The sequence below is a fragment of the Nonomuraea sp. NPDC050328 genome (assembly GCF_044459405.1).
GTDB lineage: Bacteria > Actinomycetota > Actinomycetes > Streptosporangiales > Streptosporangiaceae > Nonomuraea.
In genome coordinates, this window is record NZ_JBITIW010000011.1 from 1 (window position 1) to 115343 (window position 115343).

Consider the following 115343-nt stretch of genomic DNA (forward strand, 5'->3'; position numbering starts at 1 on the left):
GCTCAGGAGCTCGGAGCCGGATCGTGACCGGCGGCCTTCGGGGCGAACCCTGCCCGGGCATCGGCGCGGAGCTGCTGCGGTCTTGAAGTCGGCTGACAATGGCGCCGAGCCTGATGTGATCGGTGAGGATGGGCGGTGAAGATGAGCGCGGTGAGCGCGAACGGCACCGGGACCAGCGGGTCCACCAGAACCAGGAGGCCGGCCAGCGGCACGACGGTGTTGACGACGCGGTCGGCGTTGGGCCTGATCGCCAGGGCCCAGATGGCGAGCACGAACACGGCCAGCGGGATCGTGTAGGCGAAGGAGGCCCAGGGGGCCTGCAGCTTGCTGTGGCCGGTGAGCAAGTCGATCTCGACCTCGATGCCGGCCGAGAAGGCCCCGGCCGCGGCGAAGATGAAGTAGTGGCCGTAGCCGTAGGCCAGGGAACTGGAGAGGCTGCCGATGGCGCGGTGGTGCGGCGGCCAGAAGTAGATCCACCACAGCGCCGCCGTGGCGATCAGCGTCAGCGCCGCGATCGAGATCAAAGGCCCCAGGTCGTCGGTGTCGCGGAGCGCCTCGATGATCGCGTTGGACGAGGCCAGCAGGCTCTCACCGAGGAGGATCAGGGTGAACAGCCCATACCGCTCGGTGATGTGGTGCGGGTGCCACGGAGTCGTGCCGGTCTTCTCCGCGATGACGGGTACGGCCAGCTCCGCGGCGATGAGGACGAGGAGCGCGACCGTGGCCGCAGGCTCGGGAAGGGCGAGCCTGACCAGCCAGAGCACCTGGACCGTCGCGATGCCGGCGGCGTAAATCTGGGTGGCGCGCCGGCTGGGACCGGCGTGCCGTGAGGCCCGGAGCCACTGGACGACCATCGCGGCCCGCATGATCACGTAGCCGTAGACGAGCACGTCGTAGTCACCGCGGTTGAACGCCGGTTCGATACCGGCCGCGAGCACGAGAAGGCCGGCCATCTGCACGATGGTCAAGACCCGGTAGAGCCAGTCGTCGGTGGCGAACGACGTGGCGAACCAGGTGAAGTTCATCCAGGCCCACCAGACCCCGAAGAACACGATCCCGTAGTTGAGGACCCCGTCCAGGACGTGCCCCTCGGTGAGCGCGTGGTGCAGGTTCACCGCCGCCACACTGACCGCCACCACGAAGACGAGGTCGAAGAACAACTCCAGCGGAGAGGCAGCCCGTCCGACCTCACCGGGATCGCGTGGTCGCATGGGGACGAGGCGGAAGCGGGATTCCGATGCCATGGCGCGACTTCTTCCTGTTCTTCCTGCAGACGCTGGGCTCACGTGGTCGGTGAGCCATCGAGGGCGGCCTCGATGGCGCCGCAGCGCACCGGTTCCCCTCGTCAACCGATACAGGCGATCATGTCACCCCGCGCGATCGGTGCAGGGCAGGGCGGCGCTCGAGCAATACTCGCCGGCCAAGAACGAACCCAGCTCACCTGCTTGTGCACCGCCGTGGCAGAACAGAGGGTTCGCGCCCTCGACTGCGCCGAGCACCTCCGAAGGCCGCAAGATCTTCGCCGACAAGACGTCCGACAAGGCTGCCCAACGCCCGGAACTGAAGGCATGCCACGCTTCCTGTCCGCTGGGCGACATCCTGGTCGCGCCTGAGCCGGCCCGCTATCCGCCCGGGCGCCCAACGCTCCGTTCCTTAACTGGAGCCCCAGCCACGGTGTGATTGGTCTTTGACTGGCGATATGTGAGTGTCGGAAATAGAAGATTTAACGACACCCTCTGATTGGGCCCCCGCGAGCCCTCTCGAAACCGGTCATCGAGTGATGAGCCGTGACGTCGGATGGCCGGTTCCGCACTTGAACTGACGACAGGATTGTCCAACAGCAGAATCGGGGCTCCAACCCTTCCGAGGAAGAGCCCGGGGCAGATCGTCTACTCCCGCGTCTCCACCGCGACCCAGTCCCTGCTGGGGCAGCGCCACATCCTCACCGAGGTCGGCCTTCTTGTGCGCACCGAAGGCGTCGCCGCGGGGTTCCGCCCTGCGACGGCGTCCTCCTCTTCGAGGACCCCGCCACCACCTTCAAGATCCCCGCTCTCGGCCGGCCCGCGTTCGGCAAGATCGCCGCCAAGGCGCACGCCGGCGACACCATGACGGTCTCGGAGCTGTTCCGGCTCTGCCGCGACCCGCTCGTCCACGGCAGGAACTCTCGATGCGCCGTACCGGGCGGCCGGCTGTTCTTTGTGCTGAGGAGGCACGCGGCCAACATGTGACGTCGGCTGCTCCACGCCGGAGGGCCGGGCGGCGTCCTACGACGCGCCCCTGGTCACCTCGGTCGTCGAACAGGTCACGTCACGCGTTGGCCGTGTGCCTCCTCGTCCCGGGCTGCGGGCAACAGCCTTCTGCTGGCCGGCCTGAAATGCCATGACGCGATCGTGAGAACGAGTAGGAAAAGCGCCGTGAGCGATTGGTACCAGGCGTCGCCGGAGGCGATGAAGTGTCACAGAAGGGCGGAACACGCCGCTCAGCGCTTTGCCGACGGGCCGAAGTACGCCTCGAACCCGTCGAGCAGACGCCGTTCGGTGTTCTTGTCGCCGGCGGACTGGGTCCGCCGGCCGAACCCGTCCTGGGCGGTCTTGCTGCCGGGACGCTTGGCGGCCGCCGACATGATGCGGGCGACCGCGGCTATGTCCATCGGGGTGCGCTTGGTGGTCATGGCCCAGGTCTACCCGGGCGCTGCGCGTCCGCGAAGTGGTCACCCGGAAGACGGATACAAAGTTTGCATTCGATCTGGCCACCGGGTGGTCAGATCGTCGCCTAACGCCTCGTTCCATCGCCCTTTGATCCGCCCTGCGGAGGCCTCTATGTGGGCCGCGCTGAGCGACCGCCGGCCGAGGCCCCGGTGCGCGTCGTCGCCCTCATAGGTCAGCTCACGTCGGTCACCAGGCGGCGGGCGAGCCGTTCGGCGGAGGCCGGGTTCTGGCCGGTGTAGAGACTGCGGTCGACCTCGATATGCGGAACCAGCGGAATGGCGCCCTTGGCGTAGTCGGCGCCGTGCTCCCGCAACCGATCTTCCAGCAACCACGGCGCCTTACGGGCGAAGCTGTTGAGCCGCTCCTCGAAGTTCGACAGCGCCGTCACCCGGTATCCGGCGAACGGCCACGACCCGTCGGCTTGTCTGGCGGCCAGCAACGCGGCCGGTCCGTGACACAGCAGCGCGAGCGGCCGGCCGGAGGCGAGTCGGTCGGTGAGCAGCGCGCCGGAAACCTCGTCGTAGGCCAGGTCCTCCATCGGCCCGTGCCCTCCGGGGTAGAAGATCAGATCGAAGTCAGCCTGCTCGACCTCATCCAGGGACCGGGGAGCGTCCAACTCGCCCTGGATCACCTCGAGGTAGCGGGCGACCTCACGGATCGTGCCCGGCAGGCCCGCCAGGCGGCCCATGCTGAGCCGGTCCAGCGTGGGCCGCCGGCCGCCGGGTGTGGCGATCACGATCTCCCACCCCGCCTCGGTGAAGACCTTGTGCGGCATCGCCAGTTCCTCACCCCAAAAGCCCGAGGGGTGTTTCGTGCCATCGTTCAGCGTCCAGTGATCAGCCGCCGTAACCACGAACAACACCTTCGTCACCGTGTTCTCCCTCCGGATGGCTCGGGCACCGGCGTCAGCGCCACGCGCCGCCCATGCCAGAAGCGCCACGAAACAGCCGCACTCGTGTCAGCCGCACATGTGCGGCACACGCTGTGGCCTTTATGCCACCCCATGCACCACCTCGAAACAGGCCCGCAGTAAGCCTGCGGGCTGAAAAGCCCGGCCGGATCGTCACCAGGCCGACCGTGGATGGCGACATCGCCACCGGCCCCGGCGGATGGCTGCTGGCCGCAAAGGTCTCTACCTGGAGGCGGCCACGGTGCGCGAGGCGCCGAGCGCGGACCCCACGCTCACTCAACGCCGCACCTATGGCCTCCCTGCATGTTGAAGCCTACGAAGGCTCCCATCAGCGCGGCCATGGCGCGGGTCGTCAACGTCGCATCGACAGGACAGGCCGCCATCGACTTCGACGACGTGATGCTGGAGCGCGGCTACCACGGGCTCGACGCCTACTGCCGGAGCAAACTAGCGATGATCATGTCGGCGTTCGAACTCGCGGATCACCAGGTCACCGTCAACGCCCTGCACCCGGCCCACCTCATGGACACGCGGGCCGTACGGGAGTACGGCCTCACACCGCAGGTCGGCACGGATGCGGGAGCCCGGCCCACGATCCGGCTGATCACGGATCCGGACCTGGAGACCGTCACGGGCCGCTACTTCGACCGGTTCCCCGACACGCAGGCTCATGAACAGGCCTACGACAACGCGGCGCGCTCCCGCCTGGCCGCACTGACCAGCGAGCTCACCGTCGACCACGGATGACAGCGGACGGGGGCGGAGGCAGCGGGCGCTGTGAGTGTCGTACGGCTACGCCTGCGGGGGCACCATGCTGGCGTGAGCCGCGACGACCCGCCAGTCGCCCGCGGCATCCCTGACCCAGCTCCGGGTGTAGCGCATCTGGGCTTGGAAGGTCTGCCCGCCGGCCGTGCCGGCGATGGTGCCGAGAAACCAGGTGACGCCGGTCGCGCCGTCAACAAGGACGCGCAGATCCTCCTCCTCCACCTGCGTCAACGACTGGGCGCCGGAACGCTGGAGGTCGAGATCGTCCTGCTTGGTGTACTGGGTTCCGTCAAGGCCGTTGGTGAAGATCAGCCGATCGTCGAGAAGCGTGTCGAGGGCATCGGCGTCACCGGCGAGTTGCGCCGCTTGAAGACGGCGTTCAGCGGCGCGCAGCTCCTCGGTGGAATCGTCCATTCCAGCTACCTCCAGGAAGAATATTCAGCGATCTTCAGGTCGCAGACCTGACCCTCTCGTCCGGACCCCGTCCTGAGTATGTCGTGATCTCGGAAGGCGAGTGTTGACGTCGTCGTGGGAAGCGGCGGTGGGTGAGGACGAGCCGCTGATCGGCCAGACTGGACGGCTACTGGACGATGAACGTCCCCGCGCCGCCCCAAGCCCTACGGGAACCCGGCAGGCGTCTCACCGCGGCCCCTCCGCCGCGCCTGCCTGATCGACCTGCTCAACGCCGATGCACATGGCGCCTGGAGAACGGTCTGTTCGCGCCCGCGATCAGCTCTCCCGAGCCGTGAAGCGGGCTCTTGGTCTGCCGCAGCGGGCGCACAGGTGGCCGACGTCGTTGCTCAACCTCTGGCGTGTCCTGGCGCACTTCGCCGTCCGCCTGTTTGCATGGCAGATGCGATGAGCAGGCGAAGGGGTGAGCACGTTCGCTCACCGGCCCTTGCCGGGCGGCGCGGGGTGATGGCTGAGCAGGTCGCCTGGCTGGCAATCGAGGACATCGCAGATCTTGGTCAGGGTGGTGAATCGGATGGCCTTGGCCCGTCCATTCTTCAAGATGGACAGGTTGGCCACTGTCACCCCGACCCGGTCCGCGAGCTCGGTAAGAGTCATGCCACGCTCATTCAGGAGCTGGCCGAGGTGAACGGTGATGGCGGGGGTGTCCGTCTCGGCCGGCGACATCAGACGGTGCCGTCGAGGTCGTCGCGCATCCGCACCCCGGTGCGCAGGACGCTCGCCAGCACCAGCAGCCCGAGCCCGACGAGTGGCACGATCATGGGAATCTCCTTGATGCCGAAGGAGGACTCGTTCACGGTCATCGTGTCCAGCAGCGTCATCATCGCGAAGCGCTCGATCTGCGGGGCCAGCAGGCCGCCGGCGAGCAGCCACCAGCCCAAAACGCGCACCTGGGCTGCGACCTGCGGCAGGTAGACGCCATCGCGTGCCCGCCACAGCAGCCGCCACAGCAGGAAGAACGCGCCGACGGTCACGGCGAAGCCCGGAAAGGTCGTCAGGGCCTGCAGGATGTACTGACCGGTGTCCGGCGAACCGTCGATGAATCGAAGATCGCCTGCGAGGGCCACGACGCCCGGACGGGCCATTTCCGTGAACGGCGGCTCGGCGAGGCTGATGCCGTAGCTGCTGGGTGACTGGGCCACCACGTGCTGGTGCGTCAGGCCGAAGAATCCGGCCCTGGAGTAGAGCACCAAGCCGGTGATCACCCCAGTCGCCAGGACGAGCCCCGCGAAAACCGCAGGTCGGCGCGCTATGTTCCCCATCGTGCCGTGCTGTGCAGCCATGAGCCTGCTCCGATCCATCCATATCGTTTTTCGATGCTATCGAAGAACGATAGCATCGAAAAACGATATGGCACGCTACCTTGATCGCCAGAACGTCCCCACAGGAACCCGTGACACTTCAATGGCTGCCGGAAGCGATCCGAGCGCTCGCCTGGCCGATTCAAAGGACGGCTCCAGATGGACGAGGAGGTAGGTCAGTTCTCATTGCGCCGTAGGGGCGTGGCCGTCCGCCCCACCCCGTGCCTGGCCGAGGCCGATCACGCTGACCAAGGAGCAGTTCATGGCCCGTTTCCGCGCCCCCGCCGCGCAGGGCTGGCGGATCGGCGAGTCGGTGGACGACGCCACCTCCCGGCGACCATGGAGCTCGGCGACCAGGCCGCCATCGTCATGCGCCGGGTCTAGGACGGCGAGCCGGTCTTCTACACCTTCGTCTGGCGACTGCGCGACGGTCGTCCGACGACGATCGTGCGCGAACTCACCTTCGGCCGCGATCTCGGCCCCCTGCTGAGCCTGACCGGGAGCGCCTCGGTGTGACAGGCTGGCCGCATGCGCGTACTGATCGTCGGGGGCGGCACCCGCGGGGACGTCGCGCCCTACACGGGCCTCGGCGCCCGCTTACGCGAGGCGGGCCACGAGGTGGCGATCGCGGCCCACGCACCCCAGGCCGGCCTGGTCACCGGCGCCGGTCTGGCCCACGTGCCGCTGCCCGGAGACCCACTCGCCGCCCTGACCAGCGGCTCTTTCAAAGCTTTCCGTGAGTACGGCGGGCAGCTCGTCGAGGGCCTCGCCTCCCTCACCGAGCAGAAGACCGACCTGTTCCTGCTCGGCATCGCCGGCGCCCCCGCCTTTCATGTCGCCGAGGCGATGGGCGTGCCGTCCATGGGCGTGCACCTGCAACCCATGGAACCGACGGGCGAGTTCCCGCCGGTCGTGAGCCCGGTGCGCCGCTCGCTCGGCCGCTGGGGCAACCGCCGGGCGGCGCGCCTGGCGTTCGAGGTTCCGGCGGCCGGGCCGCTGCTGTCCGGCTTGAGCGCCCGGATGCGAAAGCGGCTCGGGCTTCCCGCCGCCTCCGCTCGCGCTCTCTACCGGCACAGGGAGAGCACGCAGTGGCCGGTCTTCCACGGCTTCAGCCCGCTCGTCGTGCCCCGGCCGAGCGACTGGCGGCCCCGGCTTGAGGTCACCGGCTACTGGTGGCCGGTCCGCCCGGGAGGCTGGCAGCCGGACCGTGTGCTCACGGACTTCCTGGACGCGGGCCCGAGGCCGGTGTTCGTCGGTTTCGGCAGTCTGGCGGGCACCGGGGCCGAGCCGTACACCGAGCTGGTCGTGCAGGCCTTGCGGCGGGCGGGGCTGCGCGGAGTGGTGCAGACCGGCAGGGAAGGGCCGATCACCGACGAGGTGCTGGGCGTCGGCGACGTCCCGCACGACTGGCTGTTCCCCCGGGTGGCGGCGGTCGCCCACCACTGCGGCGGCGGCACGACGGGCGCCGTGGCGCGGGCGGGCGTTCCGGCCGTGGCGGTGCCGGTCATGAACGACCAGCCGTTCTGGGCGTCGCGGCTCGCCGCGCTCGGGGTGGCGCCGCCGCCGATCCCGTTCCGCCGGCTGGCGCCCGCCCGGCTGGCCGACGCGCTCACCACCGCGCTCACCGAACCTCGCTTCCGTCAACGGGCCGAGGCACTGGCCGCGGGAGTCGCGGGCGAGGACGGCGCCGCGCCCGTCCTCACGGCGCTCAGCCGCCTTCGCGGCTCCCGCTGACCGCGTGGTCGATGCGCGCGGCCGCGCCGCCTGCAGCATGCTCGTGGCGCTCACCCCTCACCTTCTTCCTCGAGGTCCTCGGCCGGTTCGGCCGGGTCGCCCTCGTACGCGCCGGTCACCGGGTTGAGCGCGTAGCCGAGCCCCTGGAGCACGAGCTCCTCGTCGGTCTCGGCCGCCCCCAGCCGCCGACATCGACGCCAGCGGCGGCGAGCTCATCAACGCCTTCAAGCGGGTCTAAGCAAGAAGTACCTCCTGTTCACCATCGCCGACGCCTCGCTGGCCACGCCGGACGGCGCGGTGCGCGACGGCTCGCCACCCTGACCCTGGCCCTGCTCGCCCTGGCCCCCGCCGCCCTCACTCTCGCTATCACCCCCGCGCACGCCGACCCAGAGCCTGCGTGGGCTTCCTGCGGGAGAGGGGCTATTCGCTCACCGGCGGCATGTATAGGGCCTGCTCGCATGGCAGTTGGGGCGACTTTGAGGGCTGTGCACCGTCTCCTGTTCGCCGGCGTCAGGGATGAGGTCACCCTCGAGGATGACCCCCGCGAAGACGAGACCGCCAGGGAGGCGTGCAGGAGAGCCGATTCATAGTTCGGCCGGATCTGTCGCCGTACCCGCTGCCCGGGATCGTCCCGCAGCGCCCAGAGCTGTGGCAACGGCCCGTCGCTGAAGCAGGCGCATTCGAGGGGTCGGCGCAACACACGTGATCAATTGCTGTCAGCGGTCAGCATGGCCGCGAGAAGTCCGCGCTGACCCTGAGCGTTGCGGCGATGGCCGCCCGCTCCCTCGATAGGGGGAGTGGGCGGCCGTTCGTCTTGCCTGCTCACGTGATGCGGACGGCGGCGAGATTCTTCGGGAACCGACGCATGTGGGGGGTGTCTGGCCAGGGTCGGTCACTCTGTCCAGCGTGTCGGCGCGGATACGCTGACAATGGGGTCAGGGGGTCACGCTGAGGGGTGTCAGCCAGTGGATCTCCAGGTCTTCTCGTAGGTAGTGCATGCGGTGCTGCTGGAAGTGTGCGAGTTCGGGACGCGCGAGATGCGCGCGCAGGTCGTCGGCCGACCGCCACAGTTCGTAGAACACGAACGTGCTGGGATCAGCCACGTCTCGGTGGACCTGGTACTGCATCGAGCCAGGCTCGGCCCTGGTCGGCTCCACGAATGACAGCAGCAGCCGCTCCAGCTCATCGGCGCGCTCGGGCTTCGGCCGGGCGAAGCCGTAGATACCGACCGCCCCGCTTCCTTCAGGTACGACAATTTTCATACCTGCCAACGCTAGCCATCGGCCTAGGTATGATGCAACTCGTACCTAGGAGTGAGTGAGTTATGGATCTGGGCAAGGTGTTCCGCGCGCTGGCCGACGACTCCCGCCGCCAGGTCGTGGCCGAACTCGCGGCCGATCCCGAAGACCGGGAGCGTGCGTGCGGCTCGTTCGACCTGCCGGTGAAGAAGGCCGCGCGCACGCATCACTTCCGGGTGCTGCGCGAGGCGGGCCTGATCATGCAGCGTGACCACGGCAACGGCAGCGCCGTCTCACTGCCCAGGCAGGACATCGAGCGTCATCTGCCCGGCCTGTTGCAGCTCCTGTCCGAGGAGCTGAAGTCCGGCAGCGCGACGGGCAGAACCGGGAACACTGCGGCTGATTAGCCCCGGCAGGAGCACTGGCCGTCCTGGGCGCGGATCGAGGACGCCGCCGGGATGACCTGCCAGTCCGCGCACGAGCGCTGGGGCCGCTGACATGGACAGCGCGACCCGGACCAGGATCAGCGCCGGCCTGTTCCGCCGCATGCCGGCGGCCGACCAGCAGGCCATCCTCGACTCCCCCCGAGTTCGCCGCTGCCGGCCGCATGGCCTTCCTCGACGCCGAGGCCGAGCTGGCAGTCCTGGACGAGCGCGACCGGCGCGCCGTCCGGCACTCCCCCGACCGGAAGGGCTGACCCCGATGGCCGTCCGCACGATCCTGGTGCCCGATCTGGACGACGAGATCACCCACGCGCTGGCCGAGCTGGAGGAGCTGCTGCTCACCTATCGTGGGTGGGAGGAGGTCGACGGCCTGGACCCCGGCGAGCTGCCCGACCCGCTGGCCGCCGGGATCGCCCTGGCCAGCGTGCGCTCCCTGTGGGAGGTCCTGGGGCCGACACAGGGCCGGCAGGCCGTCGACCACGGCCGGTCCGCCCGGCTGCTGGCCCCGAACGGCCGCTACGAGCACGCCCCCGTCCGCCTGGTCGACGTCGCTGTCGCCGACGTCCTGGTGATGGCCGGCCTCGCCCGCGTGCTCGCCGACCCGGCCGCGCCCGCCATCGTCCGCGACGGCCTGGAGGACGGCCGCGCCACGGCCGGCGCATCACTCATCCGTCAATGGCCCTCTGCGCAAGCGACCTAGAACGAAAGGCGGCAACCACAAACCCGGCCGACCCGAGCCCCAACAGCGCGATTCCCCACAGCCCAACCATCATGAGCGGGGGGCATCGCCAGCATGACCGGCGAGAGCACCACGACGCTCCTGCGCCCTATTCGGAGACTGTGCGGCCACTCCGCAGACCACCGCACTCATCCCGAACGGGAGCAGTTCGGGCGGCACTCCGAACTCCCGGAGGGCGGCTCCCAACTGCCACGTCACGACGGCCACCGCCAGAGCCGCCCCGGACCAGGCCAGGATCCGCCCGCGGCCCACACCCGCTTCGGCGAGCGGGCCGTCCTGCTGGCCGGGCTGGCGATGCTGCTGGGCGCGATGGGATGGCTGGCACGCCTCCCCGTGCAGGCCGACTACGTCACCGACCTGCTGCCGGTCATGCTGCTCATCGCCGGAGGCGGCCTGGTGCTGCCCGCGCTGACCTCGCTCGGCATGTCCGGGGCGAAGGCCGACGACGCGGGGCTCGCCTCGGGGCTGTTCAACACCACCCAGCAGATCGGCATGGCGTTCGGCGTCGCGGTGCTGTCCACGCTGGCCGCCACCCGCACGGAGAACCTCCTGTCCGAGGGCCGTGACGCCGCGACGGCGCTGACCGGCGGCTACCAGGTCGCCTTCATGATCGCCGCCGCCCTCCTGGTGGCCGCCTTCACCGTCGCCCTCACCGTCCTGCGCCAGCCGGCCCGGCTTGCACCCGCGGGCGCGGCACCCGTCAGCGGCTGAGCCGGATCATGGCCCGGTACAGAGCCGTCGGGTGCAGGCCCCCGCCTGCCCCTGGCGGCGGGCCCGACGGTCACAGGTGGAGCGGGCCGAGGTCGGTCACGAGGTCGAGGAAGGCGCGAATGACGTCGGACTCGGCGCCCGCTCGCCACACCGGCGCCCATCGCGAGTCCGGTACCCCGGTGATGGGGACGTAGACGAGGTCGGGCCGGGCGTGGTAGCGCACGGCGTGCGCGTGGACGGGTGCGACGAGCTCGCCGTTGGCGACGACGGCGACCAGCTCCATCCAGCCGTCGACCGTGGGCCCGACGTGGATGGGCTGACCGTTCGGCGTCCGGAAGGGCACCACCGCGGCCCGCCAGTAGTCGGGTACGTCGGCGGCCAGCGTGGTCTCGCCGGCGAGGTCCTCGTAGGTGACGGACTCGCGCCCCGCCAGCCGGTGCCTGACCCCGACGGCCAGCACGAACGGTACGGTGAACAGCACAGGACCGACCGCGAGATCGGGTTCGCGCACCGGCAGCCACAGCACCGCGAGGTCGAGGTCGCCCCGGCGCAGGCTGTCGAACGGCCGGCCGAACGGGATCGACCGCAGCTGGAGCGGATGCTCGGGATACCGGCCAGCGAACGCGTCGAAGACCGGGCGCAGGTCGTCCACCGGCCCGCCGCCCACGATCCCGAGTCGCAGCGGCGTCCCCGCGGACTCGGCTCCGGTGCGGGCGGCCAGCCGGGCGTTGTCCAGGCCCTTGCGCAGCGCCTGGTAGGCCGGTTGCAGGTCCTCGCGCAGGCGGCGGCCGACCGGGGTGAGCGCCACGTGGTGCGACGAGCGGTCGAACAGCAACGCGCCGATCTGCCGTTCCTGCTTCTTGACCGGCTGGCTGACCCGCGCCGACGTCAGCCGGAGCCGCTCGGCGGTCCGCCCGAAGTGCAGCTCCTCGGCGAGCGTCAGGAAGATCTCGATGTCACGCAGTTCCACGCCCCCATCATCCCCGATGGCGGTAAGCGTCGCTTAACGCCGGTTGCCGAGGTGAGCGTTGCCGCCGCTGACCAGGCAGTCAAAGCTGGCTGTGGCGCACGACCGTGCGCGCGACAGGCGAGACGAAGGTGTGACGATGAGCGAGATCGGCAGCGGGCTGCGCGACCTCCTGGGCCGGTATGTCGACTCCGGCCGGATTCCCGGCGCGGTGGCCCTGGTGAGCCGCGGCGAGGAGGTCCACGTCGAGACGGCCGGGACGATGCGGCACGACGGAGGCCCGGCGATGCGCCGGGACGCCATCTTCCGCATGGCCTCGACGACGAAGCCGGTGACGATGGCCGCGGCGATGGTGCTCCTGGACGAGTGCCGCATCCGTCTGGACGACCCGGTGCAGGAGTGGCTGCCCGAACTGGCCGACCGGCAGGTGCTGGCCCGCCCCGACGGCCCCCTCGACGAGACCGTGCCCGCGAACCGGCCGATCACCGTGCGGGACGTGCTGACCTCGACGTTCGGGCTCGGCATCGACCTGCCGCTGATGGCCGCGCCGATCGGCGCGAAGATCATGGAGGTCGCCTACTACAGCACCGACGCCGGCTCGGACGTCGACCCCGACGCGTGGCTGCGGCTCCTGGGCATGATCCCGCTGTCCCACCAGCCGGGACAGCGCTGGCAGTACGAGCTCAGCCACGACGTGCTCAGCATGCTCGTCGCCCGGGTGAGCGGCCGGCCGCTCGGCGACTTCCTGGCCGAGCGGGTCTTCGGGCCGCTCGGCATGGACGACACCGGGTTCTGGGTCGCCGAGGACTCGATCGACCGGCTGCCGCCCAGCTACGTCCCCGACCCCGCCACCGGCGCCTTCCACGTGTGGGACGAGGCCGCGGGCGGGAGCTTCAGCAAGCCGCCGCGCTTCCACCGGGGCGGCGGCGGCCTGGTGTCGACCGCCGACGACTACCACGCCTACTTCCGGATGCTGCTGGCCGGCGGCGTCCACCAGGGCCGCAGGATCCTGTCGCGCCGCGCGGTGGAGCTGATGACCACCAACCGGCTCAGGCCCGACGTGCAGGCCGCCCGCCACCGGATGGCGCTCGACCACGTGCACCTGTCGCACGGGCAGGGCCAGCACGGCGGCTGGGGGCTCGGCATGGCCGTACGCACCGAGCGGCACGACTACGCGCCGCTCGGCCAGTTCGGCTGGGACGGCGGCACCGGCACGTCGGTCTACGCCGACCCGCACCACGGGGTCGTCGGGATCCTGCTGACCCAGGTGGGGCTGTCGGTGCCCGACCCGGCGCGGCTCATCCACGACTTCTGGACCACCGTCTACCGGTCCGTCGACGCGTAGCCTGCCGGGGAGGCGTCAGATGTCGCGCACGCGGTCGCGGGTCGGCTCGCGCTCGGCGAAACCGGCCGAGCGGTAGGTGGCGACGGCGCCGGCGTTCGAGGACGGGGTGGCCACCAGGGCGCTGGTGGCGCCCAACTCGCGCAGCGCCGCGACGGCCGCGACGGTGATCGCCCTGCCGTACCCCTGGCCGCGGTGGTCACGATGGACGCCCATCGGCTCCAGCAGGCCCGGCCTGCCCAGGCCCGCGCTCCACACGGTCACCGCGGCGACCGCCTCGCCTCGCCCGTCGTAGGCGAGCAGGCACCGCCCCTCGGCGTACGGCAGGCCGGAAGCCATCGCCCGCCAGTGGCCGGCGGAGAAGCGCGAGCCGTCGAACGAGGCCCGCTGGACGGCCGCCCGCACCTCGGCGTCCTCGGGCCCGGCCACCTCGATGCGCACGCCGGACGGCTCCACCGGAGCCGTCAGGTCGCGGCGCAGCGGCGTCCACGGCTCGCCGCCGAGCCAGCCCGCCGTCCTCCAGCACCCGCTGGAGGACGGCGGTCGCTGGCGCCTCGACGCTCGCCTTCCCGGCGGGGAAGACGCCGCCTGCTGGGGCGGCCACGTCGCCGGCCAGCCGGGCGGCCAGGTCCACGTCGTCGAAGGCGCCGGGCGCGAACGTCACCCGCAGCAGCCCGGGGCCGTCGAGCAGCCCGACGGCGAGGATCTGCCCGTCGCGGCTCCACGTGCGCAGCGCGGAGGCCAGTTCCGGGGCGCCGAAGCGCCAGTACCAGCCGAGGTCGCCCGGATGCAGCTGCATGGGCGTCCCCTCGTGCTGCCAGGCGCACCGCGCCGACAATCTGGTCCAGTTCGTGGGACCTTCGGCTCGTCGGCCACGTCACCGACCGGTCAGCAGGCAGAACTCGTTGCCTTCCGGGTCGGTCATGAGGAAACGGCCCGGCTCCTTGCCGACGACGGCGGCGCCGAGCGCGACCAGGCGCTCGGCCTCCTCTCGCGCCGAACCGCCCGGCGGCACGGCGAGGTCGAAGTGCAGCCGGTTCTTGCCCAGCTTGGGCGCCACGGGCGGGCCACCCCAGGTGATCTTGGGTCCGCCGTGCGGCGCGCGGATCGCGGTCTCCTCGTCCTGGTCCCACACGAGCGGGTAGTCGAGGGCGCGGCTCCAGAAGTAGCCGACGGCCTGAGCAGGGTGGACCGCTCGCGGTGTGGAGAAGCTCAGGCAGGGCGCGCGGTGCGCTTTTGGGCAGGTCTTCGCGGGCGACGTCGGCCTTGCCCAAGCCTCGGCGGACGTGGAAGTCGTCCAGTGCGGTGAGAGCGGAGTTGACGTAGACGCGGCTGCGCTTGGCGGGGCCGTCGCGCAGCAGCCACATTCGGTAGTCGCGCACCGCCCAGTCCCGCGCCTGCCGATCGGCGAGGGGATCGGCGGAATAGGTGGCGGCGTGGTCGGCCAGCCAGGACAGGAACATGCGCACCCGGGAGCGGTAGGTGCGCCGGGTCTCGTCCGACAGTGGCGCGCGCTCCAGCGCCGCGGCGTACTCGGCGAGTACGCCATCGTAGGCGGGCGGCAGCCGGGTAGGGCGGGCGCCCGGACGGCGCTTCGTAATCTCGGAAGTCTTCAGCACGGAGTCCTCCCGCGCCTGGCCGCGCAGCGGCGAATCTTGGCGTGCGCGCTCTCGTGGCCTTCACCCGAGCCTTCCGGGGGGTAGGCAGCGTCCCGTGAACTCGTTTCCTCACTCGTGTGAAAGACGGGCGACACCACTTCCTTGAAAAGGCCCAACCACATGCCGCTCAGCACGACCCTGTCTGACGCCGCCCTGATCGAACGGTCGTGGCGAGATCCCGAGGATTTCGCCTTGCTGTTCGACAGGCACGCGGGACACATCCACCGCTATGTGGCCCGCCGGCTCGGCGACGACACGGCCGACGACGTCGTCTCCGAGACGTTCCTCGCCGCGTTCAGGCAGCGCCGCGACTACGACACCGCCCGTCCGGAGGCCCTTCCTTGGTTGTACGGCTTCGCGACCAACTTCATCCGCCGGCATCAGCGCGCCGAGATACACCGCTATAAGGCGTACTCGAAAGTGGGCGTGCTTCCCGACGCCGACGACGCAGTCGAGTTCTGGGAGTCCGTCGACGGCTCCCGCCCAAGACTCAGCTGGCGCAAGCCGGCGCTGTCCGGCCCCCATCGCGGCGAGCACAGGAAAGAACTCGAGACCCAGTGCCCCGGCGATGGCGGACTCACCTACGCCGACCTGCGTGGATGGCCGACCGACCAGGAGCAGCTCCGGCACAAACTGGTCACCCCGTGGCCGGAACCCCGCGACGACCAGTACCTCCACTACGAGCAGATCGCGGTGATGCGCGCCGAGAAGGGGGTTCCTAACGAACGGGCATCGCCGTGACCCGGGTGGACAACCTCGGTCCCGGGGGCACCATCTCCCGCGAATCCTTCATCTTCGACAAGACCTCCTACGTCTTCCTGGGCGGCCAGGAGCTCGTGCTGGGACGAGGGCGTGAGGTCTGGTCCGTCACCCGTCCGCAGATCACCGACGAACTTCCGGCCTGGTCCAAGTCCTTGAAACGGAGTGGCTGCGTCTGAGCCTGCGTCCACCGGACGACAGGCGGGCCGCGTCGGCCGCTTGCCTGCCTGCCATGCCCGCCAGTTGCCCGGCCCCCGCCGGCGGGAAGCCCGGCCGCCGAGGCGTGGAGTGATGCGCTCGGCCGCTGGCCCGGTAGCCGAGGCTGACCAGCCGTCAGGCGGCCCCTGCGGCTTAGCGCTCATCCCCGTCAGCGGCCGTGCGCCGGTCGGCGTTCGCGCGGGCGGCGGCATGCGCCGGTCGGCGTGCCGCGCCGGATCGCGGTGCAGACCGTCGTCGTGGGTGTAGCGCTGGATGGTGCGCGGGTCGGCGTGCCCCAGGCGCTGCACGACCTCCAGCGGCAGGTGCTCGGCCAGGTCGGTGGCCACGCTGTGCCGGATCGAGTGCAGCCCGAGCGTCTGCGGCTCTTCGATGCCGGCGGCGCCGGCCACCCGCTGCACCAGCTCCAACACGTACGAGCGGCGCAGCGGCAGCCCGGTACGAGAGACGAAGAGCGGCCCCGCGCCGGTGCCGCGCTCTTGCACATAGGTGTCCAGCAGGTCGGCGGTGCGCCGGCCGATCACGACCTGGTGCACCCGGTCGCCCTTGGCCCGCAGGTTCAGCACCCGCTCGCCGGCGTTGTAGCCGAAGTCGGCGACGGTGAGGGTGAGCAGTTCGCTGATGCGGCAGCCGGTGTCGAGCAGCGTCGCGATGATCGCCTGCGTGCGCACGCTTTCGAACGCCAGCGCATGGCTGAGCATTGCCTGCAGCTGGCCGCCGGTCAGATGCCGGGTGACCTTCGAGCGGACCTTGGGCAGCTTCATCCCGTCGAACGGGTTGCGCTGCGCGGCCTCGGCGCGCAGCAGATGGCCGTACCAGCTGCGCACCGCCGACAACCGGCGCGCCCGGGTGGCGCTGGCCCAGTCGGCGTGCCGCATCGCCGCGGCGTACAGGTCGGTCTCCAGGAAGTCGACGTCGGCGATGATCAGACCGCGGGCCTGCACCCCCCACAGCCGCCAGGACACGTCCTGGATGTAGGCCTGCTGCGTGGCCGGGCAGGCCCGCCGCTCCGACATCAGCCAGCCGCCCGTCGCCTGCAGCAGCCGCTCGCCCGCGCCGGCGGTGCGCAGCAGCGCGGCGAGCTCGGTGGCCGTGCGCGCCGGGGGAGAGGTGCCCTTGGGCGGCAGCTCGACGGGGAGCGCGCCCAGCGGGATGAGCTCGCCCCACGCCGCCTCCTCACCATCGCGGGCCTCGCCGTCAGCCTCGTCGCCGGCCGCGGGGGCGCCGCGCCTCGGCGGGCCCGAGACGACGACGGCGCCGCCGGTCAGCGCGGTCAGATCCACCACCGCGGCCGGGGAGACGGGCGTGGCGGCGGCGGATGGGTCCAGCGGCGGAGCCTCGGCACCGACGATCGGATCCTGGGGAGCTGAGCCTGCCGGGGCGCTCATCCCGCAAATCCTTCCCGCGCGGCGACCTCATCGGCCCCGTCGAGCGCGGCGAGCTGGGCCTCGCGGCGCTGCAGGAGCTCCTCCAGGTCGTCGACCAGGTCGGGCCAGGCGCTGGTGTCGGGGTAGAGAGCCTCGGCCGGCAACTGCCCGCACAGCATGCTCATCCGGGCGCGGGCGTGGTGCCGGCCGACCACCGCCAGCCAGCCCGCGCACAGCCGCATCGCGTGCGCCGTGCCCGGCTGATCCAGATGGCACGCCATGCGGCGGCCCTCGAACATCCGCTCGGCGACCTCGAAGGAGAACGCGCCGCCGCGGGTGTCGCCGTCGCTGGCCGCGATCAGGCGGCGCATGTCCTCGTCTGAGAAAGCCGTCAGGTCCGCATCCCGCCGCCAGGGGCACACCCGGCCCGAGCCCGCGCACGGCCGGCTCCGGAACTCCAGCCGGCCCGTTCCCTCAGCACCATCCATGCCCCGACTTCACACCCTCGACATGGCGATAAGCGTCATTATCGCCATGTGGATCCAAGGAGATCCCAAGCTGATCAACCTCCGGGAAGGGGGATGGCTTCGCTACCGTCGGGTCATGGGTCTACCTAGCGAGTCACCCGGGGTGTACCTGGTCGAGATCACACCGCCGCAGAGCCGAAGGCGCATACCCGCTACTGGGCACACGTCTATGTGAGCGTGCAGCGCGCCAGGGCCGGCGTGGAGCACTTCGCGGGGCGTGGCGGTCATGGGCCGCTGCGGTGGAAATGCCACTCTTCGGTGTCCTACGCCTATTCAGTCGCCGATGGCCGGGAACTGTACCGGGTGGTCCCGTTGCACGTGCGGTTGGACAAACAGCCTGAGCCCTGAGACCCCAGGTGGGGAGTGGCCGCGATAGGCATCAGGGTGCTCAGCATCCATCACGCATTCCCGCACAGCGGCCGGGCTTATTCATGCGGTGACATGGGGGCCGCCCCACGACTCCAGCAGCTCGTGGAGATCGGCAAGGTCTGGGACCCGGCCCAGTTGATAGCGTTTGCGCCTTTAGACCGTGTCTTGTTTGGTGTTCAATCGTTTGGTTGATCATGGATCCGTTCATCGATCGGCTGGTTCCGGACCAGTTGTGGGAGCTGTTTCAGCGGGTGGTACCGCCGTCGCCGACGCGCCCGCAGGGTGGTGGGCGACGAGCCGATGACCGCCTGGTCTTGGCGGCGATCGTGTTCGTAGCGACCAGCGGTTGCACGTGGCGTCAGCTCCCGCCGATCTTCGGCGCGTCCTGGCAGACGGTGCATCGCCGCTTCGCCGAGTGGAGCGCCGCCCTGGTGTGGGCCAAGCTGTACCGGATCCTGCTGGACGAGGTCGGCTCGCGCGGAGAGCTGGACTGGTCTCGATGCGCGATCGACTCGGTCAGCGTGCGGGCGGTCAAAGGGGGGAGTTGACGAGCCCGAATCCTGTCGATCGCGGCAAGAAGGCTCGAAGATCCACCTGATCGCCGATCGGACCGGTCTGCCGATCTCTGTCGCGATCAGCGCCGCCAACACGCACGACAGCCTGGCACTGGAACCGCTGATCCGCAGCATCCCACCCATACGTTCCCGCCGTGGCCCGCGCCCACCGCAGACCCGCCAAGCTCCACGGCGACAGGGCTACGACTACCCACACCTGCGCGCTTTCCTGCGCGGGCGCGGCATCATCCCGCGCATCGCCCGCCGCGGGATCGAATCCAGCCAGCGCCTGGGCCGCCATCGATGGGTGGTCGAACGGACGGTCTCCTGGCTGGCAGGCTGCCGACGCTTACACCGCCGCTACGAACGCCGAGCCGACCACTTCGCATCCTTCGTCGCCCTGGCCGCAGCCCTTATCTGCTACCGCCGAATCACCAAATGAGACATCGTCTAAGTCGACGATCAGGCTTCGCGACAGCGGCAGTCGAAAGACGGTGCATGAAAGCCGATCGTCAGCGACCAGCTGTGGCCGGGCTGTCTGCCTGGACGGCGTCGTCCACCAGTGAGTGGAGTTCGCCGGCGAGGTAGGCTCGGCGCATCTCCGCCCGTTCGATCTTTCCGCTTGTTGTGCGGCGTACGGCACCACGTCGCACCAGCACCACCTGGTCGCAGCGAACGCCGAATTCGCGCACCACGGTCTCTCGGATGCTCCTCGAGGTCGCCGCCAGTTCCTCCGGCGAGGCACGCCCCACGACCTCGTGCACCAGGATCAGTCGCTCGTCGCCTGTCTCGCCGGGGATCGTGATCGCCGCCCCGCATCCGTCGCGGAGCTGGTCGTGGTGCAGCCTGACCTCCTGCTCTACATCGTGTGGGTAGATGTTCCGCCCCCTGACAATGATCATCTCTTTGATCCTGCCGGTGACGTACAGCTCGCCGTCCACCAAGGCGCCGAGGTCGCCGGTGCGCAGGAAGCCACCCTCGTCGCCGATGCGCGCGTCGAACGATCGCGCGTTCGCCTCGGTGTTGTTCCAGTAGCCTGCGACGATCGAGGGCCCGCGCAGCCAGATCTCACCGATCTGTCCATCGGCCAGTTCCTGGCCTGAGGGGGAGACGATACGGATCTCGAGGTCCTGGGGGTGGCCGCAGCTCACCAGTTCCCGATGGGGGGCGCCGGATTCGCTCGGCACCAGGTGGTCGTCGGCGAGCGCGTCTCCGGCGCATCGGAACACCACAGGGGTGCGATCTGGGGTGCCTGCGATGAACACCGTCGCCTCGGCCATGCCGTAGCTGGGGACGATCGCTTCCTGGCGCAGTCTCGCTGGGGCGAAGCGCTCGGTGAACTCTCGCACGACGCGCGCGTCCACGGGTTCGGACCCGTTGATCGCATGCCGCAGGGATGACAGGTCGAGGCCGCTGACTTCCGCTTCGGTCACCCGGCGGGTACAGAGCCGGTACCCGAAGTTCGGGGCGGCTGTGAAGGTCACACCGTACGTGCTGATCAGCTTGAGCCATGAGCTCGGCCGGCGTAGAAAGGTGGCCGGATCCATGAGAACGGTGCTCGCGCCAGCGAGCAGCGGCGGAAGAATAATGCCGATTCCCATGTCGTGATAGTTGGGTATCCACCCTCCGAAGCGATCGGATTGGTCGATGCTGAAAGCGGTCAGGATGGCAGACGCGTTCGCCCGCAGATTGCCATGGGTGACCACGCTTCCTTTGGGGGAGCCGGTTGAGCCTGACGTGTACTGGAGAATGGCCACAGTGGCGGGGTCGATCGCGTCGGAGTCGAAATACCGGCCGGGGTGAACGACGGCGGCCGCGTGGTCCAGGATTGTCGTGCCTGGCAGGTGTTCATCGGCCCATGAGTGAACCTCGTCGATCACCGACGAGCCGGCGAGCACAAAGGAGAATCCCGCGTCACGCGCGATGTTCAGGACTCGGCGTCGCGAATGCGCGTATTGACCTGGCAGCGACGACGGGATGGCGATCAGGTTGGCGTACAGGCAGCCGAGCAGTCCGACGACGAACTCCCCGCTGGAGGCGTAGGTCAGCAGTACTCGCGCTCCGGCTTCGGCATGGGTGCGCAGATAGGCGGCGACGGATTGCGCCTCCCGGTCCAGATCGGTGTAGGTCCACCAGCGTGCGGTCGAGGGGTCGCCGGGGTCGCGGACGAATCCGACGGCGGGCCGCTTGGGGTGGTGGAGCGCGTGCGACCGGATCGCGCTGCACAGGGTCATCAGACTCTTGCCACTAGCCATGCCAAGATGACATCCCGGAGCTGGTGGACAGTCCAGGCAGCACATGGGCAAGATAACCTGCCGGAAGAACGGCTAATACTCGTCGAACATGCTCCGAGTTGGCTTTTCTCGCTTTCCCCTGGAAGGCATTTTCGCGTCCGAAGCTTCCGTTGACGCAGATGTCGAACGATACCCAGGATGGGTGGTGGCCCAGGTCGACGATAAGGAATCTGAATGAACGACGAGTCCGCTGCCATCGCCAGCTGGCTGTGCGAACGAATAGCCCTCTATGTGGACTGCGAGGCGGGTGAGATCGCCGCTGACGCACCTCTGGTGGAACTCGGTGTCGACTCTGTGTACGTCCTGGGGATCACGAGCGAAATCCAGGACCGTTATGGGATCGATGTGGACCCCTCCGCGATCTGGGAGCACTCCACGGTGTCTGATCTCTCCACGTACTTGCACAAGTGCCTGGGCGAGCGATGACGGTCGCCGAACCACTGGCGACCTACGCGGCTGCCGCAGATCTCGAACGCCTGATCGCTCAGGCTGGCGCGCCGATGTCGGTGGATGCGCTGGTTGAGGCCGATGAGCAGGACCGCTTCCCGGACGCCGCTCTCGCCATCGTCCGGGACTGGGGGTTCGGGGATCTGCTCGTCCCGCGTGACCAGGGCGGACGGCTCGTCTCTTATGAGCAGTTGTTCGCGGCCTTTCGGGCGTTGTCCCGTCGCGATGCCAGGCTCGCCGTCTACTACGGAAGCACGCTTCTGGCCGCCAATCCGGTGTGGCTCTGGGGTGATGAGGCGCAGCGACGTCGGCTCGCGCACATGCTCCGCGCCGGTGCTTGCGGCACGTTCGCGATGTCGGAGGCCGACCACGGCAGCGACCTGATCAATTGCGAGATGCGGGCGCGACGTGAGGGCGATCACTTCGTTCTGCACGGAACGAAGTGGCTGGTGGGCAACGCCAACCGCGGCTCCTTTCTCACGCTTTACGCGCGCACTGGTTCTCATGCCTTCTCGCTTCTCTTCCTGGACAAGGCTGCGCTGCCCGAAGGCCGATGGGAGCCGCTCGACAGCGTTCGGACGCTGGGACTGCGGGGTCACGACCTCTCGGGGATCACCTTCTCCGACTGCCCGGTGCCTGCCGAGGCGCTCGTGGGCAGAGAAGGCTCCGGTGCCGCGAAGGTTCTCAAGACTCTCCAGCTCACTCGGACCCTCATCGGTGGATTGGCGATGGGAGGTCTCGACACAGCCCTGCGGATCGCGCTGCGTCATGCGCAGGGTCGGGTGCTCTACGGAGCGCCGATCACGGAGATCTCCGTGATCAGGGGCGTTCTCCTCGACGCCTACCTTGACCTGCTCATTGGCGAGTGCACGACGATCCCGGTCACCAGAGCGATCTCCGCGGCCCCGGGCCGTGTGAGCCTCTGGTCGGCCATCGTTAAGTACCTGGTGCCGGTGATCTGCGAGGAAGCCGTCGCGAGCCTGGCCACCGTCCTCAGCGCGCGACGATATCTGCGATCGGAGACGGACTACCGGCACTTCCAGAAGATCGAGCGGGACATCTCCATCGCCGGCATCTTCGAGGGGACGACGCAGGTCAACCTGGCTGGGATCGCTGCGCAACTGCCTCAGGCGGTCGGTGGAGGGGAGCGTGACCACGACCGGGACGACGAACTGCTGCGCCACCTGTTCGCCTTGGGCTCACAACCGCGCCCGTGGCTTCCGGCCGGATCCGATCTGCGCCTGACCAACGGCGCTGACGACGAGCTCACCGCGGGCTGGCCCCGATACACCAAGAGTGTCGTAGAGCTGATGGAAGCACGTGACTCGGCTCTCGCCGGTGAACTGAAGGCGCTTCTCGATCAGCTCGACCAGACGCGGGCCCGGATGCTCAAAGACCTCCCCGCGATCACCGATAACCGGTCGCGCCGTCTCCGGGCGCACGCCTTCACCGTGGCCCGTACGAACGCACTGCTTCATGCGGCCGGATCCGTCATGGTCACCTGGCTGTACGCCGAGGACGGGCTGTCCGAGGAATTCCGTGACGGCATGTGGGTCGTGCTCTGCCTGGACCGGATCGTGCGGAGGCTCCAAACCGACCATGCTCGCAACGAGCGCCTGATGACGGCGGGGTTCGAGCTGATGTGCCGACAAGCGGAGGCGGGCGAGCTCTTCTCTCTGATGCCCATGCCTGTGGCCGAGTAGCGAGCTCGCCCTTCGACCCGGGCGAAGGGCGAGTCGGCACCTCAGAGGCGGCGCTCGACGATCCCGTCCTTCTGCCAGGCTCGTACGGTGTGACCGACGAAGAGTGCCTGGTCGCGTCGAGCCGTCGCCGCCCGCCCGGCGAGCTCGGTGGCGATCTCTTCAGCGCTCTTGCCGTCGACCAGGCTCCACAGAATCGCCGTGTCCTGATCGAACTGGTAGACGAGGTCGACCCCGACCATCAGCCCGATCCCGCCGGCCCAGCGCACGGGCGTGTAGAACGGGTTACGCGTGTAGCCTTCGCCGGCGTTCCTGAAGGGTGCCAGCGCTGGTGCGGCTTGTTCCCCGGCGTTGACCAGCGTCTGGGAGAGCAGGTGGCTCGCCACTGTCATCCGCAGGCGCACCAGGCGTTCGATCTCTGATCGTTCGGCCGCGTCGGCGGGCTGTCCGAAGAGCAGGTGGCCATGCTCGTTGAGGATGCTCACCAGGGACGGATGGCGCGTCATGCGACGGTGGAAGAACTTGTGCCCGACGTAGAGGTCGTCGAGCCCGGCGAGCGCTGCTTCGATCGCCATCCGAACCCCGTCCTCTGTGGCGGACAGGGCGGGTCAGCCAGAGCCTCGGCGACCGTCGACCTGCCGATTCCGTCGATGCCCACGAGCGCGATGTCGAATGCCACACCGGTCACAGGCTCTCGCCGACCAGGACGATCCGGCGGGCGTCCAGCACGTCGCCCGCGCCGTCCAGGACGACCTCCGCAGGAACAGGGCGGCTGAGGAAACCAAGCAGGCTGGCCGTCAGTCCGTACGCGCCGACGTTCGGGATCTCCAGGACATCGCCGACGTCGGGAATGGGGATGTTCGCCGACCGGCTCAGAATGTCGAGCGGAGTGCAGAGCGGTCCCACGAGGCTCAGCCGGTCGGCTCGAGTCTCGACGGCGGCGGGGCCGATCGGCTGGGCGTCAGGGGTGAGGATGCGTCCTAGCCCGGACATCCCGCCGAGGGCGTTGACACCTACGTCGAGGACGACGTAGATGATGCCGGGATGCGGTTTGACGTCGAGCACGCTTGTCAGCAGCGTCCCGCAACCGCCCACCAGGTAGCGGCCGGACTCGAAGGCGATCTCCGGCCGCCCTGAGCGCCACTCCGGCAGACTCTGGTCGAGTGCGGCTTCGAGCGCGCGTCGCAGGTCCGGGTAGGCGGGCCGGGATCCGACGCGGGCGTATGGAGCCGCGAAGCCGCCGCCGATGTCGATGAGACGACCGCTCTTCCCCGCCTCGCGCAACACTTCGGCTGCTGTCGTGATGCTGAGCTGGAACTCCGCGATGAGGCCGTCTGGGTCGGCGATGTTGGTCGCAGGGAAGATGTGCACGCCCACCAGGTTGAGCGAGGTGCTGTCGCCGGTGGTGCGCAGGATGTCGACGGCGGTCTCAGGCGACATCCCGAACTGGGTAGCGGCGCCGGTCATTCGCAGGCCGGTCACGTTGCTGGCCGCCTGAACGCCGTTGAGCCGCAGCAGCACGTCGAGTCCGACGGCGTGCTGGGACGCGACGCGCTCCAGCCGGTCGAGGTCGATCCGAGACTCCACCGAGAAGGTCCTGACGCCGCGCCGTACAGCGTCACCGAGCTCTTCCGCGCTCTTGCCCGGACCGGTCATGAGGCAACGCTCGGGCGCCTGCCCTGCGGAGAGCGCGGCGGTCAGCTCAGCGGCTGAGCTGACCTCGCAGTGCAAACCTTGGCGGACGAGTTCCGCGATCACCACAGGGTGTGGGTTCGCCTTGACGGAGTAGTAGAGCCTCGCCTGCTCCGGGAGTTGCCCGCGTAACTGCATGGCCGCGGCGCTCACGTCGGCGAGGCGGTAGATGTAGAGGGGGCTGCCGTACCGATCAACCAGGTCGTTCACTCTGCCGCCACCAGACTAGTGCTGAGCTGGACTTTGTCGATCTTGCCGCTTGTGGTTCGTGGCAAGGTCGATACGACAAGGCAGCGGTCGGGGACCTTCGCCGACCCGATCCGGTCCGCGATCTCCTTCATGACCTGCTCGGCGCGTAGCGCGGAGTCGACCCAGAGGACGCATTCCCGCCGTGGCCCCACCAGGGCGGCCGCCGCTTCCAAGACTTCGGGGATGTCGAGTGCTGCGGCCTCCACCTCGCTGAGGCTGGTCCGAACCCCGTGGCGCTTGAAGATGTCGTCCTTGCGGCCGACGAATGTGAGCGCGCCGTCAGTGTCGAGGAAGCCGTAGTCGCCGGTGCGCAGCATCCGCTCGCCCGTGGCGGGATCGATGGGAAATCGCTGCTCGGATGCCGCCTGGTCACCCCAATAGCCATCCATGACGTGCGGCCCGTGAACGGTGATCTCGCCGGTCTCTCCCGCAGGGAGAGGTTCGCCGTGCGCCTTATGCGACGCAGGCGTCCGGTCGACGGAGTGGGCATCTCGCCAGATCCGCGGGCGGGCATGGGGACGACCTGCGAGGGAGAAACCGCGCGCTCCCTGCCGGCCGCACAGGTCTGGCATACCCCCAACGCCACTCGGAGCGATGGGCATGGTGAACCCGTCGCGGCCGTCGACGACTGGGTGGGTGGCCGTGGAGGTGCGGTTGCTACCAAAGTCGGGCGAGTTCCTCGGGTTCGAGGTCGTTGCCGCGCACCGTGTCCGCGAGTTCTGATTCACCGGGGGATTCCGCCGAATCTTGAGCCCGTCACGTGAAGACTCTTATCAGAGTGTTGACTTTTCCTGACAAGTTCCTTCATGATCAACCGGTCTTGTCGTCGATTGTAAGGAGCCCTGTGAGGCAACTGTCATCGGCTGTGCTCGTCACCGTCACCTTGGCGAGCGTCACCACCGCGCAACAGTTACCCGCCGCAGCCAGCCCCAACCCGGTCCCAGCTTTGTTCACCCAAAAGCCCCCACCAGCCGGGGAGATTCTCGGCGCCTCCACCGAGAACCGGCGCGTCACCAGAACTCCCGAGGGCCGCCTCGTCATCGAGACCTGGACACAGCCCGTACGGGTGCGACGCGACAACGCATGGCAGTGGATCGACCCGACCCTGGTCGAATCAGCCGGCACACTACGCCCCAAGATCACCGCCACCGACGTCGCCTTCTCTGCCGGCGGCGCGAGACAGCCTTTGGCCACCCTGAACGTCCCGGACCGCGGACAGATCATCTTCTCCTGGCCCGACCCACTCGGCAAACCCACCGTCACCGGCAACAAGGCCGCCTACCCCGATGCCGCCGGCCCCGGCTCGTCCTTGGTCGTGACGGCCCTGGCCACCGGCTTCCGCTGGGAGATCGTGCTGAACTCCCGCCCGGCAAAGACCGACTTCACCTTCCCACTGCAGGCGCCGGGCCTGACCGTCAAGCCGGGAACCAACGGCGCCGCCACCGTGCTGGACCCCGGCGGCCGGGAAATCGCCCGATCCACCCCCGTCGCCCTGCGCTCGGCGAACGGCAAGCAGCGGGTGATCTCCGCGAGCGCTACCGCCAAGGCCCTGTCCGTCCGGCCCGAGTCCGCCTTCCTCGCCGACCCGCAGACCACCTACCCCGTCGCCATCGGCGCGACCGTGGGTACCGCCGCAACCAGGGACGTCGACATCACCGACGAGGGCAACCCGGCCAACCCCGGCTCGTCCACTCTCACCGCTGGCGGCATCTTCGGTATTCGCAACCGCTCCTACCTCAGGTTCGACGACACTGCGCTCACCGGGCAGAACATCGTCGACGCCAAGCTCACCCTGACCAACACCGACGGCCCCGGATGCGGCGAAACCGTCAACGGCATCCAAGTGCGTCGCGTGACCGGCCGGTGGGACGCCAGCACGATCACCTGGAACACCGCTCCCGCCTCCACCACCGAGGGTGCGCAAACGATCAAACAGTCGTATGGCCCCGACTGTGACATGGGCCCGCTCGACTGGCCGATCACCGATATCGCCAAGTCATGGGCAGCGGGCGAACCCAACTACGGCGTCGTGCTCCAGGCACCCGACGAGACCCTCGACGACGACGACTTCCGCGTGCTGGCCTCATCCGAATACGGCATGCCCAACCTGACTCCGAAGATCACGGTCACAGCCGTACCCGCCCCTCGGCCCACCGTCGTGAGCCCAGCAGGGCCGGACGGCGTCGAAGTCTTCACTGCTCCCGCTGCATGGAAGCTGGACACTCTGCCTGTCTCCAGCGTCAACACCCATGCGCTGAGCGGCGCCAGTGATCGGGCCCAGGCGAACGCGCCCCTGCTCGCCCCGCCGTACTTCGACCCCGAGACCGGCCAGGTCGTCGCCCCGGCCACCACAGCGGGCAAGGATCTCGCGGGTCAGGCTCTGTCCGGTATCGCCTACGCCAACGGCGAGGCCGACGAGACGATCCCGGGCGACTTCGAGAATGAGGACTCACCAGCCGCCCACGCATTGCCGCTCGCTCCGCTGGAAACGAACTACTCGGTCGCCCCGCACGTGGTCGAGGTGGCCAACAGCTACCAGAAGCTTGACAGCATCCTCGACGAAGTGCTTGACCTCGACGAGACGGTCCCCGCCGGGACCGAGCTGTTCGCCACGCATCTGTGGCCTGAGCGTAATCTCGTGGTTGTGCAGTCCACAGACGCCTCCCCCGGGCTACGCAAAGCGCTGGCGGACAGGTATGGGACCTACAGTGTGGCGATCTGGCTGCGCACGGACGCCGATCGGCTCGACCTGATCGACGACCAGCAAAGCCAGAGCGCCGCCACTGACAATCGCCAGGTGGACACCGGTAAGGTCAATGGTGGATCCCTCTTCGCCTCGCCCGCGACGGGCGACGGCAGGGAGTGCACCACGGGATTCGCGATGGGCTCGGCGGCCGACAAGCTGATGGTGAGCGCTGGACACTGCACCGCTGGCGCTAACCAGATGACGTCCATCGGCACCGTCAAGTGGGACAACCACACCGACGGAGTCGGCACCGTGAAACTGCCCGGCCAGCCGACTTACTACGGCGACCTCACGTTGATCAACACGTTGTTCCGGGAGACCTCCCCGACCATTTTCGTCGGTGACCAGAATTCCTCTCTGAAGCGTTGGGTAGGCGGACGATACTCCGTCCCCGCCAAGGAAGGCGACCAGTACTGCACGGGTGGAATCACCTCAGGGCAAATCTGCCGATGGAAGGTCACCGACCTCGGCTGGAAGATCGAAAATAAGGAAAGCGGGGCGAAGACCCGCTGGCTTCAGATGGGCAAGAAGGCCGGCAGATGCGTCAACGGCGGCGACTCGGGCGGGCCGGTCTACACCTTCAGGTCTGACGGTTACGTCGTGGCGAAAGGCATCACCGCCGTCTCCAACGCGAAGACTGAGCCAATTCTGGATGTGTGCGTACACGGCTTCACTGACTTCCACGATGTGATGAAGGCCGTCGGAAAGGACATCTACAAGAAATGATCAAGTTCTGCGCGCGGCGGTGGGGCTCAGCCCTGACTCTTGTCGTGTTCGCCTCCGCCTGCGCGCAGGACCCGGGTAGACCCTTCGATGCACCGATCTCGGTCGTCGAAGGGGCACCCGGACAGTCCTCACTCATCGTGCACGCCGATGGATCCGGGCATGAAGGCATTGTCTGCACGGTGGTCGAACAGAGTGAGGCGGTTGAATCGGCTGCCACTGTCACGGTCAAGGTGACCCTCAGGTCGACCTGCCAGGAAACGGGAGAACTCGTCGCCGGATACGGTGTCGACCATGCCGTACCCATCTCGTTGAAATCGCCGCTCGGTCACCGGAAGGTCCTGACCTCGTCGGGGCGAGAGGCACGGGTCTGTCGCCCGTCTGGAAAGACTTGGATGGAAACGTACCGCCGATGCCTCGCAAACAGGTAGGACGCGGGTTATGCCCCATGAGTTGGGCGTGGCGAGGCTCGGCCTCGATGCACCGTGCGAGGATGCCGGCTGCCGGATCAGGCCGAGCTCGGAGACGCCGACTTCTCCAAGGCGTTGATGACCGGAGCCATCCTCGGCCGAGAACCCTCTACGCCGAACGCCGATCAGCGGGCACAGCACGACCGCTGACGGATGGGGTGCCAGTACGAAGGCCTCGGACTGCCGTAGCTTCGGGAGTCCGAGGACAAGGAAGCGTCACGCCATCCGGCTCGCCTTTGCGCTTATCAGGAGGCCCAGTTGGCGATGATGGCCCGCAGCGGCTCTTCCCAGTGGCGGGGGTTGATGGTGCCGTTGACGTCGAGCGGGGGTACTTCAGCCTGTGGGGCTCAAAAATAGGATTCGATGTCTGACCTGCGGATTCTTGGTGCGTTAGCTGGCGATCTGGTACTCGTTGACGAGACGGCCGAGTATGGGCTTGCGGTGGACCCGATGGATTGCCAGGTCGACTGGTGGTGGCGGTCCGGTTTCAGCTTGGGACGGGCTCAACTGTGCGCCTGCCGAAAATTACGCCCGTGCAGCTCAAGCGGCATGTGAGTATTCGTGGAGAATGCCGCCGAGCCGGTCACGTCGCCGGACGTTCAGGTCGATGACGCGTGCCGGTTCGGTGATCGGGTCGGGGACGGCGCGGAGTGGAGCCGCCTGGTCGAGGGCCTGGTGAGCGCGGTGCTCGTTGTAGAAGCGTTCGTACTCGGCCAGGGCGTGGCGTAGGTGGTGTTCGTTCCAGATCAGGCAGCGGTCCAGGAGTTCGCGGCGGCAGGTCTGCACCCATCGCTCCATGATGGAGTTCATGCGTGGCATCCGGATGCCGGTGAGTACGGTCTGGATACCAACGTCGGCGAGGATCTCGTTCACGAGTGCGGGGAACTTGCCGTCTCGGTCGCGGATCAGGAGCCGTGCCCGGCAGCGTGCGTCCTCCAGGTCCATGACGAGGTTCCTGATCGTCTGGCTGACCCAGGCGGCGGTGGGGTGGGCGGTGGTGCCGAGCACGCGGATGCGTCTGGTGGCGTGCTCGATGACGGCCAGGATGTACTGGCGCTGCCCGGTAAGCGTGACGGTTTCGATGAAGTCGCATGCCAGGAGCGCGTCAGCTTGTGATCGCAGGAAGTCGGCCCAGGTGGTGGAAGCTCGCTCGGGTGCAGGGTCGATACCTTCCCGCTGGAGGATCTCCCAGACCGTGGACGGCGCGACCTTGAGGCCGAGCGTGGCCAGCTCCCCATGCACGCGCCGATATCCCCAGGACGGATTCTCCCGGACCAGACGCAGCACGAGCGCGCGGATGGAGCGGACCGTGGGCGGACGTCCTCGTCGCTTCGGCCGGCAGGCCCGGGCATGCCGGCGTTTCACGATCTGGCGGTGCCAGCGCAGGATGGTGTCCGGGCGGACAACAAGCCGCAGCCTGCGCAGGAGCGCACGCGGCAGTGAGGACAGGAGCCCCGCCAGGAAGAAGCGGTCCTCGGGAGCGAACCTCACCCGCACATCGGCGCCCAACTGCCGTTCCAAGACCATGACCTGATGACGCAGAGCGAGAATCTCGACATCCTTGTCACGATCACTCATCGGTAGCAGCCGTAGCGCGACGAAGGCGTTCGTGACGGTCAGATAGGCCAGACGAAGAAGCACGAACGATCATCATGCCGCAACAATCCTCCTCCACTAACGAGTGGAGACCACCTATGCCGTCCGGGGCTTCGCAAGGCCCTCACCTGGTCGGACGGGATTATCGGCAGGCGCAGGGCCCCGGGCATACGGCGTCATCGTTGGGCACTGGGAGACACGCAATCTGGCGCTTTGTCGCACAGATCGGCATCAGCGGACACATTCGCCTATCAACGGATCTTGCTTCTAATCCGACGGTCGCGGACATCCGATCTATGCAAGTCATCAAGCGGCGATCGCTTCGCGGCTGCGGAAGGCGGCTTCCTCGTTGTAGGGCGTGCCCTTGTGGAGGCAGTGGTGTAGGCAGCCGAGCATGCGGTTGAAGGTGTTGCGCAGAGCGCTGGTGTGCCTGTCGCCTTTGGGTGCGTCGGTGGTCGTAGTGCGAACGAGCGCCGGGGGATCGCGGGGAGGCGAAGGCCCAGATGTAGCCGGCGGCAGCGAGGCGCCGGGCCGGGACCAGCCTTGGGCCTAGGGCCGGTGGGCCGACGGCTTCCCCATCGGCTTCGGCACGCAGCGCCGCCTCGTGTCGGCTGTCGTCGGCGAACGCATCGAGCTCGGCGTGCTCACGCGCGGCTTGGCCGCCGCGACCAGCGACGACGAGGCCGCGGTAGGGGGTTTGTCTTAGCGACACGATGGCGTGACCATCCGGCCGCGAGCCGGCATCCGATGCCACCGCCTATCAGCAGCGATGCGCGCCTACCCGCGATCACGCGTTTACCGAGCGTTCCCTGGTGAAAGCGTCTGCAGCGCGCACGACTTGGGCCCCGGAAGGCTTTCCGAGGCCCAAGTGTGTGTCCTACCAGGACGGCGCGCTCATCGGCGGCCCGCGTGCAGTTGTGTCACCTGCTCCGCGGTGAGCTCGTAGCTGTACAGACGGAAGTCGTCGATCAGGCCGTCGAACCTGGAGTCGCCCCAGCTCGTCCCGCCGAGGAAGTTGGCCGTGGTGTTACCGCCCACGCCCACGTCGCCGATGCTGATGGTGAAATCGTTGCGGGTGGCCTGGAGGACGCCGTTGAAGTAGATCTTCCCGACTGAGCCGTTCTGCGTGAACGTCACATGCGTCCACGTATTGCGTGGCAGGTCTTTGCCTGCTCCCAGCAGGAGCCGTTCCTGGGTGGCCACCCCAGGGGCCTTGAAGGTGGCGCCGAAGCCGGTGGTTCCGCCGGTCGTGGCTGACTGGAGCAGGAAGAAGGTGTCCGTGCTGCTGCCGATCTGGACCAGTGGCACCCAGTTCGGCAGTGTGTCGGGACGGGCCCAGAAGGACACGGTGAACTGGTTGGTCAGGCCTGCCTCGATGTTGTCGGGGAGCCGGACCTCGTTGCCGGAGGTCGCCGCGCCGCCGGGCAGGCTCACCGCGGGGCCGTGGCGACCGGCCGTGCTCCACGACGTAGTACCCAGCAACGTCGCCGCCCCGATCGACGACTTCGCGCCGGTGTTCGCGGCGGCGGTGCCCGTGCCTTCGTCGAAGGTGTAGCGGACGGAGACGCCTTCGTTGTACATGCCCGCGACGTCCGCCGCGGTCAGGGTGGAGGTGTACAACCGGACGTCGTCGATCAGGCCGTCGAAGGCCGCGTCGGGATATCCGTTGCGGCCCAGCCAGTTGTTGGTCGTCGGGCCGACCTCGGTCATGCCGACGGTCAGGTCGGTACGCGTCGCGATGACCTGGCCGTTGAGGTACAGCGTGCCGATCGGGCCCTGGCGGGTGAAGGCGACGTGGTTCCACTGGTTGGCGACCACGTCCTGCGCCGGGCTGGCGTGGACCCTCTCCTCGGGGCCGGTCTTGCCCTTGAAGGTGACGGCGAGCCCGGTGCTCCCGCTCGCCTGGGTCTGCATCTGGATCTGGTAGTAGCTTCCGGCCGAGCCGAGCCCGTCACCGAGGTGGAACAGGCCGGTCCAGTTGTTCTTCACGTCGGGGCGTACCCAGAGCGCGGTGGAGAAGTTCGCCGCGCCCTGGAGCAGGTTGTCCGGCAGGTCCACCGCGTTGGCGGTGCTGCCGCCGGGCAGGTTGACCGCCTTGCCGAGCACGCCGTTGGCGGACCAGCCCGTGGTTCCGGTCAGAGCGGCGGCGCCGACCGCGCCTGCCGTACCGGTGTTGGCGGCGGTGGTACCCGTGCCCTCTTCGAACTCGTACCGGATCGGGATGCCGGTGGCCGGCGGCGGTGGGTTGTCGCCCACGATCACCAGATCGTCGATCATCAGGCCGCCGGCGGTCCCTCGCAGGGTGAGCACCTGGGAGGCCGTCGCGGCGGTGAAGGTGCCGACGTACGTGCCGTAGGCGGCGGTCGACGGCAGGGCTGTGGTGGCGGTGAGCGTCGCGTTCAGGTTGCCGATCGACAGCGTGCCTGTCGCCGCGGCGCTCCCGGACGTCCGGGCGTCGCGGGCGTAACGCAGCGAGATCCGGTAGGTGCTTCCAGGGGTGAGATCGCTGACCGTGCGGCTGAGGTTGCCCGAGCCGCCCAGAGCGAGCTGGTATCCCGTGTAGCCGAGGCCGCCCTGACCGGTGGCGTTGCCGCGCACGAGCTGGACCTGGCTCGTCACGGCCCAGGGAACCATCCGGGAGTTGCCGGGGGCGACGTCGACCGTGGCCGGGGGGTTGTTGGTACGCCACTCGGCGGGCAGGCGCGGGTACTCGAACTGGTCCACCACCCGCGGGTTCAACTGGGTCATGATCACCGAAGGGTCGATCTTCACGATCTTCGCGACCGACGGGGTGCCGGTGTTGTCCCAGACGAACAGCATGTACGACCCGGGCGGGGCGTAGTTGCCGTTGAGCGGCGAGGTGATGCTCACCGTGCCACCGGACTGGCTGAACGCGAGGTCCTGGAAGTTCTGGTCGTTGTTGAACCCGTGCGTCACGGAGCCGTTGCGGACCAGCGTGACCCGGGAGACCGTACCGGTCGCGGTGATCTGGAAGGTGCCGTTGTAACCGATCTTCTGCGGGGCGGCGCTGATCACCGGTCGCGGAGCGGCCTGGTCCCCGTTGAACAGGTACCCCGGCGAGTAGTACTCCACGTCCGTGTAGTTGCGCGGGCCGGGAGCGCCGCCGCCGCCGACCATCACGCGGCCGTCGGGCAGCAGCAGAGCGGTGGAGTGGTAGAGCCGGGCCCGCTCGTGCGGAAGGACGACCTCGGTCCAGTTGCCGGTAACCGGGTCCCAGATCTCCGGGTTGGTGACGTATCCGCCGTTGCCGTTGTTCTCCCGGCCGCCGCCGGTGACCAGCACCCTGCCATCGGGCAGGAGCGTCGAGGTCGCCCAGTGGCGCTGGTACTTCATCGGCTTGGTCGCGGTGATGACCGGGTTGGCGGTGCCGCCGGTGATGTCGACGACGAAGCCGGCACGGGCGCCGTCCGGACCGCCGCCGTTGGCCCACCAGCCGCCGCCGACCTGGAGGATCTTGCCGGGGCGGAACATCGTGGCCGTGGAGGTGGCGCCGACCGGGTTGCCGTTGGCGCCCTGACTGGCGATGTTCGCCGGCAGCGTGCCACGCAGGGTCAGCTGGCCGGTGCCGCCGTTGCCGGCGGGGTTCAGCTCGAACATCTGCGTGCCGCTGATGTTGAACAGCGTGCCGGTCGTCGGGGCGACGAACGCGCGCGGGTACCACCAGCGGTTCTCGTCCGCGCCCGCGTGGTCGGTGCCGCCGTCACCGTAGGCGGCCGGGCTCCTGGCGCCGTCGAGCTTCTTCCAGCCCGAGCCCTGTTCCGGGGTGTAGATCTCCGGAGTGAGGACACCGCGCCCGCCGGGCCCGCCGGTGAGGCTTCCACCCTGGACGACGATGTCGCCGTTGGGCATGGTGGTGCCCGTCGGGTACCACCGGGGGAAGTTCATGGGCGCCTCGTTCTGCAGCCCGTTGTTGGTGGTGTAGCTCGTGACGCCGATCGCGCCGTCGTTGGGCGCGTTCCCGCCCATGCCGTCGTCGCCGCCGACCGTCATGGTGGAGTGGTCGTGCGGGCTCTGCACCTGCATGGCGCAGAACAGATCGGTGTAGGTGGTGTTCGGGAGGATGCCGCTGCGCAGGTTGGCCAGCGTGCGCGGGGTGGCCGGGTTCCAGATGTCGACCTCCATCTGGCCGCCCTGGGTGACCGAGTCGTTGCCGGTCCAGTCGTAGGGCGTGGTGTCGTTCCCCCAGCCGCCGACGCTCCCGAACGACTGCACCCTGCCGTCAGAGGTCAGCGCCATGTTGATCGGGACCAGCGGCCAGGGCGTGACGCCGCTCCAGGCGCCGGCCTGGTCCTTCACCGGCGGCGAGCAGTCCGCGGCCAGCAGCTTGGCGGCGTAGGCCAGACCGTTCTTCATCTGGGCGCGCATGTACGCCTCGCCGTAGGCGGTGCCCTCGTGCCCCATGGAGGTGTACCAGGACCGGCCGGAGTCGATCTGCTGGCACCAGGTGACCGGGTGCATGGAGCCCTGCCGGCCCATGCCGTACGAGGTCTCGTCGGCCTCGATCAGGGTGCGCACCCAGGGAGCCGGGTTGACGACCCAGTCGTACCACTCGTCGCTGCGGGTGAGGCTGGCCGTCACGCCCTGCGTGAGCGGATGGCTGGTGTTCGTCACGAACACGCGGCCAGGCCGTACCCCCGGGTTCTCCGGGTGCCCTTCGGAGACGGCGCCGACGAGGCGGGCGTAGAACGAGTTGACGTCGTGCTCGCTCTCGCCGACCGACCAGCCGGTGTAGTGCAGCCCCATGAATCCGCCGCCGCCACGGATGTAGCTTTCGAGCGCGGCGCGCTGTGCCGCGTCGAACAGCACACCACCGGTCTGGGCGAAGACCACGGTGTCACGGATGGCGAGGTTGGCGGTGTTGAAGGCCGCCGGGTCGTCGGTCTCCTGGATGTCGACCGGCTGGCCGTACTGGGTGCCGAGCTGGGTGGCCAGGTCGCGTACGGCCTGCCGTGCCTGCACGTGGGAGGCGTGGAAGTTGGACTTGTAGAACAGCAGGATGCTGAGCCGCCCGTCGTTGTCTGGGGCGGCGAGGGCTGGGGCCGCGGAGACCGTCAACCCGGCTAGGGCGACCAGCAACGCGACGAACGCCGCGGTGGTCGGGCTGGATAAGAGGCGGGGCACTTTCATGGGGATCCTTGAGGCAGACGGGGGGGGTGGCGGAGGTGGGCTAACCACCACGGCGCCCCGAAGTTATGCCGAAAGGAATGCATCGTCAAGAACTGGGTCCACCTACATGAACGTGTTTATTGCTGAGTTTCTATATGTGAACTGCTGGCGGTATAAACGAAATAGGCCCGCCGGAGCTCTTCCGGGGGCCTACATCGTCAAGGTGGTCTCAGCGCAGTTCGGCGATGACGGTCTTCAGCTCGGTGTAGTCGTCCAGTCCGAAGGACCCGAGCTCGCGTCCCCACCCGGACTGCTTGAAGCCGCCGCGAGGCAGGGTGACATCGTCGGCGTGCCAGGTGTTGAGCCACACCGTGCCGGCCCGCAGCCGGGCGCCGACGCGGTGCGCCGTGCCGATGTCCTTCGACCAGACGCCCGCGGCGAGCCCGTAGACCGTGTTGTTCGCCGCCGCGACCACCTCGTCCTCGGTGTCGAAGGGTAGCGCCGTCACGACCGGGCCGAAGATCTCGTCGGTCTGCACCGCCATCCGCTCGTTCACCGAGGTGATGAGCGTCGGCGACACGAAGAAGCCGCGATCGCCGACGGCGTCGGCGCTTCCCGCGTTCAGCACGGCACCCTCCTGAAGCGCGCCACGGATGTAGCCCAGCACCTTCTCGTGCTGCTCCCGGGAGACCAGCGGCCCCATCTGCGAGGCCGGGTCGAAGCCGTCGCCCACCCTGATCGCCCGCGCGGCGGCGGCCACGCCTTCGACGACCTGGTCGAAGACACCGCGCTGGACGTAGAGGCGCGAGCCGTTGACGCAGCACTGCCCCTCGTTGAAGTACCCGCCGAGCACCGCGCCGGCGATGGCGGCGTCGATGTCCGCGTCGTTGAACACGATGTTGGGCGCCTTGCCACCGAGCTCGAGGGAGACCTTCTTGAGGTTGCCCGAGGCCGCGGCCGCGATCTTCTTGCCGACCTCGGTGCTGCCGGTGAACGCGACCTTGTCGACGCCAGGATGGTCGACCAGCGCGGCCCCGGTGTCACCGAAGCCGGGCAGGATGTTCACCACACCGGCGGGCACGCCCGCCTCGAGCAGGAGCTCGCCGAGGCGCAGCGCCGTCAGCGGCGTCTGCTCGGCCGGCTTGAGGATGACGGTGTTGCCCGCGGTGAGGGCCGGGACGATCTTGAAGCACGCCATCAGCAAGGGGAAGTTCCACGGCACGATGCCCGCGACGACGCCGACCGCCTCGCGGCGGGTGTACGCGTGGAACTCGCGCCCCGGCACGGACATCGGGATGGTCGTGCCCTCCATCTTGGTCGCCCAGCCCGCGAAGTACCGGAAGAGCTCGGCGGAGACGGCCACGTCACCGTCCCGGGCCGCTTCGACGCGCTTGCCGTTGTCGAGCGCCTCCAGTTGGGCGAACTCGTCGCGATGGGCGTCGATGAGATCGCCGATGCGCCACAGCAGGTGGGAACGGTCACGCGGGGTCATTCTCGACCACGGGGACGGGGACTCGAAAGCCGTGCGAGCGGCCACGACCGCGCGGTCCACGTCCGCGGCGGACGCGTGCGCGACCTCGACCAGTAACTCCTCGGTCGACGGGTTGACGGTGGCGAACGTCCTGCCGTCCTTCGCGTCCACCCACTCGCCGCCGATGAGCAACTGCTTGGGCGAGGAGAGGAACGATCGTACGGCAGGCAGGAGCAGGGAGTTCTCGTGGGACATGACGGCCTTCCATGGACAGTCCGGACTACTTGCTGATCGACACTTTCGACCAGTCGAGGGTGAGGGTGACGGCGACGACGATGATGACGCCGTAAAGGATCTGCTCGTAGGCGGACGGGACGCCGACGATCGGCAGGCCGACCCGGAGCAGCGTCACGACCAGCGCGCCGGCCAGGCTTCGCCACACGCTGCCGTGACCACCGGTGATGGCGGTGCCGCCGACGACGATCGCCGCGACCGCCGGCAGAAGCAGGTTGTCGGCCATCGTGGGACCGCCGCTGTACTGGCGGGAGACCAGCATGATCGCGGCGAACCCGGCGCCGGCGCCGGAGACGGCGAACGCGCCGATCTTGACCAGGTCGACCGGTGTGCCGGCCAGCCGCGCGGCCGATTCGGAGTACCCCGTGGCGGAGATCCAGCTTCGCAGCGGGGTGAGCTTCAGCGTCAAGGCGATGAGGGCGACCACGACGAGGGCCATCACGAAGGACATCGGCACGTAGCCGCCGACGTAGAGCTCGAGCCACTTGACCGTCGAGTCGTCCACCACCCGCACGGTGCCGGCGCCGGAGACGACGAGGGCGACGGCGGACAGGATGCTCATCCCGCCCAGGGTGACGATGAAGGAGGGTATTCGGAGCAAAACATGCGCCACCCCCTGCACCGCGCCGATGGCCGCCGCGGCGAGGATGACCACGGGTGTGGCCAGGCCTCCGAGGTGCGGCAGCCACAGGGCCAGCAGGACGGTGGACAGCGAGGCCATCGCCGCGATCGACAGATCGATCCCGCCGCAGAGGACGATGAGCGTCGCCGCCGCGGCGAGCACGATGAGCGGCGCAGCCGTACGGGCCACCGCGGTCAGACTCCGCTGCGTCAGGAAGCCCGGGTCGGCGACGGCCAGGGCGGCCACCAGCGCCACCAGGGCGATGATCGGCATGAATCCAGTGAGCCGCCGGCCCAGCCGGGGGCCGCTGTCACCGGTGGCCGGCTCGGCGGCCGGCTTCAGGGTGATGGGGGTGCTCATAGCATCTCTTTCACGAGGTCCAGAGGGCTCGGCTTGCCGCCGGCCGGGCAGGCGACCTCGGAAACGACCCGCCCGTCGTTCATGACCAGGATGCGGTCGGCCATGCCGATGGCCTCCTCGAGGCTGTCGGCCAGCAGTACGATGGCGACCCCGCTCGCCGCGAGCTCCCGCATCAGCCGGTACACCTCCGAGCGGGCGCCGATGTCCAGGCCTCGCGTCGGGTGGTCCAGCAGGAGCAGGCGGATGTCGCCGCCGACCAGCCAGCGGGCCAGGACGACCTTCTGCTGGTTGCCGCCGGACAGCCGCTGGATGGGGGTGTCACGACCTGGCGTCCGGATGGACAGCCGCTCGATCCAGCGGTCCACCAGCGCGGCCTGTTTCCTGGGCGCCACGAAGGGGCCCGCGCACCGGGCCCGCTGCTTGGCCAGGGTCATGTTCTCGGCCACCGACAGCGGACCGACCATGCCTTCCGTCTTGCGTTCGGCCGGGACGTAGCCGATGCCGGCGGCGCAGGCGGCGCGCGTGCCGGAGATCTTGACCTGGTTGCCGTCCATCCGGATCTCGCCGGCGGTGACCGGCTCGGCGCCGAACAGGGCGCGGCAGACGTCCTCCCGGCCGGATCCGTGGACGCCGACGATCGCCACGATCTCTCCTGCCGCGACGTCCAGGTCGATGTCCTTGAACGACGAACCCGACAGCCCGCGTACGGCCAGCCGAGGCTGCCCCGGCTCGACGACGGCCGCGGCGTTCTCGTGGTAGTGGTCGTCCGACCCGGTGGACCCGATCATCATCCGGTGCAGCTCGCGGGGGACGGCTCCGGCCGCGGCGACCTCGCCGACCGACCGGCCGTTGCGGAGCACAGCCACCCGGTCGCACACCTCCAGCACCTCGTCGAGGCGATGGGAGACGAAGACGACCGAGGCGAACTCGCGCAGCCGGCGGATCTGCGCGAACAGGGTCTCGATCTCCTTGGACTCCAGCACCGACGTCGGCTCGTCCAGGACGATCACCGGCGGGTGCTGGCTCCGCTGCTCGATGCGCAGCACCTTCGCGATCTCGACCATCTGCCGGTCGGCGAAGGACAGCGCGTCGGTGCGGACCATCGGGTCGATGGTCGAGCCGATCTTGTCTAGCTGCTCCTGGGCCAGGCGGCGCATGGTGTCCCAGCGATAGACGCCCCGGCGGACTCCCGGCCCTTCCCCGCCGAGGAGGATGTTCTCCGCCGCGGTCAGGTTCGGCACCAGCGACTGCTCCTGGAACACCATGCCGATGCCGTGGTCGGCGGCATCGACGACGCTGCGCAGCTTGACCGCCTCGCCGCGGACCCGGATCTCGCCGGCGTCGGGGACGACCAGGCCGACCAGTGCCTTGAGCAGGGTGGACTTGCCGGCCCCGTTCTCACCGACCAGGCCGAGGACTTCGTGCTGGCGGACGACCAGGTCGACACCGTCGAGGGCCTTCACCCCCGGATAGTGCTTGACCAGGCCGCGGACCTCCAACGCCGGTGTCGAGGCTGGGACGCTCACTTGACCACCTGGTTTCTGCGACGCTGGGGGATGACGGCGGCCGCCACCGCGGCCACGACGATGAGCCCCTCGACCCCGCCCTGCCAGTACGGGCTGACCCCGATCTGCACCAGACCGTTCGTGAGGACCACGACGAGCAGGACGCCCACGGCGGAGTGCAGGACGCCGCCCCGGCCCCCGGTGAGCAGGGTCCCGCCGACGACGGCAGCGGTGATGGCGGAGAAGTCGTATCCGCTGCCGGCCTGGACGAGACCGGCCCCGAGCTGGCTGGTCACCATGACTCCGGCAAGGCCGTAGAAGGCGCCGGCGACGGCGAAGACCGCGACCTTGTACGGTTTCACCCTGACGCCGGAAAGGGCGAGCACTTCCTCGGCGCCGCCGATCGCGAACGCGTACCGGCCGAGCCGGGTGTAGCGCTGGACCAGCCAGCCCGCCAGAACGCACGCGGCGGCGATCCAGGTGAGATAGGACAGCCCCAGTAAGCGCTCGATCGCCCAGCCCTTGAGCATGGGGTCGGAGATGTTGGGCTGGACGCCGGCGAACAAGAGGGTCGCCACGCCGAGCCCGACGGCCGACACCCCCAGCGTCGCCATGAACGAGGGCACCTTCAGCAGGACCAGGGCGAGCCCGCTCAGGCAGCCGAACGCGCAGCCCAGCAGGACGGCGACCCCGATCCCGAGAAGTCCGAGGTCGTTGTCGTTGCGATTGTTGGCCACCAGGAGCGACACGGTCAGGGCGGAAGCGCCCATCACTCCCGCGGCCGAGAGGTCGATGGAGCCCATCACCAGCACGAACGTGATGCCGCAGGTGACGACGGCGAGCACCGCGGCGGCGTCGACGATGTTCTGGACGTTCTCGATGCTGCGGAACCGCGGGCTCAGCACCGCGAACATCAGGAAGATGACGGCCAGGGCGACCGGTGGACCGGCGTCTCGTAACGACGCGCCTCGCCTGGAGATGCGGCGAGGCACGGAGGCGACCTCGGATGCCAACGTCACGTCAAGGCCCCGGCCACACGCTTGAAGACGTTGCCGCACTCGAAGTCGGACGGGTTCGTCTTCGGCTGTGCGAAGCTGGCGGCGTTCTCCTTCGTCACCAGGAACTGCTCGGCGAAGAAGGCGCGATTGGCAGCGGGCAGGTCCTTCACCGCCAGCTTGCCGGTGGCCACGCAGAAGCCGATCGCCAGGCCGATCCCGCCCTGCCAGCTACCGTCGCTGGAGACGGTGGCGGTCATGGATCCGTCCTGTACCGCCTTGACCGCGTCAGGAACGGCGTCGATCCCGACGACCGCCACCTGCCCGGCCTTGCCCGCCTGCTGGAGTGCTTCCAGCGCGCCGAGCGCCATGTCGTCGTTGGCGGTCCAGATGCCCTTGACCTTGTCGCCGTGCTTGGTGAGCAGCGTCTGGGTCACCGTACGCGCCTCGGCACGGGAGAAGTTGGCGGTCTGCTGGTCGAGCAGCTCCACACCGGGATTCTTCTTGAGCGACTCCTGGAGACCGGCGAACCGGTCCTTCGCGGCCGCGGTGTCCAGCACGCCTTGCAGCGCGATGATGCCTCCCTGCCCGCCGATCGCCTTGGCGAGCGCGTCACCGATCTGCCGGCCCGACTCGACGCCGTTGTAGGTGATGTGGCTGATCCACGTCTTGTAGTCGGCCGGCTTCAGGTCGGCCGGCTTGTTCCACTGCGTGACGAGGTAGGCGCCGGCCTTGTCGGCGCCCTTGACGATCGCCGTGGTGTCGGAGTCGCCGTTCGGCAGCACGTTCATGACCAGGCACTTGGTGTCGCCGGCGAGGAGCTGGCTGATCTGCTCCTGCTGCTTGGTGGAGTCGCCGCCGTAGGTGAGGCGCTGCTGGGTGAGACCGACCGTCTTGGCGAACTCGTCGCCGCCGGTGAGCCACGAGGCCTCGTACGGGTTGGACTCGTTGCGGACCTGACCGACGAGTTTGACGTCAGCCGGCTTGCAGCCGGCCGCGCCGGCGGAGTCGCCGCCTCCGGCCGCCTGTTCGCTGCAGCCGGTCAGGGCGGCGGCCGCGAGCGAGAGGCTCAGTAAAACCACGGTGGGGCGAGTATTGATCTTCATGGGTGATCCTCGATCTCTTCGGCGCCGGGGGGAGCCGGCGGGGGGCGCGACGGGAAGAGAAACCTGTCGTCGGGGGACTGATGGCGACAGGTGCTGTCGTATTTTGCGGTTATGGACGCGCCGGAAGCCAGCGTCAGCGGGCCATCCAGCCTCCGTCGACGACCAGGACATGGCCGTTGACGTAGTCGGCGGCGGCGGAGCTGAGGAAGACGGCCGCTCCGGCGATGTCGGAGGCGTCCCCCCAGCGGCCGGCCGGGATGCGCTCGAGGATGGACCGGGATCGATCCGGGTCCGCCCGCAGCGCGGTCGTGTTGTCGGTGTTCATGTAGCCGGGCGCGATGGCGTTGACCTGCACGCCGTGCCGGGCCCACTCGTTGGCCAGAGCCTTGGTGAGGCCGGCGACGCCGTGCTTGCTGGCGGTGTACGACGCCACGCGGATGCCACCCTGGAAGGACAGCAGGCTGGCGATGTTGACGATCTTTCCCTGCCCGCGCTCGGTCATCGGGCGGCCGAACGCCTGACAGAGAAAGAACAGGCCGTGCAGGTTCACGTCCAGGACGCGATGCCACGACTCCTGGGTGACGTCCACCGAGTCCTCGCGGTCGATGACGCCGGCGTTGTTGATCAGGATGTCGACCTGACGATCGCGGTTCACCTCCGCGGCCGCTCGCCCGATGGCGTCGTGATCGCTGATGTCGAGGTCCACGACCTCCACCGCGCGGCCAAGGCCGGTGATCTGGTCCCGGGTGGCTGCCTGACTTCCCGGTCTGCCCAGGAGGACCAGGTCGGCCCCGGCCTGGGCGAGCCCCAGCGCGACGGCGCTTCCCAGCCCCCGGCCCGCGCCGGTCACCACGGCACAGCGGCCGGTCAGATCGAACGGCGAGCTCATAGATCCTCCAGCGCCACCGGCGTGAGATCGGTGTACTGGTTGTTCTCGCCGGCCATGGCCCAGATGAAGGCATAGGAGCCGGTGCCGGCCCCGCAGTGGATCGACCACGGCGGCGAGATGACGGCCTCGCGGTTGCGCACGATGAGGTGACGAGAGGCGCCGGGATGCCCCATCACGTGGAAGACCCGGTCGTTCTCGTCGAGATCGACGTACAGGTAGACCTCTGTGCGCCGGTCGTGCAGGTGCGGCGGGAAGGTGTTCCAGACCGAACCTTCGGTGATGACGGTCACGCCGAACTGGAGCACCGAGGTCCGCAGCTCCTGGCCCCAGGCGTACCGGTAGAGGCTGCGCTCGCTCGCGCCCTGCGGCGTGCCCAGCTTGACCGGGTCGATCGCCGAGTGGCTCAGCAACGTGGTGGGGTACGCCGCGTGTGCCGGGGCGGACACGAAGTAGAACGCGGCGTCAGGACCGGTGAAGACGACCTCGTTGCCCAGGCCGACGAACAGCCCGTCGAGATGGCGGAGTTCGAACTTGTCCCCGTTGACCAGCACATGGCCGGGCCGGCCGACGTTGACGATGCCGAGCTCCCGGCCGGCCAGGTGCGAGGGGGTGCCGATGACGTCCCAGGCCGGCAGCTCGAGCTGCCGGTCGGCGGGAACCGCACCCCCGACCACCAGCCGGTCGTCGTGGGTGTACACCGCGTGCACCTCGCCGGTGCGGAACAGGCGGTCCACGAGGAAGTTCTTCCGCAGGTCCGCGTTCGTGGCCGTCTCCACGCTGTCAGGCGAAGCGGAGTACCTTACCTCGATCAAGTCCTTCTCCTTATGTGAACCAAGTTCTGCTATGTGAACTGAGCGCGACGATAGCTGTGGCCTTGATGGCGAGTCAAGGCGTGGAAGTCAGTCCTTATATGTGAACTGTGGTTTATTGGTATCTGCCGGATGCAGGCACCATGATTGATCGATCCCTTGAGAAGGAGGCCTCGGTGGGCGCGGACAAGACGGTCAACGGCAGCTCTGCCACCTCGCAGGTCAAGTCCGCCGCGCGCGTCCTCGACATCCTGGACGACATCGCCGCCCACGGCGAGGGCACCCAACTGCAGCTCGCCACGCGCCTCGGCATCCCCAAGAGCAGCCTGCACGCGCTCCTGCGCACCATGTGCGCTCGCGGCTGGCTGGACACCGACCAGACGGGCAGCATCTACCGGCTCGGGGTGCACACCTTGACCGTCAGCTCGGCCTACATCGACGGCGATCCGGTCCTGACGCGAGCCAGGGCCGTGATGGACGAGATCGCCGCGGCCACCGAGGAGACGGTGCACCTGGGCCGGCTGGAAGGCTCCGAGATCATCTACACGGCGAAGCGCGAGTCCAAGCACCCGTTGCGCATGTACTCGGCGGTCGGCCGCCGGCTGCCCGCCTACAGCACGGCCCTCGGCCGGGCGATGCTCGCGGAGATGCCGGAAGACGTCCGCGATGCGCTGGTCCCGCAGCAGATCAAGGCCATCACCCCGCAGACGGTCACGGACCGGGACGCCCTGCTGGCGATCATCGACAAGGCGGCCAGGCTCGGGTACGCCGAGGAGAGCGAGGAGTCGTGCCTGGGCGTGCGCTGCTTCGGGGTGGCGCTGCCGTTCTCCCGCCGATCGGTCGACGCGCTGAGCGTCGCGGTTCCGATCAGCCGCCTCAAGCAGGGCCGGGAGGACCTGATCATCGAGACGCTGCTGAGCGTGAAGGCTCGCCTGTCGGCGATGAGCGACAACAGGCTGGGGCGCTGACCCGGTCGCACGCCTCGGCGGCGGAACGACTTCGGGGCTGACCCTGCCGCAGGTCAGCCCCGTCACTCTCACTCTCCGATACCGCCCGCTGGTCGCGCTTGCCGTACGAGCGCGGTGTCAGTCCTGGCTCAGCTTGGCCAGCACGCCCGCCCGGCTCGCGTCCTCGCTGGCGAGCACGCCCCCGTTGGCCACGTCGTCAGCGGTGATCTCGGTGAACACCATGCGGACGTCCTGCCGGCGGGCTCCCAGGATCTCGACGGCGTGGTCGGCCACTGCCTGGGCGAAGGCCTTGCGTTGCTCCAGCGTCCGGCCCGCGAGCAGTTCGACGGTGATGTTGGGCATGACGTCCTCCCTCTGACTGGCTGTCCAGCATGCGGGCTTCCGTTCACTAATGTGAACGAACGGTACAGCGCTCCAGGGGACGGCGCAATGTACGGCTCTGCTGGTTCACATACTTGACATCGGTTCAGCCTGTTGGTCGAATCGGAGCGACCCCCTGGCTCGGCGAACCCTCGGAGCAACGCCGGCGAGCCGACTCGTCTTCAGGCGCGAGGATGCGACATGCGGCGCAATGACAGCGGATCTGTTCGAAGGGCGCGGGTGCGGCGCCTCGTGTACGCCGGTGCTGCTGCGCTCGTCGTCGTCCTCGGCACCGCGTGCCCGGCGAGCGCCCACGTGACCGTCACGCCTTCCACGACCGCGGCCGGGGCGCATGCCGTACTCCAGTTCAGCGTCGGGCACGGCTGCGAGAACTCGCCCACGACCAGGATCACCATCCAGCTTCCGCCGCAGATCACCTCGGTGGCCCCCACCCGGGCGGCGGGGTGGACGATCACGAAGCAGATGGAAGCGGTCAGCCCGCCGGTCGTGGACGCCCACGGCAACCAGATCGTGCAACGGGTCGCGTCGGTCACGTTCGGTGCGGAGGTCCCGCTGCCGGACGGCTACCGCGAGGTCTTCGAGCTCGAGGTCACGTTGCCTGCGGCGAAGGGGACCAAGCTCGTCTTTCCCACCATTCAGACCTGCGAGCGTGGCGAAGCCGCCTGGGCAGAGGTCCCACAGGACGGGCAGCACGTCGAAGAGCTCGAACTGCCCGCGCCGAGCTTCGTCGTCTCCGAGCCCGTCGGCGGCACACACCACCACGCTCAGTCCGCCTCGGGAGGGGGCGGTGTCTTGACGCTCGCCGCGCTGGCGCTCGGCGCCCTCGGCTCGGCCCTCGGCGGCGTGGCGCTCGTCCGGCAGCGCCGCCTCACATGATCAACCGGCGGGCGGTGATCCTGGCCTTCGCCTTAGCGGTGCTGCTCGGCTTCCCTCAGCCGGCGTACGCACACGCGCACCTCATCAGCACCGATCCGGCCCAGGGGGCGGTGCTGCAGACCGCGCCCGGCCGCGTCCGGTTCACGTTCGATGAGGCGGTACGCGGCGTCCCGGGCGGTGTCCAGGTCTTCGGCTCGCAAGGCGAGCCGGTCGCGGCCAAGCCCAGCGTCAAGGGTGCCGAGCTCGCCGTCGTCTTCTCCACGCCGCTGGGCACCGGCACGACCGTGATCACCTGGAGGGTCGTCTCCGCGGACGGGCATCCGATCAGCGGCGCCCTCACCTTCTCCGTCGGCGCGCCGACCACTGTCGTCACCCCGCCTCCGACTGGCTCGGGCGACGTCTCCGACGTCTCCTGGCCACTGACACTGGCCCGTACGGCAGGCTACCTCGGCCTTCTGCTCGCCGCCGGGCTGGTCGCGTTCGCCGCCATGTTCCTGCCTGCGGCGTCCTACGCCGACCGCCCTCGGCGCCGTGTCACCGTCTCGGCGCGTGCCGCCGCGGCCGTCGCCGCCGGAGCGTGGCTCACCACGTTGCCGATCACCGCGGTCTACCAGCTCGGCGGCGGGCCGGGCCTGCTCCTCGAAGGCGCGACCTGGGCGTCGCTGCCGCTCACCGAGTACGCCGTCGCCACGACCGTCGCCGGTGGCCTGGCGCTGGCTGTGGCACTGCTCGGACACGGGCCGGCCTCACGACCGCGTCGCCTCGCGACGGTTGCGGCAGCCTCGGCCGCGGTCACAGCCCCCGCGCTGGTCGGGCACACGCGCGCGGCGAGCCCCGAATTCCTCGTCATCGGCGTGGACGCCCTGCACCTCCTCGCGGGCAGCGTCTGGCTCGGCGGAATCACCGGTCTCGCTCTCACCCTGCCGGCCCTCTCGACCCGTGGCGCCGTCGCGGCTGAGGTGCTCACCCGGTTCTCCACCACGGCCAGCGCCGTCCTCTTGGCGCTGGTCGCCACCGGATCGCTCCTCGTGTGGCGCATCTCCGGTTCCTGGCCCACGCTGACCGGCACCGAGTACGGCCGGCTGCTACTGGCCAAGATCGCCATAGTGCTGATCGCTCTCGCGATCGCGGCGTGGAACAGATGGTCGCTCCTCCCGCGCCTCAAACAGGCCTCAACCACCACCAGCCGGCAACGCCTCTCCCGGCCGGTGGTGCGCGCCACCACGATCGAGGGCGCGGTCCTCGCTGCCGCACTCCTCCTGACCGGCATCCTGGTCGACACCAGCCCCGACGGAGACCCCGCGCCAGCGGCGTCCAACCTCGACACCCACACCACGGCACTGGGCGACATAAAGGTGCAGGCTTCCCTCACTCCGCTCACCCGTGGCCCCAGCACCCTCACCCTCCGGCTGCGCTCCGCCGCCGGTGAACCTGCCGAGGGCGTGGCTCCGCCGGTGGTACGGCTGGCCTCCGACACGGCGACGCTGGGCGCCGTCCCGCTGACGCAGGCGTCGGCGGGCTTCTACACCGCGCAGGTCGTGCTTCCGGTAGCGGGAACGTGGCGGATGCAGGTGTCCCTGCGCGTCAGCCAGTTCGTCAATCCCGTGGCGGAGCTGAGGTTCGATGTCAACGGATGATCGACTCTACGGCACGCCCCATACACGTTCTGAAGACGACCTTCTCTGGTAACCGGCACATCTTCTCCGTCGGCCAGGTGTCCGGGTACGACGAACTTTGAGTGACAACCGCTGCGGATGGCGTCGGGCTCTCTCGTTTCCGCTTCGCGTCGCCGGTGCCTGCCGGAGTTGTATGCGGGCAACGCCTTGGCTGGTCGAAGGGTGTGCCAGGTCAGGCAGTGGTGATGGCTCCGAGCTTCCAGGTCCGGTCGAAGTACGGTTCCAGCGGGCCGTAGAAGCGGAAGTAGCAACCAGTGCCGCCCTGTGATCGTCTGGACCCGGTTGGTTTCCTTGCCTTCCGGCGCGGTCGGCCCGAAGTACAGGATCCGCCATCGCCTGTTCCCCTGGGTCGTCCTGATCAGCTCCTGCGGACCCTGGGAGCGCTGCTTGGATCTGACTGGCAAGCCCCTTCAGCCCGAGGTCGCGCGAAAGGAGTACGAGCCCGACCCCACCGAGAAGACCGCATGGCCTTCTTCCCGGCGGACGAGCGACACTCCGGGGGCCCGCTCGGCGGGCAGGCCGCTCTCGGTGACCGCGGCTTCCGTGGCCACCCAGACCTCGGCGGTGCAGGTGGGCGGCACGGTGACGTCCAGCTCGTAGTTCGAGTCCCCGGCGCGCCAGGCGATCTCCACCGGCCCGTGCGGGGTGCGGTGCGTGGTGGTGGCCCAGGTGATCCCGCCGCCCGGCCGCGGGCGGACCACGAGGTGCCGGTAGCCGGGAGCGGCCGCGACCAGCCCGCCGATCGTGCGGTACATCCAGTCGCCGACCGCGCCGTAGGCGTAGTGGTTGAAGGAGTTCATGCCGGGATCCTGGAGACCCCGGTGCTCGCTCCAGCCGTCCCAGCGCTCCCACATGGTCGTGGCGTCGCCGTGCACGATCGGATACAGCCAGGAAGGGAAGGACTCCTGCGTCAGCAACCGGTAGGCCACGTCGAGGTGGCCGGTGCGGGTCAGCGCGTCCAGGAGGTACGGCGTGCCCAGGAAGCCCGTGGACAGGTGCCAGCCCCTGGCCTCAACGTCGCGGGCCAGCCGGGCGCCCGCTCGTGCCAGTTCCGGCTCCTCGAACAGGTCCGCCGCGATGGCCAGCGCGTAGGCGGTCTGGGTGCCGCTCACGAGCTCGCCCGGCCCTGAGACGAACTCGGCACGGAAGGCCTGGCGCGTGCGGGTGTACAGGTCGAGGGCAGCCCGCTCGTCCTCGGGCCGGTCCAGAGCCGCCGCCAGCTCGGCGAACTGCCGGGCCGACAACGCGGTTATCGCGGTGCCGACCAGGGGTTTGGGCGTCTCCGCCCCGAGGCTCAGCCAGTCGCCGAAACCCTCGTCCGGGAAGACGCCGCCGCAGGCCCGTCCGTCCAGGTAGTCCAGCCAGCGCCGCATCGGCTCGTAGCAGGCCTCCACGACGGCGGTATCTCCCGTAAGGCGATGCATCGCCCACGGGACCAGCACGATGGCGTCTCCCCAGCCGGGGGAGCCCGCCGCCTTGGGGCCGCCGCGTCCGGACAGCACGTCGGGGGCCACGAAGCTGATCGCGCCGTCGTCGCTCTGCGCAGCCACCACGTCGACGAGCCAGCTACGCAGGAACGCCCGCACGTCGTAGTTGAACAGCGCGGTGGGGGCGAACGCCCAGATGTCACCCGTCCAGCCGAGCCGCTCGTCCCGCTGCGGGCAGTCGGTGGGGACGGACAGGAAGTTGCCGCGCAGGCCCCACACGATGTTGCGCTGCAACTGGTTGAGCCGTTCGTCGGAGCAGGCGAACTCTCCCGCGGGCGTCATCGCGGCGTGGGCGACCCGCGCCCGCAGCGCCTCAGGGGTGAGCGGGCCGGCGAGCCCGCTGATCTCGGCGTAGCGGAAGCCGTGGAAGGTGAAACGGGGCTCGAAGGTCTCGGCGTGGGGGCCGCCCGTGGCCACGAACTCGTCCACGGACCTGGCCGAACGCAGGTTCGCCAGGTGGAGCTCCCCGTCGTGTTCGAGGACCTCGGCATGGCGGATGATGACGGGCCGCTCCCGGCTCGCGCGTGCGGTGAGCTGGACCCAGCCGACGAGGTTCTGCCCGAAGTCGGCGATCCACACTCCGGGCCGCGACTGCCACACCTTGACCGGCTCGAGCTCCTGGTGGACCCGGATGGGCGGAGCGACGGCGGCGGTCACCGTGCCCGAGGGCGGGCTGACCGCGACCGCCGGCGCCCACGCGGAGTCGTCGAACCCGGCGACCGTCCAGCCCTGGGGTTCGGCCGTAAGGTCCTGGCGCTCGCCGTTCTGCAGGTCGGCGTATCTGATCGCGCCGCTGCCCGTGCGCCAGCCGGTGCCGGTCGTCACCCGGGTGATCGAACCGTCGTCGTGGTCGAGGTGGAGCTCGGCTCGCAGGGCGGGGCGCCTGCCGTACTGGAACGGACCCAACCAACCGAGGTGACCGGCGTACCAGCCGTCGGCCAGGACGGCGCCGAGCGCGTTGCCGTCCTCGGCGATCAGCGCCGTGACGTCGTAGGACTGGTAGGTGATGCGATGGCGGTAGTCGGTCCAGCCGGGGGCGAGGTGGTCGGCTCCCACCCGGCTGCCGTTGAGGTGCAGCTCGTAGACGCCGAGCGCGGAGGCGTACAGCCGGGCGCGGCGCACGGGGCGCGGCACGTCGAACTCCGTGCGCAGGTACGGGCTGGGCCGGTCGGTGACGGGTTCGCGGCCCCAGGGCGGGTCGCCGTGCAGGCCGACCTGGTCGGCCCGCGGCCACGCGGAGTCGTCGAAGCCGGGACGCTCGAAACCGTCGGCGGGTACGGCGCAGCCGCGCCACCGCCCGTCGGAGGTGAGCGTCACGGCGGGCTGCGGCTGCGCGGCGCGGTCGTCGAACACGACCTCCAGCCGCGCGCACACGCCGCCCGGCCGGCCCTCGCGGGCGACGGCCCGCACCGCCAGCACGTTCTCGCCCGGGCCCACCAGGTCTCCGACGTCGGCGAGGAACGCCCCGTCGACGATCTCCCCGTCGGCGACGGCACCGTTGAGATGAACCTGCGCCGCGCCGCCGACCACCAGCCGGGCCGACAGCGGGCGCGCATCACAGGGCACGGTGAAGCGGGCGCGAAAGCCGGCGGACGTGGCGGGGGAGGGGCCGCCTTCCCCCGACACCCAGATGTACGGCACGCTCTCCAGCGCCGGCACGCGCGGCGAGAAGGGCTCCTCGGGCGCACCGATCCAGTCCGCGGTCCAGTCCGCGGTGTCGCCCAGCCCGGTCTCGAACCAGTGCCAGGGGCTCCACTCCGACCACGTACCGCGCTCGTCGGCGACCCTGACCCGCCAGTGATAGCGGGTGCGGGGCCGCAGGGGTGCGCCACCGTAGGCGATCCCGTACGTGCGCTCCGACGACACCGGACCGCTGTCCCAAACGCTGCCCGGCCGCCCCTCCTCCTTCACCGTGATCCGATAGCCCCGCTGCGTACGGCCTCGGCCCTCGCCTGCCAGCCGCCAGGAGAACGCCGGGAAGTCCGCGTCCAGGCCGAGCGGCTCGGCCTCGCCCTCCACCCGGAGATCCACGGGGTCCAGAGGGCCGGGAGAATGGTTCACCGCGTGGTCTCCTTCACGGCCGGGTCTACTTGCCGGCGCCGTTGGAAAGGCCGCCCTGCACCCCGGCGAGGAAATGCTTGGACAGGAACACGAAGAGCAGCAGCAATGGGATGCTCGCGATGGCGTACCCGGCGAACAGCGGGCCGTATTCGGTCGCGTTCTGGGTCTGGAAGAACTGCAGACCCGCCGACACGGTGCGCAGCTCGTTCTCCGTGACGGTGAGCAGCGGCCAGAAGAAGTCGTTCCACACGCCGATCACGGTCACCAGCGCGATCGTCCCCACGATGGGGAGCGACAACGGGACCATGATGGAGACGAACATGCGCGGCCCGCTGGCGCCGTCGACCCGCGCGGCGTCGAAGAGCTCCTGCGGCAACTGCTCGACGAACGTCTTCATCAGCAGCGTCCCGAGCACCGCGCCGCCGACGATGTGCGGGATGACGAGGACGGCCCGGGTGTTGAGCAGGTCCAGGTCGCGCATGAGGACGAACATCGGGATCAGGCTGGAGATCCCCGGCACCATGAGCAGCGCCACGATCAGCCCGAACAGCACCTTCCGCCCCACGAACTCGTAGCGGGCGAAGACGAACGCCGCCACCGTGCACAGCGCCAGCGCTCCGACGATGGAGCCGGCGGCGACGATCAGCGAGGTGACGAAGTACGGCTGGATCTGCGCCCAGGCGCGGGCGTAGTTCTCGAAGTGGAACGGCGCGCTGGGCAGCCACCACGACTCGTAGTACTGCTGGTTGGACTTCAGCGACGCCATGAGCATGAACAGGAACGGGAAGAGCCCGACGAACGCGATGAGGCTGAGCACAGCCTTGATCCCGAACTGGTTGCCGCGCCGGCGACTCCGGGGCGCGGCCGGCCGTGTCGCGGCTCGCCCCGCCCCGCCCTGGTCCGGCGTGGAGCGGGGGCGGGGTTCGACCTCAGAGTCGACGGACATTGGCCCGGTCCTCCCTTCGTACGAACGCGATGACGACGCTCAGGATGATCGTCAGGACGAACAGCGTGGTCGACAGCGTCGCGGCGTAGCCCCAGTCGTTGGCCTGGAACGCCACGGCGAGCATCCGGAGCACCGGCACCTGGGTCGCGTTGTCGGGACCGCCTCCGGTGAGCAGGTGGGCGGCGAAGCCGTACTGCAGGACGTTGATCGTCGCCAGGAAGACCAGCAGCTTGACCTGGCTCATCATGAGCGGAAGGTCGATCGAGACGAGCCGTCGCAGCCGGCCGCACCCGTCGAGCGCGGCCGCCTCGAAGACTTCGGCCGGGACGTTCTGCAGGGTGGTGAGGAACACCAGGAACGGAAGCCCGGCGACGAACGGGAACCCGATGAGCAGCAGCGACAACAGGGCGAACTGCGGATCGCCCACCCAGTTCTGGGCCAGCGCGTCGAGGCCGACGGATCTCAGGACGCGGTTGATGACGCCGTCGCCGGGTTCGTACATGGCCGCCCAGAGCAGGACGGTGACGACCCCGGGGAAGGCCATCGGCGCGATCAGGACCGTGCGGAAGAAGAACTGCGCCCGCCTGCTCTTCAGGGTGATGATGAGCTCGGCCGCGAGCAGCGGGATCGCCCACGACACCGTGATGCCGAAGACGAAGATGACACCGAGGTTGCGGAAGGAGTCCCACCACAGGTCGTCGGCGAGCATCGTCGCGTAGTTGTCCAGCCCGACGAAGGGCGAGTCGAAGCCCGGCCGCCACTCGTAGAACGAGTGCCAGATCCCGCTCGCGGCCGGGTAATACGCGAACACCGCCAGCGTCGCGAAGAGCGGCAGGAGGGCCAGATAGGCGTACCAGGGAAAGCGCCTGCGCGACCTCGTCCCGGCGTCGGTCATGCCTTCGCCCAGGGCTCGTCGTTCCACTTCCTGTCCTTGACGATCTGGCGGGCGCCCTTGACCCACAGGTCCTGGAGGTAGCGTTGCTGCTCCTCCAGCGACTTCGTGCCCAGCAGCCATCCCTCGACCAGGCTGAGCTTGGTCACGCTCGTCGGCCCGGCAGGGAACTCCAGGGGAACCGAGTCGCCCCACGTCCCCTCGGCGAACGCGTTCGTCTCCTCGGCTCCGGTCGCGCCCTCGACCGCGGAGATGCCGCCGGTCGCCTTCAACCAGGGGTCGATGTGCTCCGGCGTGCTGATGAACTGCAGGAACTTCAGCGTCGCGGCGAGCTTCTCGCCCTTGACCGTCGACGGGATCATGTAGCTGGTGCCGCCGATGCTGGCTCCGAACCGCGGCGCGGCGCCGCTGGCCAGCGGGGTCGACTCCGCGGTGATCTGCGGGAACGGCATGCTGGCGACGTCGAACTTCGCGTCCTGCAGGGCGCTGACGCCGAAGTTGACGCCCCACGCCATGGCGGCCTTGGCGGTGGCGAAGTCACGCAGCCCGACGACGGCGCCGTTGAGCCCCTCGGTGTTGCCCGACCAGTTCTTGTCGACGCACGCGTCCCACATCTTCTTGAGGAGCTCCAGCGTCGCGGCGACCTCGGGGGTCTTCGTCGTGAGTTCGCCGGAGAGTACGGCTTTCGCCATCGCCTTGTCGGCGACGGCCGGCGCGCCGGTGGCCGACGTCGCCTTTCCCGGCTTGCCGTCGAAGGTGTAGGTGTTGAGCCGGTCGACGTGCTTGTCCAGCAACATCCCGCTGATCGCGCGGATCGTCCACTCGGGCCCGATGTCGGACCGGTCCATCGCGAGCGGCGTGTAGCCCGCGGCCTTGAGCCTGGCGCAGCCCTGGAGGAGATCTCCGAAGGTCTTGAACGGCGCCGTCAGCCCGGCCTTGGCGAACGCCTCCTTGTTGTAGAACAACCCGATCCCGACCAGGTTGAAGGGCACGAGCTCGACCTTGCCCTCGGCGTTGCGGATCTTCGGATTGCCCTGGACGTAGTAGCGCTGCCGGAAGACGTCGATCCACTTCTCGCTGCCCGGCCCGGACTTGATGTAGGGATTGGGCTTCGCGAGGTGCTCGTCGAGCGGGTGCACCATGTGCGGCTGGTGGGGCACCTGCTGGAACACCAGTTCCGGCGCGGTGCCGGAGGCGAGGTGTGTGGAGATCGTCTGCGAGAAGCTGCTCAGCGGCAGGACGACGGTCTTGACCTTGATGGTCGGCTCCGCCTTCTGGAAGGCCGCGATCAGGTCCTCCCACGGCTTACCGAAGGACGAACCGCTCTCGTTCCACTGATTCGGGCCCTCCAGCGTGATGGTGAGGGTCTTGTCCGCCGACGGGTCGGCTCCGCCGCCACCGCAGGCGGCCAGGCCGACCGCCACGGCCGTGGCGCCGGCGGCCAGCCGTAACGCGGTCGAGCTCCGCGGCCGTGATAATCCACGGCGGGTGCTTTCGATCATGCTGAATCGGAGCATGGAGATACCTTCCGCTGGGTCCACGGCCGTTGTGGTCCGGCCATGGTGTCGACGAGCACTCTGGATTGGCCCAAGGGGCAAGCTGCACGATCGGCTCCGCACCGGGCAGGCCGCGGGAGACCGGACACCGGTCGGAGCTCGCCAGGGTTTCGGCGGAGGCCGGCGGGTGCGCCGAACGGTGCCAGATCAGCGGCTTGGGGTTTCGCTGGAACCGAATCCCTGGTTGGGGTCATGCCGACAGGCTAGGATCTCGCCTGGTCGTTCACAATGTGGAAAGCGCTCCGTTGATGGACGATCGGATCGTTCACCTGGATACGGTTTTAGAAGTGACCGGTCATTTCGGCCGGGTGGAGATACGGCGCCGGCTTGGGGTCGAGCAGGGACACCACCCGGTCCTTGATGGCATAGGCGAAGAGATGGTTGCCCAGCGGGTTGTAATGTCCCGCGCCGTCGACGAAGAACTGGCTCAGGTATTCGTCGAAGCCGAGCCGGTACTTCCGGTGGCCCCGCAGGTGCACCTCGTTCATGTCGAAGTACGCGAGGTCCTCCCGCCGGAGATGGTCCACGACGTCCTGGTCATGGCGACGCTCCTGGCGATGCACCTGCCGGACCGAACGCACCGGATCGGACAGCGCCACCAGCACCTTCCGTCCATGACGCGCGGCCCAGGCCGTGACCTTCTCCAGGATGTGGACGCTGGCCCGCTGCGCGTAGCGGTCCAGCAGGTCGCCTGTCTCGGGCAGGGACACGCTCGGAGGAAACCCGAGCAGCTCGGCCAGCCGGGCGACCTTGGCCTCGTCCACGTCGCTGACCCTGCCGCGATGGTGGAGGAAGAGTTGCAGGGCGAGTTCGTCGCGGTAGGCGTCGTGGATCCACTGTGCGTCTGTCAGGCGCTCCAGCGACTCGACGGTGGGGAAGGGGTTGTCTCGTTCGATCATGGCGCCGCTGTCGAGGTCGATCGCGATACTCGGCGCCGACAACGTGAGGACACCCTTGGCCTGCGGCAAGTGCCGGATCAGCGGCATCGACCTGCCGAGCAGGCTCCGGGTCGAGTCGTCTCCCCAGATGTAGAAGATCACCAGCTCGGAAGGGTTCTTGCTCTCCTCCAGGACCATGCGGCGATAGGTCTGGTAGACGCTGCCGCCGCCGACGCCGAAGTTCCGTATCGGCTCCCGGAGGTGCCCGGCCAGGTACTCCTGCCAGCACTCGCCGTCGTTCACCTGATCGCCGTGGGTGAAGCTGTCGCCGTAGGTGCTGATCCGCGCCACGCCGTCGGCGTGCACGAACGAACGCCGCGCCCCATCGTCCCGCACCTGGACGAAGACGGCGCTGCCGTCGATCCCGCCGGGCAGCCAGACGCCGGGGAACTCCGCCCCGCCACCGGGAATCACGTAGTCACGCTCGACGAAACCCAGATGGGGATCGAGCGCCCAGCGCGAGCGACCCTCCAGCGACCGGGACAGGTCCTCAGAGGTGATGGCGCAGCCGCTCAGGTAGTCGGCGTAAGTCGGTGCGGCTTCATTGATCATCGTGCCCCGCCCACGCCTGCCGGCAGGACCAGGTCCAGTCGCGCGCCGGGCTCCACCGTGTGCACGAGGCCGCCGTGGCGCAGCCGCAGGCGCGCGGTGGGGCGGGCCGACCAGTGCAGCGCCTGGTCCTGCCGTCGCCACCGAACCTCGACCGTGCCTCCGCCAGGCAGCGGGAGCCGGCCGGATGCCCCGGTTCGTTCGCCGGTGAGCAGGTCCAGGCGCAGCCCGCCGTCCGGCTCCACCCAGAGCCCGAGCAGCATCCGCGACAGCAGCCAGGTCGGGGTGCCGGACCACTGGTGGCACCGGCTCCACCGAGGGTCGAAGTTCTCCCACCACGTCGTGGCCCCCTGGTCGAGCAGCCAGCCGTACAACCGCTCGATCCGGGTGAGCACCTCGTGCGCCCGGCCGCGCCGGGCCAGCTCCACGAGCGAGAAGTGCAGGAAGTACGGCGTGGCGAAGCGCGTGCCCGTGGCGAGGTGGCTGGACAGCCGTGGTCCGGCGGGGTCGAGGGGGAAGCAGGAGTCGAGGTGGCCGAGCACCATCTGGACGGCTGCCGGCTCGGCGCTCGCCGGCAGCACGCCGGTTCGCAGCGCCAGCGCCGCGGCGTGGTAGCCGAGCGGCTCGGCGGACGTGCGCCGGGCCAGCGTCTCGCGCAGCGCTGCGGCGGCGTCGCCGGCGGCCGCGGCGTCACCGTGCTTCACCTCGCGCAGCCAGCGGGCCGAGGCGTCCAGGCCGTCGAGGGCCAGCAGCGAGATCGACAGGCCGTCGTCGGCCGCGCCCCAGTCCACGAACGGCCAGGGGAGGGGCCCCTCGACACCGGTCGCGCCGAGGCGGACGCGGAAGGCCGCGGCGTTGCGCGCCGCGGCGGGCGCCAGCTCGCCGAGCAGTTCGTCGCTGCCGGTGAGCGCGGCGTGCCGCAGGACGGCCCCTGGCCACAGCGCGGAGTACGACGCGAGGTGCCGCGGGGAGCCGGGACCCTGACCGGCCACGAACCCGTCGTCGTCGGCGCAGGCCGCCGCGGTCCGCAGCGAGCGCGCGATGATCCGCAGATCCCCGTGCGAGACGGCGGCGATCTCCATCCCGACCACGGCGTCGCCGAGCCACTGGCCGCGCTCGCGGACCGGGCAGTCGACGAGCGCGTCCTCCGAGCAGGCCCGCAGCGTGTCGACGCCGACCTGCCAGATGCGGTCGAGCCTGGGTGACCCGGTCACCAGGCCGCCGACCGGCTCGGCCGGGACGCTGCCGCGCTCGTCCCAGCGCAGTTCGCCGATGCGGGCCCGCGAGTCCAGCACGTGCACCTCGACCCAGCGCCCGGCGCGCGGAGAGACCGGTCCCAGCCGCTGCTGACCGCCCGCGGCGACGTAGTGGTCGAGGTTGGCCGACAGGCCGTTGCTCATCGAGATCCACGGCGTGACCCGGCCGTCGACGAGGTCCTCGCAGTAGACGAGGTCGACGGCTGCGCCCGCGGGCGCGCTGATCTCGACGCTGGGCCGGCCGAGCCGGACGCGACCGAGGTCGAAGCGCGCCCACACGCCCTGCGCGGGCACCTGCCCGTCCGGCGCCAGTTGCCGGGCGAACAGCGCGGCGGCGGGGTCGTCCTCGAAGAGCAGCAGGCGCTCGACCAGGTCCCCCTCCGCCGCGCGGCCGGCGGTGAGGGGCGTCCAGGACACCGGCGGGCCGGTGTCGGGTAGGGGGGTGGGCAGGCCGGGCACCGGCACCGCGGGAGCCCAGGCGTCGGCCGCGAGGTCGGGGCCTGTCCACGCGGGCAGCTCTCGCATGTCGCACCACTCGACGAAACCGAGGTTGTCGTTGAGGCGGCGGACCCTCGACCGGTAGCCGGGCAACCGCGTTGCCCGCCAGTCGAGGCCGGGGCTCCCGTCCACCTCGACCCACAGGTGCGGCGGCACGACCGCCGCCTGTTCGGTCGGCACGCCCGGGTGCACGACGTGGAAGGCCAGCACGTGCGGGCCGGAGGCCAGGTCGAGCGGGACCTCCACGTGTTCCGGGCGGCCGGCGGGGGCGCGCGGCGGGCCTTCGGCGACGGGTGTCCCGTCCACGTACAGCACCGCCCACCACGAGGCGGAGAAGCGCACGACGAGGCGGCGCGCCTCCGGCAGGTCGGCCACCGCGCGGACGCCCACATGGGCGTCGACCTCCACCCCGGAAGCCGTGCCGTCCGTCCAGAGATGTGTCATGAGGTCCCCTCGGGTCGTACGGCGACGGCGACGGCGTCGAACCGGTCGGGCAGGTGGATCGTGAGCTCCGTCCCGCCCACCAGCTCCTCCGGTACGGCTCCCGCGGGAAAGCTCCGCACGCGGTAGCGCTCCCCGTCGCGTAGCCCGTGCAGCCGCACCCGCAGCCGGTCGTCCTCGCAGTCCTGCCGCCACACGCCGAGCAGGCAGCCGGCCTCGGAGAAGACCTCCAGAGCCGTCACCGCCTCGGTGCGGTGCAGCGGCTGCTCCTGCCCGTGCCGGCGCACCGAGGACCCCGCGAGCAGGTCGGCCGAGGCGTTCGCGAAGGCCACCGCCTCGGCCATCAGCGCCCGCCGGGACTCGTCGAGGCGGTCCACCGGCCCGCTCAGGGTCATCCGCCCGAGCAGCCCGGTGACCAGGCGGTATCTCGTCTCGGCGAGGCTCAGCTCCGGCTCGAGAACGGCCCAGCTGACCGCCTGCGCCGGGTGCAGCACGTCGAGCACCGCCCGCAGCACGTTGGGGAAGCTGCGCCAGCCACCGGGCCAGTGGCCGTGGTCGCTGACGCTGCCCAGATGGGTGCGCGACAGCAGGCCGTAGTCGGTTCGCCCGCCGCCGCTCGCGCAGTTCTCCAGCACGACGTGCGGGTGCCGGGCGCGCAGCCCGTCGAGCACCTCCTGCCAGCCGGCGGCGAGCGCGAGCGCGCCCTGCCCCGGCCCGTGCGGCGGCGCGTCCGGTCCCGGGACGACCTCGGTGTTGTAGTCGAACTTGAAGTAGGCGTAGCCATCGCCGACGAGCCCGTCCAGCACGCCGGCCAGGTGCTCACGGACCACGGGCAGCCGCAGATCGAGGAACGCGCGGCCGGCGTCCAGCAGCGGCCGCCCGTCGCGCTGCAGCAGCCAGTCCGGGTGCTCGTCCACCAGGTGCGAGCCGAGCCCGGCGACCTCGGGCTCGAGCCAGATGCCCGGCACCAGCCCGCCGTCCCTCAGCTCCCCGGCCAGGGCTTTCATGCCCTCGGGGAAACGGCTCTCGTCGTGCGTCCAGTCACCCGCCAGGGTCCACCAGGTGGCCACCTCCCCCTCGGGCGTCTGCGGCGAGTACCAGCCGGCGTCCAGGACGAACGTCTCGACGCCGGTGCCCGCCAGCGCGGCGGCCTGTGCCGCGACGGTCGAGGCGTCGAGCGTGTTCATCGTCGCGTGGTACTCGTTGTAGACGACGCCGCGCCGCGGCTCCCGAGGCGCCTGGTGCAGCCGGCGGTGCCGGTGGAAGGCGTCGACCACCTCCGCGCGGTCGCCCTCCACCACGCCGACCACGACCGGCACCGTCTCCAGCCGCTCGCCCGCGCCCAGCACGTGCCGCCAGTGCCCACCCGCGTGGTTGGGCCCGCCGGCCTGCGTGTAGACCGTGCCGGACTCGGCGCCGACCTCCATGCGCCAGCTCGCGGAGGAGTCGACCTGCATGCCGTACGAGATGCCCGTCGCGCGGTCCTCGAGCACGTAGAACGGCAGGAGGTGCTTCGACGACCACGAACCGGTCGTCTCCACCGACCAGGCGTTGATGCAGGACACCGGGTACAGCCCGGCGTCGGTTACCGGCCGCGACCGCAGGGCGCCTTCCCAGCACCAGCCACCGTCGTAGGTGTGCAGCCACAGGGCGTCGAAGTCGCCGTGCGCGGCCAGGCCGCGCAGCAGGCCGCTGCTGACGTGCTCGACGGTCAGCGGTCCCTCGGCGGCCCGGACGCCGGTCCAGCGGGTCAGGCAGGACGAATCGGGCCTGGCCACGAAGTGCAGGTCCATCTGGAGGCCTCGTGCGCCCGTCGAGCTGATGACGACGTGCAGGCCGCCGTCCGGCAGCCGTTCGGCCCGATGGCTCTGGACGGTGGTGCTCCACGTGCTGCCGCAGCCCGTCCACCGGGTGCCGTGCTGGGGGAGCGGGCGGTCGTCCCCGGCCAGATGCAGCTCGACCTCGGCGCCGAGAGGGCCGGTCAGGTCGAGCCGGTGGCTCGGGGCGAACCCGGCCTGGCGTGCCGTACCGGCGATGTCGACCGCGTGCACCACGCCGGCGGTGCTGAGCAGGAGCAGCGACCCGTCGGTGTCGAGCTCGGGGCGGCTCACCACCGGCGCTCCTTCAGCGCGGCGGCCAGCGGAGCGTCCAGGAAGAACAGGTCGTTGCCCGCCGTGGCGGACTCTCCCGGGGCGATGGGACCGAAGGCGCTGGCGGCGTGGATGCAGGAGTACTCCCTGTTGTGGAACAGGAACGCCGCCGGACGGCCGACGGTGGCGACGGTGCGGGTGCCGTCGCGGCTCTGCACCGCCAGCCACGGGTCGAGGACGACGTCGGGTGTGGCGCGGAAGCCGGCGACGAACGGCAGGTCCGTCGCCGGTGGCGCGCCGGTGGTCGAGTAGAGCTGTACGGCGGGGCGGGTGCTGTGCCGGCGGGGCACGGAGAGCAGGGGCACGGGCTCGCCGGCGATGCCGGTCCAGTGCCTCTCGCAGTCGTGGTCCCGGACGTCCCAGGCGTCGCCGCAGGCCAGGCAGTTGAAGGCCAGGGCGTGCCGCCAGGGGCGGTCGCTCTCGTTCGTCAGGGTGTAGGAGACCACGACGGCGTCGTCGCCGGACAGGTCGACCGTCATCCGGTAGGCCAGCTCGCCGGGCCGGCGTCCGGTCGCCTGCCAGAGGCGGGCGTCCGGCTGCTCCCACTCCGGCACGAGCGTGGTGTACCAGACGGCGGCCGCGGCGTCGCCGATGGCTTCCGGGAAGGCGAGGGAGAAGCGGGCGCCGGGAAAGGCGGGCACCTCGCTCAGCCAGGCGCTCATGGTTCCTGCGATGGGCTCGAGCTTCATCATCTCTTCCTCAGCTGCTTCGCGCGACGCGGAAGCCGATGTAGTCCGTGCGGTTCAGCGCCCAGCCCGACTGCCCGACCGCCGCCACCCGCAGGTTGACCGGGGCCGTCGTCAGCCAGCTACCGCCCTTGACGATCGCGGTCGCGGGGTCGGGCTGGTCGGCGGTCCACTCGGCGACGTTGCCCGACAGGTCCAGGACGCCGAACGGGCTGGCCCCGGCCGGCCGCGATCCGGCCGGAGCGGTGCCGAGCGCGCCGTAGTGGGCCGACGACGGCGCGAACTCGTCACCCCACGGGAAGAGGCGGCGGTCGTCGCCCCGCGCCGCGCGCTCCCACTCCGCCGCCGACGGCAGCCGCACCCCGGCCCACGCGGCGAAGGCGTGGGCGTCGTGCAGGCTGACGTGCGTGACGGGGTGATCGGCCAGGTCCGGCGGCGGGGCCGAGCCTTGCCACCAGCCGGGCGCCTCGCCGCCGCCGTCGGCGACGAAGCAGGCCCACTGCTCGTTGGTGACGGGCGTGCGGCCGATGTCGTACCCGGGCAGCTCGACCCGGGCGCCGGGCACCTCGCCGTCGAACCAGGACGGGTGCAGGCCGAAACGCTCGGCGAACTCGTCGACCTGCGTGCTCAGGGTCCCGGTCCGCGCGGTTCCCGGCGGGATGCGGACCAGGTCCAGCTCCAACTTGCTCGGCACAGTGCTCCTTCTCGTACGGCGAAGCCGGGGTTCTAGAAGTCGATGGTCAGCGTGGACTGCTGGGCGTGGCGCAGCTTGACGAACGTGGTGCCGTTCGCGCCGTGCTTCCACCCCTCCGGGGCGGCGTCGAGATCGGTGACCGGCGGGAGAGTGCGGCCGTCGACCTGGACGGCACGCGGGCTGGGAAGGCCGGTGACCAGCAGTTGCGACGCGTGCCCCGCGAAGAACCCCAGCCGGGCGGTCAGCCTGGACGAGGTGCGCTCGGCGCTCAGCACGTCGGCGGCGGTGGAGATCCGGGTGTTCGGGTGGATCAGCGCGGTCTGCACGTCGACGGGGTGGCCGAGAAGCATGACGACGGGCTTGAGGATGTCGTCGGGGTTGAGGTCGAAGTCCTTCACCGGCGTGTTCGGGACCAGCAGCCAGCTGTCGGGGTAGCCGCCCTTGTAGGGCTCGGTCGTCCGCTGCTGGTGCAGCGCGCTGATCACGATGGCTTCGGCTATCCGGCGCCACGGGAACCCTCCGATGTCGGCGGGCAGGTGGAACGGCTTGGTGCAGGACGGGTCGGCGACGGCGTCGAGGAGGCTGAGCAGGAAGTAGGCGTAGACCAGGCCCACCCACTGCACCGGCCGGCCGAACCACGGGATGGTGAACATCGTCGCGCCGTAGTCGGAGATGGAGGCGTACGGCATGTACGGCCGGTCAGGCGCCGACCACGCGTACAGGAACGGCAGCCCGGTCCGCGCCCAGTAGATCGCCCGGTCCAGGTGCCGGGTGTCCCCGGTGAGCCGGTACGCCTCGGTGTAGGCGGCGATGCCGTACGAGGAGCCGAGCAGCGTGGGGGTGTGGATCGGCATCTCCCAGACGCCCACGGCGCGTGGCACGTCGAACTGCTCGATGAAGGCGAGCGCGCGCATGCCCGCCTGATGGGCGACGGGGTCGCCGGTGAGCCGGGCGTAGCGCAGGAGGCCGTGCGCGTGGACGGTCGAGACGCCCATGATCTCGGTGCCGGGCACGCCCAGGATCTCGTCTTCCTTGTCCTTGGGGTTGAAGGCCCAGCCGCCGGACGGCAACTGCGAGTTGATCCTCGCGTCCCTGTTCTTCTCGAACTCGGCGATGGCGCCCTCGAGATGGCCGAGGTAGAACGGCGCGTGGAACCAGCCGCTGTAGGTGCCGTCCATGTTCCCCAGCGCGCTCGGGCCGTTGTTGGTGAGGACGCTGACCACGAATTCGTGCACCCGGGTGAGCGCGGCGGAGTCACCGGTCAGGAGCCCGGCGAGGTGCAGGTTCACCGCGTACGGCACGTACTGCATCGCCTGCTGCCCTGACCACGCCGCCCACCCCTTGACCGCCGGGTCCCAGTAGGAGTCGAGGTAGGCGTGCCGGACGAGCGCCAGCTCGTCCGTCCAGGTGAACGGCATCGTCGCGGGTTCGGGGACGCCGTGCAGCGAGTACCAGTCCTCGACGGCGGTGAGGACGTCGGCGGTGGGGTTGACGACGAAATCGGCGGTGACGGAGAGCGGCCGGCCGGCCGCCGCGCTGTAGGGTGTCGTCGCCCAGGGCGCGTTCTCCGCGACTTGGTCGGGCACGGCCGGGACGAACAGCGACAGCAGATGGTTGGCCTGCCCGGCGAGCCAGTTGGGCGAGGCGAACCGCGCGCTGGGGTATCGGTTCTGGCCGTCCCACTGCTGGTTCGTGTCCCAGGCGAGCGAGACGGTCGAACCGCCCGCGGAGATCGCCATCACCGGGACGGTGACCCTCAGCGGATGCGGTGTCGTCCGGAGGCTGTCCGGCGGCCACACATCGAGGGTGCTCGACGATCTCTCGCCGGCGACGAGCCATTCCAGCCCGGGGAAGAGCCCCATGTGCTTGGGCTTGCCGAAACTGCCCTCGCCCGCGGTGAGCGAGGGGCCGCCGAAGGCCAGGAGCCTCGCCTGACGGTCGGGCGTGATCGAGTACGTGGCCTGGATGGCGCGCGCGGCTGTGCCGGCGTCGTCGGCCACGGGCCGGGCGGCGAGCCGTACCCGCGCGGTCCACCGCACGCCGTCGGCATCGGTCACCTGCCCGGTCAGGACGACATGGTCGGCGGCCAGCTGAGCGGTGTCCGGGACGATCGGCAGCAGCTTGACGCCGTCGGCGGCGGGGCCGATGAGGTAGCTCAGCGGCTGGGCGGTCGCCATGCGCCGCCACTCCTGGCCGTGCCGGACGTCGAGGAGGAGCTGGGCGTAGCCGCCGGAGCCGCGCACGACGATCGCGCGGACGTTCTTGTTCTGCAGGTGCACGTGCCCTTGCTGGTCCTGGAAGACGTGCACGCCGCTCGGCCACCAGTGGGCGGACGGAGGCGCCACGGGGACGACGGGCAGGATCGCGCCGAACTGCTGCCGGCTGCCGGGCGCCTCCAGGTCGAACGTGGCCACGCCGGGCACGTCGGTCGCCGGGCGGGCCGTCCACAGCAGTTGCGCCTTGCCGTCCGGCTGGATGACGGGAGCCGTCTGTGTCGCGTTTCCCGTGACCAGGCTCACCCCGTTCGGCAGCGTGAGCTTCGCGGGGAAGGCCACGGACGGCTCGCCGCCGACGTTGGACACCTGGACGGCCAGGGTGAGCTCCTCGCCGGGGCGGACCGAGCCCGGCCGGACGATGAGCGGCGCGATCGCGATCCTGGCGCCGAGCCGGTCGATGCGGATGTAGTCGAACTCGATCTCGGCGCCGTCGGCGGCCGGCGGCTCCCGGTCCAGCCGGAAGACCTTCACCGTTCCCTGCTGCCACAGCGCGTTCTTCGCGGCGAGGTCCACCGTGTACTCGTGGAAGGCGCCGTCGGCCTTGATCGGGATCTCGATCAGCTTGTCCACGCCGAGCGTCGGGGACTTGTCGGTGGCGAAGTAGACCGCGATGCTCTCGCCGGAGGTCGCCCGCATCCGGAACCGGAGAATGCGGTCGCGGATGCCGTTGAGGTTCAACGGCGGCGCGGTCATGTAGGGGTCGAAGCCGGTGACGCTGGTGCTGAGCGTGCCGCCGCGCACGACGAACGGCGCCAGCCCTTGCGCCGCCGTCCAGCCTTCGGCGTTGCCGTCGGTGTTGAACTCCCACGCCACCGCCGTGCCGGTGGTGGTGATCGGCTGGACGAACAGGCCCCGGGCCGAATCGAACTCCCAGAGCCCGGCCGCGGCCGACTCGGCGGACTCGGCGGCGTCGGCCGCGGTGACCCTGAAGAAGCCGCTGCCGAGCACGGCGACGGTGCCCATGCCGCTCAGCTGGAGGAACTGCCGCCGTCCGATGCCGTTGGTGCCCATGGCTCCGACCTTTCGTTCGCTGGGGGGTGAGCCGCGTGAGCGGCTGGGGGAGATCGATCACGCCGTGATCACCGGAAGGGCCCGGGGAGACGGGACGGCATCAGCGGAGGCGTGGGCGTCGAAGGATCTCCCGGAGTCGAGCCATCAGGCGGAGGGGACGTCCCCGCCTGTCTCGACATCCAGACTCGGGCAGGTTGCCGGGGCGCGACATGGCGAAACAGGTCGATAGCTGGACGATCCTGTCAACATGCCGCTTGTCGGTCACAGGACGTGCTGGGTGCGCCGCCAGCCCTGGGGCGACTGGCCGACGTGCCGCCGGAACAGGCGGGAGAAGTAGTACGGGTCGGCGACGCCGCACCGGCGGGCGACCTGGCCGACCGTCAGGCCGGTCGTCCGTAACAGCTCCTGCGCCTGGGCGATCCGCCGCCCGGCGACCCAGCCCATCGGCGAGGTGCCGAGGTGCTCGCGGAAGCGGCGCGCGAGCGTGGCGACGCCGCAACCCGCCACGCTCGCCAGCTCGCCGATCGTGAGCTGGTGGTGCAGCTCCTGGTCGATGTACTGCAGCACCCGGCGCAGGTCGTCGGGCACGAGCGGTCCGTACGGAGGCCCGGACGGGCGGTGCACCTCCGACAGCTCGCGGACGACCAGCGTCCCGAGCGCCCGCATCAGCGGCTCGTCCGGCACGCCGCGACGGAACACCTCGACCGCGTACAGGGAGAGATCCAGCAGGTGCGGGCGTTCCTCGACGGAGGAGACCACCACCGAGCCGCCGGGAAGGACCGCGCCGTCGCGCCGCCACCCGCATCCCATCAGCGGATGGTCCAGGTCGTGCGGAACGCCGGCCTCCACCGGCCGCCCTGGATCGTGCTCCGGAATGAGATGGGTGCCGACCAGCAGGAAGGGGTCCACCGTGTCCGCGGCGTACTCGATCGAGCGCCCCCACGGCAGGATGAGGAGGGCCCCGGGTCTCACCAGGTGATGGTGTCCGTTGACCCAGATCCGACCGCCCCCGCTCCGGCAGATGAGGATCATGCGTGACTCCACCCGCGCGTGCCGCAGCCGCCTGTCCGGCGGGAACTGGTACACGTTCGACTGGCTCACGACCGGGAACGGCGCCGCGCTTACCATGGGCAGATTGTCCAGCGAACCACCGCTTTGTGTCACCACTCCGGCGGACAATCGCGCCGACTGCCCGGGGCATCGATCCGATCGTCCATGAACGGAGCGTTTCGAGCATTGTTCGGCGCGAAGCCGCGATCTTAGCCTTCCGGACATGACCCGTCCCAGGGATTCCGTCCCAGCCGACCGCCCTGCCTCCGGCCCCGCTGATTTGGCGCCGTTCGACGACTCCACCGACCTCCTCGGCGTTCCCGGCGAGCTCCGGGCCCGAGCCGAGCGCGACGGGTACCTGTTCTTCCGCGGGCTGCTCGATCCCGAGCCGATTCTGGAACTGCGCTCCAAGGTCCTCGATGTGCTGGCCAGGCATGGCTTGCGCGCCCCGGATGCCGGTCCTCTCGGCGGCAGGCTGGACCTTGCCCGGCTCGCCGAACTGCCCGCCGAGCGGATGCGCGCCGACATCGGCGTCACCGCCGACATCTATGCCGACCTGCAGAAGTTGCCCCAGCTGCACAGGCTCCCGCACCACCCGTCGCTGCTGGAGGTCTACCGGATCCTGCTCGACACCGACGAGGTGTTCGTCCATCCCCGGCACATCATGCGGGCGATGACCTCGCACCCGGCGACCGGCGCGACCCCACCCCACCAGGACTTCCCGCTGGTCCAGGGCACCAGCTCGACCTGGACGAGCTGGTTCCCCATCGGGGACTGCCGGCTCGGGAACGGTCCGCTGGCCATCCTGCGCGGCTCCCACCGGCAGGGCTGCCTCCCGGTCGGCACCGGCGCCGGCGACGGGCACTGGACCAGTTGGGGCGCCCAGTTGTGCGCGGAGGAGACCGACTGGGTCGGCGGCGATTTCGCCGTGGGAGACGTGGTGACCTTCCCCAGCTTCACGGTCCATCGGTCGCTGCCCTCGGCGGTCAGAGACGAGATCCGCATCTCCATGGACGTCCGATACCAGCGCAGCGACGACGTGATCGAAGCCCGCTCGCTGACCAACCACGCGGAGCGGCCCTGGGACGAGATCTATCAAGGCTGGTCCGGCGAGGACGCGGACCTGATGTATTACTGGCGCCCGGAGCGGCTCTCCTACACGCCCTGGGACGATTCGCTCGTCGAACCCGGCGCCCGCCGGATCTGCTGATCAGGCCTGAGGATCGGCACGAGAGGACCTGCCATGTGCTGCGACGACGAGTTGTCCCCCGAGGCCGGCGAGGCGCTCGCGCGCTACCGCGCGTTGCTGGCCGCCTCGCCGCTGGACTGGGGAGCCGAAGCGCCCGACGTCATGCTGGACGTCCTGGACCTGGCCCGCCGCTGGGGCGTGCCGGCCCTCGGCCCGGTGCTCGCCGCGATGGGGGAGGAGCGGCGCGTCGACCGCGCCGCCGCGCTCCGGCTGCTCGTGGCCGGGGACGCGGCCCTGCCTCCCGGCGTGGTCGTCGTCGACGTCCTGACCGAAAGGGTGAGGTACGGCGAGCCGCTGCACGTGCTCGACCGCTCCTCCGGCCCCGGCACCTGGTGCCCCGGCGGCGTGCTGGTGGTCGTCGTGAACGACACGCCCCACGCGGTCGACGTCACGGGAGCGGCCGGGACGTGGACGGTGGCAGCCGGATCCGTCGGCCGGGTGGAGGTGGAGCCGAAGCCGGGACTCGGCGCGCTGCGGGCCGCTGCGGTGCGGGTCGACCTGTCGCCCGCCGTGCGCCGCGTGCCGGTCAGCGTGCTGGAGCTCTCCTCCGCCGTACCCGTCCGATGGACCGTCGTCGATGCGGCGGGCCAGCCGTGGGCGCCCGCCGGGGGCCGGGTGAAGTACGACGTCCACGACCGGCCGTTCTTCCACGCGCGGGAGGCGACGCTCGAGGTGCCCGCCGGTGTGGTGCGAGTGACCGCCGCGCGAGGTATGGAGCACACCTCGGTCTCGGAGCGGGCCGACCTGCCCGCCGGCCGCACGACGCGGCTGCACCTGGAACCGCAGCGCTGGTGGGACGGCGACGGCGGCGGCTGGAGCGGCGCGGACCTGCACGTGCACGCCAACTACTCCGGCGACCAGGTGGTCTCGCCGCACGACGCGGTCCTCATGCAGCAGGGCGAGGGCCTGGACCTGATGGGCCTGGTCGCCGGCAACTGGCACGGGGACGAGATCTACGACCAGGCGCTCGTGGAGAGCCGGCTGGGGCGGCCGCTACGCCACGAGTACGGCACGACGGCCTTCGGGATCGAGTTCCGCAACGACCTGCTGGGGCACTTCCACGCCACGGGCGGCCACACCGCACCGGCTCGCTGGGCGACCGGGCACGAGGGCAGCTCGCACCCCTGGGACTGGCCGGCCAACGCGGAGACGGCGGCCGAGCTGCGGGCGGGCGGCGCGGCCATCGGCTACTGCCACCCGGTGGTCCGCCCGTTCCCCCCGGATGCCGAGTCGGCTCGGGACCACCTCTTCGACTGGGTGATCCGGTCGGTGGAGGCGCGGGAGCTGGTGGTGGACGCCGCGCTGGGCCTGGTCGACAGCATCGATCTGCTGTTCTCGGCCGACCCTTCCGGTCCGGCCGAACTGTGGTACCGCCTGCTGGGGTGCGGGCTGCGGCTCGCGCCGACGGCCGGCACCGACGTCTTCCTGTCCTTCAGCCGGGCCGCCGCCTTCTCCGGGCCGCCGGGTTCCGGGCGGGTCTACGCGTGGACGGGTGGTGACCACGATCCGGTGGCGTTCAGCCGCGCCCTGCGCAGCGGCCCGGTGGTCGTCACGAACGGGCCGTGGGTCCGGCTGCGGGTGGACGGGCAGGCCGAGGGCGGCCGGCTCGACGGCCCGGCCGGGCGGCGCGTCCACCTGTCGGCGGCCGCGTACGGCCCGCACGCCCGCCGGCTCGACGTGGTCACGGCCGGCGGGCGCGTGCTGGGCTCGGCCGAAGGTGACGGCCCGCTCGCGGTCTCGCTCGACCTGGAGGTCCAGGAGGCGACCTGGGTGGCGGCCCGCTGCACGGGCGAGGCGCATCCCGACGTGCTGGCCGACCATGCGTGGTCGCACACCGGCGCCACCTGGCTGGACGTCGACGGGGCCGGGGTACGGCGGGAGCCGGACCTGGCCTTCTGCCGCCGGTGGCTGGACCTGCTGGCGAGCTTCGTGCGGAAGCACGGCCGCTTCCACGACGAGCGCCAGCAGGCCGACCTGCTCAGGACGATCGACGCCGCCCGCCCCTTCTACGCCGCGGGCGCCCCTACCTCAGCGCCGGGAACAGGTCTCCGGTGAGGCGGTCACCCTTGCGCAGGCCGAGCGGATCGGTGACGACGTGGGGGGTGCCGGAGTAGGTCGTCTCCGCGTCCATGAAGATGACCACGTGCGCCAGGCGGGCGAGGTCCGTCCGGTTCGGCAGGGCCATGTGCGGGGTGTAGCTGTGGTGGAAGGTGCAGTCGCCCGCCCGCAGCGGCACCGTCACCCGCCGGCTCCACCGCAGGTCGGGGGCGAGCTGGAACAGGTCCTCCTCGTCCCACAGGTCCTGGGGGCGCAGCGAGGTCACCTCGTGCGCCTCCGGGATGAACGTCATGCAGCCGCGCTCCGGCGGCACGTCGACCAGGGCGATCCAGGCGGACAGGGCGTGCCGCGAGCCGGCGTGCGGCCAGTAGGGCTGGTCCTGGTGGAACTCGGTGGCCACCTCGTTGTGCGGCTCCTTGACGAGCATGTGGTCGTGCCAGATGCGCAGCGGGATGCCGGCGAGCCGTTCCGCGGTCTCGGCGAGCTTCGGGTGGAGGGTGAGCTCGCGCATCACCGGGTCCTGCTGCCAGACGTTGACGAGCTGGCTGAACACGGCCCCCATCGTGCTCTGGCCGCGGTGTTCCTTGAGGAACCGCTCGGCGGCCGACCTGAAGTGCTCGACCTCGTCCCGGTCCAGCAGGCCGGGGACTCGGACGAATCCGTTCTTTCGGTATTCCTCGATCATGTCGATCAGCGTCGCGTTTCGCTGATGGTCGCGGCCAGGGGGATTCCGACCGCTCGCCGTACGATTCCGACATGTCGGTGACCCTGCACGAGCGGGAGCTGTTCGGGGGCGGGCCGGTGCTCGCGGGGGTCCACACGCTGATGGGCGAGCTCGAATCGCACGGGCACGACTTCGTGGAGATCGCCGTCATCGGCGAGGGGCGCGGCACCCACCTGAGCGTTCACGGAGGGCACGAGCTCCGCCGCGGCGACGTGATCGTGCTGCGGCCCGGCGCGTGGCACGGCTTCAGCGGGTGCGACGCGCTCACCGTGGCCAACTGCTGCGTCTCGGCCGCCGCCCTGCGCGCGGAGTTCGCGCTGCTGGAGCAGGTGGGGGCGATCCACCGGTTGCTCTGGACGGACCCGGTCGCCGAGGGCGCTCGCGGGGTCCTGGTGACCAGGACGGATCCGGACGCCGCGCTGGAGGCGATCTCGGAGATCCGGCGGCTTTCCGCGGAGCCGTACCAGCGGCTCGGCGAGGCCCGGCTGCTCGGGCGGCTGCTCACCGTGCTCGGGACGCTGACCGACGGGCGCGACCCCGTCCCGCCGGCTCCCGGGCATCCGGCGGTGCGGGCCGCCAGCGGCCTGCTGGCCCGGGAGCCCGCCAGGGCGTGGACGATGGACGCCCTGGCCGCTGCCGTCCGCCTCGACCCCGACTACCTCGGGCGCCTGTTCCGCCGGCACCTGGGGCTGTCGCCGCTGGCGTACCTGGCCAGGATCCGGGCCGAGCGGGCCGCCACCCTGCTGCTCCACACCGACCTGCCGGTCGCCCGGGTGGGCGCCGAGGTCGGCTGGAGCGACCCGACCTACTTCGCCCGCCGTTTCCGCTCCCTGGTCGGGCTCACCCCCAGCCAGTACAGGAACCCTCAGGCCGCGAACCGGGCTGTCACCGCTTCGGAGTGACGCGCAGCAGCCGCCGAATCCAGATGATTCTTGGACGTTTTCCCGCCCCGTGTCGGCGATGCCATCACCCCTTGTCGAAGGCCGGTCACCGGGAGCCGTGAGCCGGGCACAGCGGCCCGGCCGGCGGGGCGGGCGCGTTTGCGCAGGCTCTCCAGGGAAGCCGAAGCAGGCACCCACCGCATGGCAGAGGAGCACCCAGTGAGCGAATTTCCCTCGGCGAGCCGTACCGAATATCCCGAGTCCGGCTCCACATCCGGCACGGTCGATCGTGCCAAGCAGGCCGCGAGCGAGACCGCGCACACCGCGGCCCAGCAGGCCCGCAACGTCGGCGGCGAGATCAAGACCCAGGCCGGCCAGGCGGTCGGCCAGCTTCGAGGACGGCTACGCGACCAGGCTGACGCCCAGAGCCGCCGCGCCGCCGAGAAGCTTCGGTACTGGGCCGACGACCTGAACGGCATGACCGACGGCGCCAAGCCCGACAGTCCCGTCCAGGGCGTGCTGAGCCAGGTCGCCGGCACCGGGCACCGCGCGGCCGACTACCTGGAGGAGCGCGGTCTCGGCGGCGCCGTGAGCGACGTGCAGGACTTCGCGCGCCGCCGCCCCGCCGTCTTCCTGGCCTGCGCGGCCGCGGCCGGGTTCCTGTTCACCCGCATCGCCAAGGCGGGCGCCAAGGTCGCCCAGGAGGACCAGCAGGACTCGCGCGAGACCCTCCCGGTGGTCCCCGGCACCGCCACGACGACCCCCACGACCCCCACGACCACGGGCTACGGGGTGACCACGGCCTCGCCGTACTCCAGCCCGGCGGCCCCCACCACGACGCCGGCGCCGGCCGAGCCGTACCCGTCGCCCCGGTATCCGGAAGGTGACGTCCGATGAGCACGCCAGGTCCGCAGCCCTCGCCCTCGCTGGGCGACCTGGTCGGCGACCTCGGCAGTGACCTGTCGAAGCTGTTCCGCCAGGAGGTGGAGCTGGCCAAGACAGAGATCCGCGAGGAGGCCGCCAAGGCGGGCAAGGCCGCCGGCATGCTCGGCGGGGCGGGCGTCGCGGGCTGGATGACCGCGCTGTTCGCGAGCCTGGCGCTGGTGTGGGGGCTGGACGCCGCCATCGACGCCGGCTGGGCCGCGCTCATCGTGACCCTGCTGTGGGGCGCGGTCGCGGCGGCGCTGTTCGTGACGGGCCGCAAGAAGCTCCAGACCGTCTCGCCGGTGCCGGAGAAAACCGTACAGACGCTGAAGGAGGACGCGGCGTGGGCACGCGATCTGAAGAGCTGAAACAGGAGATCGAGCAGACGCGGGCCGAGATCGCCCGAGACGTCGACCGGCTGGCCGACAAGACCAGCCCGGCCCAGATCCTCCAGCGCCGGGCCGAACGCGTCAAGATCGCAACGAGAAACCTCAAGGAGCGCGTGATGGGTACCACCGGGCACGCCGGCGAGCGGCTGCACGACACGGCGGACAGCGTGCGGCACAACCTGTCCGAGGCCGGCGGCGCGGTGCGCGACACCACCTCGCACGCGGCCGACGCCGTCAAGGACGGCGCCTCGCGGGCCGCGGACGCCGTCAAGGCCGCCCCGCAGCAGGCGATGCGGAAGACGCAGGGCAACCCGCTCGCGGTGGGCCTGATCGCCTTCGGCGTCGGCGCCCTGGCCGCGGCCGTGATCCCCGAGACGCGGGCCGAGCGGCGCGCCGCCCGGCAGGTCAAGGAGCAGGCGGGCGAGTACATCGAACCGGTCGTCGACTCGGTCAAGGAGTCGGCCCAGTCGCTCGGCCAGGAGGTCAAGACGACCGCCCAGGAGGCGGGCCGGCAGGTCAAGGAGGCGGCGGGCGACGCCGTCCAGGCGACCAAGGAGCACGCGCAGGACCAGGTGTCGACGGTCCGCGACCAACGCTGAGTGACCACTCGGACCAGGAGCCGGGCGAAGGCGGTCTGATTCGCCCGGCTCTCGCACGTCCAGATGACGCAGCGACAGCGAGCTTGTGCCACTTCAGGATGGGTAGTCCCCTCCTGTCACACGTTGGAGGGAACATGTCACAGACAGTCATCGATCTCATCATGGCCGACCACCGCGATGTCGAGCAGCTCTTCGACAAGCTCAAGCGGCAGCCGGAGAACCGGCCCGCGCTCCTCGCCGAGCTGGCCGCCAAGTTCGTCGCCCACGCCCGCGCAGAGGAGGCGAAGGTCTACCCAGAGCTGGCCAAGGCCGACCCGTCCGAGCGCGGCGAGGTCCACCACGGCGTCGAGGAGCACCACGAGGCCGAGGAACTGCTGGCCAAGCTCATGCGCTCCGACCCCGACCGGCCGGAGTTCCTCGATGTGCTGAAGGACCTGGAGAAGGCCGTCAGCCACCACGTCGAGGAGGAGGAGAGCGAGATCCTTCCCGCCCTGGCCAAGGCCATCCCGGCCGACCGCCTCGTCAAGATGGGCCGCGTGTTCAGCCAGGCCAAGGCCGAGGAGCTCGCCACTCCGCCCAAGCCGGCCGGCCGTACGAAGGCGGAACTGCTGGAGCAGGCCAAGGAGAAGGGCCTGAACGGCTACAGCTCCATGACCAAGGACGAACTGATCGACGCGCTCAGCGTCTAGAACTCGGGGAACGCTTTCATGCCCAAAGACACCAACCCGCTGGCCAAGGCCGTGGACAAGGCCGTCGACAAGCTCACCGACGCCGTGACCGACCACGGACCTGCCGCCGAGATTCCCGGACGCCCGGGAGCCGAGCCGCCGAGCCTCGACGAACCGGTCGAGCCGCGCGGCCCGCTGCCGCCCAAGCCGGACCAGCGCGGACCGGACCCGTTCACCGCGACCGGGCAGCCCTCGGGCGACACCCCCGAGAGCCGCGCCCAGGGCGGGCCCTTCCTGACGACCGCCACCGGCACGCGGCTGCCCGACACCGACCACTCGCTGAAGGCCGGTCCGCGTGGCCCGGTGCTGCTGCGCGACCACCACCTGCGCGAGAAGATCACCCACTTCGACCACGAGCGCATCCCGGAGCGGGTCGTGCACGCCCGCGGCGCGGCGGCGCACGGCGTCTTCCAGTCGTACGGCACAGCCGCGTCCATCACCAAGGCGGCCTTCCTGGCCAAGGACGCCGAGACGCCGGTGTTCGTGCGCTTCTCCACGGTGCTGGGCTCGCGCGGCTCGGCCGACACGGTGCGCGACACCCGCGGCTTCGCGACGAAGTTCTACACCGACGAGGGCATCTTCGACCTGGTCGGCAACAACATCCCGGTGTTCTTCATCCAGGACGGGATCAAGTTCCCCGACATCATCCACGCCGGCAAGCCGCACCCGGATCGCGAGATCCCGCAGGCCCAGAGCGCGCACGACACGTTCTGGGACTTCGTGTCCCTGCACACCGAGGCCACCCACCACACGCTCTGGAACATGTCCGACCGCGGCATCCCGCGCTCGTACCGGACGATGGAGGGCTTCGGCGTCCACACCTTCCGCCTGGTCGCCGCCGACGGCGGCACGGTGCTGGTGAAGTTCCACTGGAAGCCGAAGGCCGGCGTGCACTCGCTGGTGTGGGAGGAGGCGCAGCTCCTGGGCGGGGTCGACCCCGACTTCCACCGGCGCGACCTGGCCGACGCCATCGAGGCCGGCGCGCATCCGCAGTGGGAGCTCGGGGTGCAGATCTTCCCCGACACGCCGGAGCAGACCTTCGAGGGCATCGACCTGCTCGACCCGACGAAGATCGTGCCGGAGGAGCTCGCGCCGGTGCAGCCGATCGGGCTGATGACGCTCAACGCCAACCCGGTCAACTACTTCGCCGAGACCGAGCAGGTCGCCTTCCACGTCGGGCACCTGGTGCCGGGCATCGACGTGACCGACGACCCGCTGCTGGCCGGGCGGCTGTTCTCCTACCTGGACACGCAGATCACCCGGCTGGGCGGGCCGAACTTCAACCAGCTCCCGATCAACCGGCCGCACGCGCCGGTCAACGACATGCTGCGCGACGGCATGCACCAGACCGCCGTGCACGCCGGGGCCGCGCCGTACCGGCCCAACTCGCTCGACGGCGGGTGCCCCTTCCACACGCCCGACGGCTACGTGGAGGTGCCCGTGCCGGTGGAGGCGGCGGCGCGCGGACGGGTGGCGCCCGCGTCCTTCGACGACCACTTCAGCCAGCCGCGGCTGTTCTGGCTGAGCCTGTCGCCGGTGGAGCAGGAGCACGTCATCGCCGCGTACACCTTCGAGCTGAGCAAGGTCTACGAGCAGGCGATCAAGGAGCGGCAGCTCCTGGTGCTGGCCCGGATCGACCCGGTGCTGTGCCGGGAGGTCGCGGCCGGGCTCGGCCTGCCGGTGCCCGGCGGCGCGCCCGAGGGCGATCCGATGCCCAGCCCGGCGCTGTCCCAGGTGGGCAAGGCGTGGCCGACGGCGGGACGGATCGTCGGCATCGTCGCCGGCCCCGACCTCGACGCGCTCCGGACCGTACGGCAGGCGGTGCTCGACGGCGGCATGGTGCCGCTGATCATCGCGCCGACCGGCGGCACCCTGGCCGGCGACGGCGACCCGATCACCGTGCAGCGCACCTTCGCGGCGGCCCGTTCGGTGGAGTTCGACGCGATCCTCGTCGCCGGTGCTCCGGCGCCGGGCGCGGACGCCCAGGGCGCTCGTGACGCCAAGGCCGGTGTGCCCGGCCCGGTCGACCCGAGGGTGGCGCTGTTGCTCAACGAGGCCTACCGGCATGCCAAGCCGCTCGGCGGCTGGGGCCAGGCCGGGGACGCGTTCGCCGCGGCGGCCGTTCCGGCGGGGGCGCCGGGCGTGGTGCTCGGCGACTCGGCCACCGCCGTCCTGGAGGAAGTGACGGGGCTGCTGGCCCTGCACCGCGTGTGGGAACGCTTCCCGAGCGCTCTGGCCTAAGCCGGACCATCGCGACGCGGAGCGCAACCGTCTTCCATCGGGCGGTTGCGCTCCGCTCCTCCTTGGCAGCCGCCGGAGAAGGCCGCTCTCCGGACCTTCACCTCAAGATCATGCATCGCCGACTCGGGCGGCTGTAGCCGAGAGGTTTCACGCCAGCGGGGAAGGGCCTGGGGGTGAGCAACGTCGATCTCGTCTTCGCGCTGGCCGGTGCCGGCGCCCTGCTGGCCGCCGTCCTGCCCGGCGTGCTGCGCCGGCTGCCCTTCTCCCTCCCGCTCGTCTGCCTGCTCGGCGGCATGCTGCTGTTCTGGCTGCCGCTCCCGCTGTCGGCGCCCGACCCGGTCGCGCACCGCGTGGCGATCGAGCACGTCACCGAGATCTGCGTGGTCATCTCCCTGATGGGCGCCGGGCTGGCGCTCAACCGCAGGGTGGGTCTGCACCGCTGGTCGTCGACCTGGCGGCTGCTCGGCTGGACGATGCCGCTGACCATCGTCGCCGTGGCGCTGCTGGCGTCCTGGCTGCTGGGCTGGCCACCGGCGGCGGCGCTCCTGCTCGGCGCGGTGCTGGCGCCGACCGACCCGGTGCTGGCCTCCGACGTCCAGGTCGGCGAGCCGGTCGATGCGGAGAACGCCGACGACGAGGTCCGCTTCGCGCTCACGTCGGAGGCGGGGCTCAACGACGGCCTGGCCTTCCCCGTGGTCTACGCGGCCATCGCCCTCGCCACCGTCGGCGGGCTGGCGTGGGCGGGGGAGTGGGTGCTGACGGATGTGCTCTACCGGGTGGCGGCCGGGGTGGTCGGCGGGCTGCTCATCGGCCGCCTGCTCGGCCGGCTGTCCTTCCACGCCAGCACCGAGAAGTTGCGCCTGGCCGAGCACCGTGACGGGTTCGTCGCGGTGGCGGCCACCTTCCTCGCCTACGGGCTGACCGAGCTCGTGCAGGGCTACGGGTTCATCGCGGTGTTCGTGACGGCCTGCACCATCCGCAACGCCGAGCGCGACCACGGCTACAACGGCATCCTGCACGGCTTCATCGAGCAGGTCGAACGGCTGCTCACCGCCTGGCTGCTGCTCCTGCTCGGCGGTTTCGTCATCGCGGGAGGGCTGTCCGCGCTCACCTGGCGTGGCGCGGCCGTGTCCGTGCTGCTCCTGCTGGTCGTCCGGCCGCTGACCGGCTGGCTGGCCCAGCTCGGCGGCCCCGGAGGCCCGCGCGAACGAGCCGTCATCTCGTTCTACGGCATCCGCGGGATCGGCTCCCTCTACTACCTGGCCTACGCGCTGGGCCACGCCGACTTCGGCGTCCCTGCGGAGGAACTGTGGGCGATCGCCGCGTTCACCGTGCTCGCCTCGGTCGTGCTGCACGGGATCAGCGCGACGCAGGTCATGAGGTACATGGACCGGCTGCGCGGCACCCCCGAACCGAAGCCGGTGGGGGAAGGCCATGACTCCTGATCGGCCGGTCCCGCCGATTTAGGCATACCGATACTCAGGCGCCACCCCCCTGTCACAGCGCACGATGCCCTCCTGGCAGCACTCCAGGGGAGGACCACCGTGCGCGAAAGACATCCGACCAGAAGACCGCTGACCTTAGCCGCGATATTCGCGATGCTCCTGGCCCTGCTCCCGCTCGCCGCGCAACCGGCGGCGGCCGAGGCGCCCGGGATCAAGGTCACCTTCAAGATCGAGTACCTGCGGCAGATCGAGGACCCGGACAGCGGCGGCATCGGGGACGGCGACTACTTCCCCCGCGTCAAGATCGCCGACGGCCCGCTGCACCAGGGAGCCCGGATCGAGGACGACGAGTTCGAGCCGTTCGGCCTGCCGGAGACGCCGGGCGGCTGGACGTTCACCCAGGAGAACCTGCCGGGCGACAAGCCGACCGTCGACATCACCGTCACGCTCTGGGACTGGGACGACGGGCTCAACACCAACGACGACCGGATGGACATCAGCCCCAACAACGACGACCTGGAGCTGAACCTGGTCTTCGACCTGCGCTCCGGCACCCTCTCCGGCGACCAGCTCGTCTTCGGCGTCCCGTGCGTGAAGTCGAACGGGCAGCCGGCCAAGGGGGAGAGCTGCATCCAGGGCGACGGCGACCACGGCTTCCCTCGGGACAACGACGGCCGGATCACCCGGATCGGCATCACCGCCTCGGCCGAGATGCCGGACACCGACCTCGACGGTATCCCCGACCTGGTGGAGCTGTCCGGGATCAGGAACCAGGCGGGCACCGTACTCGCCGACCTGCCGGCCCTCGGGGCCGACCCGTGCCGGAAGACCGTCATCCTGCAGCTCGACTACATGGCCGACGTGAACCCCGCCACCCAGCACTCCCACCAGCCCAAGCCGGGCGCGATCACGCTGGCGCGCGACGTGCTGGACCGGGCGCCGTTCCCGGCGGCGAACCCGTGCCCATACGCGGGAACGCACCGCGCGGGCATCGACCTCATCTACCTCCAGGGCACGCAACTCGCCGAACAGGCGCAGCTCGGGCTCGACAGCAACGCCTACCGGAACGCGCGGAACGCGAACTTCCCCGCCGAGCTGGCCCGCTACGCGCACTACGGGATCTTCGCCCACGACCTGCAGGGCTCCCCGGGCACCTCCGGCCAGTGCTGCGAGCCGAACCGCGACAACAACAAGGACTTCATCGTCACCCTCGGCTCCTGGCGGACGATGTGCGTCGCCGACTTCACCCGTGACTACAACGGCGACGACACCCTGCAGACGACCGCGGCCGGCGACGACGTGACGACCGGGACGCAGATCCACGTCGGCGACAACCGCCGCTGCGACACCACCAGCGCCCACGCCACCGACGTCCAGGTGCTGACCCCCGGCACCGGAGCCGCCGACGCGAAGGTCGGCACCGACCAGGACCAGGCCGGCACGATCCTGCACGAGCTGTTCCACGCGATGGGCCTGCGGCACGGCGGCGACAACAACGACAACTTCAAGCCCAACTACCTGAGCCTCATGAACTACTTCTTCCAGACCGGCATCCCCAACAGCGCGCCGCCGCTGCTGGTGAACCAGATGCGCGACTGGAAGGTCGGCAACGTACGGCTGGGCCTGTCCGGCGGCGGCCTGGCGCAGCTCGACGAGAACAGGTTGAACGAGGCCGCCGGCATCGGCGACGGCACCGACTGGACGTTCTGGTGGACCGACAACGTCGCCAACCCGGCCAGCGGCTTCCGCCCGCTGCGCTCCGGCGCCGGCAACGGCCCGCTGAACTGGAACGACAACGCCACGGCCGGCACCAATATCCCGATCATCGACACCGCCACCGTCCCGGTGGACATCAACGCCGAGAACGGCCTGACCATCCTCAGGGACCACAACGACTGGCCCGCCGTCAAGTTCAGGGCGCAGTCGCCCGACCGGCTCGGCTGGGCGTGCAGCGGCTGGCCCGCCTCGGCTCCCACCTGCGCGGGCGCGGGCGAGAGCGTGGAGAAGGAACTGAGCTTCGACACCGTGATCCGCCAGGAGGTGGCCTTCTTCGCCGCCTACGACCCCGACCTCGCGGTGAAGAAGACCGTCGACAAGGCCGACGCCGAGCCGGGCGACACCCTCACCTACCAGGTACGGCTGGACAACATCGGCACCGGTGCGGCCAAGTCCATCGTGGTGAAGGACACCCCGCCGACCGGCGACGTCCAGACCAGGCAGGTCGGGCAGCTCGGCGCGGGCGGCACGGCGACCGAGACCTTCACCTACGTGATCCCGTGCACCGTCGAGGACGCCGCGGTCCTGACCAACAAGGCCCACGTGACCGCCACCGACCTGGCCGGCGGCGCCGAGGCCGCCACGGGCAACAACGTCGCGACCGCCGCGACCAAGGCCCATGCGCCCAAGCTCACCCTCGACAAGCGCGCGACCGCCACCGTCAACGCGGGCGAGGCGATCACGGTCGACCTCAAGGCGGCCAACGTCGGCAGCGCCAAGGCGACCGGCGCCGTCCTGACCGACACGCTGCCCAAGGAGGTCTACTACAGCCAGGCGCTCGACCAGGGCGCGGGCCCCAAGCCCTCCCAGGTCACCCGCAACGCCGACGGCACCACGACGCTCACCTGGACGCTCGGCGACCTCGCGGCCGGCGGCGACCGGCAGGTGCAGTTCACCGTACGGCCCAGCCTGCTGTTCACCGCGGGCGCCAAGCTCACCGACCAGGCGTCCCTCTCGTACGGCAACGCCCACGGCTGCACCTACGACCCGGTGACCGCGTCGGCCACGACCACGATCACCGAGGTCGCGCCCTCCCGCAACCCGCGTTCGCACGGCTACTGGAAGACCCACGCCGCCGAGCGCACCGCCGAACTGCGGGCCCGCATCCAGGCCACCTACCAGGGCTTCGACACCTCGGCCAGCGGGGCGCTCGACGACCCCGAGGCGCTCGCCGTCCTCTCCGCGGGCGGCCCGCAACCGGGTCCGGCCAAGTTCCAGCTCCTGGCCACGCTCTTCGACCTCGCCGCCCGCCACATCAACGCCGCCACCCGCATCGACAGCCCCCTCACCCGCCGCCTCGGCACAGCCACCGTCGGCGCCGCCGTCCGGTACGCCTTCGCCACGCTGGAGCTGCCGGTGAACAGCTCGTCGGCGCAGCGCTACTCGGACACGACGGCACTGCTGGACGAGATCGTCAACAACCGGAGCGAGGTGTACTGACCGTTTCTCGCGCCCGCCCATCCGGCTCCGGCCGGGTGGGCGGCGGCCCCGTGGCGAAGCAGCACCCGCCCGTCGGAGGCGCGGAAGGCGGCCACCCCCGCGCGCTCGCCTGGGTCAGAGGTGCTTCTTGTAGAACGGGATGAGGTGGTCCAGCGCCACCTTGACCGGCTCGGGCTGGTCGTAGAGATCGTAATGCGAGGCGCCCTCGACGACGACGAGTTCCTTGTCCTTGGAGGCGGCGCGGCCGTAGAGCTCCATGCCGGTGCGGTAGGAGCCGAAGGCGCCCGGCCGGTCGCCGATCACGATGCACAGCGGCTGGGTGAGCAGCACCTCGGCCCGGTCGAGGGCGTCCCAGCCGGCCAGCGCGGCTTGGCGCGAGAACAGGAAGCTGGTGGCGCCGTGCGGCTGGCGGCCTCGATCGGTCTTGTAGTACTCGGTCGCCTCACACAGGTCGATGTCGGTCAGACCGGCCTCCCTGGCGGCCTCCGGCGACGGGGGAAGCAGGTCGTTGACCACCCGGCCGGCACCGCGGGCCTCGGCCGTGCGCTGAGCGGCGATGGCCTCCAGCGCGCCCAGAGCGTCGTAGTTCACGAAACCCTCTCGCATCAGCCGGCCGACGTTGCCGGCGACGACGGTGCCGAGGGCCTTGATCCGGCGCTCGGTCATCGCGGCGCCGATGGCGTATCCGCCGCCGCCGCAGACGGCCAGGACCCCGATCCGGTTCTCGTCCACGTACGGCTGCGCGACCAGGTAGTCGATCACGTAGCTGAAGTCCTGCATCCGGAAGCCCGGGTCCTCGATGAACCGCGGTTCGCCGCCGCTGTCGCCCTGGAAGCTCGCGTCGAACGCGATCGCGACCATGCCCTCCTGCGCCAGCGCCGCGGCGTAGACGTTGCCCGCGGTCTGTTCCTTGCAGCTGCCGGTCGGGTGGGCGCTGATGACCGTGGCGTACTGCCGCTTGTCGTCGAATCCCGGCGGGAAGTAGATGTCCGCCGCGATGTCCCAGGCCAGCGCCTTGATACGGACCGACTTGGTGGTGGCGTTCGCCATTGTCGTCATCTCCTCCGTGGATGGAGCCGAGCGCGATCCCTGACGGGCGTTTCCCGCCGGGCGGTGCAGGGCTCACTACCGATAGTCCGGCAGCCGAGCTGGGGGAGGAAGAGAAAGCTTTATCCTAGGAAGAATCCTGCCCATGATATGGGCGCAGGCAGGGATCCTAGAATGGGTGCATGGCCACCACGTCGACGGCGCTGCAAGAGCTCGGCCGGTTCCTGCGCCGCCGGCGCGGCGAGCTTCAGCCGCACGACGTCGGGCTCGCGCCACGAAGGGGCGAACGGCGACGCGTCAGCGGGCTGCGCCGCGAGGAGGTCGCGCAACTGGCCGCCATCAGCGCCGACTACTACACCCGCATCGAGCAGGGCCGGCTCCCGCCCTCCGCGTCGGTCTTCGCCGCCCTCGTGCGAGTGCTGCGGCTGGACGAGGAGCAGTCCGACTATCTGCGCAGGCTCCTCGCCCGCACGGCATCGCCGCCGCCGGCTCCGGCGCGCGATCGCCGGCGGGGGCGCGGGCAGTCCGTCCGCCCGCAACTCACCCGCCTGCTCGGCCAACTCGATCGCGTGCCCGCCCTGGTGTTCGGACGGCATCTGGACATCCTGGCCTGGAACGACCTCGCCGCCGCCCTGCTGATCGACTTCGCGCACATCGCCGAGCGCGACCGCAACTACGTCCGCCTGGTCTTCACCGACCCGACGATGCGCGCCCGCTACCTCGAGTGGGAGCAGGTCGCCCGCACCTGCGTAGCGGTGCTCCGCATGAACGCCGCAGACAACCCCGCCGATCCGGCACTCTCCCGGCTCGTCGGCGACCTGTCGATCGCCTCGGCGGACTTCCGCCGGTGGTGGGCCGAGCGGCGGGTCGCCCACCAGAACTTCGGCACCAAGCTCGTCCGCCACCCCGTCGTCGGCGACATGGTCCTGGACTGGGACAGCTTCCAGCAGGTCGGCAACCCGGACCAGCAACTCATCATCTGGTCCGCTGAACCCGGCACGGAAGCCGAGGGACGACTCGCCGACCTGCGCACATCCCAGTGAGTGAAGGCGCCGGCTGAGAAGCTCAGGCCGGACGGCGCGTCACCCCACGTCGGTCAGATCCGCCTGGTAGCGGTACTCCCACGGCAGTCCCTCGTAGGCGCCGAAGCACGTGCTGTAGTCGGGATAGCAGATGAAGTGTTGGAGGCCCTTGCCGGCGTTCTCGGTGGTCATCCAGACGTTGACCTTGGTGGCCCCGCCGGGGACGTCCGCGTCGAGGGGAAGGGTCGCGGGGCCGGACTCGGTGCACCAGGTGCTGGAACTCTGCCGGTCCAGCCGCTTGCCGGAGTTGGCGATCCGGGCGTCCGCGTACACCCGCCGGCACCCGACCGCCTTGAAGGCTCCGGTGACGCTGACCGCGCGGTTGTACCAGGTGACCGTGCCCTTGTAGTAGCTCTGTCCGTATCGGATGGAGAAGGTGCTGGTGGGGTAGGCGGTGGCGCTGGCGGGCGCCGCCACGCAGATCGTCCCGATGACCGACACCACGGCGGCCATGACGGCGCCGGCCTTCCTCTTGCCGCTCTTCGCCCGCGTCATGTCCTTCAGCTTCACCATGACCACCACTCCCTGCTTCTGCCGGCCTCGGTGCCGTTGTTCGGCGACCCCACTCAACTCCGCGCCGACCGGGCGCCGCAAAGCATTCGAGCCGGTTCGAATCCACCACGACGACTGCTAGCGTCGGGCGGTGCTCGTGCTGCGGTTGGATGCCGACACGGTGTCCAGGACCCGGTTGTCGCCCTCTCCGGCGGCGGAGTCGGTGGCCTGGCTGAAGCTCGCCGCGGGGTCGAGGCGGCATCCGGTGTTCGGGGATCCCGGGCCACTCGCCCGCGCGTCTCTCGCCCACCCGGACGTCGCCCTGCTCGCGGAGCTGCTGCCGCAGAACGGCGACACCTACACGCCCGACCTGCTGACCCCGCAGCCAGGGACGGACGCGCAGGGTCATGGCCTGCTTGACGAGCAGGTCGCGCGGATCGAGGCCACGGCGCAGGACGAGCTCGAGACCCAGGTCTTCACCCACACCCGGACCCACTGGAGCAGGCCCCTGCGGGCCGTGACCCGCCGGATCGCCGAGTCCGGGCGGATGCAGCGGCGTCTCGCCAACGGGCTCGCCCGGTTCTGGCGGGACACCCTCGCCGACGGCTGGCCCCGGCTGCGCTCGATCATGGATCAGGACATCGCCCACCGTGCGACCGCCATCGCCACCTACGGCGTCGGCCGAGTGCTCGGAGCGCTTCACCCCGACATCGAGTGGACCGGTGACGCGGTCACCCTCGCCAAGTCCTGGGACGGCGAGATCGACGTCACCGGCCGGGACCTGGTCCTGGTCCCGGGCGTGCTCAACTGGCCCCACGTCGTCATCCAGGTCGATGTCCCCGGCCAGTTCGTCCTCTACTACCCCGCCCAGCGGGTGGGCGCCGGCCGGGACCGCGGCTTCGGAGGGATCGCCCAAGTGGTCGGGAACGCCCGCGCGGCCCTGCTGGCGGACCTCGAAACCGCCCGGTCGACCGCGGAGCTCGCCACCCGGACGGGATACAGCCCGGGCACCGTCTCCTACCACCTCGGCGCACTGCACCGCGCCCGCCTCGTCACCAAGGTCAGGGACGGGCGCTACGTGTTGTACCAGCGGACCGCACAGGCCGCCCGCCTTCTGGAAGAGCGATGAGCCGCCCAGCCACTTACTACCTGAAAGAGTGGCGTACACTTCAAAAACAGGAAGTCTGCGGTTAAGGTCGAGAACCTCAGGGTGAGCCCCTGCTTCGCTCGAAAGGAACCGCATGACCACCTTCGTTCTCGTGCACGGCGCCTGGCACGGCCCCTGGGCCTGGGAGCGCCTCACCCCGCTCCTGCACCAGGCCGGAACGCGCACCCTGGCCCCCGCCCTCACCCTGGACGGCGACGCCGGCCTGACCACCCATGTCGATGAGGTCCTCACCTGTCTGGACGGCGCCGCAACCGGCGGTGACGACGTGGTGCTGGTCGGGCACAGCTACGCGGGCCTGGTCGTCCGGCAGGCCGCCGACCGGCGACCCGATCTGGTGAACCACGTCGTCCTGGTCGACGGCTGGGCCGGTGGGGACGGCGCGAGCATGTTCGGCCTGGCGCCCGACGCCTTCGTCAAGGCGATCCGCGCCGCCGCCGACGCCCACGGGGACGGCCGTCTCATCCCGGCCCCGCCCCCGGTGAGCTTCGGCGTCACCGGCCCCGACGACACGCGCTGGCTCGCCCCCCGTCTGCGGCCGCACCCTCTGCGGACCTTCACCGAGGCGACCCGGCTGAGCGGAGCCGTCGACCGGATCCCCGGCACCGCCCTCTACTGCCGGCCGCAGACCTACCCCTTCGACCGGTTCGCCGAGGAGCTCGGCTACCGGACCGTGCCTGTGGACGGCCCGCACGACGTGATGCTGACCCACCCGCAGCAGTTGGCCGAGCTGCTGCTGGATCAGTTCAATAACCAGAAGCGCTGAGTTTATGATGCAGAAGTGGAACAGCGGAACTACAACCAGTACTGCGCGACCGCGCGCACCCTCGACCTCGTGGGCGAACGGTGGACGCTCTTGCTGATCCGTGAACTGCTGACCGGCCCCAAGCGCTTCAGCGACCTGCAACAGAGCCTGCGGGGCCTGGGCACCGGCCTGCTGGCGGCCCGGCTGAAACACCTCGAACGCGAAGGACTGGCCCGCAAGGTCACCCTCCCGCCGCCGGCCCGCACCCCCGCATACGCCCTCACCCCGGCCGGGGTGGACCTCGAACCGGTGGTGATGGCGCTGGCCCGGTGGGGGCTGACCTGGGCCATGGACGAACCCCGCGAGCAAGAGGCCTTCCACCCCGGCTGGGCCGTACTCGGCCTGAAGGCCTGCTTCGACGCCGAGGCCGCCGCCGGGCTGAAGGCGCTGTACGAGTTCCGCGTGGAGGAGGAGGTCTTCCACGCGCGCATCGACGACGGCACCATCGAAACCGTGCACGGCCCGGCCCAGCACCCCGACGTGGTCATCACGACCGGCCGGGAGACCTTCCGCGACCTCGCCGCCAGCAGGTCGACCCTCGAAGCGGCGATCAGCAGCGGCGCGGCCTCCGCCTCCGGCGACCGGCAAGCCCTGCGCCGGCTCCACCGGCTGTTCCGCCTGCCGTACCCGCGAACCCGGTCCCCGGCTCCGGCCTCCGCGTCATGACGCGGAGGCCGGCATCAAGATCCACGGGCTGTCAACCCTGACGTTCGTCCAATCCCGGCCCTGCCGTTCGACCAAGGTGCCTGGATGCTGCCGTTCCTATGGTCGGGGGCCATGAGAACTGACTCCTGGAATGTCGGTCGCCGGCTGCTGGGCTCGACGGTGTTGCTGGGTGCGGGGGCGGGAGCCGTCACCTGGCTTGCTCCGGGCGGGTTGGGCGAGGCCGGTCCGGTGAAGGTCGTGGGCGGGGCGTCGGCCTCCGCGTACCGAGAGGTGACCGGGGCGATGGCCGACGCGCCGGCATGGGTGGGCACGGTGCTGGAGGTGGCCACGGAGGGCACCCTCGTGGTTCTCGGGCTGCTGCTCGTCCTGGTCTGGTGGCTTGCCGTCCGCCGCAAGGACGCCCACGGGGTCGGCGCCACTGTCCTGATCGGTATCGGCACCGTCGCCGCCTACGGGATCAGTGAGGCGGTGAAGCTGGTGGTGGACGAGGAGCGGCCCTGTCGCGTGGTGCGGGGAGCGGCGGCGATCGCGGAATGTCCCACGGTGGGGGATTGGTCGTTCCCGAGCAACCATGCCGCGCTGGCCGCCGGGCTCGCGGTCGGGCTGGCCGTACTGCGTCCCCGCCTCGCCGCGGTGACCCTGCCGGTGGCCGCGGCGGCGGCGCTGCTGCGGGTCATGGTGGGGGTCCACTACCCGCACGACGTGCTCGCCGGCGCGATCCTCGCCGCCACCGTGGTGGTGGCGGTACTGCTCGCGTTCACGCCGCAGGGGGCGCGGCTGGTGTCACCGCTGCTCGGCCGCCTGAGCGGGGACGATTCCGGCCTCGTGCGCCACCACGGCCGCCGCCGCCCGGTTGTCGACGGCCAGGCGGGCCAGGATTGAGCTGACGTGGGCTTTGACCGTCCCCTCCACCACGTGCAGCCGGCGGGCGATCTGGCCGTTGGACAGCCCGCCGCCGAGGAAGGCCAGCACCTCGCGTTCCCGGGCGGTGAGCGCCTCGATCCGCTTGCGGGCGGTGTCGCGCCGGCCGGCCAGGGCTCCCGCGCTGGTCGCCGCGAGATGGGCGACCACCCGGGCGGCGACCTTCGGTGACAGGTACGCCGCACCGTCGGCCACCGCGCGGACTCCCGCGATCAGTTCCTCGGGCTCACCGGACTTGATCAGGAACCCCGCGGCTCCGCCGCCGAGCGCTTGCAGGATGTAGTCGTCCTCGCCGAACGTCGTCAGGATGACCACACCGGTGGCCGGAACCGTCCTGCGGATCTCCGCGGCGGCTTCGATGCCGCTGAGTCTCGGCATGCGGATGTCGAGCACGGCCACCTGAGGGCGGTGGCGCTGCACCAGTTCCACCGCCTCGTGGCCGTCGGCGGCCTCGGCGACGATCGTGAGCTCCGGGTCAGCGGACAGTACGGCCCGCACGCCCGCGCGGATCATCGGCTCGTCGTCGGCGATCAGCACGCGGATCATCGGACGCTCACGCGGCGAGCACGTCCGCGGACACCAGCTTGCCCGCCCGGAAGCACAGCCGGTAGGCGTCCCCGGACCGGTCGTCGAAAGGATCGGCGGTCATCGCGTAGTACTCGCACGTCATGCCCTGTTCTGCTGATTCTGCGGCCCCTGGTCGATGGGCCGTCTGCTGGTCCGGCAGATACCGCCCCACCTCGGAACGATCCTGCCCGATCCGCAGGGCGGCGTAGTGCTCCGGAGCCAGCACCGACTGCCCCGCCGTCAGCATCTCCCGCCCTCGCAGGACCCCGCCGAGCAGCGCGCCCGTCACCAGGGGCAGCAGGAACGCGGCGGTCAGGGTGCGGCCGAGCCGGCGGCGGGCGCGCCGGTGCGCCTGCGGTACGGCACCGCCCGCGGCGGGCGACGCGAGACCGGGGAGGTGCGGCGATGGCGCCGCAGGGGTGTGCGGGAGCCGGGCTCGGACGGCGAAGCCACTGCCCGAGGGACCGTAGGTGAGGGAGCCACCGGCCAGCCGGACGCGTTCGTTCAGGCCGATGAGGCCGCGGCCCCCGCCCCGGGACGGGAACTCGACGATGTCCGCGGGGCCGTTCTCGACCAGGACCTCGGTCTCCGTGGCCGTGTGCCGGACCTGGACGGCCGCTGCCGCACCGGGCGCGTGCTTGGCGACGTTGGTCAGCGCCTCCTGCACGATGCGGTGCGCGGCCCGTTCGACCACCGGCGGCAGATCGCCCCTCTCGCCCTCGACGGACAACGTGACCGCGAGGCCGGACGCGGACGCCTTGCCGACCAGGTCCGCGAGGTCGGCGCCGACCGGCTGGGCCGGAGCCCCGTCCGTCTCCTCGCGCAGGATGCCGATCACCTCACCGAGGCGCTCCACGGCGCCCCCCGCCCTCGCCCTGATGTCCGCCGCGGACGCCCGGTGCGCCTCCGGCAGATCGGGCGCGAGCTTCATGGCGGCGGCCGACAGGGCGATCAGGCTGAGATCGTGGCCCAGGACGTCGTGCATGTCCTGGGCGATCCGGGTCCGCTCACGCAACCGGGCCTGCTCGGCGACGAGCCGCTGCTCCCGTTCCAGATGCTCGGCCCGCTCCCAGCCGGCCCGGACGAGTTCCCGGTACTGGCGCCGGAACCGGCCCGCGAACCAGGGCAGCATGCCGGCCCCCACCACCACCGCCACGAACCGGCCCCCCAGCCCGATCCAGGAAGGGAACACCGAGACCGCCACCACGACGACCGCGAGCACCGCGACCAGCACGAGCGCCGCCGACCGGGCCCGCCCGGACCGCGACCCCGCCACGAACGCGGCGACCGCGGTCGGCACGGCCCACCACAGGCTGATGACGCTCAGACCCGCGGCCACCGTGGCCACCGCGCTCAGCACGGGCGGCCACCACCCTCCAGCGTGCTCGGTTCTCGCTCTTTCCACGACGGTGACGATACGCAGAGCCGTGGAGCACCGGCACCGCCGAAAGTCCCATACGCAGCGCCAGGAAACCGGGATCAGGCGCTCGGGCGGTGTCCGGGGCTCAGATGGCCGAGGATCAGGCGCGCCACTTCGTCCGGAGCCTCCAGGTGCATGTCGTGGCCGGTGGCCAGGTCGGCGAGGGACAGCAGCGGGGTCTGCGCGGCGGCTGCCCTCAGTTCGCGAGCGAAGCCGCGGACGTAGGCGTCGAAGGCCGCCGAGACGGCCGGAGGCAGCATCGCACTCAGGTCCGAGCCGCTGGAGGAGACCACGAGGAGGGGGCAGCGGGCCGCCCGGTAGACGGCGACGAGGTCGAGCGCGTCCATCTGCGCGATGAAATGGGTCATCTCCGGATCGCCCGCCGTCTGTTCGGCGAGGAACGCCCGCATGGTGTGCTCGGCTTCGACGGGGTCGACTCCGTCGAAGGGCCCGGTGGGGTTGGTGTGCCCGTCCAGATTGACGGCGAGCGGGCAGTCGGGGTGCTCTGAGGCCCACAGGGCCGCGACGATGCCGCCCAGCGAGTGCCCGACCACGGCGGGACGCTCCAGTTCGTGGGCCTGGATCGCCTCACCCACGGACTCGACGGCTCCGGCCCAGGACCACGAGCCCAGATCCGGCAACTCGACCGCAACGGTGCGTAGCCCCGCCGCCTCCAGCAGGGGTGCGGCGAGCCGCCAGTCCGTGGACGTCCGGCCACCGCCGGGCAACAGCAGAATCTCCGTCACCGTGGCACCCTCTCGGCCCGGCGGCCGGCCCGGCAACCTGATTTCGGCCTTCGGCTGCTGGTCATCCGTCTGTGGCCGGGCTTCGGCCGGGGTGGTCGGTGAGGCCGCGTCCGGTGGCTGCCATCGCCGCCAGCAGCACCGCTTCGCCTAGGTTGCCGAGGATGGGTACGGCGACGGCGGCTCCGGCCGAGGTGAGGAGGGCGATCGCCCCCAGGGCCAGCCAGGGCCGGCGCCGCCGTCGCCAGATGGCGAGGCCGGCGGCCAGGAGCGCCACGGTGGTGACGAGCGCGGCCACGGGAGGTCCGCCCGGCTCTGCGTCGACGTAGCGCAGGGTGTCCAGCCAGTGCCGGGGCTCCAGCCGCAGCCCGCTGAGGGCCACGACGTCGAAGGTGATCAGCACCCCGGCCACCACCCACGCCGATACGGCGAGGCCCCGCCGCGCCACCCAGGCCAGCATCCGGGCTGGGACGCCGAGGTCCCGCCGCTCCACCCCCTCCACGACCCGGGCCGGGTCGGTAGGGTCCCGCTGGTCCGCCCCGTCCACGACCCCGGCCGGTACGGCGGGACCCCGCCGCTCCACCCCCTCCACGACCCGGGCTGGGACGGTGAGGTCCCGCTGGTCCTTCCCATCCGAGACTCCGGCCGGTACGGCGGGGCGGTGTCGTGCCAGGGTTGCGGCGTGCACGATGAGGAGCGGCGTGAGCACCGCGTGCAGGGCGAAACGGCCGACGCTGAGTGCCTCGAGGGCCGGCCCCTCGCCGAGGAGCCGGCCGGACGCGATGATCGCCGAGTCGGCGGCGATCCCCAGCCCGACCGCCGCCGGAAGCCACAGCCCGGATCGCGCCAGCCGTACGGAAAGCGCGATCTGGACCAGCGCCAGCCCGGCGTAGAGGGCGGAGATCACGGCTCGTGGTCGACGACGGCGCGAGCGGCCAGCCGCGGCCGGAGCCAGGCGGCCACCTCGAGGTGCGCGGGATGCTCCTGGTAACCGCGCAGGGCCTCGGGCGAGGCATGGACGGTGATCAGGCACAGGTCGTAGGAGACCGGCGTGCCGAGCGTGTCCAGTCCGACGGTGAGGTCCTCGATCTGCTCGACGCGGCCGTTCAGCCCGTCGAGGAGTTCCTTGGCCTTGGGCGCGTCGGCGGGATCGGCGAACTTCATCAGGACCACGTGGTGCAGCACGTCAGCCTCGCTCGTGGACGACGGTGACGAGCGGGTCGGCGGCGTCGCCGAAGCCGTGGACGTAGGCCGCGGCCAACGGGTCGCCCAGGCCGGCCCGCAGGAACAGGGCACTCCACTTGGCGGCGGCGTCGATGCTGTCGTCCTGGGAGAGCGTCTGCGGCACCGGGTCGGGGCGGGCACCGGGCGGGGTCTGGGTGTCGGTCAGGCCGAAGTGGTTGGCTCCGTGCACGGTTACGTAAGCCTTGGGCGGTGCGGCGAGCGCGTCGTAGGTGGCCCGCGCGGTGGCGGGGAGGTTGACGCCGTCGGCGTCGCCCTGCACGAGGGCCACCGGCACACCGGCGTTGGCGATGGGGACGCCCGTGCTCGCGCCGTAGAAGGCGGCGGCGCGCAGGGCGGCGGGGCGCTGGTAGACGGGGCCGAAGCAGAACGGCGGGGTGCAGGCGTTGCCGAGGGAGAACAGGCCGGCGGCGCCGCCGAAGGAGTGCCCGAGCAGTACCAGGCGGCCGGGGTCGAGACGCCCGGCGAAGGGGGAGCCCGCGCGGGTGTTCTCCGCGGTGGCCCAGTCCACGGTGGCCTGCAGTTGGAGGCTCTCGGGGAAGAGCCCGGTGACCGGTCCGACGGCGCGGCGGTGGTCGGGCACCGCCACGGCGAAGCCGAAACCGGCGACGGTTTTGGCGAAGCGGGTGTAGCTCTCCTTCGGCACGTTGCCGCCCTGGAGCAGCAGCGCGACCGGGAGGGGGCCGCGGCCGGGAGGCAGGTGGACGGTGGCGGGGTCGGCTCCGATGTGCGTTTCGTGGCTGCTCACCCAGCCGGGCGTGGCGGCCTGCGCCGGGGGTGCCACCGCCAGGACGGCGACCGCGGCCACCCCGGCGACGCCCAGCCGCCTCAAAAAGGCCAGCCACCCAGAAAGGGCCGGCCGCCTCAAAAAGGCCAGCCGTCCCGAAAAGGCTGGCCGCCGCAAGATGGCCGGCCGTCCGAAAGAGGCGGGCCGTCTCAGGAAGGTCATGATGATTGTTCTCCGATCGTGGCGGGAACCGGTGAGGCGGCGCGCAGCCGCCAGACGGCCACGGCGAAGGCCGTCCAGATGAGCGTGTTGAGCGACTCCTCGACCCACTGCAGGGCGATCGGCTGCTCGGGGCGCGAGGCGAGCAGCCCCATCGCGTAGGTGCCGAGGAGGTTGAAGCCGAACAGGAGCCGCCCGGCGAGCTGCCGCGACAGCAGCAGCAGGCGGATGGAGAGGATGGTCGCGCAGACCGTCGTGACCACCAGCAGGGGCCACACGCCCCCGGTGGCGGCCGCGGCGGCCAATCCGGCCAGGGTGAAGCCCGCGAACGCCCACAGCGGCGCCCCGGGACGAAGCACCGCCCAGGCCAGCAGCGCGAACCCGGGCGCGAACAGGTAGAACTGCGCCCCGGACAGCAGGGCGACATCGGGCCCGCCGACGGCGACCAGCAGCTTCCACAGCGCCTTCAGCGCGCCGCCGAGGACGACGAGCGTGCCGCCCAGGCCGCCCGCCGCGCGAGCGGGTCCGGCGAGCAGCGGCACCAGCAGGACGACGCCCGCCGCCATGGCGAGCACCGGCAGGAAGTCGACGAGAGCCAGGGAGAGGGGGTAGTCCATGAGACCTCCCGGATGGAAACGATGTTTCCAAAATAGCCGCGCGGGCCGTTGACGGGAAACGGCGTTTCCATAACGATGTGCGGCACGAGGACCTGCGGCCGAGGAGCGCGCACATGACCGCTGACGAGCACGTCGACATCCCGGTGGCGGGTCGCGCGCCGTTACGGGTCAGGCTGGACTCGGCCGCCCCGTTCGGCTGGTGGCCCGCCGTCTGCATCGCCCTGGTCGCCTTCATCGACCGGGTGGAGTTCAACCTGATGGCGGGGGCGCTCCCCGTCATCCAGCGGGAGCTCGGCTTCGGCGACACCGCCGGCGGCGCGATCGCCTCCGCGGCCGCGGTGGCCGGGATCGTCCTGCTCATCCCGGCCGGCCGGCTGGCCGACCGGGGCCGCCGGACGTGGATCGTGGCCGCCGTCGTGGGCGTCTGGTCGCTGCTGACGCTCGGCAGCGGCCTGGTCACCACCTACGCCATGCTGTTCGCCGTGCGGGTGGTGCTCGGCGGCGCCGGGTTGCTCTACAACCCGGCCGGCTCCAGCCTGCTGGCCGACTACTTCCCGGGCAGCAGCCGGGCGCGGGCCTTCGCCATGGAGCGGTTCGGCTACTTCGCCGGCCCGGCCGGCGGCGTCATCGCGGGCGGCGCGCTGGCCGGCCTGTACGGCTGGCGCACGATGTTCTTCCTGGTCGCAGTGCCCGGACTGATCATCGCCCTGCTCTGCCTGACCCTGCGCGAGCCGGCCAGGGGCACCGGCGACCGCATCGAGCTGCTGCGCTCGGGCGAGCAGCCCAAGGAGCAGCCCGTCACCCCGAGCCTCCCAATCCTGCGGGAGCTGTACGGCCTGCTGTCGATCAGGACGCTGCGCGCGATCGTGATCGGCCTCAGCACGCTCTTCTTCGGCCTGGGCGGCCTGATGTTCTGGCTGCCCACCTTCTACGCCCGCACCTTCGGCCTGCCGGCCGGTGCGGCCTCCGCGATCGCCGGCGGCGTGGGCCTGGCCGGGATGATCGCCGGTGCGTTGGTCAGCGCCCGCCTGGGCGACCGGTGGGCGCACCGGCGGGTGACGCTGGGCGCCGTCGGGCTGCTGATCGGCGCGCTGAGTCTGGCCGCGTCGGTGGCGGTGCCGGTGCTGGGCGTCCAGCTCCTGTTCCTGGGGGTGGCCAACTTCGGCATCATGCTGGCCATCCCCGCCCTCACCGCCGCCGTGGCCGACGTGGTGCCGGCCGCGCGGCGGGGGCTGGGTTTCGCCCTGTCGCAGTTCGTGGTGTCGCTGGCGGGGGCGTTCGGCCCGCTGCTGGTGGGCGCGGCCTCGGAGGCCACCGGCTCGCTGCGGGTGGCCTACGCGCTGCTCGCCGTGCCGCTGGTGCTCGGCGCGCTGCTGACGCTGCGGGGCCGGTCCAGCCTGGAGGCGGACCGGCGGGCCGCGTTGTCAGTGCTCCCGTAGCAGGCTGCCGGCGCCGTGCACCTGGTCGGGGATGCCGTTGGAGCGCAACGCCATCCACCAGGTGGCCGCGTTGATGGCGATGACCGGCAGGCCGAGCCAGCGCTCGGCCTCGTCGGCCAGCCCGACCATGGACAGGTTCGTGCCGCACTGGACGATCGCGTCGACGCCGGGCGCGACCTCGATCAGGGCCTGCCTGAGCTCGGCCTCGGTGACGTGGGCGATGGAGACGGCCGTCGGGCACTTGAGGCCCTTGATGGCGGCCACCTCGAAGCCGATCTCGGAGAAGAACCTGACCACGTTCTCGTCGCCCACCGGCTGGTAGGGGGTGACGACGCCGATGCGGCGGGCGCCGTACAGGTGTAGTGCCCGCTCGCAGGCCTCGGCGCCGGTGGCCACCTGGAGGCCGGTGAGGTCGTGGATCTGCCGGACGAACTGCCGGTTACCCTCGACGCCGCCCCAGAACGTCTCGGCCGACATGCCCATCACCATGGCGTCCGGCTCGCAGGTCAGCACCCGCTCGCAGGCGGCGCCGATCTCCGCGCGGATCTGGTCGAGCAATCGTTCCATGCCGATGTTCCCGGCCATGTTGCCGTCGCGGATGTGGATCCGGCTGAAGTGCGCCGTCACCCCGGGCACGATCATGCGGTAGAAGTCGGGTTCGACGACGGTGTTGGTGGACGGCGCGATCACGCCGAACTTGCGCCGCCAGCCGAGCGCGTCGGTCACGGGAGCACCTTCCGTCGGGTGAAGGGGGCGGTGACGAAGCGGTAGAGCACCTTGCGCGGGGTCAGCCAGCGCACGTGCGCGCCGTTGGCGGCCTTGGCGAGAGCCTGCTCGGCCAGCCACGGCGTCACCGTCTCCACCCGGTCGGCGAGGATGTCATAGACCTTCCTGCTGCGCGGGGTCAGGTCGTGCAGCAGCAGGTCGGTGGTGACCATGCCGGGGCTGAGCAGGCCCACCGAGACCCCGGGCGGCACCTCCTTGGCCAGGGCCAGCGTCAGGTAGGTCAGCGCCCGCTTGGTCGCGCCGTAGACGGCCAGCCCGGCCACCGCCCGGCCGTCGCTGCCCAGGCCCTCCATGTTCCAGACGTGGCCGTGGCCCTGCCGGGCCATCCCGGCCAGGGCGACCGCGCACCCGTTGATCACCCCGTTGAGGTTCACGTCGACCACGCGGTGCGCCTCCTCGGCGGGCAGCTCCCACAGCGGCAGCCGGGACTGGGTGATCCCGGCGTTGTTGATCCACATGTCGACGCGGCCGTGTTCGCGCACGGCCCTGTCCCACACGGCCTGGAGCTGCTCGCGCTCGCGCACGTCACCGTCCTTGGAGCCGCAGACGACGACCTGGTGCCCGAGCCGGGTGAAGTGCTCGGCGAGCCCGCGGCCGATGCCGCGGGTCCCGCCCGTCACGACGATGACCATGTCAGGACCCCGTGGACCACGGCCGCCGGCCGGCCGCCCTCGAACAGCTGGTAGACGACGGCGAGCGTCCTGCCCGCGCCCATGCCCTGGGTGGCGTCGACCATGAACTCCCGGCCCTTGAGCTTCCCCACGTCGGTGAAGTGCAGGCTGGGATAGTTCGCCCTGCCGTACGCCTGCGCGTTGCCCCAGGCCCCGGGCCCTTCGTAGAAGGAGCGGAAGCCGTCACGGCGCACCTCGACGGTGTGCCGGCGCTCCAGCGCACCCGTCCAGGTGACGTGGTGGCGGGTCCTGAGCAGGGTGATCGGCTCCAGCTCCACGGTGATGTCCACCGTGCCGCCCGGCTTCTGGTCCGCGCCGTACAGCTCGCACGTGCCGCGGTAGGCGCCGGCGGTCTTGGTGGGCAGGATGAAGGAGGCCGGGCCGTTGGCGGTCTCGTCGGCGATCCACTGCTCGACCTTAGCGGCCTCGCGGGTGTACAGGCCGTTGAAGGCGGCCACGATCGCCGGTCCCTGGTACATCAGCGACGAGTAGACCTGCAGGTCGCCGATCGTCTGGTTCCAGGTGTTGAGGTCCACCTGCCAGCCGGGGCTGTAGTAGTGGGCGTCGACGAACCCGCCGTACGGCTGGCCGGTGCCGTAGAAGTCGGGCCCGGTGTACACGCGGTCGGCGTCGGAGTCGATCACCCCGAACGCGAACGGCGCGCCGAGCCGGAACCGCCCGGCGAGCGGGCCGCCCGCCTCCAGGCCGCCGTCCATGTAGTAGGTGGTCGTGCCGTTCTCGAACACCGACGAGCGCGTGACCTGCTCGAAGCCCACCCAGGTGCCGGTGGCGTCGAACAGGGAGGGCTTGCCGTGCCACTCGCCGGCGATGCGCTGCTGCCAGACGCTGGGCTCGCTCATGCGAGGAGTTCCTTCCTGACGCGTTCGGCCTGTTCCTCGCCGAGGAGCCGGCGCACCTGGGCCCAGACCGGGTCCACGTCCGGGTCGAAGAGGTTGGCCCGGTTGGCCGCGTCCCGCGCGGCCAGGTCCCCGTCCACCGGGGGCACGCCGCCGCCGAGCAGGGCCAGCCAGTGGTCGAGGTAGGTGTCCACCGTCGGGTCCAGCCCGGCGAAGGCCGCCTCGGTGGCGCGGCAGACCAGCATCCAGGGCGACATCATCGCCCGCTGCCGGGGGCCCACCGCCGCGGGGGAGAGGCCGTCGAGCCGCCAGGCCCGCTCCAGCGGTTCGGTCAGCGGCAGGAAGCAGGCGTCGAGGTAGGCCAGGTGGGTGGCCAGCTCCGCGCGCGGGATCAGGTCCAGGTGCATCGCGTGGTAGTCGGCCGAGGCGACCGCGTCCAGCGTGAAGTGCGGGACCGCGGACTCCGGGGGCGTGAAGGCGAAGATCATGTGGCTGTCCAGGCCGATCGGCGGCACCGCCAGGCTGACGGTCACCACCTTGTCCACGAGCGGGGCGCGCAGCACGGTCAGGTGGCCCGCGCTCAGCGGCACCTGCTCGGCGACCTCCAGGCCGAGAGCGGTCACGAGCCGCTCCAGGGTGCGCTCACTCAGCGCCGTGGGCAGGCTCATCGCCGCCTCCTCTGGTCTTGTGGACCCACGCGCGGGCCAGTTCGGGGTTGTCGCGCCGGGCGGGCGAGGGGATGACGGTGGCCCGGCGGCGCGGGACGTCGCCGGTCACGAGGTCGTCGTCGCCGATCCACCAGCCGTCGTCGATGAGCTGCTGGCGCCGGCGCCGGTAGGCGACCTGGAGGGCGTCGCTGCGGATGTGCAGTTCGGCCGACAGGTCGAAGGGCAGCAGTTCGGGCCGCTGGGCTTCCACGACCACCCGGTCCTGCTCGAAGATCTTGCCGATCCGCCGGATCGCGTCCCGGTCGGCCCACTTGCGGGTGAAGAAGTTGCGGAAGCCGATGATCTTGACGAGCGTGCGGTCCTGGGACAGCGGGATGTTGAAGTCGTAGAGCAGCATGTCGCCGAAGGGCAGCCGGACGTGCAGCTTGACCACGTTGGGCAGGTACCAGCCGTTGGTGACCACCACCTCCTGCTGCTCCTTCTTGTACAGCCGGCTCCACAGGCCCTTGGCGGGCGGCGGGCTCATCCGGATGTCGGCCTCGCACTTCCACTCGTCCTGGGTGAGCTCGAAGTCCGGGATCTGCGGCTTGTCCGGATTGCCGAACGCGGTGCCGTGCACGAACGGCGCGTGCGCCGCGTCGACGACGTTCTCCATCGTGCGCTCGTAGTTGGCGTTGATCGTCGTCTCGTAGTAGACCGCCCGGAAGGCGGGGTCGTCGTGCTCGGGGATGTGCGGGATCGGCGGGCGCCGCTCCTCGGGCAGGTCGCCGAGGAAGGCCCAGACCATGCCGTGGCGCTCCACGGCCGGATAGGCGTCCACCCGCGCCTTCTTGGGAATGCCGCGGCCGCCGGGATTGGCCGGGATCTTCACGCAGGTGCCGTCCGGCTCGTACTCCCAGCCGTGGTACGGGCAGGCGATCCGGTCGTCGCCGGCCAGCCGGCCCATCGACAGCGCGCCGCCGCGGTGCACGCACAGGTCCGACAGCAGGGCCACCTCGCCGTTGCGCCGCCGCCACAGCACGAAGTCCTGACCCAGGCAGGTCACCTTCCGCGGCTGCCGCTGGACGGCGTGGCTGAACTCGACGGCGTACCAGAAGTTCTTGAGCATGGCTCCTCCTCGAGGGCGGCCCGCGCCCGCGCGTCACCGTGCAGGTGCGTGCGCAGGAACAGGGTGAACAACCGGGCCAGCTCGGCGCGGGGCTCCGAGGTGGCGGGCAGGTCCAGGAAGGCGCGGGCGGCCGTCCGGTCCACCGGGTCGGCGATCGTGAAGTGGTTGGCTCCCTCGAGCACGGCCAGCAGGTGCTCGCCGGGCGGCAGCGCCTCCTCGAAGGTCCGCCGGACGGGGTCGTGGCCCTCCTGGCCGTAGCGGTCGGCGCTGCCCGTGATCACGCCGTCGCGGGTGCCGCCCGCCAGCAGCACCGGGCAGTCCACCTGCGCGGGCACCACCGTGCCCGGCGGCCAGCCGAGCATGGTCGCCACCATCGTGTGCGCGCCGTAGGCGAAGACCGCCCGCACGCCGGGGAAGTAGCGGGCCGACTGGAGCACCACCGAGCCGCCGGCCGAGTGCCCGCCCAGGGCCACCCGCTCCAGGTCGATGACGCCTCTGAGCAGGTCGATCTCCGTCAGTGCCGCCAGGATCTCGCCGAGGGCCGGGCAGGTCGGGCGCGAGCCGTACACCTGGGGCCTGGCCGCGTCCAGGTCCACCCCGGGCGTCAGCCCGTACTCGCCGCCGAACAGCTCGCCCACCCGGTCGAAGGTCACGCACACGAACCCCGCGGCGGCGATCTCGGTGGCCAGCCAGCGGTAGGCGTCCTGGCCGACGTTGATGCCGGAGACGAACAGCACCACCGGGTACGGCCCGCCGGCCGGCGGGAAGACGCCGGTCAGCCGGTCGCCGTCCTCGGCGGCCGGGTAGTAGATCTTCAGGTGGGCGGTGTCGAACCGGCCGGTCCCGGCCGCCCACCACAGCGAGCGGATCATGCCGGCCCCGGCAGCGTGCGGTCGCCGCCCCACAGGCCTCTGACCAGGCGTTCGGTCTCCCGCTCGCCGAAGTAACGCACGCCCATCACGTTGGCCGGGTCGCGCTCGGCGATGTTGCGCCGCGTCGCCAGGTCCGCCGCGGCCAGGGCCGGCCGCTCCTGGACCGGGACGGGTTCCGCCTCGTCCACCCAGGTCAGCCAGCGGTCCACGCGCTCGTGCAGCACCCCGCGCACGGTGTCGAGGTGGGCCGGCTCGCGCGGGAAGGAGTAGCAGAAGGCGGTGGGGGACAGGCTGGCCCGGATGAAGGCGGCGCGGCTGGTGAACCAGGTGAAGTCCGGGTTGCTCTCCCGGAAGGCGAGCCAGCCGGCCTCGGACGGCGTGTAGTAGCGGTCGAAGTACCCGGCGTCCCGGGTCAGCCCGGCCCTGGGCAGGAAGTCCTGGTAGAACCAGCCCTCCGGCCACACGAGCAGGGCGATCCCGAGGTGCGGCACCCGGATGTGCGGCCCGAGCCAGACGGTCAGGTGCAGGTTGGCGAAGCCGGCCGTGGGGTCGCCGAGCCAGGAGTGGACCATCCAGTCGACCTCCGGCCCGGTGTAGGCGTCGAGCCGGCCGCCGGGCCCGTCCGGGCGGGAGCCGTACGCGCCGGGGGAGGCGGGGTCGAGGCTCAGCTCGAAGCGGGCGTCGATCTTGGCTTTCAGCTCGGCGAGCAGGTCCCGCATCCGCTCGAACGTCTCGGTGACGTCGACGACGGGGGACTCGTCGAGCATCTGCTCCACGTGTTGCAGGGTTTCGTTCACTGGGGTCCTTCCAGGAGGGCGCCGGCCGCCCGCCACGGCCGCCCGGCCACCAGGTCGGTGCCGCGCGAGACGAGCCGGTTGACGGCCTGCGCGGGGGCGACGACGCCGTGGACGAGCAGGTCGGTGTTCTTGACGTGGGTCACGAGGGGATGGCTGATCCGGCCGGTGAAGGGGCCTTGCCAGGCGGTCCACAGGGTGAAGTCGGGGGACAGGCCGAGGATCGCGCCGGCCAGCCCGTCGGGGCCGTCCGGCCCGGCGGCGACCAGGTTCAGCCGGTTCTCCGCCGCCCGCTCCAGCAGGCCCAGGCGCAGCTCCCACGGCTCGCGCGGGGTGAACGGCACGGCCACCACGTCGGCGTCGGCCAGCGCGGCCAGCCGGAACTCCTCGGGGTGCCGGGCGGCCTCGCCGGTGACGATCGCGAGCCGTCCCCAGGGGAGCACGTGGATCCCGGCGGGGCCGTCCCCGCCGGTCACGGGTCCGCCGGGCCCGACGAGGGTGGCGTCGCCGGTGACGACGTGGCAGGTCGTCCCGCGTACGGCTCGCGCCGCCTCCTCGGTGGAGACGGGTGAGCCCTCGGGGAGCACGACGAGCAGGGCGCCTTCGGTGGCGGCCTGCCGTACCAGGGCGGCGTCGCCCCGCACCACCGCGACCGGGAGGCTGCCGGCGCCGGCCGCAGCCGTGCGGCCCGGCGCGGGCGCGGCGAGCGGGCCGTAGCGGGCGGGCCGGCGGCCGGCGAGCAGGGCGGCCCGCTCGGCGTCGGCCGCGCCCGGGTCGATGTCGGCCACGACGACCGCCTCGCCGGTGCGGGGCGCGCGGGCGACGACGCTGCCGTCGGGGGCGACGATCTGGCTCTCGCCGGCGCCGTGCAGCCACTCCGGCGGCACGCGCAGGCCCTCGCTCACCGCCTCCAGCCGGTCGGCGGGGATGAGCGGGCCGACCTTGTTGGCCGCCACGACCCAGACCTTGTTCTCCGCGGCGCGGACCGGGACGTGCAGGGACGCCTCGTCGACGGCGAAGGAGTTGAGGCTGTTGAGCAGGACCTGCGCGCCCCGCAGCGCGAGCCCGCGGGTGACCTCGCAGATGACGCCCTCCATGCAGGCGTACAGGCCCAGGCGTCCCACGGGGGTGTCCAGGACCGGGCCGGCCTCGGTGCCGGGGGACAGGTGGTCGTTCTCCGCGCCCATCAGCACCTGCTTGTCGGCCTCGCCGAGGAGCTGCCCCGCCGGGCCGTACAGCAGGGAGGCGCCGGTGGTGCGGCCGTCCGGCCGGGCGAGGGTGACGCCGATCTTGACGTGCGCGCCGTGCCGGGCCGCCCGCGCGGCGACCGCGCTCAGGAACGGGTCGCCGTGCCGGCAGGCCAGGGCGCGGGCCTGCTCGCGACTCTCGTACCAGGACAGGTGGTGGCAGAACTCGGGGAGCACGATCAGTTCGGCGCCCTCCGCCGCCGCGGCGTCGATCAGGCGCAGGGTGGTGGCGAGGTTGGCGGCGATGTCCGTGCCCACCTCGTACTGCACGGCGGCGACACGCACCACGGTGCCTCCTGTTACGTATAGCGAAACAGTGTTTCCAAGCAGGATCTCGCGAAAGCGGGGGAGATGTCCAGTGCGCGACATCTCCCCACGGGTCACGGCTACGGCACGAGCGGCTGGATCACGCCCGCCGAGCGCAGGCTCTCGAAGTAGTCGCCGCCCGGGTAGAGGCCGGGGGTCGTGGTCCCGCTGACGAAGTCGCCCGCCCAGCCCTTGGCGAGGGTCTGCAGCGCGGAGACGTTCTGGGCCTGCGGGGTGCCGCAGGCCAGCTTCTCCGGCCCGGTGGCGCTGGAGCCCTCGACGTCGATGTGCGAGCCGGTGGTCAGCCGGACGCCCAGGAAGGGCCTGGCGAGCTGCTCGGTCAGCTCCTGCGTGCCGCTGCCCCCGCTGTTGCAGGAGTAGGGCGGCGAGGAGATCGCCAGGATCGGCAGGCTGGTGTTGGCGAGGTGGTTGAGCGAGCTGCCGAGGTTGTCGCCGGCGAGCGACTTCACCGGGTCGAACAGGATCAGCCCGCGCACCTTGGCGAAGGCGGCCGGGTGGCGGGCCCGGAGCTGCTGGGCGACGTACGGCACGGCCTCGCCGCCGGCCGAGTGCCCGGCGAGGACGAACGCGCCGGGCAGGGCCAGATCGGGCCGCCCCGCCCTGGCCCTGGCGTCGGCGAAGCTCCGGTCGAGCCCGCCGGCCAGCACGTCGGCGACGTTGCCCAGGAAGGCGGTGTTGTTGCCGAGGTTCTGCAGCGTGCAGCCGAAGATGTTGGCCGAGGGCAGCGTCGGGGCGAAGACGAGGAAGCCGTCGGCCGCGAAGCGCTGCGCGGTGTCGGTCATGCCGTCGTTGGAGCCGGCGAAGCCGTGCTGTAACCACAGCAGGGCTTTCGGCGGGCCGGACGGGAAGTACCAGTCGCTGCTCTGGCGGAGCGTGGTGAAGGCGCAGCGGATCTCCACCGTGTTCTCGATCTTGGTGACCGACTGGGCGTGCGCGGGGGTGTGCAGCAGGGCCGCGGTGACGACGAACGCGGCCGGCAGGCTTCTGAGGCTCAAGGCTCCTCCTCGGAACGGTGTTTCTTATAAAGAAACGGCGTTTCCATTTGAAGTCAAGACCGGTTCCAGCCGCCGGTCGCGTCAGGGGAGGGGGTAGGCGGTGGCCGCCAGGCCGGGGCCGCCGGGCCGGAAGGCGGCCGGAGCGTGCACCACGGTGCTCTGGACGTACTCCAGCAGCCCCTCCTCGCCGTACTCGCGGCCGTGGCCGCTGCGCTTGACCCCGCCGAAGGGGGCGCGCAACGACATCCCGGTGCGGTTGTGCGTGTTGACGAAGACGAAGCCCGCCTCCAGCCGGTCGGCGACGGCGAACGCGCGGTCCTCGTCCGCCGACCAGACCGAGGCGGCCAGGCCGAGCTCGCTGTGGTTGGCCCTGGCGACGGCCTCGTCCACCGTGTCGTACAGGAGCAGCGGCACGGCGGGACCGAACTGCTCCTGCGTCACCAGCGGCGCGTCGTCCGGCAGATCCGGCACGAGCACCGGGGGCACGAAATAGCCGGCGCCCAGGTCGCCGGTGGAGCGGCCCAGCGGCACCGCCGTACCCGGAACCAGCGCCCTGATCCGCTCGGCCGCCTGCGCGCTGATGACCGGTCCCATGGTGACGCCCGGCGTCAGCGGATCGCCGACGAGCAGGATCCGCTCGGCGGCCGCGACGTAGGCGGCCGTGAACTCGCCGGCCCTGGCCCGCGGGACGTAGAGCCGCTTGGCCGCCATGCAGACCTGCCCGCTGGTCGCGAACGACGCCATCACCAGGCGCTCGTAGTCCTGGCCGGTCAGCGAGAAGTCCGGCAGCAGCAGCGCGGGGTCGTTGCCGCCCAGCTCCAGCACGGTGGGCGTGAGCATCGCCCCGGCCGCCGCCGCGATCTGCCGGCCCGCCGCGTCGCCGCCGGTGAACGCCACCTTGCGGACCAGCGGATGGCCGACCAGCGCCTGCCCGGCCGCCGCGCCGCCGTGCACGACCTCGACGCCGGGCAGCGCCGCCGCCACCTCGCTCACCGCCAGCGGGGCCAGCGGCGACGGCTTGATCACGCAGGTGTTGCCCGCCGCCAGCGCCGGAGCGAGCTTGAGCATCGCCAGGATGACCGGCGCGTTCCACGGGGTGATGCAGACGACCACGCCGTACGGCTTGCGCCGGATCAGCAGCCGGCCCGCCTCGTCGTCGAACAGGCGCTCGCCGAGCACCCGGGGCGCGTGATCGCAGACCCAGCGCAGGTGGGCCAGGGCGAAGGCGAGCTCGCCACGGCAGTCGGCCAGCGGCTTGCCCGTCTCCCTGGCCAGCAGGACGGCCAGCTCCCCGGCCCGGGCCTGCACGGCGGCGGCGCTGCGGCGCAGGGCGTCGATCCGGTCGGCCGGCGCGCGGGCCGACCACTCCCGTCCCGCGGCCTCGGCGCGGCGGACGGCGGCGCCGGGGTCGGTCTCGGCGACGCGTCCCACGACCTCGCGGATCCGCGCCGGGTTCTCCCGGACGATCACCCCGGCTCCCGGAGCGAGGAGATCAGGCAGGCGCGCAGCAGGTGCTCCCTGGCCGCCACCGGGTCCGCGGCCAGCGCGCGCAGCTCGTCGTGCGCGGCGGGGGAGCGCATCCGCGCCCAGTTGCGGTGACTGATCGCCTGCACGTGCTCCAGCGCCACCGCCCGCCGCCTGGCGGCCACCCGTCCGGGCGAGTCGCGGCCGAGGAGGGCTCCGGCCATGAGGACGGCGTCGTGGATGCCGCTGTTCATGCCCAGCCCGCCGAGCGGGTTGTTGACGTGCGCCGCGTCCCCCGCCAGGAGCACCCGGCCGGCCAGGAACCGGGTGGCCACCCGCTGGTGCACCCGGTACGGGGTGGCGTGCCTGATCTTCCATTCGCGTCCCGGGTCGGCGACCGCGCGCAGCCGGTCCCGCAGCTCGCCGGGCCCGTCCGGCAGCAGGACCCGCCAATGGTCGGGCGTCCGCAGCAGGACCAGCCACTCCTCGGGGTCGAAGACGTAGTTGATCGGGGCGAGGCCGGGCAGCAGGGCCGCCAGGTCCTCCTCCACGGAGGCGACCAGGAAGGTCTCCGGGTAGGTCAGGCCCTCGAAGCCGATGCCGAGCGCTCGCCGTACCGCGGAGTGGGCGCCGTCGGCGGCGATGATCCAGTCGGCGGTGTGGCGCTCTCCCGTGGCGGTCGTGACCGTCCGATCATCGACCTCGCGCACCTCCCGCCCGAACAGGACCTCGCCCCCGTGCCGCCGCACGTGCTCCAGCAGGATCGCGCAGAGCTTGTTCTGCTCGCACTGCACGCGGAAGGGGTAGGGGGTGTCGGCCGCGAGCACGCCCAGGTCGAGCGTGGCGATCGGGCCGCCGCGGCGGTCGCGGTACTGGAAGGTGCGGGCCACCAGGCCCCGCTCCAGCAACTCGCCCAGCACCCCCAGGTCGGCGAGCATCTCCAGGGTCGGCGGGTGGAAGGTGGAGGCCCGCGACTCGGCGGCCGGTTCGTCGCCCGCCTCCAGCACGGTGACGGGCATCCCGCCGACCGCCAGCACGAGCGCGGCGCTCAGGCCGACGGGCCCGGCGCCGGCCACGAGGACGCTCACCGCTCCACCCCGACCACCCTGGCCCCGGTGAAGAACAGAATGGTCTCGGCGGTGCCCTCCTCGCCCAGGCCCGACAGCCCCCAGGCCGGACGCGGTGTCATCAGGTGCAGGCTCAGCACGCTGGAGCCGTTGACCTTGACCTCGCCGGCCCGGATCCGCCGGGCGGTCGCGAGCGCCCGCTCCTCGTCGGCGCCGATCACGTACCCCTCCAGCCCGTGGCCGGTGGCGTTGGCCAGCTCGACCGCCTCCTCCACCGTGTCGTACGGCACGACGGCGGCCACCGGGCCGAAGATCTCGTCGGCCAGGTCGGCGCCGGTGATCAGCGTGGGCGGGAGGAAGTGTCCCTTGTCCGGGATGTCGCCGTAGGCGGTCGCGTGGCCGCCGGCCAGGCCGATGGCCGCCCGGACCCGGCGCAGGTGCGCCGAGTGCACGAGCGGCCCGAACTCCGTCTCCGGCAGCAGCGGATCGCCGATCCGCAGCGCGGCCAGCCGTTCCCCGGTCGCCGCCACGATGTCCCCGAGTGCGGCCCGGGGGACGAGGAGCCTGCCGAGCGCCCGGCACCACTGGCCGTTGAGCGTCGTCAGCAGGTTCGCCGCCGCGGTGGCGGCGGCCCCGACATCGGCGTCGGGCAGGACGAGGAGCGGGTTGTTGCCGCCCAGCTCCAGTTGCGCCGGACGCAGGCGCGCCGCCGAGGCGAGGGCCACCGACCGGCCGCCGGCCAGGCCGCCGGTGAAGGAGACCGCCCTGATCCGCGCGTCCTCGGCCAGCCGCGCTCCCTCCCGCGGGCCGCCGTGCACGAGCTGGAACACGCCGGGCGGCAGCACCTCGCCCAGCACCTCGGCGAGCACCTGCGTCCCGTAGGGGGCGTACTCGCTGACCTTGAGGATCACCGGGCAGCCCGCCGCCAGCGCGCTCGCCGCCTTGTGCGCGGCCATCGGCGCGGGCGCGTTCCACGGCACCAGGCAGAGCGCCGGGCCCCACGGCATCCGGCGCACCTCCACGCCCTCGCGCGAGGCGTCGAGCAGGCCCGCTCGCACCTGGGCCGCCGCCAGCGCGAAAGCGCCGTGCACGATCACGGCCAGCGCGCCGGTCTGCGTGATCGGCACGCCCGTGGCGAAGGACTCCAGCGCGGCGATCCGCTCCGCCACCGTGACCGGCTCCTCCGACGCCGAGGACCGGCCGGGCCCGTCGGGCGGCAGCGGCCGGTTCAGCTCGGCCGACACCCGCTCCAGCAGCGCGGCCCGCTCCTCGGCGGGGGTGGCCTCCCACCCGGGGGCGGCCCGTTCGGCCGCGGCCAGCGCCGCCTCCAGGCGGGCGCCGGAGGAGCCGAGCGCTCTGCCGACCGGCTCTCCGGTGGCCGGGTTCTCCAGATCGAAACCGAGGTCCTCGGTGCACGCCGCCCACTGCCCGGCCACCAGGTCCGCCTGCGGAAGGGTCATGACCGTTCCGCCGTGGCGAAGAGCTCGTTCTCCTTGTCCTGGGTGACCATCTGTGCGACCTCCAGCCGCCCCCGCTCGGCGGGGAAGGTCATCACCAGCCCCATGGACAGGTCCCGCAGGGCGCGTCCCACGACCCCGCCCATCATCGCCCCCGAGGTGCCGGACACCTTGAACGCCCCCAGCGCCACCCGGTGGCACGCCTCGGTGACCGACCCCTTCCCGAGCCGCCACTGCCGGAACACCTCGGCCTTCGGCCGCAGCGGCGGCTGCGAGGTCTCCAGGAGCAACTGCCGGCGCAGCCACAGGTAGGCGGTCTCCAGATCGGCGGTCATGTCGCCGATGAGCTGCTGGTGCATGGGGGAGGAGGCGATCGGCCGGCCGGTGTCGGCGAAGGTCTTGCGGGTGAGCTGCTCGACGACCACGTCGTAGACGTTCTGCGCGCAGCCGGTGTAGACGGCGGCGATGGCGAGCTGGTTGCCCACGAAGCTGCCGCGGCTCATCTTCAGCATGCGGGTGAAGGCGCCAGGCACGGTCAGCGCCTCGTCGTCGGCGACGAACACCTCGTCCAGGCGGATGCCGTTGTTGGCGGTGGCCCGCATCCCGAGCCCGTCCCACGGCGCGCGGGTGGCGACCCCGTGCGCCTCGCGCGGCACGAAGAAGGTGACCAGTCCCTCGGCGGTGTCGTAGCCGTCGAGCCTGGCCGTGGTCAGGTAGTAGTCGGCGACGCCGGTCGCGCAGCCGAAGGACTTCTCGCCGTCCAGGAGCCAGCCGCCCTCGGTACGGCGGGCGGTGGTGGCGATGGTGATGTTGGCGGCGGAGCTCTTGACCGACTCGGAGGCGAAGTTGGCCAGCCAGGCGCCGCCCGCCATCCGGGTCAGCACCTTCTCCGCGAAGGCCCGCACCACCGGGGTCTCCTCCGCGGTGAACAACCCGGCCTCGATCGCCTCCAGCGGGAGCAGCCCCCGCGAGGCGCTGGTGTTGTGGAAGAAGTAGGCCAGGGCGGTGGAGGGGCAGGCGGTGCCCATCGCGAAGGTGGCGGCGGCCAGGTCGCGCAGCGTGCCCCCCAGCCCGCCGTACTCCTCGGGCACCACCAGCCCGAGCAGGCCCGCCTCCCGCAGCAGCGCGACGTGCTCCACGGGGAAGCGGGCCTCCTCGTCGGCCTTGGCCGCCGCGGCGCGCAGCGCCGGCAGCACCGACTCCACCCGTTCCGCGCGGGCGCGCTCGGCTTCGGTCATGTCGTCGACCAGGCGCTCGCCTGTCAGTCTGTCGGTCACGCTCAATCCCCTTCAGCAGGCGAATCGGTAGGTCCGTCCGGGCAGGGCGGAACCCCAGGAGCTCTCCAGCTCGGCCGCGCCGGCGACCAGCGCGGCCCGGTCGACGGCGCTGTCCACCTCCAGCTCACCGGCCAGGAACAGCACGTCCTCGGCGGGCAGGGCGCCGTCCACCCCGCCGAGCGTCGTGTCGAACTGCCACACCCCGCTCTTCATCGCCACCAGGGCGTTGACCAGGCCGATGCCGTGCCGTTCGCGGAGACCGACGCGCAGGCTCGTCCCGCCCGCGGCGGCCGCGGCGTCCTGCAGCAGGCGCCGGACGCCGATGGGGGTGGCGGGCGAGCCGCCCTCCTCCAGGGCGATCTCGTCGCAGCCGAGCGCGGCGAGGCGCGCGATCGCCGAGGTCACGCCGTCACCGCCGGCGAAGGAGTCGGGCAGGTGCGCCACCGTGGCCAGGCCGGCCCGCCGCGCGGCCTCGACCACCCGGGCCTCCGCGTCCTCGCCGCCTTCTGCGGGTGCGGTCGCGGCATCTGCCCGCGGCGGTGCGGGGCCGGGCCGTCCGGCCACGAACTCCACGACGCCCGCTCCCGCCCTGACCACGGCGCCGATCTGGCCGGGCCGGTCGACCAGCGCCGAGGCGGTGGCCGGGTCGAGCTCCTGCCCGGCATCGGTACGGCGGGCCGGATCGTTCCACGGCCCGGCCAGCCGTACCCGCATGCCCGCCCCCCGCAGCAGCCGCGCCAGCGGCGCGGCCTCGACCCCCCTGCCACGCAGGGCGGCGAGCAGGCCGGTGTCGGCGACGGAGATGCGGTCGGGGAGCGGATCGGCCAGGTGGCTCCAGGTGCGCGAGTGGAACAGCACCGGCGCCACCCGCCGCGGCGTGGCGGAGGCGAGCACCTCGCCGACGAAGATGGTGTGGTCGCCGCCCGGGTAGGCGTGCGCGACCCGGCAGTCGAGCCAGCCGACGGCGTCGCCCAGCACCGGCGCCCCGGTCAGCGCGGTGGTCCAGGCGTGGCCGGCGAAGCGGTCGGGGTGGTGGCCGGCGAAGCGGCGGCCGAGCGCGGCCTGGTCCTTGCCGAGGATGCTGACCGCGAAGCCGCCGTGCTCGCCGACGAGGTGGTGCGTCCTGGTGCCGCGGGCCAAACAGACGAGCACCATGGGCGGGTCGAGGCTCACGCTGGAGAAGGCGCTGGCCGTCATGCCGTGCCAGTGGCCCGCGGCGCCGGTGGTGACGATCACCACCCCGCTGGGCCACTGGGCCATCACCGCCCGGAAGTCCGTTTCCACGACACCTCGCTGTTTCTTCAATGGAAACGCTGTAACGCTGAAGGTAACGGCTGGCCATTTTCATGTCAATGTGACGATGTTTCCCTCAGCGAAATACACTGGCCTCGTGAGCGTCGAGACGGAGAGTCAGAGCAGATCCATCGCCTCGGTGGAGCGGGCGATGGACGTCTTGCTGCTGTTCGGCCGGAGTCCGCGGCCTGACCTCGGGGTGACCGAGATCGCCACCGAGCTCGACCTGACCAAGGCGGCGGTGCACCGCATCCTCACCGCCCTGCGCAGTCGCGAGCTGATCGCGCTGGATCCGGTGTCGCGCCGCTACTCCCTGGGGCACGCCGCGATCGCGCTCGGCCGGGCCTACCTGGCCCGGACCGACCTGCGGGCGATGGCCGGCCCCGAGCTCCGGCTGCTGTCGGCGCGCACCGGCGAGACGGCGACCCTGTCGGTGCGGCGCGGTGACACGCGGCTGTACGTGGACCAGGTGGTCCCCGCCCAGGAGCTGCGGATGGAGGTCTCGCTGGGCATCCCGTACCCGCTGTACGCGGGCAGCTCCTCCAAGGCCATCCTCGCCTTCCTGCGCGAGCCGGAGATCGAGGCCTTCCTGGCCAGGCACAAGCTGGAGCCGCTGACGGCCAAGACCATCACCGACCCCGGCAAGCTGCGCGCCGAGCTCGCCGCGGTGCGCAAGCGCGGCTACGCCACCTCCCTGGGCGAGCGCCAGGAGGGCGCCGCCTCGGCGGCGGCGCCGATCTTCGACCACGACGGCCTGGTGATCGCCTCGGTGAGCGTGGCCGGGCCGAGCGCCCGCTTCAAGCCGTCGGCGCAGGAGACGGCGGCGACGCTCCTCGAGGCCGCCGCGCGGCTGTCGGCCCAGCTCGGCCACCGCCCGTCATAGGGCGGCGCCGGGTTTGAGCACGCCCAGCACCGCCGCCGCGAGCACACCGGCCCAGATCGCCCAGACGTACGGCAGGCAGCCGTCGACCGAGGCGCGCAGCTTCCCCTCCACCTCCGGCGTCGAGCCGGAGGCGGCCAGGGCGCCGAAAGCCGGCCCGAAGCCCCTGAGCTTGAGCCGGATGCCCAGCCCCGCCGCGATCGTCAGGGCGTAGAGCGCCAGCTTGCCCCCCAGCCAGCGCGGGTCGGTCGTGACCCCGAACGGGCGCTCGGCGATCAGCGTGTAGGCCGCCGCCCCGGTGATCGCGGCGATCAGCCCCAGCCTGATCGTCCAGTCGGCCCGCCTGACCAGCGGATGCCGCCCGGGCGCGTGGTGGTCCCGCACCGTCAGCGCGAGCCAGCCGAGCGCGAACGCCCACACCGCGAGCACCGACCACCACGGGAACAGTGCGACACCGAAGAGCTCGGCGCCGTGGGGTTCCAGCGCCATCAGCGTGAACCCGCTGGGCAGGAAGAGCACCAGGCAGATCTTCGGTCCCAGGTCGAGCCCGCTCATGATCTTCACTGCCGTCGTGCGGGCCTCCGGTCCCAGGGCGGGGTTGAGCACGTACCGGCTGGCGTAGAAGACGCCCAGGTCCCCGCCGAGCCAGAAGACGAACAGCACCAGGTGGAACACGATCCACCAGCCGTGCGGATGAGGTCCCACGTCGCTCCTCTCCGATGAGATGGAAACGAAGTTACCCTCTCGGAAACAGAGCAGGAAGAGGTGGCTTGAAACGATGTTCCACAAATTGGAACATGAGGCCACGCAAGGATTGACCCCGAAAACGTCAGACCCTTAGCGTGAATGGTCTGACGTTTCACGATCCCCGGGAGTCCCCGTGACGGTGCACGAGGCAGCCATCGGCCGCTACTTCGAGGACTTCACGGTCGGCGACATTCACCAGCACCCGCTCGGCCGCACCATCACCGAAGCGGACAACACCTGGTTCACGTTGCTGACCATGAACACCAACCAGAACCACTTCAACGCCCACTTCGCCGAGCGCGCCCCCTACGGCAGGATCATCGCCAACTCCGGCCTGACCGTCGCCGTGGTCCTCGGGCTGTCGGTCATGGACATGAGCCAGACGGCCGTCGTCAACCTCGGCTGGGAGGAGATCAAGCTCACCCACCCGGTCTTCGTCGGCGACACGATCTACGCCGAGTCGCTCGTCCTGGCCAAGCGTGAATCCGCCTCGCGGGCCTACGCCGGGATCGTCTCCTGCCGCACCCGGGGACTCAACCAGGACGGCGACGAGATCATGTCGTGGCGGCGGACCGTCATGGTCTACCGGCGCGACGCCCCCCACGACAAGGGCTACTTCCCGCAGGCCAAGACCGGGCCCCTGACCGCATGAGAATCACCTACGGGCCGTGGGGCGAGACCCTGGCCGAGCTGACCTCGGCGGCCAGAGCCGCCGAGGAGGCGGGCGCGGAGCTGATCTGGCTGCCCGAACTGCACCGCAGTGCCACCGTCAGCGCCGCCGCGGTGGCCTCGGCCACCACCCGGGCGGGCGTCGGCACCGCCATCGCGCTCGCCTTCACCCGCAGCCCGATGGTCACCGCGCTGGAGGCCCTCGACCTCGACGAGCTGACCGGCGGCCGGTTCGTCCTCGGGCTCGGCTCCGGGGCCAGGCGGCTCAACGAGAACTGGCACAACGCCCGCTGGGACAAGCCCCTGGCCCAGCTCCGGGAGACCGTCGAGGTGATCAGGGCCATCGTCGCCGGCTCGCACACCGGGGAGCCGCTGGAGTACCGGGGCGAGTGGCAGCGCCTCAGCGTGCGCGGCTTCCGCCGGCCGTACCAGCCGGTGCGCACCCGGATCCCGATCTACCTGGCCGCGGTCGGACCCCAGCTCACCCGGCTGGCCGCGCGGATCGCCGACGGATGGATCTCGCACGAGCTGTGCTCGCCCGCCTACCTGCGCGAGCACGTGCTGCCCAACCTCGCCGGACGCCCCGACGGCTTCGACGTCGTGGTCTCCGGCTGCTGCTCCATCGACCCCGATCCCGCCCTCGCCCGCGAACGCGCCGCCGGCGTGCTCGCCTTCTACGCCTCGGTCGCCACCTACCGCGACTTCTTCGCCTTCCACGGCCTGGCCGACGAGCACGCCCGCGTGGTCGAGGCCTTCCGCTCCGGCCACGCCGCGGAGGTGCCCGGCCGCATGGTGGAGCCCCTGGCGCTCACCGGCACGCCGGAGCAGGTGGCCGCCAGGATCGCCGAGTACGCCGGCCTCGCCGACACGATCAAGCTCACGCCCGCGGTGTACGGCAACAGCCCCGCGCAGATCCGCGAGAACCAGGCCCGCATCATCACCCTGATCAGGGAGCTGACCGCATGAGACCGTTGCAGGACGTCCGGGTCGTCAGCCTGGAGCAGTACGGCGCCGGCCCCTTCGGCACGGTGCACCTGGCCGACCTCGGCGCCGAGATCATCAAGATCGAGGACCCGCGCGCCGGCGGCGACGTCGGCCGCTACGTGCCGCCCTACACCGAGGGCGAGGACTCGCTGTTCTTCGAGACGTTCAACCGCAACAAGAAGTCGATCTCCCTGGACCTCGCGACGCCCGCCGGGCGCGAGGTCTTCGAAGACCTGGTACGGCACGCCGACGCGGTCTACTCCAACCTGCGCGGCGACGTCCCGGCCAAGATGCGCCTGACCTACGACGACCTCAAGCACCTCAACCCGGCGATCGTGTGCTGCTCGCTGACCGGCTTCGGCATGACCGGCCCGCGCGCCGCCGAACCCGGCTACGACTACATCCTGCAGGGGCTGGCCGGCTGGATGGAGCTCACCGGCGACCCCGGCGGCCCGCCCACCAAGTCCGGCCTGTCCCTGGTGGACTACTCCGGCGGCTTCGTGGCGGCGATCGCCCTGCTGGCGGCCCTGCACGCGGCCCGGCGCGACGGCGTGGGCACGGACTGCGACCTGTCGCTGTACGACACCGCGGTGAGCATGCTCAGTTACGTCGGCACGTGGGCGCTCAACACCGGCTACCGGCCCGCCCGCCTGCCCGGCTCCGCCCACCCCTCCCTGGTGCCGTTCCAGAACTTCGCCGCCGAGGACGGCTGGCTGGTGGTGGGCTGCGCGAAGGAGAAGTTCTGGCAGCGGCTGGCCGCCATCCTGGGGCCGGAGTTCGCCGATGAGCCGCGCTACGCCACCTTCGCGCTGCGCCGCGAGTTCGCGGCGGAACTGCTGCCCCGGCTGGCCGAGGTCTTCCGGACCAGAACCGTGGCCGAATGGCTGGCGGTGCTGGCCCCGGCGGGCATCCCGTGCGGGCCGGTCAACGACGTGGCGCAGGCCCTCGCCGAGGAGCACACCGCGGCCCGCGGCCTGATCGCCGAGGTCGAGCACCCGCGCTACGGCCGGGTGCGCCAGCTCGTCTCCCCGGTGCGGGTGGGCGCCGAGCCGGTCGAGCACCGCCGGGCCCCGCAGCGGGGCGAGCACTTCGAGGAGGTCGTCGGCGGCCTGCTCGGCTACTCGGCCGAGCGGATCGGCGCCCTGGCGGCGGCCGGGGCCTTCGGAGCGCCACGATGACGGCCGCGACGGCGGGACCGCCGACGTCGCCGACGGCCGCGGCCCGGCTGGCCGGATGGGCGCTGGGCCTGACCCTGGAGCAGGTGCCGCGACCAGCCCGCGAGGCGGCGCTGCGGCACCTGCTGGACGGGCTGGGCTGCGCCGTCGCCGCCGGGACCGACCTGCCCGCGGTCCGGGTCGCGCGGGACCTGGGCGGCCCCCCGGAGGCGACGATCCTCGGCACGCCGTGGCGGGTGGGGGCGCCCGCCGCCGCGCTGGCCAACGGCACGCTCGTGCACGCGCTCGACTTCGACGACACCCACGCCGGCGGCCTCGTGCACGCGACCGCGCCGGTGCTGCCGGTCGCCTTCGCCGTGGGCGAGGAGACCGGGGCCGGCGGCGCGGAGGTGCTGATCGCGGCGCTGACCGGCTACGAGACGATCTGCCGGCTGGGCGCCGCCGTACCGCACGGCTTCCACGCGCGCGGCCTGCACGCCACGGCGGTCTGCGGGGTGTTCGCCGCGGCGCTGGTCGCCGCCCGGCTCTACGGCCTGAGCCACGCCCGGTGCGTGGACGCGCTCGGCATCGCCGGGAGCCAGGCGGGCGGGCTGCTGGAGTTCCTGCACACCGGCGCCTCCACCAAGCAGTTGCACCCCGGCTTCGCCGCGCAGGCCGGGATCATGGCCGCCCGGCTGGCCCGCGCCGGAGCCTCCGGTCCCGCCAGCGTGCTGGAGGGGGCCCACGGCCTGTACGGCGCCCTGCTCGGCCGGCCCGGCCTCGACCCGATCACCGGGCTGGGCGAGCGCTGGGAGGTCACCCGGATCGGCGTCAAGCCGTACCCGGCCTGCCGGCTCCTGCACGCCAGCCTCGACGCCGCCCGCACCTTGAAGGCGGACGCCGGGGAGATCGCCGAGATCACCGCCGAGGTGCACCCGGACGCCGCGCCGATCGTCTGCGGGCCGGGCAAGGACCGGGTGCGCACGCCGTACGAGGCGAAGTTCAGCCTGCCGTGGAGCGTCGCCGCGATGCTCGTCGACGGCGAGGTCACCGTGCGCACCTACGCCGACGTCGATCGGCCGGAGGTCGCGGCGCTGGCCGCGAAGGTCCGGCACGAGGTCACGCCCTTCCCCGGCGTCGCCGCCGACCAGCCGGGACGGCTGCGCGTCCGGTTCGCCGACGGGACCTCGGCCGTGGCCGAGTCCCCGCCCCTCTCGCCGGATCCGGCCGAGCAGGTCCGCGCCAAGGCCCTCGGCAACGGGCTGAGCGAGCGCGCGGCCGGACTCGTCCTGAACCTGCCGAGCCTGTCCACCCTCCAGCCCCTGATCCAGGAGTTGATCGCATGACCGTGAGGCTGCCGGCCGTGACCGCCGTCGGCGCGCAGGAGGCCTACGCCCGGGCCCTGAGCGAGCTGGCGGAGACCGGCCTGTCCGAGGACGACCTCGTCCAGGTCGTGCAGTACGTGACCGAACCGGCGGCGGCCCGCGCCCCGGCCGGCGTGACCGTCTCCACGGTGACGGTCGAGGGCCTGCTGGACGGGACGGCCGCGGTCGAGCTGACCGCCTGGCCGGGCGGCGGCGAACGCATCCCCACCCCGCACGGCGTCGTCACCGTCGCCGACGAGATCGTCTACCTGCCCGGCATCCTGCCCGCCGACCTGACGGCGGGCTTCGGCGAGCAGTACCGCTCCTGCCTGGAGGTCGCCGGCGAGCTGCTGAAAGCGGCCGGAACCGGCCTGGAGGCGCTGGTGCGCACGACCGACTACACCGCCACCGCCACCCGCGCCGACTACCCCCGCTGCGGCCGTCCCCGCCGCGAGCTGCTCGGCGGCACCGGCACAGACGGGCGGCCGGTGCATCCCGGCGCGGCGGGCATCCTGGTGGACCGTCCTCCGGTGCCCGGCGCGATGGCCTGGCTCGACGCGGTGGCCTCCCGGCGGCCGCTGCGCGCGGTGAACCCGGGCTGGCGGCGCTACGAGACGCTGACCTACAAGCCCGGCGTGGTCGCGGGCGACACGCTGTTCATGTCGGGGTTCGGGGCGCTGGAGCCGGCCACGCAACGGGCCCTCTTCGCCGGCGACCTCGAGGCGCAGGCGGAGTTCACCTACGCGGCGATCGCCGCGGTCCTGCGCGAGGCGGGGCTGGGCGGGGAGTC

The 115343-nt window shown here is 71.0% G+C and carries 99 protein-coding genes and 1 pseudogene (1 of these 100 running past the window's edge); 37 read left to right on the top strand and 63 right to left on the bottom strand.

Features of this window, described 5'->3' with window-relative positions; all coding sequences use genetic code 11:
• Positions 1-2 precede the first annotated feature (2 nt).
• The 3 genes from ACIBG7_RS33885 to ACIBG7_RS33895 all read right to left on the bottom strand — a co-directional run bounded on the left by ACIBG7_RS33885 (position 3) and on the right by ACIBG7_RS33895 (position 3579).
• Positions 3-1244, bottom strand: coding sequence for a low temperature requirement protein A (locus tag ACIBG7_RS33885; protein WP_397338822.1), 1242 nt, complete (start codon positions 1242-1244; stop codon positions 3-5).
• Between the two features lie 1235 nt (positions 1245-2479).
• Positions 2480-2671: a hypothetical protein gene (locus ACIBG7_RS33890; RefSeq protein ID WP_397338823.1), complete on the bottom strand. Its 192-nt coding sequence runs from the start codon at positions 2669-2671 to the stop codon at positions 2480-2482.
• A 209-nt stretch (positions 2672-2880) separates the two neighbouring features.
• Positions 2881-3579 (bottom strand): type 1 glutamine amidotransferase domain-containing protein, encoded by a 699-nt coding sequence (locus tag ACIBG7_RS33895; RefSeq protein WP_397338824.1) that lies wholly within the window; start codon positions 3577-3579, stop codon positions 2881-2883.
• Between the two features lie 342 nt (positions 3580-3921).
• Between ACIBG7_RS33895 and ACIBG7_RS33900 the strand changes: the two genes are divergently transcribed.
• Complete coding sequence (locus tag ACIBG7_RS33900) at positions 3922-4365, top strand: hypothetical protein (protein WP_397338825.1); 444 nt, start codon at positions 3922-3924, stop codon at positions 4363-4365.
• Between the two features lie 45 nt (positions 4366-4410).
• Here the strand turns inward: ACIBG7_RS33900 and ACIBG7_RS33905 are convergent, their stop codons facing one another.
• The 3 genes from ACIBG7_RS33905 to ACIBG7_RS33915 all read right to left on the bottom strand — a co-directional run bounded on the left by ACIBG7_RS33905 (position 4411) and on the right by ACIBG7_RS33915 (position 6137).
• Positions 4411-4797: a nuclear transport factor 2 family protein gene (locus tag ACIBG7_RS33905; RefSeq protein ID WP_397338826.1), complete on the bottom strand. Its 387-nt coding sequence runs from the start codon at positions 4795-4797 to the stop codon at positions 4411-4413.
• A 474-nt stretch (positions 4798-5271) separates the two neighbouring features.
• Positions 5272-5520 (bottom strand): helix-turn-helix domain-containing protein, encoded by a 249-nt coding sequence (locus tag ACIBG7_RS33910; RefSeq protein ID WP_397338827.1) that lies wholly within the window; start codon positions 5518-5520, stop codon positions 5272-5274.
• The gene (locus ACIBG7_RS33915) at positions 5520-6137 is read right to left on the bottom strand and encodes a hypothetical protein (RefSeq protein WP_397338828.1); all 618 of its coding nucleotides are present in this window, start codon (positions 6135-6137) and stop codon (positions 5520-5522) included. The genes ACIBG7_RS33910 and ACIBG7_RS33915 overlap by 1 nt, the downstream gene beginning before the upstream one ends.
• 546 nt (positions 6138-6683) lie before the next feature.
• Between ACIBG7_RS33915 and ACIBG7_RS33920 the strand changes: the two genes are divergently transcribed.
• A complete protein-coding gene (locus ACIBG7_RS33920; RefSeq protein ID WP_397338829.1) occupies positions 6684-7889 on the top strand; it encodes a glycosyltransferase in 1206 nt (401 codons plus the stop codon).
• Positions 7890-8824: 935 nt separating this feature from the next.
• On the opposite strand, the gene ACIBG7_RS33925 is transcribed toward ACIBG7_RS33920, so the two are convergent.
• Entirely contained in the window at positions 8825-9151 is a 327-nt protein-coding gene (locus ACIBG7_RS33925; RefSeq protein ID WP_397338830.1) for a putative quinol monooxygenase, read from the bottom strand.
• 62 nt (positions 9152-9213) lie between these two features.
• Between ACIBG7_RS33925 and ACIBG7_RS33930 the strand changes: the two genes are divergently transcribed.
• The 3 genes from ACIBG7_RS33930 to ACIBG7_RS33940 all read left to right on the top strand — a co-directional run bounded on the left by ACIBG7_RS33930 (position 9214) and on the right by ACIBG7_RS33940 (position 11020).
• A complete protein-coding gene (locus tag ACIBG7_RS33930; protein WP_357936588.1) occupies positions 9214-9534 on the top strand; it encodes a helix-turn-helix domain-containing protein in 321 nt (106 codons plus the stop codon).
• Between the two features lie 295 nt (positions 9535-9829).
• Positions 9830-10270: a hypothetical protein gene (locus tag ACIBG7_RS33935; protein WP_397338831.1), complete on the top strand. Its 441-nt coding sequence runs from the start codon at positions 9830-9832 to the stop codon at positions 10268-10270.
• Between the two features lie 93 nt (positions 10271-10363).
• Entirely contained in the window at positions 10364-11020 is a 657-nt protein-coding gene (locus ACIBG7_RS33940; RefSeq protein ID WP_397338832.1) for a hypothetical protein, read from the top strand.
• A gap of 70 nt (positions 11021-11090) precedes the next feature.
• On the opposite strand, the gene ACIBG7_RS33945 is transcribed toward ACIBG7_RS33940, so the two are convergent.
• Positions 11091-11990 carry a LysR family transcriptional regulator gene (locus ACIBG7_RS33945; RefSeq protein ID WP_397338833.1) on the bottom strand — a complete coding sequence of 300 codons (900 nt, stop codon included), beginning with the start codon at positions 11988-11990 and terminating at the stop codon, positions 11091-11093.
• Between the two features lie 136 nt (positions 11991-12126).
• Between ACIBG7_RS33945 and ACIBG7_RS33950 the strand changes: the two genes are divergently transcribed.
• Entirely contained in the window at positions 12127-13332 is a 1206-nt protein-coding gene (locus tag ACIBG7_RS33950; protein WP_397338834.1) for a serine hydrolase domain-containing protein, read from the top strand.
• A 15-nt stretch (positions 13333-13347) separates the two neighbouring features.
• Here the strand turns inward: ACIBG7_RS33950 and ACIBG7_RS33955 are convergent, their stop codons facing one another.
• Positions 13348-13770, bottom strand: coding sequence for a GNAT family N-acetyltransferase (locus tag ACIBG7_RS33955; protein ID WP_397338835.1), 423 nt, complete (start codon positions 13768-13770; stop codon positions 13348-13350).
• A 436-nt stretch (positions 13771-14206) separates the two neighbouring features.
• Positions 14207-14878 carry a VOC family protein gene (locus ACIBG7_RS33960; RefSeq protein WP_397338836.1) on the bottom strand — a complete coding sequence of 224 codons (672 nt, stop codon included), beginning with the start codon at positions 14876-14878 and terminating at the stop codon, positions 14207-14209.
• A 229-nt stretch (positions 14879-15107) separates the two neighbouring features.
• On the opposite strand from ACIBG7_RS33960, the gene ACIBG7_RS33965 reads away from it, so the two are divergent.
• Positions 15108-15728 carry an RNA polymerase sigma factor gene (locus ACIBG7_RS33965; RefSeq protein WP_397338837.1) on the top strand — a complete coding sequence of 207 codons (621 nt, stop codon included), beginning with the start codon at positions 15108-15110 and terminating at the stop codon, positions 15726-15728.
• On the opposite strand, the gene ACIBG7_RS33970 is transcribed toward ACIBG7_RS33965, so the two are convergent.
• Entirely contained in the window at positions 15665-17350 is a 1686-nt protein-coding gene (locus tag ACIBG7_RS33970; protein ID WP_397338838.1) for a tyrosine-type recombinase/integrase, read from the bottom strand. The two genes, ACIBG7_RS33965 and ACIBG7_RS33970, sit on opposite strands and share 64 nt — an antisense overlap.
• Positions 17347-17817 (bottom strand): DUF6283 family protein, encoded by a 471-nt coding sequence (locus ACIBG7_RS33975; protein WP_397338839.1) that lies wholly within the window; start codon positions 17815-17817, stop codon positions 17347-17349. The genes ACIBG7_RS33970 and ACIBG7_RS33975 overlap by 4 nt, the downstream gene beginning before the upstream one ends.
• A gap of 602 nt (positions 17818-18419) precedes the next feature.
• On the opposite strand from ACIBG7_RS33975, the pseudogene ACIBG7_RS33980 reads away from it, so the two are divergent.
• Positions 18420-18611, top strand: a pseudogene (locus tag ACIBG7_RS33980) (transposase); the annotation flags it as partial.
• Between the two features lie 13 nt (positions 18612-18624).
• Positions 18625-19221, top strand: a complete 597-nt coding sequence (locus ACIBG7_RS33985) for an IS5 family transposase (protein WP_397339061.1) — start codon at positions 18625-18627, stop codon at positions 19219-19221.
• A gap of 70 nt (positions 19222-19291) precedes the next feature.
• Here ACIBG7_RS33985 and ACIBG7_RS33990 read toward each other — a convergent pair whose 3' ends face one another.
• Positions 19292-21034, bottom strand: a complete 1743-nt coding sequence (locus tag ACIBG7_RS33990; protein WP_397338840.1) for a fatty acyl-AMP ligase — start codon at positions 21032-21034, stop codon at positions 19292-19294.
• Between the two features lie 213 nt (positions 21035-21247).
• Between ACIBG7_RS33990 and ACIBG7_RS33995 the strand changes: the two genes are divergently transcribed.
• Both ACIBG7_RS33995 and ACIBG7_RS34000 read left to right on the top strand, forming a co-directional pair.
• On the top strand, positions 21248-21499 hold the full coding sequence (locus ACIBG7_RS33995) for an acyl carrier protein (protein WP_397338841.1): 252 nt from the start codon (positions 21248-21250) through the stop codon (positions 21497-21499).
• Positions 21496-23223 (top strand): acyl-CoA dehydrogenase family protein, encoded by a 1728-nt coding sequence (locus ACIBG7_RS34000; RefSeq protein WP_397338842.1) that lies wholly within the window; start codon positions 21496-21498, stop codon positions 23221-23223. Before ACIBG7_RS33995 ends, ACIBG7_RS34000 begins: the two co-directional genes overlap by 4 nt.
• Before the next feature lie 41 nt (positions 23224-23264).
• On the opposite strand, the gene ACIBG7_RS34005 is transcribed toward ACIBG7_RS34000, so the two are convergent.
• The 3 genes from ACIBG7_RS34005 to ACIBG7_RS34015 all read right to left on the bottom strand — a co-directional run bounded on the left by ACIBG7_RS34005 (position 23265) and on the right by ACIBG7_RS34015 (position 25550).
• Positions 23265-23795 (bottom strand): hypothetical protein, encoded by a 531-nt coding sequence (locus ACIBG7_RS34005; RefSeq protein WP_397338843.1) that lies wholly within the window; start codon positions 23793-23795, stop codon positions 23265-23267.
• Between the two features lie 109 nt (positions 23796-23904).
• Positions 23905-25122: a type III PLP-dependent enzyme gene (locus ACIBG7_RS34010; protein ID WP_397338844.1), complete on the bottom strand. Its 1218-nt coding sequence runs from the start codon at positions 25120-25122 to the stop codon at positions 23905-23907.
• Positions 25119-25550: a hypothetical protein gene (locus tag ACIBG7_RS34015; protein ID WP_397338845.1), complete on the bottom strand. Its 432-nt coding sequence runs from the start codon at positions 25548-25550 to the stop codon at positions 25119-25121. The genes ACIBG7_RS34010 and ACIBG7_RS34015 overlap by 4 nt, the downstream gene beginning before the upstream one ends.
• Before the next feature lie 476 nt (positions 25551-26026).
• On the opposite strand from ACIBG7_RS34015, the gene ACIBG7_RS34020 reads away from it, so the two are divergent.
• Entirely contained in the window at positions 26027-28633 is a 2607-nt protein-coding gene (locus ACIBG7_RS34020) for a DNRLRE domain-containing protein (RefSeq protein ID WP_397338846.1), read from the top strand.
• Between the two features lie 128 nt (positions 28634-28761).
• On the opposite strand, the gene ACIBG7_RS34025 is transcribed toward ACIBG7_RS34020, so the two are convergent.
• From ACIBG7_RS34025 to kduI, 10 genes are all read right to left on the bottom strand, one after another.
• Positions 28762-28962, bottom strand: coding sequence for a hypothetical protein (locus ACIBG7_RS34025; RefSeq protein WP_397338847.1), 201 nt, complete (start codon positions 28960-28962; stop codon positions 28762-28764).
• Between the two features lie 678 nt (positions 28963-29640).
• On the bottom strand, positions 29641-30741 hold the full coding sequence (locus ACIBG7_RS34030; RefSeq protein ID WP_397338848.1) for an integrase core domain-containing protein: 1101 nt from the start codon (positions 30739-30741) through the stop codon (positions 29641-29643).
• 849 nt (positions 30742-31590) lie between these two features.
• Positions 31591-35844 (bottom strand): LamG-like jellyroll fold domain-containing protein, encoded by a 4254-nt coding sequence (locus ACIBG7_RS34035; RefSeq protein ID WP_397338849.1) that lies wholly within the window; start codon positions 35842-35844, stop codon positions 31591-31593.
• Positions 35845-36052: 208 nt separating this feature from the next.
• A complete protein-coding gene (locus ACIBG7_RS34040; protein ID WP_397338850.1) occupies positions 36053-37549 on the bottom strand; it encodes an aldehyde dehydrogenase family protein in 1497 nt (498 codons plus the stop codon).
• Positions 37550-37574: 25 nt separating this feature from the next.
• On the bottom strand, positions 37575-38570 hold the full coding sequence (locus tag ACIBG7_RS34045; RefSeq protein WP_397338851.1) for an ABC transporter permease: 996 nt from the start codon (positions 38568-38570) through the stop codon (positions 37575-37577).
• Positions 38567-40096: a sugar ABC transporter ATP-binding protein gene (locus ACIBG7_RS34050; protein WP_397338852.1), complete on the bottom strand. Its 1530-nt coding sequence runs from the start codon at positions 40094-40096 to the stop codon at positions 38567-38569. The genes ACIBG7_RS34045 and ACIBG7_RS34050 overlap by 4 nt, the downstream gene beginning before the upstream one ends.
• Entirely contained in the window at positions 40093-41094 is a 1002-nt protein-coding gene (locus ACIBG7_RS34055; RefSeq protein ID WP_397338853.1) for an ABC transporter permease, read from the bottom strand. The genes ACIBG7_RS34050 and ACIBG7_RS34055 overlap by 4 nt, the downstream gene beginning before the upstream one ends.
• On the bottom strand, positions 41091-42176 hold the full coding sequence (locus ACIBG7_RS34060) for a sugar ABC transporter substrate-binding protein (RefSeq protein WP_357925707.1): 1086 nt from the start codon (positions 42174-42176) through the stop codon (positions 41091-41093). Before ACIBG7_RS34060 ends, ACIBG7_RS34055 begins: the two co-directional genes overlap by 4 nt.
• 133 nt (positions 42177-42309) lie before the next feature.
• Positions 42310-43065 carry a 2-dehydro-3-deoxy-D-gluconate 5-dehydrogenase KduD gene (gene kduD / locus ACIBG7_RS34065; protein WP_397338854.1) on the bottom strand — a complete coding sequence of 252 codons (756 nt, stop codon included), beginning with the start codon at positions 43063-43065 and terminating at the stop codon, positions 42310-42312.
• Complete coding sequence (gene kduI, locus ACIBG7_RS34070; protein WP_357925713.1) at positions 43062-43877, bottom strand: 5-dehydro-4-deoxy-D-glucuronate isomerase; 816 nt, start codon at positions 43875-43877, stop codon at positions 43062-43064. The genes kduD and kduI overlap by 4 nt, the downstream gene beginning before the upstream one ends.
• 140 nt (positions 43878-44017) lie before the next feature.
• Between kduI and ACIBG7_RS34075 the strand changes: the two genes are divergently transcribed.
• Positions 44018-44842, top strand: coding sequence for an IclR family transcriptional regulator (locus ACIBG7_RS34075; protein ID WP_357925716.1), 825 nt, complete (start codon positions 44018-44020; stop codon positions 44840-44842).
• 117 nt (positions 44843-44959) lie between these two features.
• On the opposite strand, the gene ACIBG7_RS34080 is transcribed toward ACIBG7_RS34075, so the two are convergent.
• Positions 44960-45184: a tautomerase family protein gene (locus ACIBG7_RS34080; protein ID WP_357925719.1), complete on the bottom strand. Its 225-nt coding sequence runs from the start codon at positions 45182-45184 to the stop codon at positions 44960-44962.
• A 258-nt stretch (positions 45185-45442) separates the two neighbouring features.
• On the opposite strand from ACIBG7_RS34080, the gene ACIBG7_RS34085 reads away from it, so the two are divergent.
• Both ACIBG7_RS34085 and ACIBG7_RS34090 read left to right on the top strand, forming a co-directional pair.
• Positions 45443-46099 carry a YcnI family protein gene (locus tag ACIBG7_RS34085; protein ID WP_397338855.1) on the top strand — a complete coding sequence of 219 codons (657 nt, stop codon included), beginning with the start codon at positions 45443-45445 and terminating at the stop codon, positions 46097-46099.
• Positions 46096-47736 carry a copper resistance protein CopC gene (locus ACIBG7_RS34090; protein WP_397338856.1) on the top strand — a complete coding sequence of 547 codons (1641 nt, stop codon included), beginning with the start codon at positions 46096-46098 and terminating at the stop codon, positions 47734-47736. The genes ACIBG7_RS34085 and ACIBG7_RS34090 overlap by 4 nt, the downstream gene beginning before the upstream one ends.
• Before the next feature lie 449 nt (positions 47737-48185).
• Here the strand turns inward: ACIBG7_RS34090 and ACIBG7_RS34095 are convergent, their stop codons facing one another.
• The 11 genes from ACIBG7_RS34095 to ACIBG7_RS34145 form a co-directional block, all read right to left on the bottom strand.
• The gene (locus tag ACIBG7_RS34095) at positions 48186-51323 is read right to left on the bottom strand and encodes a family 78 glycoside hydrolase catalytic domain (protein ID WP_397338857.1); all 3138 of its coding nucleotides are present in this window, start codon (positions 51321-51323) and stop codon (positions 48186-48188) included.
• 25 nt (positions 51324-51348) lie between these two features.
• Positions 51349-52269, bottom strand: coding sequence for a carbohydrate ABC transporter permease (locus ACIBG7_RS34100; protein WP_397338858.1), 921 nt, complete (start codon positions 52267-52269; stop codon positions 51349-51351).
• The gene (locus ACIBG7_RS34105) at positions 52253-53191 is read right to left on the bottom strand and encodes a sugar ABC transporter permease (RefSeq protein WP_357925744.1); all 939 of its coding nucleotides are present in this window, start codon (positions 53189-53191) and stop codon (positions 52253-52255) included. Before ACIBG7_RS34105 ends, ACIBG7_RS34100 begins: the two co-directional genes overlap by 17 nt.
• The gene (locus ACIBG7_RS34110; protein ID WP_397338859.1) at positions 53161-54678 is read right to left on the bottom strand and encodes an ABC transporter substrate-binding protein; all 1518 of its coding nucleotides are present in this window, start codon (positions 54676-54678) and stop codon (positions 53161-53163) included. Before ACIBG7_RS34110 ends, ACIBG7_RS34105 begins: the two co-directional genes overlap by 31 nt.
• 320 nt (positions 54679-54998) lie before the next feature.
• The gene (locus tag ACIBG7_RS34115) at positions 54999-56207 is read right to left on the bottom strand and encodes a hypothetical protein (protein ID WP_397338860.1); all 1209 of its coding nucleotides are present in this window, start codon (positions 56205-56207) and stop codon (positions 54999-55001) included.
• On the bottom strand, positions 56204-58402 hold the full coding sequence (locus tag ACIBG7_RS34120) for a family 78 glycoside hydrolase catalytic domain (protein WP_397338861.1): 2199 nt from the start codon (positions 58400-58402) through the stop codon (positions 56204-56206). The genes ACIBG7_RS34115 and ACIBG7_RS34120 overlap by 4 nt, the downstream gene beginning before the upstream one ends.
• Positions 58399-60510 carry a glycoside hydrolase family 36 protein gene (locus ACIBG7_RS34125; protein WP_397338862.1) on the bottom strand — a complete coding sequence of 704 codons (2112 nt, stop codon included), beginning with the start codon at positions 60508-60510 and terminating at the stop codon, positions 58399-58401. Before ACIBG7_RS34125 ends, ACIBG7_RS34120 begins: the two co-directional genes overlap by 4 nt.
• Entirely contained in the window at positions 60507-61211 is a 705-nt protein-coding gene (locus ACIBG7_RS34130; RefSeq protein WP_397338863.1) for a hypothetical protein, read from the bottom strand. The genes ACIBG7_RS34125 and ACIBG7_RS34130 overlap by 4 nt, the downstream gene beginning before the upstream one ends.
• A gap of 37 nt (positions 61212-61248) precedes the next feature.
• Entirely contained in the window at positions 61249-61929 is a 681-nt protein-coding gene (locus tag ACIBG7_RS34135) for a formylglycine-generating enzyme family protein (protein ID WP_397338864.1), read from the bottom strand.
• Between the two features lie 32 nt (positions 61930-61961).
• Positions 61962-65216, bottom strand: coding sequence for a hypothetical protein (locus ACIBG7_RS34140; protein ID WP_397338865.1), 3255 nt, complete (start codon positions 65214-65216; stop codon positions 61962-61964).
• A gap of 261 nt (positions 65217-65477) precedes the next feature.
• The gene (locus ACIBG7_RS34145; RefSeq protein WP_357925763.1) at positions 65478-66188 is read right to left on the bottom strand and encodes an AraC family transcriptional regulator; all 711 of its coding nucleotides are present in this window, start codon (positions 66186-66188) and stop codon (positions 65478-65480) included.
• Between the two features lie 301 nt (positions 66189-66489).
• Between ACIBG7_RS34145 and ACIBG7_RS34150 the strand changes: the two genes are divergently transcribed.
• Together ACIBG7_RS34150 and ACIBG7_RS34155 are read left to right on the top strand one after the other, a co-directional pair.
• Entirely contained in the window at positions 66490-67476 is a 987-nt protein-coding gene (locus ACIBG7_RS34150) for a phytanoyl-CoA dioxygenase family protein (RefSeq protein ID WP_397338866.1), read from the top strand.
• Positions 67477-67509: 33 nt separating this feature from the next.
• Positions 67510-69570, top strand: a complete 2061-nt coding sequence (locus ACIBG7_RS34155) for a CehA/McbA family metallohydrolase (RefSeq protein ID WP_397338867.1) — start codon at positions 67510-67512, stop codon at positions 69568-69570.
• Here ACIBG7_RS34155 and ACIBG7_RS34160 read toward each other — a convergent pair.
• Complete coding sequence (locus ACIBG7_RS34160) at positions 69539-70258, bottom strand: phytanoyl-CoA dioxygenase family protein (RefSeq protein ID WP_357925772.1); 720 nt, start codon at positions 70256-70258, stop codon at positions 69539-69541. The genes ACIBG7_RS34155 and ACIBG7_RS34160 overlap by 32 nt on opposite strands.
• A gap of 71 nt (positions 70259-70329) precedes the next feature.
• Here ACIBG7_RS34160 and ACIBG7_RS34165 point away from each other — a divergent pair, with 71 nt between their 5' ends.
• From ACIBG7_RS34165 to ACIBG7_RS34200, 8 genes are all read left to right on the top strand, one after another.
• Complete coding sequence (locus ACIBG7_RS34165) at positions 70330-71199, top strand: AraC family transcriptional regulator (RefSeq protein WP_397338868.1); 870 nt, start codon at positions 70330-70332, stop codon at positions 71197-71199.
• A gap of 198 nt (positions 71200-71397) precedes the next feature.
• Positions 71398-72075: a hypothetical protein gene (locus ACIBG7_RS34170; protein ID WP_357925776.1), complete on the top strand. Its 678-nt coding sequence runs from the start codon at positions 71398-71400 to the stop codon at positions 72073-72075.
• The gene (locus ACIBG7_RS34175; protein ID WP_357925779.1) at positions 72072-72470 is read left to right on the top strand and encodes a phage holin family protein; all 399 of its coding nucleotides are present in this window, start codon (positions 72072-72074) and stop codon (positions 72468-72470) included. Before ACIBG7_RS34170 ends, ACIBG7_RS34175 begins: the two co-directional genes overlap by 4 nt.
• Entirely contained in the window at positions 72446-73090 is a 645-nt protein-coding gene (locus tag ACIBG7_RS34180; protein WP_397338869.1) for a DUF3618 domain-containing protein, read from the top strand. Before ACIBG7_RS34175 ends, ACIBG7_RS34180 begins: the two co-directional genes overlap by 25 nt.
• 134 nt (positions 73091-73224) lie before the next feature.
• The gene (locus tag ACIBG7_RS34185) at positions 73225-73779 is read left to right on the top strand and encodes a hemerythrin domain-containing protein (RefSeq protein WP_397338870.1); all 555 of its coding nucleotides are present in this window, start codon (positions 73225-73227) and stop codon (positions 73777-73779) included.
• A gap of 18 nt (positions 73780-73797) precedes the next feature.
• On the top strand, positions 73798-76059 hold the full coding sequence (locus ACIBG7_RS34190; protein ID WP_397338871.1) for a catalase: 2262 nt from the start codon (positions 73798-73800) through the stop codon (positions 76057-76059).
• 173 nt (positions 76060-76232) lie between these two features.
• Positions 76233-77504 (top strand): cation:proton antiporter, encoded by a 1272-nt coding sequence (locus ACIBG7_RS34195; RefSeq protein ID WP_397338872.1) that lies wholly within the window; start codon positions 76233-76235, stop codon positions 77502-77504.
• A 99-nt stretch (positions 77505-77603) separates the two neighbouring features.
• Positions 77604-80720: a CARDB domain-containing protein gene (locus ACIBG7_RS34200; RefSeq protein ID WP_397338873.1), complete on the top strand. Its 3117-nt coding sequence runs from the start codon at positions 77604-77606 to the stop codon at positions 80718-80720.
• Between the two features lie 114 nt (positions 80721-80834).
• Here the strand turns inward: ACIBG7_RS34200 and ACIBG7_RS34205 are convergent, their stop codons facing one another.
• Entirely contained in the window at positions 80835-81779 is a 945-nt protein-coding gene (locus tag ACIBG7_RS34205) for an alpha/beta hydrolase (protein WP_397338874.1), read from the bottom strand.
• A gap of 170 nt (positions 81780-81949) precedes the next feature.
• Here ACIBG7_RS34205 and ACIBG7_RS34210 point away from each other — a divergent pair, with 170 nt between their 5' ends.
• Positions 81950-82810: a helix-turn-helix domain-containing protein gene (locus tag ACIBG7_RS34210; protein WP_397338875.1), complete on the top strand. Its 861-nt coding sequence runs from the start codon at positions 81950-81952 to the stop codon at positions 82808-82810.
• 39 nt (positions 82811-82849) lie between these two features.
• Here the strand turns inward: ACIBG7_RS34210 and ACIBG7_RS34215 are convergent, their stop codons facing one another.
• A complete protein-coding gene (locus ACIBG7_RS34215; RefSeq protein WP_397338876.1) occupies positions 82850-83362 on the bottom strand; it encodes a hypothetical protein in 513 nt (170 codons plus the stop codon).
• 130 nt (positions 83363-83492) lie between these two features.
• On the opposite strand from ACIBG7_RS34215, the gene ACIBG7_RS34220 reads away from it, so the two are divergent.
• From ACIBG7_RS34220 to ACIBG7_RS34235, 4 genes are all read left to right on the top strand, one after another.
• Complete coding sequence (locus tag ACIBG7_RS34220; RefSeq protein ID WP_397338877.1) at positions 83493-84470, top strand: DUF5937 family protein; 978 nt, start codon at positions 83493-83495, stop codon at positions 84468-84470.
• 112 nt (positions 84471-84582) lie between these two features.
• On the top strand, positions 84583-85272 hold the full coding sequence (locus ACIBG7_RS34225; protein WP_357925805.1) for an alpha/beta fold hydrolase: 690 nt from the start codon (positions 84583-84585) through the stop codon (positions 85270-85272).
• A 15-nt stretch (positions 85273-85287) separates the two neighbouring features.
• On the top strand, positions 85288-85977 hold the full coding sequence (locus ACIBG7_RS34230) for a helix-turn-helix domain-containing protein (RefSeq protein WP_357925808.1): 690 nt from the start codon (positions 85288-85290) through the stop codon (positions 85975-85977).
• Between the two features lie 111 nt (positions 85978-86088).
• Positions 86089-86859: a phosphatase PAP2 family protein gene (locus ACIBG7_RS34235; protein ID WP_397338878.1), complete on the top strand. Its 771-nt coding sequence runs from the start codon at positions 86089-86091 to the stop codon at positions 86857-86859.
• Here ACIBG7_RS34235 and ACIBG7_RS34240 read toward each other — a convergent pair.
• From ACIBG7_RS34240 to ACIBG7_RS34270, 7 genes are all read right to left on the bottom strand, one after another.
• Positions 86761-87444, bottom strand: coding sequence for a response regulator (locus tag ACIBG7_RS34240; protein WP_397338879.1), 684 nt, complete (start codon positions 87442-87444; stop codon positions 86761-86763). The genes ACIBG7_RS34235 and ACIBG7_RS34240 overlap by 99 nt on opposite strands.
• A gap of 7 nt (positions 87445-87451) precedes the next feature.
• On the bottom strand, positions 87452-88870 hold the full coding sequence (locus ACIBG7_RS34245; protein WP_397338880.1) for a sensor histidine kinase: 1419 nt from the start codon (positions 88868-88870) through the stop codon (positions 87452-87454).
• A gap of 74 nt (positions 88871-88944) precedes the next feature.
• A complete protein-coding gene (locus ACIBG7_RS34250; RefSeq protein ID WP_397338881.1) occupies positions 88945-89631 on the bottom strand; it encodes an alpha/beta fold hydrolase in 687 nt (228 codons plus the stop codon).
• Between the two features lie 61 nt (positions 89632-89692).
• A complete protein-coding gene (locus tag ACIBG7_RS34255; protein WP_397338882.1) occupies positions 89693-90535 on the bottom strand; it encodes a hypothetical protein in 843 nt (280 codons plus the stop codon).
• Positions 90532-90813 (bottom strand): Dabb family protein, encoded by a 282-nt coding sequence (locus ACIBG7_RS34260; protein ID WP_357925820.1) that lies wholly within the window; start codon positions 90811-90813, stop codon positions 90532-90534. Before ACIBG7_RS34260 ends, ACIBG7_RS34255 begins: the two co-directional genes overlap by 4 nt.
• A gap of 1 nt (position 90814) precedes the next feature.
• Positions 90815-91702 (bottom strand): alpha/beta hydrolase family protein, encoded by an 888-nt coding sequence (locus tag ACIBG7_RS34265; protein WP_397338883.1) that lies wholly within the window; start codon positions 91700-91702, stop codon positions 90815-90817.
• A 113-nt stretch (positions 91703-91815) separates the two neighbouring features.
• Complete coding sequence (locus ACIBG7_RS34270) at positions 91816-92433, bottom strand: hypothetical protein (RefSeq protein WP_397338884.1); 618 nt, start codon at positions 92431-92433, stop codon at positions 91816-91818.
• Between the two features lie 113 nt (positions 92434-92546).
• Between ACIBG7_RS34270 and ACIBG7_RS34275 the strand changes: the two genes are divergently transcribed.
• Positions 92547-93872 carry an MFS transporter gene (locus ACIBG7_RS34275; protein ID WP_397338886.1) on the top strand — a complete coding sequence of 442 codons (1326 nt, stop codon included), beginning with the start codon at positions 92547-92549 and terminating at the stop codon, positions 93870-93872.
• On the opposite strand, the gene ACIBG7_RS34280 is transcribed toward ACIBG7_RS34275, so the two are convergent.
• From ACIBG7_RS34280 to ACIBG7_RS34345, 14 genes are all read right to left on the bottom strand, one after another.
• Complete coding sequence (locus tag ACIBG7_RS34280; RefSeq protein WP_397338887.1) at positions 93858-94598, bottom strand: arylmalonate decarboxylase; 741 nt, start codon at positions 94596-94598, stop codon at positions 93858-93860. The genes ACIBG7_RS34275 and ACIBG7_RS34280 overlap by 15 nt on opposite strands.
• A complete protein-coding gene (locus ACIBG7_RS34285; RefSeq protein WP_397338888.1) occupies positions 94595-95290 on the bottom strand; it encodes an SDR family oxidoreductase in 696 nt (231 codons plus the stop codon). The genes ACIBG7_RS34280 and ACIBG7_RS34285 overlap by 4 nt, the downstream gene beginning before the upstream one ends.
• A complete protein-coding gene (locus ACIBG7_RS34290) occupies positions 95275-96189 on the bottom strand; it encodes a hypothetical protein (RefSeq protein ID WP_397338889.1) in 915 nt (304 codons plus the stop codon). The genes ACIBG7_RS34285 and ACIBG7_RS34290 overlap by 16 nt, the downstream gene beginning before the upstream one ends.
• Positions 96186-96854, bottom strand: coding sequence for a hypothetical protein (locus ACIBG7_RS34295; RefSeq protein WP_397338891.1), 669 nt, complete (start codon positions 96852-96854; stop codon positions 96186-96188). The genes ACIBG7_RS34290 and ACIBG7_RS34295 overlap by 4 nt, the downstream gene beginning before the upstream one ends.
• Entirely contained in the window at positions 96829-97962 is a 1134-nt protein-coding gene (locus ACIBG7_RS34300; RefSeq protein ID WP_357925835.1) for an aromatic ring-hydroxylating dioxygenase subunit alpha, read from the bottom strand. Before ACIBG7_RS34300 ends, ACIBG7_RS34295 begins: the two co-directional genes overlap by 26 nt.
• Positions 97896-98834 carry a dienelactone hydrolase family protein gene (locus tag ACIBG7_RS34305; RefSeq protein WP_357925838.1) on the bottom strand — a complete coding sequence of 313 codons (939 nt, stop codon included), beginning with the start codon at positions 98832-98834 and terminating at the stop codon, positions 97896-97898. Before ACIBG7_RS34305 ends, ACIBG7_RS34300 begins: the two co-directional genes overlap by 67 nt.
• On the bottom strand, positions 98831-99631 hold the full coding sequence (locus ACIBG7_RS34310) for an oxidoreductase (protein WP_397338892.1): 801 nt from the start codon (positions 99629-99631) through the stop codon (positions 98831-98833). Before ACIBG7_RS34310 ends, ACIBG7_RS34305 begins: the two co-directional genes overlap by 4 nt.
• Positions 99628-101163 (bottom strand): carbon-nitrogen hydrolase family protein, encoded by a 1536-nt coding sequence (locus tag ACIBG7_RS34315; RefSeq protein WP_397338894.1) that lies wholly within the window; start codon positions 101161-101163, stop codon positions 99628-99630. The genes ACIBG7_RS34310 and ACIBG7_RS34315 overlap by 4 nt, the downstream gene beginning before the upstream one ends.
• Positions 101164-101261: 98 nt before the next feature.
• Positions 101262-102197, bottom strand: a complete 936-nt coding sequence (locus ACIBG7_RS34320; protein WP_397338895.1) for an alpha/beta hydrolase — start codon at positions 102195-102197, stop codon at positions 101262-101264.
• 81 nt (positions 102198-102278) lie between these two features.
• On the bottom strand, positions 102279-103667 hold the full coding sequence (locus ACIBG7_RS34325; RefSeq protein ID WP_397338896.1) for an aldehyde dehydrogenase family protein: 1389 nt from the start codon (positions 103665-103667) through the stop codon (positions 102279-102281).
• Positions 103664-104749 carry an FAD-dependent oxidoreductase gene (locus ACIBG7_RS34330; RefSeq protein WP_397338897.1) on the bottom strand — a complete coding sequence of 362 codons (1086 nt, stop codon included), beginning with the start codon at positions 104747-104749 and terminating at the stop codon, positions 103664-103666. The genes ACIBG7_RS34325 and ACIBG7_RS34330 overlap by 4 nt, the downstream gene beginning before the upstream one ends.
• Positions 104746-106188, bottom strand: coding sequence for an aldehyde dehydrogenase family protein (locus ACIBG7_RS34335; protein WP_397338899.1), 1443 nt, complete (start codon positions 106186-106188; stop codon positions 104746-104748). Before ACIBG7_RS34335 ends, ACIBG7_RS34330 begins: the two co-directional genes overlap by 4 nt.
• Positions 106185-107462 carry an acyl-CoA dehydrogenase family protein gene (locus ACIBG7_RS34340; RefSeq protein ID WP_397338900.1) on the bottom strand — a complete coding sequence of 426 codons (1278 nt, stop codon included), beginning with the start codon at positions 107460-107462 and terminating at the stop codon, positions 106185-106187. The genes ACIBG7_RS34335 and ACIBG7_RS34340 overlap by 4 nt, the downstream gene beginning before the upstream one ends.
• Positions 107463-107474: 12 nt before the next feature.
• The gene (locus tag ACIBG7_RS34345; protein ID WP_397338901.1) at positions 107475-108746 is read right to left on the bottom strand and encodes a flavin reductase; all 1272 of its coding nucleotides are present in this window, start codon (positions 108744-108746) and stop codon (positions 107475-107477) included.
• A gap of 106 nt (positions 108747-108852) precedes the next feature.
• On the opposite strand from ACIBG7_RS34345, the gene ACIBG7_RS34350 reads away from it, so the two are divergent.
• Positions 108853-109638 carry an IclR family transcriptional regulator gene (locus ACIBG7_RS34350; RefSeq protein ID WP_357925861.1) on the top strand — a complete coding sequence of 262 codons (786 nt, stop codon included), beginning with the start codon at positions 108853-108855 and terminating at the stop codon, positions 109636-109638.
• On the opposite strand, the gene ACIBG7_RS34355 is transcribed toward ACIBG7_RS34350, so the two are convergent.
• Positions 109633-110340, bottom strand: a complete 708-nt coding sequence (locus ACIBG7_RS34355) for a hypothetical protein (RefSeq protein WP_397338902.1) — start codon at positions 110338-110340, stop codon at positions 109633-109635. The two genes, ACIBG7_RS34350 and ACIBG7_RS34355, sit on opposite strands and share 6 nt — an antisense overlap.
• Positions 110341-110515: 175 nt before the next feature.
• Here ACIBG7_RS34355 and ACIBG7_RS34360 point away from each other — a divergent pair, with 175 nt between their 5' ends.
• The 5 genes in view from ACIBG7_RS34360 to ACIBG7_RS34380 are tightly spaced (each overlapping or abutting the next) and all read left to right on the top strand, a layout consistent with a single transcriptional unit that may run on beyond the window.
• Positions 110516-111034: a MaoC family dehydratase gene (locus ACIBG7_RS34360; protein WP_357925866.1), complete on the top strand. Its 519-nt coding sequence runs from the start codon at positions 110516-110518 to the stop codon at positions 111032-111034.
• Complete coding sequence (locus ACIBG7_RS34365; protein ID WP_397338903.1) at positions 111031-112017, top strand: LLM class flavin-dependent oxidoreductase; 987 nt, start codon at positions 111031-111033, stop codon at positions 112015-112017. Before ACIBG7_RS34360 ends, ACIBG7_RS34365 begins: the two co-directional genes overlap by 4 nt.
• The gene (locus tag ACIBG7_RS34370; RefSeq protein ID WP_397338904.1) at positions 112014-113213 is read left to right on the top strand and encodes a CaiB/BaiF CoA transferase family protein; all 1200 of its coding nucleotides are present in this window, start codon (positions 112014-112016) and stop codon (positions 113211-113213) included. Before ACIBG7_RS34365 ends, ACIBG7_RS34370 begins: the two co-directional genes overlap by 4 nt.
• Positions 113210-114535, top strand: a complete 1326-nt coding sequence (locus ACIBG7_RS34375; RefSeq protein ID WP_397338905.1) for an MmgE/PrpD family protein — start codon at positions 113210-113212, stop codon at positions 114533-114535. The genes ACIBG7_RS34370 and ACIBG7_RS34375 overlap by 4 nt, the downstream gene beginning before the upstream one ends.
• Positions 114532-115343, top strand: the 5' portion of a protein-coding gene (locus ACIBG7_RS34380) for a Rid family hydrolase (protein WP_397338906.1). 175 nt of this gene lie beyond the right edge of the window; 812 of the gene's 987 nt are visible here — the first part of the coding sequence; it begins with the start codon at positions 114532-114534; its stop codon lies off the right edge, out of view. Before ACIBG7_RS34375 ends, ACIBG7_RS34380 begins: the two co-directional genes overlap by 4 nt.

Bases quoted from the DNA above. Each gene is read 5' to 3' on its own strand.
- ACIBG7_RS34370 (WP_397338904.1), top strand. From the start codon at position 112,014: ATGAGACCGTTGCAGGACGTCCGGGTCGTCAGCCTGGAGCAGTACGGC.
- ACIBG7_RS34090 (WP_397338856.1), top strand. From the start codon at position 46,096: ATGATCAACCGGCGGGCGGTGATCCTGGCCTTCGCCTTAGCGGTGCTG.
- kduD (WP_397338854.1), bottom strand. From the start codon at position 43,065: ATGAGCTCGCCGTTCGATCTGACCGGCCGCTGTGCCGTGGTGACCGGC.
- ACIBG7_RS33960 (WP_397338836.1), bottom strand. From the start codon at position 14,878: ATGGCGTACTCGCCGAGTACGCCGCGGCGCTGGAGCGCGCGCCACTGT.
- ACIBG7_RS34000 (WP_397338842.1), top strand. From the start codon at position 21,496: ATGACGGTCGCCGAACCACTGGCGACCTACGCGGCTGCCGCAGATCTC.
- ACIBG7_RS34040 (WP_397338850.1), bottom strand. From the start codon at position 37,549: ATGTCCCACGAGAACTCCCTGCTCCTGCCTGCCGTACGATCGTTCCTC.
- ACIBG7_RS34225 (WP_357925805.1), top strand. From the start codon at position 84,583: ATGACCACCTTCGTTCTCGTGCACGGCGCCTGGCACGGCCCCTGGGCC.
- ACIBG7_RS34335 (WP_397338899.1), bottom strand. From the start codon at position 106,188: ATGACCCTTCCGCAGGCGGACCTGGTGGCCGGGCAGTGGGCGGCGTGC.
- ACIBG7_RS34375 (WP_397338905.1), top strand. From the start codon at position 113,210: ATGACGGCCGCGACGGCGGGACCGCCGACGTCGCCGACGGCCGCGGCC.
- ACIBG7_RS33990 (WP_397338840.1), bottom strand. From the start codon at position 21,034: ATGGCTAGTGGCAAGAGTCTGATGACCCTGTGCAGCGCGATCCGGTCG.
- ACIBG7_RS33910 (WP_397338827.1), bottom strand. From the start codon at position 5,520: ATGTCGCCGGCCGAGACGGACACCCCCGCCATCACCGTTCACCTCGGC.
- ACIBG7_RS33965 (WP_397338837.1), top strand. From the start codon at position 15,108: ATGCCGCTCAGCACGACCCTGTCTGACGCCGCCCTGATCGAACGGTCG.
- ACIBG7_RS33915 (WP_397338828.1), bottom strand. From the start codon at position 6,137: ATGGCTGCACAGCACGGCACGATGGGGAACATAGCGCGCCGACCTGCG.
- ACIBG7_RS34075 (WP_357925716.1), top strand. From the start codon at position 44,018: ATGATTGATCGATCCCTTGAGAAGGAGGCCTCGGTGGGCGCGGACAAG.
- ACIBG7_RS34115 (WP_397338860.1), bottom strand. From the start codon at position 56,207: ATGATCAATGAAGCCGCACCGACTTACGCCGACTACCTGAGCGGCTGC.
- ACIBG7_RS34285 (WP_397338888.1), bottom strand. From the start codon at position 95,290: ATGGTCATCGTCGTGACGGGCGGGACCCGCGGCATCGGCCGCGGGCTC.
- ACIBG7_RS34045 (WP_397338851.1), bottom strand. From the start codon at position 38,570: ATGAGCACCCCCATCACCCTGAAGCCGGCCGCCGAGCCGGCCACCGGT.
- ACIBG7_RS33885 (WP_397338822.1), bottom strand. From the start codon at position 1,244: ATGGCATCGGAATCCCGCTTCCGCCTCGTCCCCATGCGACCACGCGAT.
- ACIBG7_RS34300 (WP_357925835.1), bottom strand. From the start codon at position 97,962: ATGCTCAAGAACTTCTGGTACGCCGTCGAGTTCAGCCACGCCGTCCAG.
- ACIBG7_RS34130 (WP_397338863.1), bottom strand. From the start codon at position 61,211: ATGAGCGCCTGGCTGAGCGAGGTGCCCGCCTTTCCCGGCGCCCGCTTC.
- ACIBG7_RS34150 (WP_397338866.1), top strand. From the start codon at position 66,490: ATGACCCGTCCCAGGGATTCCGTCCCAGCCGACCGCCCTGCCTCCGGC.
- ACIBG7_RS34240 (WP_397338879.1), bottom strand. From the start codon at position 87,444: ATGATCCGCGTGCTGATCGCCGACGACGAGCCGATGATCCGCGCGGGC.
- ACIBG7_RS34060 (WP_357925707.1), bottom strand. From the start codon at position 42,176: ATGAAGATCAATACTCGCCCCACCGTGGTTTTACTGAGCCTCTCGCTC.
- ACIBG7_RS33950 (WP_397338834.1), top strand. From the start codon at position 12,127: ATGAGCGAGATCGGCAGCGGGCTGCGCGACCTCCTGGGCCGGTATGTC.
- ACIBG7_RS34120 (WP_397338861.1), bottom strand. From the start codon at position 58,402: ATGACACATCTCTGGACGGACGGCACGGCTTCCGGGGTGGAGGTCGAC.
- ACIBG7_RS34270 (WP_397338884.1), bottom strand. From the start codon at position 92,433: ATGGACTACCCCCTCTCCCTGGCTCTCGTCGACTTCCTGCCGGTGCTC.
- ACIBG7_RS33970 (WP_397338838.1), bottom strand. From the start codon at position 17,350: ATGAGCGCCCCGGCAGGCTCAGCTCCCCAGGATCCGATCGTCGGTGCC.
- ACIBG7_RS34235 (WP_397338878.1), top strand. From the start codon at position 86,089: ATGAGAACTGACTCCTGGAATGTCGGTCGCCGGCTGCTGGGCTCGACG.
- ACIBG7_RS34190 (WP_397338871.1), top strand. From the start codon at position 73,798: ATGCCCAAAGACACCAACCCGCTGGCCAAGGCCGTGGACAAGGCCGTC.
- ACIBG7_RS33995 (WP_397338841.1), top strand. From the start codon at position 21,248: ATGAACGACGAGTCCGCTGCCATCGCCAGCTGGCTGTGCGAACGAATA.
- ACIBG7_RS34175 (WP_357925779.1), top strand. From the start codon at position 72,072: ATGAGCACGCCAGGTCCGCAGCCCTCGCCCTCGCTGGGCGACCTGGTC.
- ACIBG7_RS33925 (WP_397338830.1), bottom strand. From the start codon at position 9,151: ATGAAAATTGTCGTACCTGAAGGAAGCGGGGCGGTCGGTATCTACGGC.
- ACIBG7_RS33905 (WP_397338826.1), bottom strand. From the start codon at position 4,797: ATGGACGATTCCACCGAGGAGCTGCGCGCCGCTGAACGCCGTCTTCAA.
- ACIBG7_RS33920 (WP_397338829.1), top strand. From the start codon at position 6,684: ATGCGCGTACTGATCGTCGGGGGCGGCACCCGCGGGGACGTCGCGCCC.
- ACIBG7_RS34140 (WP_397338865.1), bottom strand. From the start codon at position 65,216: ATGGGCACCAACGGCATCGGACGGCGGCAGTTCCTCCAGCTGAGCGGC.
- ACIBG7_RS33930 (WP_357936588.1), top strand. From the start codon at position 9,214: ATGGATCTGGGCAAGGTGTTCCGCGCGCTGGCCGACGACTCCCGCCGC.
- ACIBG7_RS33890 (WP_397338823.1), bottom strand. From the start codon at position 2,671: ATGACCACCAAGCGCACCCCGATGGACATAGCCGCGGTCGCCCGCATC.
- ACIBG7_RS34215 (WP_397338876.1), bottom strand. From the start codon at position 83,362: ATGGTGAAGCTGAAGGACATGACGCGGGCGAAGAGCGGCAAGAGGAAG.
- ACIBG7_RS34295 (WP_397338891.1), bottom strand. From the start codon at position 96,854: ATGAGCCTGCCCACGGCGCTGAGTGAGCGCACCCTGGAGCGGCTCGTG.
- ACIBG7_RS33975 (WP_397338839.1), bottom strand. From the start codon at position 17,817: ATGGATGGTGCTGAGGGAACGGGCCGGCTGGAGTTCCGGAGCCGGCCG.
- ACIBG7_RS34165 (WP_397338868.1), top strand. From the start codon at position 70,330: ATGTCGGTGACCCTGCACGAGCGGGAGCTGTTCGGGGGCGGGCCGGTG.
- ACIBG7_RS34275 (WP_397338886.1), top strand. From the start codon at position 92,547: ATGACCGCTGACGAGCACGTCGACATCCCGGTGGCGGGTCGCGCGCCG.
- ACIBG7_RS34035 (WP_397338849.1), bottom strand. From the start codon at position 35,844: ATGAAAGTGCCCCGCCTCTTATCCAGCCCGACCACCGCGGCGTTCGTC.
- ACIBG7_RS34305 (WP_357925838.1), bottom strand. From the start codon at position 98,834: ATGATCCGCTCGCTGTGGTGGGCGGCCGGGACCGGCCGGTTCGACACC.
- ACIBG7_RS33940 (WP_397338832.1), top strand. From the start codon at position 10,364: ATGACCGGCGAGAGCACCACGACGCTCCTGCGCCCTATTCGGAGACTG.
- ACIBG7_RS34210 (WP_397338875.1), top strand. From the start codon at position 81,950: ATGGCCACCACGTCGACGGCGCTGCAAGAGCTCGGCCGGTTCCTGCGC.
- ACIBG7_RS34185 (WP_397338870.1), top strand. From the start codon at position 73,225: ATGTCACAGACAGTCATCGATCTCATCATGGCCGACCACCGCGATGTC.
- ACIBG7_RS33935 (WP_397338831.1), top strand. From the start codon at position 9,830: ATGGCCGTCCGCACGATCCTGGTGCCCGATCTGGACGACGAGATCACC.
- ACIBG7_RS34205 (WP_397338874.1), bottom strand. From the start codon at position 81,779: ATGACGACAATGGCGAACGCCACCACCAAGTCGGTCCGTATCAAGGCG.
- ACIBG7_RS34015 (WP_397338845.1), bottom strand. From the start codon at position 25,550: ATGGATGGCTATTGGGGTGACCAGGCGGCATCCGAGCAGCGATTTCCC.
- ACIBG7_RS34160 (WP_357925772.1), bottom strand. From the start codon at position 70,258: ATGATCGAGGAATACCGAAAGAACGGATTCGTCCGAGTCCCCGGCCTG.
- ACIBG7_RS34080 (WP_357925719.1), bottom strand. From the start codon at position 45,184: ATGCCCAACATCACCGTCGAACTGCTCGCGGGCCGGACGCTGGAGCAA.
- ACIBG7_RS34110 (WP_397338859.1), bottom strand. From the start codon at position 54,678: ATGCTCCGATTCAGCATGATCGAAAGCACCCGCCGTGGATTATCACGG.
- ACIBG7_RS33900 (WP_397338825.1), top strand. From the start codon at position 3,922: ATGTTGAAGCCTACGAAGGCTCCCATCAGCGCGGCCATGGCGCGGGTC.
- ACIBG7_RS34005 (WP_397338843.1), bottom strand. From the start codon at position 23,795: ATGGCGATCGAAGCAGCGCTCGCCGGGCTCGACGACCTCTACGTCGGG.
- ACIBG7_RS34100 (WP_397338858.1), bottom strand. From the start codon at position 52,269: ATGTCCGTCGACTCTGAGGTCGAACCCCGCCCCCGCTCCACGCCGGAC.
- ACIBG7_RS34155 (WP_397338867.1), top strand. From the start codon at position 67,510: ATGTGCTGCGACGACGAGTTGTCCCCCGAGGCCGGCGAGGCGCTCGCG.
- ACIBG7_RS34290 (WP_397338889.1), bottom strand. From the start codon at position 96,189: ATGAGCGAGCCCAGCGTCTGGCAGCAGCGCATCGCCGGCGAGTGGCAC.
- ACIBG7_RS34365 (WP_397338903.1), top strand. From the start codon at position 111,031: ATGAGAATCACCTACGGGCCGTGGGGCGAGACCCTGGCCGAGCTGACC.